Here is a 115,343-nt window from a genome sequence, read left to right as displayed (position 1 = left end):
AAGCGGCTGGATTAAACGATCAAGTAGTTGTATACGGTGTAGATTTTACTGGAGAAGCCCAAGAATCGATTATTTCTGGCAGACTTGATGGCTCTATTACTTATTCCCCGGCAGTTTATACTAGAGCTGGATTGCTTTTGGCTTTAAAAATATCTCAAGGTCAAGAGATTACAGATCCTGTTTATTGTCCACTAGCTATAGTAAATAAGGATAATGTCAATGAATTTAACGGATGGGAATAAAACAATAAATTTTCTAGTAGAGACTGCTTTGTTGGGACATGGTTTAGTATCTATAGAAGATGATTTGATAATATCACTTTTCCCAAAAGATGCTCAGCTAGCCTGGATAGAAAATGGTGAAATCAAAATAGATACTATATCTAAGTTTATTCTTGCCAGAAAGCAATATGACCTATGGAAACGCTTTGATGGTGAAGCAGTACTAAAGCATGATTACAAAGGTGAAAATGCCTTTTTGACTGCGTCAGGTACAATGGCTGTTGCCCAAAAAATGAATTGTCAGGTAGTCGTAACCGCAGGGATTGGAGGCATAGGGGATATAAAAGAGGAACAATGTTCCTATGACCTGCCAGCCCTATCAGAAATGGGTATTACTCTAGTTGCAACATCTCCTAAAGACATGCTTGATATCAGGGGCACGTTGAATTGGCTTCATGAAAATCAAGTTCATACGTATGGGTTTAATACAGAAGTCTGTACCGGATATATATTTGAACTTGAACCGATTTACTTGGAAAAAGAAATTACTGAGGCTGATTTAATGAATATTATTCCTGGTTGCAATTTAATTCTAAACCCTATTCTTCCTGATAAAAGATTGAATGATGCAACACTATTGGAAGGTGGAATTGATGCGGGAAAGAAGGCAGAAAATATTGGTGAGGCCTATCATCCTGCGGCAAATGCTTTTTTCGATAGATCCAGTAAGGGATATTCATCACTCATTCAATTAAAAGCTTTAATTGAAAACATCAACATTGCTAAAAATATAACATTATAGTCGAAAGTATTCCAAACTGATAAAATGCTTTTAATTAGTTGTGGAAAATATTAAACTATACAATTTTAGAATCCTCATGGAAAGAGCCGATCTCTGGTTATTTTCCATGAGGATTCTTTTTTTGTGGACCTAGTATCCATTGCTTATCAATAATATTGATTTACTAGCCATCCCTTCAATAAATTAAGATTACTTGGGAAAATGTGTAAGTAAAGTTGCAATAAGATTCTTTTGAAGGCAAAGGGATAATGCAATAAATAATGCGGAAAATTAAATTTTGAAGAATAAATTGTTAGATAAAATAGAATGTATACAAAAGTACATAAAGAACAAAAAAGAAAAATAAAGAGTACAAAACGGCAATAATATAGTAAAATAGCTTAAAAATACAATGTATACAAGAATACAATTGATAAAATACCATTGCGCAATATGGCAAAGAATGCTAATATACACAAGAAGATGCACAAAGAATACTAGCCAATCTAATTACGGTGGAAGGAGGATCTTTTCAAATAACCAATTAGGATTATTACTACATCATGGCACTAACTTGAAATTATACTTTCATAAGAATAAGAAGAAAAACGAATTCTATTATCGGAGGAAAGCATGAAAAAGACTAAACATTATCTTGGGTTATTCGCATTAGGTGTTACATTTGCTTCTATGTACAACTTGCCGTATATCAAATATATCTTTTATGATGCATTAATTGAAGGAATGGGAGTTACGAACCAACAGTTGGGTGCATTGTTAAGTTACTACGCATTGGCTTGCATCATTACCTATATTCCTGGTGGCTGGCTCGCAGATCGGGTTTCACCTAAAAAGATTCTTTCTGTTTGTTCATTCTTCAATGGACTACTGTGTATCTATTTTGCATTCACTTTGCAATCATATAATAGTGCCATTCTTGTTTGGATTTTAGCAGCTCTAACAGGTAGTGCAGCATTCTGGGCTGCAATTATGAAAGCCGTTAGAATATCTGCTCCAAGTGAAGAACAGGGTACTACGTTTGGAATTTTTGAAGCAATGTGTGGCTTGGCTTCAACTCTTGGCAATTTCTTGCTCCTATTTATTTTCTCAAGATTTGCTTCTACTGATGTCGGTTTAAAAGCAGCTATTATCGGTATGGGTGTACTATCTATAATCGGCGCGGTATTAATTGTGTGGCTCTATGATGACCAAATGGAAGACAATACAGGTGAAGTAAGAAAGAAAGCATCTTTCCAGGATGTCATCAATCTTCTTAAGAAACCGGGTGTTTATTTATCTGCGATTGTTGTTTTTAGTGTTTACAGTATTTACTCAGGACAGACATACTTGACTCCGTATTTCTCTAATGTTCTAGGAGCATCAGTTGTATTCTCTGGTTCACTAGCAGTAGTAAGGACCTATGGATTAAAGCTCATTGGAGGACCAGTCGGCGGTATTGTTGGAGATAAAATAGGATCAGTTTCCAAGATGATTGCTGGAAGTGCTCTGGTATGTTTAATCTTCCTCGTGGTCTTCTTAAAAATGCCTGCTTCTTCGTCTATTGTTGGCTTGTTGACAGCCCTGATGCTTATCTTGGCCACTGTTAACTTTATGATGAAAGGTACCATGTTTGCCACTATCGACGAAGTTGGTATTTCTCCTGAAGTTACCGGTCTCGCAGTTGGACTCATTTCTCTGGTTGGATATCTTCCCGATGCCTTTATGCACACTATGTTTGGTAATTGGCTGGATGTTTATGGCAATACTGGTTATCAATATATTTTCACTTATTTGGCGGGAATGTGCGTTACAGCATTCGTTGCAACTATGCTTATTACCAGAATGAAAAGAAAAATGCTAAGGCAAACAAGAAAAGTATGGAAAACGCTAAGGAATGCTGCTAATAATTTGTAAATTGAAATAATCACTATTGTGTTGTTGAAAATATCTTGGCTAAGTATGGATAATACCAAACGGAATAAAGCGAACCTTTGTAGTTATCTGCCTCGATTACCAAGAACTGTATAAAACACCTTCTTACATTTTAAATAGCATTCTTGGTAGTCTGAGGCCTTTTGAAATAGGTATATAATTAGGCAAATTCTGAACGAAAGATAAATGATTAAATGAGTAAACAATGGAGGTAAAAATGGAAAAAGCAAAACCAAATACAGATCGATGTAAGGGTTGTTATTACTGTGTTGAAGCCTGTCCTAAAAAAGCGATATCAGTTTCGGACCATGTGAATTCTAAAGGCTATGAAGTTATTCAGGTAAATGAAGAAATTTGTATAGGCTGTGGAATCTGTTATCAAGTATGTCCAGACTATGTTTTTGAAATTAGATAAGGAGATTTGAAATGAAACAGGTATTGATGAAAGGCAATGAGGCCTTAGCGGAAGCTGCTTTAAGAGCGGGTTGTAGATTTTATAGCGGATATCCCATTACACCTCAGAGCGAAATCTTAGAATATTTATCTTGGAGAATGGATGAGGTTGGTGGAGAGTTTATTCAAACTGAATCTGAATTATCGGGAATAAACATGCTACTTGGTGCTTCCGCAGCAGGAGCAAGAGTACTTACTAGTTCATCTGGCCCAGGGTACAGTCTAAACCAAGAAGGAATTTCATACTTGGTAGCAGCTGATCTACCGGCAGTTATAGTTGATGTTATGAGGTATGGGAATGGTCTTGGAGATGTAAGCCAAAGTCAAGGCGACTATTGGCAGTTGACCAGAGGTGGTGGACATGGAGACTACCGCACAATCGTGTTAGCACCATCCTCTGTGCAGGAAAATGCAGATTTCACCTATGAAGCATTTGAACTTGCGGAAAAATATCGTCACCCAGTATTAATTGGCTCGGATGCTGCCATTGGACAGATGATTGAGAAGGTATCTTTTCCAGAAATGAAAGATCATGATATTGATACTTATGAATGGTCAATCAAAGGTTGTAAAAAGGGAGAAGTACAAAAGAAGATTACCAATACGTTATATTACATGGAAAATTACGATGACTATTTATTAAATAAATATCAGCAAATGGAAGACAATGAACAACGTTGGGAATCGATTTCAGTAGAAGATGCAGAACTTGTATTGGTTGCCTATGGCATTAGCTCAAGAATTTGTAAAGAAGCAGTAATGACGGCAAGAGAACAAGGAATAAAACTTGGCCTTATCAGACCCATTACACTTTGGCCATACCCAGTAAATGCGTTTAAAGAACTTGGTAGTGAATGCAAAGCACTGATGACGGTAGAAATGAATATCCTAGGTCAGATGAAGGACGATGTAGTTTTGGCTGTGGCTAATAAATATCCTGTTTATTCATATACTACAGTTAAAGAAGTTCCTGAAACGGAAACAATAATTGAGAAGGCAAAAAACATTTTGTCTTGCAAGGAGGCATAATCATGAAATTGAAGGCACCTGAATCCATATCATTTGCAGAGACCTCATTCTGTCCTGGCTGTGGACATGGTCTGGTTGCAAGACTGATTGGTGAAGTGATGGAAGAGATGGGCATGACCGAAAAACTACTTACGGTCGTTGATGTAGCCTGTGCTTCTTTGAATATTGATACATGGAAATTTGATACAATTATGGCTGCGCATGGCAGACCGATTGCAACAGCAACAGGCGTGAAAAAGGTAAGAAAAGAAAATCCTGTACTCGCATACCTTGGAGATGGAGCGGCTTATGCTATTGGAATATCTGAGACCATGTACGGTGCGTTAAGAAATGATAATGTTGTGGTTATCGTTATCAACAACGGGGTTTTTGGTATGACAGGTGGCCAAATGGCACCTACTTCTTTGGAAGGACAGAGAACTTCAACAACAGTAATGGGAAGAGATGTTAAAAAAACTGGGAAACCATTTGATATTACTAAAATGATAGGTCAACTTGATATTGCGTATTTAGCAAGGGGATCTGTCGCCAATTTCAAAGATATTGCCAAAACGAAGAAATATATCCGTAAGGCATTTGAAAAACATATGAATAACGAAGGATATTGCTTACTCGAAATTCTGTCACCTTGTCCGACCAATTTGGGTATGACTCCAGTACAGTGTGCACAACGAGTGGATGATGCAATGAGAGATCAATATCCTACAGGTGAGTATATTGATAATGGGGGTAACCAATAATGAAAGAAATAATTTTTGCTGGTTTTGGTGGCCAAGGTATATTAACTTCAGGATTGATTATGATAAATGCTGCAATGGAAAACGGTGATAATCTTACCTGGTACCCTTCATATGGATCTGAAATGCGTGGGGGGACAGCAAATTGCAATGTGAAAATTAGTAAGGGAGAAATTGCCAGTCCGTATTGCAAAACGATTGATATTCTCTTTGCCATGAATGAACCAGCAATCGATAAATTTGAAAAGGATATTAAAGAAGGCGGCTACCTATTTGTTAACAGTTCCTTGGTGAATTCAGAAAGAACATATCGAAACGATGTAAATGTTGTAAAAGTTGATGCAACGGAATGTGCCAGTAAAGTAAAGAATCCTAAAGGTTCAAATATTGTGATGATGGGTGCAGTCATTAAGGCAACCGAAATTTTCAAGAAAGATGTATTTGTGAAAGCCATGTGCAACTATTTTGAGAATAAGGGAAAAGGAAAATTCAATCAAAAAAATATTGCGGCGTTTGAAATAGGGTACGATGCTGTTTAAACTCTGGTAGGAGGATTATAGATGAATCTGGAAAAGTTGCTTAAACCAAATAGGATTGCAGTAGTAGGAGCAAGTGAAAAAGAAGGTTTTGGTGGAGATACATGCAGGAACATTATGGAATACACAAAGGATTTAAGTAGTGTATTCTTTGTGAATCCCAAAAGAGATGTGATTTTTGGCCAACCGTGTTATCATTCACTATCTGAAATACCAGGTGATATCGATATGGTCATCATATGCACTTCGAAAAAACTGGTTGTTCCTTTATTGGAAGAAGCTTCCAGTAAGGGGTGCGGTGGAGCGGTTGTCTTTGCTAGTGGCTACTCTGAAGTTGGAACGGATGAGGGTAGAAAGGCAGAGGAAGAACTAAAGGCGCTGTGCCAAGATTTGAATATTGCTTTGATGGGCCCGAACTGTGCAGGATTCGTTAACTATATTGATAATGTCAATGCCTTCGCGTTCATATCGGACAAGAGGGACCGAACAGGTAGTGTAGGATTTGTTTCTCAAAGTGGACAATTTTGTCTATCGCTGATGGATAGTCCTAACATGAAATTCTCCTATTCAATTTCTGCTGGGAACAGTCGTATAGTCACAATGGAAGACTACATCGATTTTCTTGTAGATGATGAAAACACCAAGGTTGTCAGCATCTACATGGAGGGTGTCAAGGATCCACAAAAATTTTGTAATTCACTAGAAAAAGCTGCGAAAAAACGAAAACCAGTTATCATCCTAAAGGCTGGAAGATCAGAAAAAGGAAGCCAGTTGGCAGCCTCTCATACTGGAAGTTTAGCCGGCTCAGATAAAACATATGACGCCATATTCAAAAAATTTGGGGTAATTCGCGTAGATGATATGGAAGAACTATTGGCCACCTCGTTGATGTTTTCTGCAATAGATGTTTTTCCTCCAAAGGCAACGTTTGCTTCGATGAATCTTTCCGGTGGTGAAACCGGTATATGTGCTGATCTAGGTTCCTTAAACGGTTTGGAATACCCGGATTTTTCTAAGGAAACAGTATGCAAACTGAAAGAACAATTGCCTTCATATGCTTCTGTACATAATCCATTGGATATGACAGCATCGCTGTCGTATGATTCGGACCGGTATGCAAAAGTTTTATCTACGGTAATGGAAGATGAGAATATTGGAATAGTCCTGATTGGATATACTTTGCTATTAGAAGTCGTAGATCCGGCAATTAAGTATATGGCAGAAGGAATCGAAAAAGTCATTCAAGCTGGAAATGCAAAACCGGTCATCATGGTTCCTTTTGTAGAAAATACTCGAAACCTTGCGTATTCGGAGAAACTACTTAGCCTAGGTGTGCCAATCTTGCCTCCAACTGTATATGCATTTAAGATACTTAGGTATTTGAAGGACTTCATCGAATACAAGTATGAGGATAAGATACTTAAGCTTGCTATACCAGCTGAAAATACTCTTGCAACAAGCAAAGCACTTTCAGAAGTTGAAAGTAAGAATCTCCTTAGTGAATATGGGGTTAAGGTTGACAAGGCTTATATTGCAACGAGTGAAAAAGAGGCTGTAGAAGTAGCAGCATCAATGGATTTTCCCATTGTGATGAAAATTGAATCTTCTGAGATCCTACATAAATCTGATGTGGGTGGTGTAAAACTGAATATTAGTAGTATTGATGAAGTGAAAAAAGCATACTCAGAAATTATGACTAACGTAAAAATACATAAACCAAATGCCAAAATCAATGGTATTTTGATGCAAAAGATGTTGCCCCAAGGTCTTGAAGTAATTTTAGGGGTGAACAATGATCCCCAGTTTGGTCCCATGGTGTTGATTGGTTTAGGGGGAGTTTTTGTGGAAGTATTTGAAGATATTTCTTTATACCCTGCGCCTTTGAATGAAAAAGAAGCGTTTCAGATGGTTGAAAGTTTGAACTCATATAGGATGCTAAAGGGATATAGAGGAAGTGCTCCTTGTGATATTCAGACATTGGTAGATACAATTGTTCAGGTATCTGAATTTGCACAGAAAAACAAAGACAGTGTGATGGAACTGGATATTAATCCATTATTCGTATATCCTGAAGGCCAAGGTGTTGGTGTGGCCGATGCATTGGTTGTAATGAAAAAGTAAAAACTATTGGAGTAAATGCGAAAAGGGATTGTATTGAGTTCAAGTACTATATATTGATTGGGATATTTCAGATTGTTGTAGACGATAGGAGTGCACGGTACTGGAAATATCCCAATTTTTACTTTAAAGAATTTTGACATAAATGAATTTGCATAAATGATCAGATTTGTATAAAAGATTTTGCAGGAGGAATTATGTCATTTATTGATTCAACAATAATAGTTGTATATTTAGTTGTTTTGCTTTGTGTTGGCGTGTACGCAAACAAGAGACAAAACGATATGGTAGATTACTATGTTGCTGGAAAGAGTGCAGGAGTATTTTCAATAACCAGCTTGTGGCTGTCATCCTGGATTGGCGGGGCGGCAATCATGGGATGCTCAGCCAAAGCCTTTGAAATGGGAATAACGGCCATGTGGTTTGTTGGCGCAAATGCAATTGGTTGTTTGCTTTTTGCTTTTACCTTTTCAGGTATTATTAAGCGAATTGGTGATAATCTAAATCAATTGACCTATCCGGATTTTATTGAATCTAGATATGATTCACGGAGTAGAGTGATTGCAACGATTACGACAATTGTGGCCTATATTGCTTATACTTCTAGTCAATTGGTAGCAGCTGGTAGCATTTTACATATACTAACAGGGCTTGACTTGGGTTGGTCTTTTGTAATTGCTACAATAATAATTGTTGTCTATACTTCAATAGGTGGATTCAAAGCAGTTACCTATACTGATTGGATTCAGTTTATTCTATTAATAGTAGGTGTTGTTCTTGTGGGTGTACCATTGGTAACATCACAAATGGGTGGCATTTCAGCAATTGGGACGCTGCCAGATTCATATTTTGATATTGGTGCCTGGGGATGGCCAACGATTATTTCTATGACAGTAGCTCAAATTTTCACTTTCTATACATCGATGGATAGTTATACGAGATGTTTTGCAGCAAAAGATGAAAAAACGGCTGTTAAGGGAACGGTATATGCTGCGATTGGGATTGTGATTATTGCTCTATCGACTACCTACTTGGGACTTGCAGCAAAAGTTCTTATGCCTAATTTTGAAGCTGGAAACAGTCTGTTAACAACTTTGATTATTCGTTCTTATCCAGTGGGAATAAAGGGATTGGCTTTGGTTGGCATTTTGTCTGCTGTAATGTCGACAGCAGATATATGTATTTTAACAGCTTCGGCTAATGTTACGAACGATATCTACAAAAGATATATCAATAAGAATGCAAGCCAACGGGTTCTACTAAAAGTGGGCATCGCAAGCTCACTCGTAATTGGAACATTCAGTGCAATTATGGCGTGGAAAATGATGGATATTATTAATATTCTTTTTGTCGCCTTTACCATAAATTCAGCGGGATTATTTGTTCCTACAATATTGGGTGTGTTTTGGAAAAAGGGAACTTCTAGGGCTTCCTTTATAAGTATGACCTTATCTCTTGTGACTGTATTAGTATGGTATGGTGCTTCTTCTCTCGGTCTAGCAGGAATATTTTCCGCTCCTCCACTTTGGCCAGGATTGGCAGTTTCATTTGTAAGTTATCTATACTTTTCGCTTAAGGGGAATAAAGGAGCAGGTGAATCAGATCATACCAAGCGATTCATGAATGCTTTAAACAGTCCGGAATAGGTCTAGTGGTTTGCCACAAACAGTGAATAGAGAACAGTGATAGAAAAGATGCGAAATAAGAAAACCTAGAAGAACAAATAGGCTTATATGCCTGTCTGCTCTTCTAGGTTTTTTGTTTTTGTACTATGATTGTTGTGTAAGCTATTAAATCATATCCACGTGTTTGGTTTCCCAGTGTTTTCGATGAAATTCATTGATTCCTGCAATATCCTTTTTCTCAAATAGCTCGACGAGCAGATGATGGTCATCATTACATTCACTGAAGGCAGAGAGCAGGCGTTCACTGCAGCTACCCACATAGGATCTGTTGATTGGACTTGCCTCTAATTCCCGAATCATTTTAATGAGTGGTTCGTTGTCACATTTGTTGATGTAGACGTTGTGGAATTTGTCGTTTAGGAAATAGTAATCTGAACAGTTTTTGTATTTTAGTGCAATGTTAATTCTGTCAATGTATTCTCTCATCTTCATAAGATCATCTTCTGTGAGATGGTCTACCGCTAAGGTTGCAGCAAGAGATTCTAATGTGCTAAACAGTGTGTACGTATCTAATTTGGTTTTCGTATCAATTTTTTGCACGGCGTAGCCTTTACGTGGAACTTTTTTAAGAATTCCATCGGAGGTAAGATGGATAAGGGCTTCTCTTACTGGCGTTCTACTAATATTCAATTCATTGCATAATTGATTTTCGGTTATAATTTGGTCTGGTGCAATATTGTTGACTTGAATGTCTTTTTTGACTTTTTTGATTACCTGATTTGTAAGTGAGTCATTTGAAGGCATGTTTTGTTCCCCCTTTTTCTATATGTATAAGATAAATAATCTATTTTCAAGATATAATAGTATTATATAATATAACAATATACATGTATACACTAAAAACAGGAAACAACAAGAATACTAGTAGAAAGTCATTTAATTCGGATAATTTTGCCTGCTATTCTTCCTCTGCTTATAAAAAACAGAGCAAAGTATGTTTTCCGGTATTCTCAAATATGTAAAACCACTAAAAATGCTAGTCGTATGCCTACAATGTAGGGTCAGAAGCCAAAATAACTTGGTAAGAAAAAGAAGTGCTAAAAATTGTGAGAACAAGTTCTGTACCAACTTTATTACAAGTGGGAATTTTGTAATAATTTAAGCAAGAATACGAAGAGGTGAAATAGGATGAGAAAGTTATTAATTTTTTTAGGATTGGTTTTACTTTTTACAATGACCTTTGCCGCCTGTGAAAAAACTGAAAGTGGAGTAACCATAGCAACAGATGTTGAAGAATATAGTCCATTGGCATCTTCTATCCAGGGAATTACAATGACTCCTATTTTTAACTCGGATGGGAAGTATGGTATAGTAGAGTATCATTGGGTTGCTGGAAAAGGAAGCTTTATACTATTTGATCGTTTAGTAAAAGACGTTGTAAATGAGGGTGGGGACGTACTTTGGGGCGCGATAGAGGATGACCAAGTCGCTGATATAAACGAACCTTTCGAAATACAACTAGAGGTAGTAGACAGTGAGAATAATACAATATTAGCAAATACAGCGATTACAATTGTTCGAGATGGTGCTTTTTATAGGGTGGAAGCACAAAATTGATTGTTAAAGCTTGTGCTCTAGCAAGAAAATTCTCTTGTTACAGTGGAGTTGAGAGTTTGATGAAATTGTAGGACGGGATTTAATGTCTATGCATGGTTTACAGCTACTGGTCTATAGGTTATCAAGGTGAAGGGGATACTGATATGAAGAAAAAGCGTACGATTGTAGAGACACTTAGAGATATTGAAGAAGATGTAGTCAATGTGGTTATTAGACATATTAGAAACAGAACGCTTCATAGACACTTGTTGTTGAGCACGGATACAATTTCCCCTGCATATAAAAAGGAAATAAAGGAATACTGGGGAAAGTTTAATGTTAGAATCAATACCGATTGGCACAAGTTCTATTCATCACGAACCAAGCTCTATGATGTGAGATATATCCCTGAAGATTTGCATATAGCTAAAATAGATAAGTATTATAACGATAAATCTTTGTCTAGGGGAGTGGATGATAAAAATTATTATAGTCTTTGGTTTCCGAATATAAAAAAGCCTAGGATTGTTGTAAGAAAGATTAACGGGTTATATTATGATGAAGGTTTTACGTTATTGGATCAGGTAGAGGTTATTGCTCTTTGTCAAGGATATGAAGAATTGATTGTTAAACCAGCTATAGGGAGTGGAAATGGTCAAGGTATAGATTTCTGGAAAAGGAGTCAGGGTACTAGTGAGTTGGAAAGGATTATTTTTGATGGGGTGGATGATTTGACTGTTCAAGAAATACTTGAACAGCACGAGGAGCTAGAAAAGGTACACCATAATTCGATTAATACAATTCGAATTATGTCTTTATTGTTAGGCGAAAAAGTACATATTGTGTCTTCTGTTTTGCGAATGGGAACGGGTGAATCGCGAGTAGACAATTTAATAGCTGGTGGACTTGCTTGTGGAATTAAGGAAAATGGACAGTTGAAGGATATTGCGTATTCTTTTTTTGGAGTGAAATACGATAGGCATCCTCAAGGCTTTGTATTTGCTGATGGTATTGTTCCTTCTTTTGACCAAATCAAAAAAATCATAATGGAAGAACATATGAAGCTTGCTCATTTTCGACTAATTTCCTGGGATTTTTCTGTTGATAAAGAAGGAAATCCCGTGCTTATTGAAATGAATTTAAGGGAGGGTGCAACACGTTTGCATCAACTGAATAATGGCCCCCTATTTGGAAATCTTACAGAGGAAGTTCTGAGTGAGGTGTTCTTGAAGTAGCTTGATACTAAGTTGTTGTTCCTTGGATTAGAATAGTCAAAGCAATCCATACCCAAGGAGTGATGTTCTAGTGCTTTTTTGCGATGGGTGAAGTATAATTGAAAGCCTGCGAATGCGCAATTCAAAAAAATATTTTTAAGATATTTGCACCATACAAGGTTTTTGTTGTAACACCTATTTTGCGATATAACTTATATGATGTATGAAAAGAGAAGGAAACTTCTCTTTTTTTGTTTTTAAGGTTCGTTCAATCTTCACCTGTAGAATAGGGAATATGTAAGGTGGCAAAAGAAAAATATGGGGAGAATAGAATGAAAAAAGCAATCGTAATACTGCTAATCGGAATGCTTCTTATTTCCGGATGCAAAACAAATGAAGTAGAGCAAAAGGTAAGCGAAGTTATAACTGTAGATGCAAAGACAAGTTTGGAAGATATGAAACCGAATGATAAATCGGAAATTGAAACGACCTTGGATGCAGGTAAAGAAAGCTTTAGTGTTATTACTGTAGGTACTGGAACACCTAAATACTCGGATTCTCAAGCGAGTGCAAGTACACTAATCCAGTATAATGGTGGATACTATTTAGTGGATTGTGGTGATGGCAGCAATCGTAATTTATTAGCATCGGATTTTAGCTTTAAGGATTTAAGAGCGATACTGTTTACACACCATCACATTGATCATACGACGGATTTTTTTGATATTTATAGTAAGAGCTTTTTATCGAATGATGCACCCATTGATATTATTGGACCGCCAAGAACGGAGAAATTTGTTAGCTTTTTAAGCGATGTCTATTTAGACGATTTGCTGTATCGTAAGTCGAACATTAAAGAAATAGACGAATCGTACAAGGATGTCATCCTTAACTATGCGAATACTAGTGAAGTAATAGATGCAGGACATTTTGTAATCGATGGTCTGGATATAGAAGCGGCAGAAATGACGCATACCATGTACAACCTAGCCTATAGGTTTGAAGCCGACGATAAGTCCATAGTAGTTAGTGGGGATGTTTCATATGATGAAAATTTAATTGAGTTTGCAAAAGATGCAGATATTCTAGTGATTGATGGTGCTCTGTATACAGAAAAAGATAACACTACAGCTAGAAATAACATGGAACCCTTCTATGAGTACGGCGGTAATTTCGATGTGGAAGCACACTTGACGTTTGATGAAATGGTCGAGATAGCAGTTAAGTCTAATGTATCAACCTTAGTTGTTACACATTATAATTCAACAGACCAAGACCGGATTAGTAGAAGCATTAATAAAATTAAGGAAACGTTTGATGGTGAAGTAATCTATGCACGGGATATGCTAGAAATAGGGATAGAAGCGGAGGAAACAATTAACATTACTGAAGATACGCCAAAAGATATCAGCATGGTAACGAATTCATATAATATCGTGGATACAAATCAAGTAGAGTTTTATAGTGATCAAAATAAAATAGAATCGCCTTCTATTGGAGAAGAATTTTATGGACAAGATGCAAGTTATACCGGTAATACGCCAGCTTATACAGATAACAAAGATGGCACTATTTCTGATAAGATAACCGGTCTTATGTGGGCGCAGGACATGGGTGAGAAAATGTCATACGATGAAGCCGTTGTATTTGCCAATAATAGTAATTTGGGTGGCTATGACGATTGGAGGATTCCTACAATTAAAGAACTCTATTCTTTAATTCAATTTGACGGACGTGTTATGGGGGAAAAAGCGACGGAGAATTTGTTTATTGATACGGATTATTTTAATCAACCGTTAGGTGATACATCGAGTGGTGAACGAGAAATAGACGCTCAAACCTGGTCAAGTACAAAGTATGTTGGAACGACCATGCGAGGAGATGAAACAATTTTTGGTGTTAATTTTGTTGATGGAAGAATTAAAGGATATCCTACATATATAAAAAGAACTAGTACGGATAACGCTATGTATTTTAGACTTGTCAGAGGCAATACAGCTTATGGTGAAAACAACTTTGTTGACAATGGAGATGGCACGATTACAGACTTGGCAACGGGTCTTACCTGGCAGCAAAATGATAGTGGCTATGGTATGGACTGGGGAGCAGCTCTAGATTACGCAGAAAACCTGGATTATGCAGGTTACGATGATTGGAGATTACCGAATGCGAAAGAACTTCAAAGTATTGTAGATTATACCCGTAGTTTACAAACAACAGATTCAGCAGCCATTGATGAATTGTTTAATACAAGTTCGATTTTGGATATAAACGGCAATACCAATTATCCTTATTTTTGGACTTCAACGTCACATCTTGATGGTGTAAATCCATATTCATACGGGGTATATTTTGCTTTTGGTGAGGCCCTAGGTGTGATGAATGATACTTTAATGGATGTTCATGGAGCTGGAGCGCAAAGAAGTGATCCTAAAAGTGGAGATGAAAGTGATTATCCATCAACATTTGGTCCGCAAGGCGATATTAGAATGGTCTATAATTACGTTCGTTGCGTAAGAAATGATTAGCTTATGATACAATAAAAAAAAGGAGGGCTAGGTATGAAAATATTAATAGTAGAAGATGAATTAGCCCTTGCGAAAGCGATAGAAAAGCTAGTTGTTCAAAGTGGTTATATAGCGGATGTTGTCCATGATGGAATAGAGGCATTATATTTCTTGGAACAAGTGGAGTATGATGCGGTTATATTAGATGTGATGATGCCCAAAATGAATGGGTATGAGGTTTTAAGAAAACTTAGGAGTCAAGAGAACTTTGTGCCCGTTATTATGCTTACAGCAAAGTCAGAATTAGGTGATAAATTAAAAGGTTTTAAGGTTGGAGCAGATGATTATTTAACAAAGCCTTTTGAACCTGAGGAATTGTTAGTAAGGATTAAAGCAGTGGCAAGAAGAAAAAGAGTGTATATTCCGGATAGACAAACCTTTTTGGATTTAACGATAGATCGAGACCATCATACTTTTTCAGTTGGTGAAGAATCAATCAGGGTGAATGCAAAAGAATTTCTAATTATGGAAATGTTTATTCAAAATAAGAACCAGATTATTTCTAAGGAAAGAATTAGGGAAAACATATGTGGTTATGATTACAATGGTGAATATAACCAAGTAGAGGTATATATTTCCTTTATTAGAAAAAAACTGAAATCCATTGGCTCAGAAGTGAAAATAAAAGTGCACAGAAATATTGGTTATTCTGTAGGTGATTGTCGTGATTAAAAAAACTAGAATCAAGTTTGCGATTGTTATCGTGTTATCCCTAATGAGTTTGTTGGCAGCACTTCTTATCAATTTGAATGTCACGATGGATCAAACGAGAGATAGAAATATTAATGAAACCTTGGATATCCTGGTTATGACTTACAATACGGATATTCCCTTAAAAGTGACGAATGCTTATGAGTACTTAATTGTTATAGTTGATGAGCAGGATAGAATTGAAGATGTAATTTTTGGTCAAGAGGCAGTATCAAAAGAAATGATTGAAACGTATAGAGAACAAGTGAAGTTGCAAAACGTCAAACGTGGTGAAATTGCAGAGTACCGGTATCTTGTCAAAAAATATCAAGGCGGTAGTGTCATTGCTTTTGTGAATACGCAAACAGACAATATCATGTTAAAGACGTTACGGGAGAAATCTATTCGGATTGCACTGATTGGTACACTTATAATTGTACTTCTTTCTTATTATTTTTCTAAATTCATTACTAAGCCACTTGAGATGGCAGTAAGAAAACAAAGGGACTTCATATCGGATGCTTCTCATGAACTTAAAACACCGTTATCCATTATAAAAATAAATAGTACATTACTAAAAAATAACCCAATGGATTCTGAACACTTAAAGGAAATTGATATACAAGTCAATCGAATGTCAGAGCTTGTCAATGAATTGTTGGTGCTTGCTAAACTTGAAAACCAAGGGGAAAAGGAAGCGTTTCAAGAATTCGATATAAGTAAGACGATTTCACGGTCATTATTGCAATTAGAACTTGTTGCCTATGAACATGATAGAGAACTGAAATATGATATCGAAGAAAATATCATGTATAAAGGTATTCAAAAAGACTTTGTTACGATGGTGGATGCATTGGTTGATAATGCAATAAAGTATAGTACTGAACGAAGTGATATCATTGTTGCTTTCAAGCTTAGTGGTAAGGAGAAGATTCTAACTATTAGTAATGAATCAAGTGAAATGACTAAGGATGAGTGCCAAAGAATATTCGATGGTTTCTATAGATTAGATTCTTCAAGGTCAGCACAGGTTCCAGGGTTTGGCATTGGTCTTTCCGTGGTTAAAAGAATCGTACAGAAGCACGGTGGCACAGTCAGTGCAGACTACGGAGAAGGTATATTTACAATTAAAGTGGTCTTGTAAAGATCCCTGAATAACATGAATTCGATTTTCTCATGGCTGAGGGAGTCGAATTTTTTTTGGTTTAGATATAGTGCGGTGAACCCTGTAATAGGGAACAGTTCCTCTTTTTGTTAAAGAAAGCATGCATTATTGCACAAAGCACCACTTGTTATTTCAAGGGTTTTTGACGCAAAGGATACTATATGCAAGATGTTTTGTCCTGTCATTTTTTAAAATGTCATTATTGACATCGGACATACTTGCAACTAGTTTGAATTGAAAAGTAACCCTGCTCGGCCTCATAATTAGATATAGCCAGTTATGGTATTTGGTTAAATACTTTATTCGGAGGTTATCATGTCTACTGATACTAATAAGGGAAGCAGCAGCGAAAGGATTCAAAACTTCGGAAGAGCGCTAAGCGGAATGGTTATGCCGAACATCGGTGCATTTATCGCTTGGGGATTTATCACGGCTTTATTTATTGAAACTGGGTGGCTGCCAAATGCATCATTAGCAGAAATGGTTGGACCGATGATCGTCTATCTGTTGCCGCTGTTGATTGGTTATACCGGCGGTAAGATAGTTGGCGGAGTAAGCGGTGGTGTAGTTGGTGCCGTTGCTACCATGGGTGTTATCGTTTCAGCGAGTATTCCGATGTTCATGGGCGCCATGATTGTTGGACCACTCGGCGGACTATGTGCCAAGAAGTTTGATGAAGCAGTACATGGAAAAATCAAGCCCGGATTTGAAATGCTGGTTAATAACTTTGGACATGGCATCATTGCTGTAATCCTGGCGATCCTGTCCCTGAAAGCATTCGGTCCTGCAGTATTAAGATTAACAGGAGTAATAAATGCAGGTGTTGAAGGCATCGTATCCAGAGGCCTCTTGCCAATCGTATCCCTGATTGTTGAACCCGCCAAGGTTCTATTCCTTAATAACGCACTGAACCACGGAATATTTGGTCCACTTGGTGTTGTAGAGGTTGCGGATGCAGGCAAGTCAATATTCTTCTTGTTGGAAACCAACCCTGGTCCTGGTCTAGGTATCCTGCTCGCTTACTGGGTATTCAGCAAAGGCATGATCAAGAGCAGTGCTCCTGGTGCCATCATCATTCACTTCCTTGGTGGTATCCACGAAATCTATTTCCCATACGTACTGATGAAGCCGATTCTGGTTCTGGCTGTTATCGCTGGTGGAGCAAGTGGTGTAGCAACATTTAGTCTGCTGGGCGCTGGCCTTGTAGCGACTCCGGCACCAGGAAGTATTTTCGCATTGATTGCTATGACTCCCAAGGGTGGATTGTTCCCAGTATTGGCAGGTGTTGTTGTTTCAACCGTTGTTTCATTCTTGGTAGCTGGCTTATTCCTAAGAAAAGCAGATTTCGATAAAGAGGAATTAGACGATGCCAAGAAGACCGCAGTAGATATGAAGGGCAAGGAATCTTCCGTAATTAAGACCTCTTCTGTAAAGAAAATCGTTGTAGCCTGTGATGCAGGTATGGGTTCAAGTGCGATGGGCGCTACGATACTTAGAAACAAGGTGAAGGCAGCCGGCTTGGATATTGAAGTAATCAATACTTCTATTGAAAACATCCCGCAGGATGCAGATATTGTAATCACTCAGGAAGTTCTGACGGCAAGAGCTCGGGAAGCAGCCAAGAATGCAGAGCATATCTCTATTGACAACTTCATGGGAACCCCATTATATGATGAATTGGTGGAGCGCCTGAAAAAGTAATAATCTGTATTGAGTTACACATTTGCCCTGAAATATTTAACGTATTAACTTGTAAGGTATAAAATTTAACGTAAGAAGAAACTACTAGTAGAGGGAGTACCTTATGTTGCTAAGCTCACGAAGTAAACAAATCATAGCTTTTCTGGCTCAACAGGCTGACTATGTCACATATGAGGAAATTGGGAAACAAATCGGGGTAAGTGGCAGAACAGTCCTTAGAGAAATGGATACAGTCGAGGAGTGGCTATCAGATAGAAACTTGGAACTCATTAAGAAGAGTAGATACGGTATTCGGATTGAGGGGAACCAGGAAGAAAAGAATGATCTGATCAGTGAGCTTGGTAACGTAACGGTGTACAAGGCATACACTTCAAAGGAACGGCAGGATATAATGCTGCTGGACCTGATTCAATCGGAGGAGGAATCGAAGCAGTATTACTATTCCTCCCTGCTGGATGTATCTGATGCGACCATCAGTCAGGACCTGCATAAACTTGAGGAACGACTTAAGGAACAGGATGTTTCGATCCAAAGAAAACCTGGGTCAGGCATTAAGCTCGTAGGATCCGAAACAGCCAAACGGCAGCTGCTCCTCAATGTCTTTTATGACCACTTATCGAAAAAGCAGGTCCTGAACATCATCCGCAAAGAACTATATGGAAGAAAGCAGAATATTAGTGCTAAAAGCCAGGCCATCCAAAGACTGCTCTACCTGATCAGTCCGGATAAGCTCATGGACCTGGAAACCATTGTGAACAAGGTAATCGATGAACATGACTATCCCATAGCGGACAGCTCTAAGCTGGGGCTCATCGTTCACCTGGTACTGGCTGTTGAACGTGTAAAAAATGATGAGAAAATTACTATCAATGAGGATGTATTTAAGGAACTGAAACAGAGTGATGAATATACATTAGCAGATCTTATCTTAAAGGAAATCGAAAAAGAATACGGACTGGATATGCCGGAGGATGAAGGTGGATACATCACCATGCATATCAAGGGTTCTCGGATGAAGGATGTGGAGAGTAACAATTTCGAAAACGAATTGCCGAACATTGATGCCATAAGGATTACCAATACAATTATTGGCAAAGCAGAAGAATTGACGGGACTTAGTCTGAACGAAGACGGACAGCTGTACAATGGGCTGATTGTCCATCTGAGACCCATGCTGGCCAGGATGAAAATGGGTTTGGAAATAAGAAACCCACTGTTAGAGGACATAAAGAAGAGGTATCCGGCCTATTTCGAATTTGCACTTACGTCACAAAAACCGCTGGAAGACTATTTAGGGCAGCCAATCCCTGAGGAAGAAACCGGCTACATATGCATGCACATTGGTGCAGCAGTTGAGAGAATCAGGGGGCTTACGAGAAGAAGACCCAGGGCCATCGTGACCTGTACAACGGGAATAGGAACATCGAAAATGTTGGCTATTCGCTTGGAAAAGGAAGTGCCGGAAATCGATGTAGTAGACATTCTTTCAGTAATCGAAATCAATGAGGAAAAGGTTAAAGTAAGCGGAGCAGACCTGATCATATCGACAGTCGATCTGGAGTACAAAGAATTGCCGGTGATTGTAGTATCACCGATGCTTTCTGAAAAGGATGCCAACCGACTGAAGAACGCAATTGTTACGCTTCCCATTGAGGATTATCTGGAGAGCGATAGTAAGGGAATTGCAAAAAGTGATGACAAGGCCATATCACAAGAGGACCTGATTGAAAGCATAAAGCGTAGGACCGAGTACGGTCAAGCAATCATAAACTTCCTGGAACACGCTACGAAAGACTACTCGAGAGAGGCTTCAGTGGAAGGAGTGTTACGGGAATACATTGAAAGGTATTTTGAGGAAGAAAAAAGAGAGAACGTGTATTTAAGCCTGATGAGACGGGAAGAACTGGGCAGCATCATACTGGAAGATCACGAACTAGCCTTCTTACATTGCAAGGCTGAAGAAGTAACAGGCTTGTATTGTGGAACGGTGAGTGTAGAGCTACCGCTTACACATCAGGGGAAAGACGTCAGAACTGTTGTGGTTCTGATTGCCCCGCAGGAAGCAAGTGCCATTGAGATTGATGTGGTTAGTGAATTCAGCAGGCAGTTAGTGCAGTCTAAGGAATTGGTTCATGCAATCTTGAATGGGGAAGAAACAGAGCTGAAGGATACTTTGTCAGAGATTTACAGAAGACTGTTGGAGAGAATTTAGAGGGAGATTTGAAATGGCTAGCATATTTGGAGGAAAACTAAAAAAGATCGGTAATGCCTTTAGTGGAAAAGACCAGGTGGAATCGGCAGGAGTAGAGGAAGTAAAAGAGAACTCAGTGTTGCTAACCCAGAATGTGATAACTGGACTTTCTTCTGAAGGCAAATGGGATGCCATAAAAAGAGCGGGTGAGCTCCTAATGAATAGCGGCTACGTTGAAGAAGGTTACATTCCAGCCATGGCAGAAAGAGAAGAGCTGATTACTACCTATATAGGCAACCATCTTGCGATTCCTCATGGTATCGGCGAAGCAGCCGGTTTCATCAAAGAAACTGGAATCGTGGTTCTGCAGTATCCGGAAGGTGTTGATTTCGGTGAAGGAAATGTAGCGTATATCGTAATTGGTATCGCTGGTAAGGGCGATGAACACATGACCATATTGGGCAGCATAGCAGGTATCTTCCAGGATGCAGAAAAAGCGAAGGAAATAGCTACAATAGAGGATGCAGAGGAAATTTATAATCTGTTTACAAATGTGGGGGTATTGAAATGAAAGCAAGAGCAGCAAGACTATATGGAGCAAATGATATCAGGGTAGAGGATTTCGAGCTACCTGAGATTTCTGACAAGGAGATACTGATCAAGGTTGTATCCAACAGTATCTGCATGTCCACATACAAAGCGGCAATTCTAGGTAAGGACCATAAAAGGGTTCCGGAAACCATATCTGAGAAGCCAATCATTACTGGCCACGAATTTGCTGGTGAGATTGTGGAAATCGGTGATATGTGGAAAGAAAAATATGATGTTGGCGAGAAGGTTACCATCCAACCCGCACTCTATTACCAGGGCACGCCTCATGCACCAGGCTATTCTTACGAATTCTGTGGCGGCAATACCACATACTGCATTATTCCCTGGGAATTTATTGAGTTTGGATGTTTGCTAAAATACGATGGAGAATCATATTCCAATGCATCACTGGCTGAACCCATGTCCTGCATCATTGGGGCGTACCATGCAAACTACCATATGGAAGCCTATACCTATCAGCATCTGATGGGCATTAAGGAAGGCGGAAATCTGGCGCTGTTGGCAGCGGCTGGCCCCATGGGACTCGGTGCCATAGACTATATCATCCACAGTGACAGAAGACCCGGACGGGTCGTGGTAGTGGATATCAATGAGGAAAGACTGGCTACGGCCAAGAAAGTACTGACCGTGGAAGAGGCGGCAAAGAACGGTGTTGAACTGGCTTACATTAACTCCAATGAACTGGACGATCCGGTTGCATACTTGATGGATTTGACTGAGGGAACTGGTTTTGATGACGCTTACGTGTATGCACCGGTAAAAAGTGTCATCGCGCTGGCTGACGATATTCTGGGCAAGGATGGTTGTCTCAATTTCTTTGCAGGCCCGACGGACTCCAAGTTCAAGGCAGAATTCAATTTCTACAATGTCCACTATATCGGCACCCATGTCATTGGTACCACGGGGGGGAGTACCAATGACATGAGGGAGTCGCTAAATCTGACGGCCAAGGATGTTATTAACCCGGCAGTCATGATTACCCATGTGGGAGGCTTGGAAGTCGTGCCGGAGACGGTTCTCAATCTTCCGAAGATCCCGGGAGGCAAGAAGCTCATCTATCCTCACATAGAGATGCCGCTTATCGACATCAGGGACTTTTCTGACCTGGCTGCGGAAGATGCCAGATACAAGGAACTGGAGAGCATATTGGATAAAAGCAATAGGATATGGTCTCTCGAAGCAGAGAAGTTCGTACTGGAAAATTTTGGCAGGTGAGCCATGATTACTACAGTAACTTTGAATCCGGCTATCGATAAATCGATCCTTTTGGATGAAGTCGTACTGGGAGAAGTGCATAGAATTAAGGAAGTTGTGGAAACGGTAGGCGGCAAGGGAATCAACGTATCCAAGGTGTTGAATTTCTTTGGTGTTGCAACCACAGCCACGGGTATCTTGGGAAGAGACAATGCAGATCTCTTTACGACCTACCTGCGAGAAAAAGGAATTGAAGATTCCTTTTACCAAGCGGCAGGAAAGACGAGAACCAATGTCAAAGTAAACGAAACGAAGCATCAACGAACGACAGACTTGAATGAGCCGGGACTCCTGCTAAATGAAGCAGACATCGACAGGGTCAACTACAAGCTGGTCACGCTTGCGGGAGAAAGCGATTATATGGTTCTGGGGGGCAGTCTTCCCAGAGGAGCTGATGACACTTGGTATGCTGACATCATTAGGCTTGTAAAGGACAAGACCACAGTCGTACTGGATACGTCTGGCGCTAAGCTGAAGGATGGTATATCTGCAGGTGCGGACATCATTAAGCCCAATAAGGAAGAACTGGAGCAGGCGTATGATGTGCGTTTTGCCGACAATGAGGAATGTGTGGAGTTTTGCGCTGAATTGATAAGAGGCAACAGACTGAGTACAGTTCTGCTGACCCTGGGTGGTGAAGGGGCAGTATTTATCACGGAAAAAGTCATCTACCACAGTGATCCAATCAACGTAAATGTGGTCAATACGGTTGGAGCAGGGGATTCGTTTTTAGGTGGATATCTGACCGGTAAGAGCATAGGAAAAAACAATATGGAAGCCTTTAGGATTGCGGTTGCTTGCGGTAGCCTTGCTGTAATGCAAAAGGGAACAGATATTTTCAGCAAGGAAGAGTATGACGAAATGATCGAAAAGGTTGTAGTGAGATAAGTACGAAGCGCAAGTTGTTAATCATAAGTAAATCGGAGGATTGTCATGGAAATAATGAGTATCAAGGTTGAGAATGAAACCGGCTTGCATGCTAGACCGGCAGCTGAATTCGTAAAGCTTGCTTCTGAGCAGGCATGCGAAGTATTTGTTGAGAAGGATGAGAAAAGAGTGAGTGCCAAAAGCATTTTGGGTATTTTGACGCTGGCCATTACCAAAGGTACGGTAATCAATATCATCACAGATGGAGAAAATGAAAAAGAATCCATGGAAACTCTTTTAAACTATATTCGCAACGTCATTTAGCTGAATCGCTGTAACTATGGGTGCATTGCACTTGGAGCGGCGCTATAAGTTGCGCTAGTGTGTCTGGGAGCAATTTGCCCCTGTTTGGATTCGATTGGAGTGAACGTATATGATACGAGGGATCGGCGTTAGTGATGGAATCGTAATTGGAAAGGTTTTTAAGCATAACCAGGCTGAACTGGTAATCAATAAGGAAACCATTTCCGATGTCAAAAAAGAAATAGAGAAACTGGATGAGGCTCTTAGGAAAAGTGTCGCAGACGTGGAAAAGCTCCGAGTTAAAACTGAGAAGAATGCGGATGCAGATACTGCGGCCATATTTGGAGCGCATATTGAAATCTTAAAGGATCCGGAACTTAGGGATGGGACCATTTGTAGAATAGAGAATGAGCACATCAATGCGGACTTTGCATTCCAGGCCATAAGTGATAGCTTTGTTGATATGTTTGAGGCCATGGAAGATGAGTATTTCCGGGAGAGAGCGCTGGATGTGAAGGATGTATCTAAACGTGTCCTGATGTATATCCAAGGCAAGGAGATGGTCAGTCTCAGTTCTCTTGAAGAAGAAGTGGTATTGGTCGCAAGAGACCTTACTCCATCGGATACGGCTGAACTGGAAAAAGGTTTAGTCAAGGGATTCATTACAGATATTGGAGGAAGAACGAGCCATACGGCAATCATGGCAAGAATTCTGGAAATACCTGCTGTCGTGGGTACTAAGGTAGCCTTCGAAACTTTAAACGATGGAGATATGGTTGTTCTTGACGGCCTGTCCGGTAGAGTGGTTGCTAATCCGACAGAAGAAGAAATCAAGGAATACGAGGCTATTGCGGAAGAGCATGAGCGCAATAAAGCCATTTGGGAGACCTTCAAGGATAAGGAAAGTCTGACCAAGGATAATAAGCAGGTTGAAATCAGCGCAAACATTGGCAAGGCGGCAGATATTCAAAGGGTGCTTGATCACGGTGCTGAGGGAATCGGACTGTACCGAACTGAATTTTTGTTCATGGGCAGAAGTGACTGGCCCAATGAGGAAGAGCAGCTAAAATCCTACAGAATGGTGTTGGAATCGATGGGAAATAAGCCTGTCGTAATACGTACACTGGATATCGGCGGTGACAAGAACCTGGATTATCTCAAAATGGATGAGGAATTGAATCCATTTCTAGGTGTTCGGGCACTACGGCTGTGCATGAGTATGCCGGATATCTTCCGGACCCAGCTACGTGCACTCCTCCGTGCTAGCGTGTTTGGAAATCTGCATATCATGTTTCCTATGGTAGCTACGGTCGATGAATTCAGGGAGGCCAAAAGACTTCTTCAGGAAGTGGAGCAGGAACTCGTCGAGGAGGGTAAGGAAGTAAGTAGTACTTACAAGACTGGAATCATGGTAGAGATTCCTTCAGCGGCAATACTAGCTGATGCATTTGCTCCTGAGGTAGACTTCTTCTCAATCGGTTCCAACGATTTGATTCAATATACCTTTGCGTCGGACAGGATGAATGAGAAAGTTTCATACTTGTACCAAACGTGTAATCCATCGATCCTAAGACTCATCTCCATGGTTATTGAAGCGGCTCATAAGGAAGGGAAATGGGTTGGCATGTGTGGCGAGATGGCTGGCGATGTTAGGTCTATTCCGCTCCTGTTGGGACTAGGCTTGGATGAGTTCAGTATGAGCGCGTCTGGTGTGTTGAAGGCAAGACATTTCGTATCTGAACAGAAGTACGAGAATGCCAAAGCATTGGCCAAGAAGGCACTACAGATGAAAAACCAGGATGAGGTGCTTGAACTATTGGATGAATATAAGAACAGAAAATAGCGATTGGCACTATCGTGCAATATATACCCTAGGAGGTCTCGCAAGAGGCCTCCAATTTTTTGTTTAGTTCGGCGTTCAATGCAGCGGTACACGAGGGCATATCAGGTAGAAACATGCTTAAACGATAATAAATTATCGAAATAGAGGAATACACATGGTGGGATGAGGACAAGAAAACGAAAGGGGACGCAACCCGTGTTGCGTGTGAATCATCCATGATTGAAAGAATCTCACTGAAGGCGGTTTCTACCATCACCTATGCACTAATCATCTTTCTGATACTGATGAACCTGGTGGTTCTAGCAGGTTTGCCCTGGATTATAAGCGGCATTGTCACTGTGGATATTGGGTCTGGATACATGCCCATTATCTATAGTGCTGGATTGTATAAGTATTTCCTGATTTTCCTTTATATTGTTGGTATCTTGGTTTTCCTGATACTGAATGAACTGAGGAAAATTTTTAAGAGTTGCCTGATGGAGAACGTGTTTATTCTGGACAATGTGCGTCGGCTGCTTAGAATGGACATTTTTACCTTCCTGGTAACGGCTCTGTTTCAGACCAAAGTGTTCGTGGTTAATTCAATTATGATCATGATTGTGGTCTTCACCTTTTTCATGGCGTCGATGTTCTGACCTTGCTCTTTGATAGGGCGGTCCAGTATAAGCAGGAAAACGACCTGACCATCTAGGAGGCGGATATGGGTAAAATCGTAATCAACCTGGATGTAATGATGGCCAGGAAAAAAATCATTGAAGGATCTGGCGGCGGAGGTGGTATTACCAATGCTAATCTTTCCATACTCAAGAACAATAAGGCCAAAGCTGTGTGCCTCCAGACGTTGGAGAAGCTCTGCAAGGAGCTTGACTGTCAGCCTGGAGATCTATTGGTATATGAGGAGGATGAAGAATGATATTGTCTGTTTTGTGCGGCCTGCTGGTTTTCTGGTTGCTCTGAATTAGGACTGGGCGCATCCAACAGGTACTGCTGCTGTTCGGCTATACCATGCGAAAACAGGGTCTAATGGACCGGAACTGGTGGATGAAGGCCGCCTATATTGTTGCCCTGGGTCTTGTATTTATCCTGCGGGATATGCTGGTTTTCAAGGGCTAACCTTTATGGCCTTGCCCTTTCAGTTTGGTTTTTTCTATGTGAAACTTGCGGAATCGGATGTGAAAATCGTCCTGCCGAGTTGGCTGATCTCAGTTTTCAGACCACTACAGGATATTCATCTTCTGGTCAGGATGCAAGTGAGAAATTGCTGAGGGGCAGGGATGAGGTCAAGCATGTGGTCTTGGGTAGCCTGATTGCCCAAGTCTTCCTGGCATTTGTTCTTCTAGTTCCTAGTGGTAGCCATTGTTTGCACTACTTGAGTTCAAGAACAAAAAGAAGGATAGGCGTAAGAGACTGCTTGAGAACTGTACTCTGACCATGATCCTCATGATGACGGTATCCCGCGCGATACTTCTTACGCGTCTCGGTGCGTTCAGATTTGTCAGCACGGTCCTGCTATTCTGGAGTTATAACACCCAATGCTAGTGATATTATATGGATTCATAATATAAATGGGAAATATTGAATTGAAACAACAAAATGGATTCAAGTCAATATCCTGTGTGCTTTTATCTAGTTACCATATAGTATATGAGCATGATTTTTACCGTTATGAATGATACGGCGAACCGCATCTCAACTAACACACAATATAGAAGGAATGGTAAAACTAGGTACCTAACAAGATGTTTGACAATAACCTCGTAGCCTCTTATCATGTAATAATAAGAGATGGGGTGAGGATAACATTCATGAAATTAGCTATTATAGACTTTGACGGGACACTGTTTCCAAGAGACACCCTACCTTTTTTGATGGAATTCTGGTTGAAAGATGGGCAGAGCAAGGTGAAATATTATTTAGTCATGGCCCAGATAATGCCATATTATGGAGTATATAAGCTATCGTTTGGAAATAGGAAAATAAAAGAAGGCTTTAGAACACACGCTTTAAAAGCATTCAATAGAATCTTCGATGGCATGAATGGAGAAGAGGTAGAAAGCTTCTTGGTGCGAGCTGGAAAAGAAGTACGAAAACTACTTAGAAGTTCCATGCTAGATGAAATAGGAAGATTAAGAAAAGATGGATTCACCACGGTGCTTCTATCTGGAGCATACGAACACCTACTTAAATCGTGCACATATGATATAGAGATTGACCATGTTATTGGTTCAAAGATTTCTTTTGTCAATAATGTATACCGAGCAGATTCAGGACTAGCCATAGTAGAGGGAAGACAAAAAGTCCAAGTAATTGAAAAATATTTCAATCTAAACGAACAAGATTGGTCACAGGCATGTGCTTATGGCGACAGCATTACGGATGTTGAACTCCTTAAAAGAGTCGGCAATCCAGTCATGGTAGAACCAGACGAAGTACTAGCACTGACCGGAAAACAATTAAGTTGGAGACAAATCGATTAATTTAAGAACCTGCTTTGATCCTAAGCGACAGAGACAGACTAAATGGTACAACCCTACCCTTAGTCTATCTAAGGGCTTTTTTATTGGGAGGAACCATGAATACAGTAAAAACAATTCGAGAAATGAAAGACGTAACCAAGATAAGCTTCGTTACCGCCTACGACAGCTTCACGGCAAGATATGCAGATGAAGCAGGGATAGACGGCCTACTAGTTGGAGACTCAGTAGGCATGACACATCTAGGCTTCCAAAACACCACCAGTGTAAAACCCAAACACATCTTACATCACCTAAAAGCTGTTTGCTCTTCTAAGACAAAAGCATTAGTAGTTGCCGATATGCCCTTCCTTAGCTGTAACAGGGGCAAAAAGAAGGCAGTAGAAATTGCCGGAAAATTCATCCAAGCAGGCGCCTCAGCCGTAAAAATTGAAGGTGGTAGTCAACAAAAGAAAATTATTAAGGCCCTACTTAAGGCTGGCATACCCGTTATGGGACATTTGGGACTTTTACCCCAACAAATTCATACCATGGGTGGCTACCTATACAAAAATAGGACAGAAAAGCAAAAAGAATGGATCCTAGAAGAAGCCAAACTTCTGCAAGGACTAGGCGTTTTTTGCCTAGTCCTAGAATGCGTAGACGAAAAAACTGCCACTAGGATTCGAGACCAACTCAGTATTCCCGTCATTGGAATTGGGTCGGGAAGGGGATTGGACGGACAGATTCTAGTTTCCAACGACCTATTGGGACTAAGCATTGACTATGTGCCCAGCTTTGCTAACCAATATGCCCAACTAGGACAACAGATGATAACTGCCTTTGCTAGGTATGTAGAGGATGTGAAAAAATGAAAATAATATATGCCAATGAAGAGATAAAGAAATGGAGCAGAAGTAGCAAAAAAGAAGGAAAGACCATTGGCTTTGTACCCACCATGGGCGCATTGCATGAAGGACATCTCTCCTTGATACGAAATGCAAAAAAAAGGGCAGATCTAGTAGTAGTGTCAATTTTTGTAAATCCAACCCAATTCGGTCCCCATGAAGACTTTGAACTATATCCGCGAGATACTGAAAAAGACCTGAAAGCACTAGAAGCAGAACAAGTCGATGCCGTCTTTATACCAGACGAATCTAGTATGTACGGGGAGGGTTACAGAACCTATATTGAAGTCGAGCATCTAACGGATAAACTGTGTGGTGCAAGCAGACCGGGACATTTTCGGGGCGTCACTACCGTAGTTGCCAAATTTTTCAACCTAATCCAACCCAATACAGCTTTTTTTGGCCGCAAAGATTACCAACAATTAGTAGTAATCCGCAAAATGGTCGAAGACCTAAACATGGACCTGGAGATAGTAGGGTGCCCCATCATAAGAGAGCATGACGGTCTAGCCCTTAGCTCAAGAAACCGGTATCTAAGTATGGAAGAAAGAAACCAAGGCTTGTTACTTTCAAAAACGTTAAAACTTATAAGTAAGATGATGCAAAACCAAGCACTATCTTTGCTAGAAGTGCGGGATGCGGCCATGAATTTTCTGATGAAAAACAGCAAGGATAACTTTGCTTTAGAGTACCTAGAATGGGTCAATGCAGATAATTTAGAAAGAATCGAACAACTAGAAGGCTTTCAAGGAACCATTACCATTGCCATGGCTGCCCAGGTCGGCAAGACTAGACTTATTGACAATATTCAAGTGGAGGTAGAAGACCATGCTTAGAGAAATGATGATTGGCAAAATCCATAGAGGGGTTATCACAGAAGCGAATATCCATTATATGGGAAGTATCACCCTAGACCCGGATATGATGGAAAAAAGCAATATTCTAGAAAACCAAAAGGTACAAGTCGTAGATATAAATAATGGCAAGAGATTTGAAACCTATGCAATTACAGGAAAAAGGGGTAGCCGTACTATTTGCATTAATGGAGCAGCAGCTCGACTAGTAACACCCGGGGACAGGATTATAATCATATCCTATGGATTAATTAGTGAAAAAGAGCTCAAGGAATATGAACCTAAGATTCTTCTGTTGAATGAAAAAAATGAGTCAATATTAGGAGAGATATAGGTTATAATGGGTATAACGTCAATTTTAATACAAGGAGTTAGTGATGGATACAACAACCATGATGAATGAAATCAGACGGTTGAAACAAGAAAAGAATGTAATAATAATGGCTCACCTTTACCAGCCAGATGAAATACAAGCTGTAGCTGACTATACAGGGGACTCTTTGGGACTTAGCCGCTTGGCTAAAGAAGCAAAAGAGAGCGTGATTATGTTCTGTGGTGTTAAATTCATGGCTGAAACAGCCAAGATTTTGTCACCCAATAAACGTGTTGTTTTGCCTAGAATGGACGCTTTATGCTTCATGGCCGCCATGGTCAATGAAGAAGAAATCCACGAGATGAGAAAAAAGCATCCAGGTGCTGCTGTAGTTAGTTATGTAAATTCAACGACTGAAGTTAAGGCTGTATCAGATTATTGCTGTACATCTGCGAATGCAGTCAACTTGTGCCGCAACATTCCGGAACAAGAAGTAATTTTTGTACCAGATAAAAATTTGGGAGCATACATTGCTCAACAAGTACCTGAAAAAAGTTTCTATTTTGTTTCAGGCTTTTGTCCCACCCACCATCGCTTGTCTATAGAGGATGTAGAACAAGCCAGAAAAGACTATCCTGGCGTACGCATATTGGCTCATCCTGAATGCCAAAGACAAGTACTCGATTTGGTGGATTTCATTGGAAGTACTTCACAAATTTTGAGCGAAGCCAAGGAATCGGATGAAAAAAGATTAATCATTGCGACAGAAGAAGGTACCTTGTACCGTCTTAGAAAAGAAAGTCCCGAAAAGGAATTCATTTTACTGTCCAATGAATTGGTCTGCGAAAATATGAAGAGAATCAAACTGGAAGACCTCTACCAGTCGATGTTGACATTGGAGCCCGAAATTACGGTTGAGGAAGAGCTTCGTGCAAAAGCGTCTGTAGCATTGGAAAGAATGCTACAGTTTTCATAAGGCGAGGACAATGAATAAAAACAATTACGATGTAGTCATCGTGGGAGCCGGCGTAGCCGGTCTATACGCTGCACTCGAGCTACCTAAAAACCTAAAGGTTTTGGTTTTGGTCAAAGAGAGATTGGATATTTCAAACTCCTATCTAGCCCAAGGAGGCATAGCTGCTGCCATTGGAAAACAAGATAAGACCAAATACCATATCCAGGATACCATGAAGGCTGGCGCTGGTATCAATGAGATTGAAGCAGTCGAAACGGTTATAAATGAAGCGGAAAAAAATATAGATGAGCTTCATGAGCTAGGAGTTACTTTTGACCGAGAATCAGGAGAAATTGCCCTTACTAAAGAAGGCGGCCATAGTCGCTTTCGGATTTTACATATTGACGGCGATGCTACTGGCAGAGGCTTGGTTAAAGCATTACTAGTTGAAGTGAAAAAAAGAAAAAACCTTGAATTGCTGAGAGCCTTTTGCGAGGATCTCGTGCTTGAAGACGGTGTCTGCAAGGGCATTCGAGTTTTGGGCGCTGATGGCGAAGCTGAAATTCGGTGCCAAAGACTAATGATTGCCACTGGTGGTGTAGGCGGCATTTACGGCATTACAACCAATGCTGACGGAGCCACTGGCGATGGTATCGCCATGGCCAAACGAGCTGGAGCAACCATCAAAGATATGGAATTTATTCAATTCCATCCTACGGTGTACTACTCAGACGAAAAAAGACGGTTCCTGATTTCCGAAGCAGTACGTGGTGAAGGTGCACTACTAAGAAATGAAAAGGGCATACGCTTTATGCCACCTCTGGATAAAAGAGCAGAACTTGCCCCTAGGGATATCGTCTCTAGAGCAATCTATGAGGAACTAAAGCACCAAAAACTGCCCTATGTTTATTTGGATGCTACTTGCATTGCGACGGAGCATCTACTAAAAAGATTTCCCAATATCTTTGAAAGATGTATGGAATACGGCCAAGATATGCGCACAGACATGATTCCCGTATCTCCAGCCCAGCATTACTGTATTGGTGGTATCAAAACGGATCTATTTGGAAGAACCTCGATTGAACATTTATATGCCTGCGGTGAATCCTCCTGCACTGGCCTACATGGGGCCAATAGACTGGCAAGCAACTCACTTCTAGAAGCAGTAGTCTTTGCGAAGAGGGCTGCCAAAGATATCCAAGACAGCATCGAAGTGGATTCTAAACTTTCACCGCTTGACTGGAAGGAAATAAACCTTGAAGCCAAATACGATTATGCAGAAGAAAAAAGACAGTTGCAAGAAACCATGACGCAGGAAGCAGGAATCGTTCGTACGACAAAAGGTATGCGTTTGGGTCTTGAAAAGGTAGCAGAAATCCGCAAAGTTTGGGAAAAATATAGGGGTAAAAACCGGGCCTCAATGGAAATGCAAAACATGATTATTGTCAGTGAATGCATTCTCGAAGCAGCCATTGAACGACATGAGAGCGTAGGAACACATTTCGTGGAGGAAACAAATGAATAACTTTAAATGGGATCGGATACTATCTCTATGGCTTGAAGAAGATATGCCCATGGGTGATGTGACCACAGATTCAATATTTTCAGACAATGATTACTCCAAAGGTTATTTTATTGCCAAAGAGTCTGGCGTAGTTGCAGGCCTTGAATATGCAAAACGTGTTTTTGAACTTCTAGATGAGCAGACTGTCTGCAAGTGGTCTGCAAGCGATGGAGATTATCTAGAAAAGGGAGAAATCATTGGTACGGTAGAAGGCTTGACGAGTGCCATTCTAAAAGGGGAACGACTTGCCCTAAACATCATGCAGCGTATGTCTGGAATCGCAAGCATGAGTCGTAAGTATGCAAATGCATTGATGGGAACTAGTACAAAAGTAGTAGACACTCGTAAGACAATCCCTGGTTTTAGAGAACTAGACAAGGAAGCTGTCCGCCTAGGCGGTTGTTATAATCACCGCTATAATCTATCTGATGCAGCCATGATTAAAGATAACCATATCGCTGCAGCAGGTGGTATCAAAGAAGCCATAAATAAAGTGCGAGCCTATATTCCCCATACCATGAAGATCGAGGTTGAAGTATCAAATATGGAGGAGTATCAAATCGCTAAAGATAATGGGGCCGATATAATTATGCTAGATAATATGAGCACAGAGGCAATGCAAGAAATTGTGAACCAAAACGAAGATGGGCCTATTCTAGAAGCTTCCGGCAATGTGACCTTAGAACGTGTAGCAGAGATTGCAAGCATAGGCATCGACATTATATCAGTGGGTGCTTTAACCCATTCCGTAGTGGCAATGGATATCAGTTTAAAGTTTAAGTAGGGAGAACTATGGCAAAACTCTATTTTCGCTATGGAGCGATGAACTGTGGAAAGACAACAGCCTTAATGCAAGTGGCGCATAACTATCTTGAAAGAGGTATGCGGCCAATCATATTAAAACCGCAGGTAGACTCCAAAGCCGGTATGAAAATTGAATCAAGATTGGGCATTCAAAAAGAAGTGGACTATCTAGTTTCTAAAGAAGAAAATATTTACGAAATTGTGGAAAAAGACAGAAAAGAAGCAGAACTTCATTGCGTGCTAGTAGATGAAGCCCAATTCTTTAATCCTGAGCAGATAGATCAACTATTCATGGTTGCCGTAAAACAAGGGATTCCAGTGATTTGCTATGGACTCAGGACTGATTTTCTGATGAATGGATTTCCAGGCAGTGCACGTTTATTGCTTATTGCACATTCTATTGAGGAACTAAAGACCATCTGTGCTTGTGGCAAAAAAGCACTAATCAATGGAAGAAAGATAAACGGGAAATTTGTATTTGAAGGCAAACAGGTAGCAATCGATGGTGACAATAAGGTAGAATATGAACCGTTATGTCCAGAGTGTTATTTACGATTTAAAGAAAATAGATAAGAAGATGGCTACCCACTTGGGTAGCTGTTGTATTTTTAGGCATTTAATCTTAAAACATAGTGATTCACCAGATGGTTGTTAGAAAACTGAAATAAAGAAGAATGAATAAATCAAAAGTTATTTTGATTCCTTTTCGTTGCCATTTTAGTTTATAATTCTTAGAGACTATAGGATAAATATGAAAGGAAAAGCGATCTATCTTTTAAAAAGATAGGTGCATACGTTAACTATGAACAGCAGAGACTTTGCAACAGGATTGAGAGATGGAATTCCAGTATTCATAGGATACTTAGCGGTATCCATGGCTTTTGGAATTATGGCAGTAAAAAATGGACTAAGTGTAGCACAAGCTACCTTGATATCCTTCACCAACTTCACGAGTGCTGGGCAGTTTGCCGGGCTTACAGTGATTGTGGGCGCGGGAACATACCTTGAAATGGCCTTAACGCAGTTGATTGTAAATTTACGCTACTGTCTTATGACCGCGAACCTTTCGCAAAAGATTAGCAAAGAAACACCTCCTTACCATCGATTCATAATGGGTTTCGGAATTAGTGATGAAGTGTTTGCTCTATGTGCATTGCGTAAGGGAAAACTAACTCCATCCTATACCTATGGCCTCATTGTAATCGGTGTATTGGGTTGGACTATGGGGACTTTTGTAGGAGCATTTTTTGGTAACATTTTGCCTCAAAGCATAGTCATGGCCTTGGGCATTGCCTTGTATGGCATGTTTATTGCAATTATTGTTCCGCCAGCTAGAGATAATCCAGTAATCTTGAAACTAGTAGTTGTCGCTATGCTACTAAGTTTTCTCGTTTCCATTCTACCGATACTTAACCATATTTCTTCTGGCTTTAGAATTATCCTAGTAACACTAATCGTGTCTGGATTTGCTGCTTGGAAACATCCAATCGTGGAGGAACAATAGTATGAAACAAAATAGCATCTACATATATATGATTATTATGGCCGTTGTGACCTATCTTATCCGCGTACTGCCTCTTACGCTAATTAAAAAGGAAATAAGCAATACATATATCAAATCATTTTTGCATTATGTGCCTTACGTTACCTTAGCAGCCATGACATTCCCAGCTATTATTTACTCAACCTCCAGTAAGCTTTCTGCAACGGCTGGATTCATAGTGTGCATTTTCCTGGGCTATCATAGAAAGAGCCTTATAACCGTGGCTCTATTAGGAAGCATAACTGTCTTTATTGCAGAAGCAGTTTTGACAATCGGGTAAAATGAAAAATGAATTTGAAAATATGCTGTAACCAAGTAACTAGACTTATGATAGTATAGGGTTTAGGTCTAGATGTTTTATAAGTGCTTTGATATAAAGGCAATTAAGGGGGAAACATGTTTACGATAAAAGAAGTGCTTCAACCAGATTCTACGTTAGAAGCCTATCAGATCCTGCAAAATGAAGTAGGTGCTAGAATAATCGCAGGAGGACTATTTCTAAGAATGTCCGACAGACTTAGCATTGACAAAGCCATTGATTTATCTGGCCTTGGATTGGATAAGATTGAAGAATTCGACGACCATTTCCAAATAGGTGCCATGGTAACGCTGCGAAATTTGGAAACAAATGAACCGCTAAGCCGGTATTTCAATGGACTAATTCAGAATTCTGTCAGGGGTATTCTTGGCGTACAGTTTCGCAACATGGCTACCATTGGTGCTCCGCTTGCAGTTCGGTATGGCTTTTCAGACCCACTTACGGCCCTAGTGGCATTGGATGCAACAGTTGTGTTTGAAAATGCGGGAACCTTAACTTTGGAAGACTATTTGCGTGACCGAAGCATAAAAAAAGATCTTTTAAAATATATAATCATTAAAAAAACTGCACGAAAATCTTCTTGGCAAGTACTTAAAAATTCGGAAACGGATTTTGCACTCATTAATGTTTGCGTAACTAGGCTAGACAATGATGTGAGAATAGCGGTGGGAGCAAGACCAAAGTTTGCCGAACTTGCTAAGAAAGCCATGAATAGGTTGATTGACAGTGATTGGTCAAATGAAGTACTCGAAGAGGCGGCAAAGCTTGCTGCGGAAGAACTTCAATTTGGGGATAATAGATTGGCATCTGCGGAATATCGAAAAGACATGTGCCGCACTCTGGTGCTAAGAGCACTGAAGGAGGTGCGTGATGCAGATTAGTATGATTATTAATGGACAGGAAAAAGCATTTAATGTAGAACCAGATGAATATCTCTCTGATACCCTACGCTCAGCTGGCTATAAAAGTATCAAAAGGGGTTGTGATAAAAGCTCATGTGGTGCTTGCACGGTCCTGTTGGAGGGAAAACCGATTCTTTCATGCAGCTATTTAAGTTTTCGCGCCAATGGGAAAAAGGTAACAACCTTGGAAGGTGAACGAGAAGAAGCCATTAAGTTAGGTTCTTTAATCATCAAAGAAGGTGGCGACCAGTGCGGATTTTGCACTCCTTCCCTGATTCTTACTACGATTGCCCTGAAAAGGGAAAATGCAAACCCTACTGAAGAAGACATCAAGCATTACACCAACGGAAACCTATGTCGTTGTACCGGCTATGTGGCTCAACTAAATGGCATTAAGAAATATCTGGGGGTGGAGTAAATGGCGGTCAATGAAAGAATAGATAAGCAAGATGGACTAAGAATTGTAACAGGTTCTCCCATTTATACAGACGATATAGCATCGCCGGATGCATTAGTAGTCAAGATAATGCATAGTGAGCATCACTATGCAAGAATTAAGAAAATTGATACACAAGAAGCGCTGAAGATGCCGGGCGTGGCCTGCATCCTGACCTATAAAGATATTGCAGCCAAGCCCATCACCAGGGCTGGGCAAACTTACCCAGAGCCTTCTCCGCAGGATTGGAAGATTCTAGATGAATACGTTCGTTTCAAAGGCGACGATGTAGCCATCGTCGCTGCAGATACCCAAAGACATGCTGTGGAAGCCATGGCAAAAATTGAAGTTGAGTATGAAGTACTTGAACCGGTTCTTGATTTTATGGAAGCAGAAGGAAATAAGGCGGTTGTACACCAGGAAGAAGACTGCTTTGCTCATTTTGACTTTGGCTTTAGACCCAAAGAAAACGTGGCAGGCTCTTTGAAAGTGAACATTGGAGATTATGAAAAAGGACTCAAAGAGTCTGACGTTGTCATAACGAGGGAGTACAGGACCCAGGCAACGCATCCAGCCATGATGGAACCCTTAACAGCATATACTTATCTAGATCATGTGGGCAGACTTGTTGTAGTTGCTTCTACACAAGTTCCATTTCATGTTCGAAGACAGGTTGCAACTGCACTCAATATCCCAATGCATAAGGTCCGAGTAATAAAACCCAGGATTGGTGGAGGATTTGGCTGTAAACAGACATCTGGGGCAGAATTTTATCCTAGCCTAGTGACCTTAAAGACCGGGAGACCGGCAAAAATATATTTTAGCCGTAATGAAGTATTTTTGGCTGCAACTAGACGACATCCATTTTGGTTTGAATTAACGGTGGGGGCTACCAAGGATGGAATTATTAAGTGCTTTGATATGAAGGCAAGATCGGATGCTGGTGCCTATGGGGAACATTGCTGGACTGTACTCGAAGCGGGTGCAGAAAAATGTATGGCCTTGTACAACAAGGTAGAAGGCTACCGATATGATGGCAAAGCACTGTATACGAATAGAGTATCTTCGGGTGCCTTTCGGGGATATGGAAAAACTCAAAATACCTTTGCGGTTGAATGTATCGTTAATGAGTTAGCTGAAATACTAAATATTGATCCTGTTGAATTAAGAAATAGAAATATTATTCGCGAGGGTGAGGTATTAAGAATCGGACACGACCACATTTATGATGCGGCAGTTATGAGACAAGATAGTTGTAAATTAGACTACTGCCTAAAACGCGGTGCAGAAATGAGCAATTGGAAAAACTCAGAATCTGGAAAGACTAGCAGCAACAAGGCTGAAGGAACTGGTTTAGCCTTATCCATTCAAGGCTCTGGAATCATCAATCTTGACTCTGGCGGTGCGACACTAAAATTAAATAGTGATGGATTTTTCACACTGTTAATCGGTTCTGCCGATATGGGAACCGGATGTGATACCATCTTGGCACAGATGGCCGCGGATGCCTTGGAAGTTCCCTATGAATCTATCGTGGTAAATTCTGCTGATACCGATGTATCTCCGTATGACGACGGGTCTTATGCTTCTAGTACTACCTACGTAACGGGAACGGCAGTAGTAAAAGCAGCTGCTGATATGATAAAACGTCTTAAAGAAGAAGTCGCTAAGCTATGGAAGCTAGACCTGGAGGAAATTTCCTATAGGGAAGGCGTATTTACTGGTGCAGATAATGAGATTGATTTAAACCACCTAAGCTATGAACTCAACTCAGAACAAATAAGCGTAACTAGAAGTCATAAATGTGCAAAAGAAGCGCCACCCTATAAATCTGGATTTGCCAAAGTAGAGGTCGATCTTGAAACGGGTAAGATAAAGGTAAATGAGTTTAATGCTGTGGTAGATTGCGGAACGCCTATTAATCCCAATTTGGCTACAGTACAGACCCAAGGCGGCGTCCTGCAAGGCATTGGTATGGCTTTATTTGAAGAAATTAATTATTCTCAAAGTGGTGATGAGCTAAACGATAGCTTTATGACCTATAAGCTTCCTTGCAAAAAGGAAGCACCTAAAATTAATGTAGAATTCGCAGATAGTTATGAGCCCAGTGGTCCTTTTGGTGCGAAGTCAATCGGTGAGGTAGTCATCAATGCAGCAGCACCAGCCGTAATCCACGCCATCTATAAAGCGACTGGTATTTGGTTTAGGGAATTACCAGTAACCCCCGAGAAGATGTTCAAGGCTTTGAAACTGAAAAGTAATCAAGAATAGAATAAGAATAAATAAGTTACAGGAAAGACTGTCCAGCAGGAAGGACAGTCTTTTTTATAAGATTAAATAAATTTGCATATGCACAAAAATATTGGAAATAGCATTGACACAAGTTCGGAAGGAGTATACACTATGAATGTGCATATGCACAATACGGAGGAAAGATGAGCAAACCAACCAAGAAGAGAGCCTGTAGGAGGCTGATAAGTGGAAAGTACTATATGCCGAAAGGATTTCAGGATCAAAATCCTGAAGAAGTGACTTTGCGTTTAGACGAATTTGAATCCATGCGTTTGGTAGATTATGAAGGCTTAAGCCAAATACAAGCCAGCGAAGAAATGAAAATCTCAAGAGGCACAGTGCAGCGCTTGCTTGTATCCGCACGGTTTAAGATTGTGGAAGCATTGTTGGAGAATAAAAGTATTGCCATTAATAATGAAATTAAAAATATACAATTAAAAGGAGAAAACAAAATGGATAAGAGATCGAAAGATGTAATAAGAATTGCTATGCCTACAACGGATGGTATTACAGTGGATGAGCATTTTGGCCATTGTAAGTCATTCGCAGTGTATGATATGGAGGGCAACAACATTGTTGACCAAAAGAGTTTGACACCTCCCCCACATGCACCTGGTGTTTTGCCGAATTTTTTGGGGGAACATGAAGTGGATGTCATCATAACAGGTGGTATGGGTCAAATGGCTATTCGTTTGTTTAAAGATCAAAATATTGATGTAATTTTAGGTGCAAGTGGAAAAATTGATGAAACATTGGCGGAGTATGTTGGTGGAGAATTGGTATCCAAGGGAACACCTTGTGATCACCACCACGAATAGGAGGATAATATGTTAGCAGTATGTGCAAAACAACCTGGATTGGATTCCACCGTTGAAGAAAGATTTGGCAGAGCTGAATATTTTGTGCTATTTGACGAAGAAAAGAATATGCCTCAAAGTATCGAAAATAAAGCAAAATTTGAGTCAGGTGGGGCAGGTGGAACTGCTGTTAGACTGTTAAATGAAAATGGGGTTGATGTGGTACTAGTACCGGAATTGGGCCCCAAAGCAATGGACGCAATCAAGGCATTTGAAATCACAGCTTATCGCTACACAGAACAAAAGTCAGTACGTGAAATCATTGAAGACTATAAAAATGGTAAGTTGAGTAAGATTGATACTAGTACTACAGCTAGTAAACATGGAATGTATAAGGCTTAAAAGAATATGAAAATAGCAATCCTAAGTGGAAAAGGTGGTACTGGCAAAACAACAGTTGCCACCAATCTGCTGTCTGTTAGCGATTCTGGTGTGCTGATCGATACAGATGTAGAGGAACCGAATAGCCACCTATTCTTAAAACCTCAGATTCAAAAGACAGAGGCTATTAAAAAAAGGTATCCCATAGTGGATGAATCATTATGTGATTTATGTGGTGCGTGTGGAGATTTTTGTCGCTTCAATGCCATTTTACCTGCCAAAAAAAGTGTTTTGGTTTTTAAAGAGCTATGCCACGATTGTGGTGGATGCCAGATGGTTTGTCCCAACGATGCAATACGCTATAAAGAAAGATCTATTGGCATGGTCTATTCAGGACATACCATAACGGGACACGAAATGCATTACGGGGAGTTAACCGTAGGTGAAATATCTGGGGTACCCATTATTGAAAGACTTCGAGAAATCACGATGGATGATGATTTGGTTTTGATTGATTGTCCTCCAGGTACGGCTTGCAGTACGGTAGCAGCCATCGATAGCGCAGACTTTGCAATCCTAGTTGCTGAGCCTACTCCCTTCGGAGTATCTGATATGAAGATGGTTGTGGAACTACTGCGGGATTTAGGGATAGCCATGGGTGTTGTTGTCAATAAGGACGGACTGGGAGACAAAGATATTTATCAATATTGTGAATCAGAAGATATCCAGATATTGGGAAGAATACCCTTCAAGAAGGAATACGCGAGGAAATATGCAGGTGGAAACCTTATCTCACAAGTAGATGATGAATACAAAAGCATAATTGAAGGAATTCTAAAGCAAGTAATGAGCCAAAAGGAGGTAGTGTAATGGCAGCAAAAGAAATTGCCGTAGTCTCTGGAAAAGGAGGAACAGGCAAGACCTCCATTGTCGCTTCCTTGATACCCTACTTCGATAGTCTAGTTTTGGCTGATTGTGATGTAGACGCACCAGATTTGCATATTCTGTTAACGGAAACGGATATTGAAGCTGAGAACTTTATTGGCTTGCAAAGACCTGTATTAGATGCAGATAAATGCATACAATGCGGCAAATGTGCTAATAGTTGTAATTTTGGTGCTATTACGGACGATATTGAATTCAAACTAACCAAATGTGAAGGTTGCGGTGTTTGTGAATATGTGTGTCCAGTGGATGCTATAAGTCTACAGGATTATACCGTGGGTAAAATCTTTACCAGCGTGACCAAGCAAGGTGAAATGGCAAGAGCTAGATTGATTCCGGGTGAAGAAACATCGGGTAGACTAGTTGCCGAAGTGCGTAAAAAAGCGAAAGAACTGGCTCAAAAAAATATGCGAGATTGGATTCTCATTGATGGTTCACCGGGGATTGCCTGCAATGTCATTTCTTCTATAACAGGCGTCTCTAAAGTAGTTATTGTTATAGAACCCACCATATCCGGCCTACATGATTTAAAAAGAGTGCACGAATTGGTGACAAGTTTTGATATTGATACCTTGGTCGTTCTAAATAAATCTGATTTATCTGCCAATGGTGCTAAGGAGATAGAAGCCTATTGCCAGAATAACGAATTAGATATTGCGCTTCGGATACCATTTAAAGAATCCATGGTAGAAGCAGTGGTAAACAAACAATTGCCACCAGTATATGATCCCGAATTCTTCAAAGAATTAGGTTTTGGTGCTTTTGCCCAAAGACTTAAATCCTAAGGATGATCTACCTACATGGGATAGAATAAGTAGAAAAAAAGAGTTGAGCTATTTAAGAATAGAACTCAACTCTTTTGCTATTGGTTTTACTGGTTCAATATCCTTCCAATTCAACCAAGGCGTCGAAGAAGAATAAACCTTCTGCAACCTTGGTAAAGATGGAGCCTGAGTCATCCTTAAGGTGGTATTTATTTCCATTCTTAGAAACGATAGTGTTATCCGCCTCTATGAGCACACTACTACCATCTTTCAGTTGAAAATTCATTTTGATACTAGGCTCAGTGAAAGAATACGGTTGGTGGACCTTTCCTGGTTTGTACAAAAGTAGATTCGTTACATTTAAGGCCATTTCAAGATCTTCCGTTTCTGTGAAAACCCTTGAATTTATATCTAGCCTATTGCTTGTGATTTCTACGGAAGAAACCTGATCAAGCTCAGGCATATGCATCAGGGGAAGCCCATTGATGTAGACATAACCAATCATCACAATGATTGCACTTATTAATCCTGGAACAAGAAAATGCAGTTTTTTGAAGTTCATTTTATCACCTAGTCTTTCCTTAAGTTGAGTTTTTTATGCAAATAGAGTTGTTGCGTGCTGTGTGAGTTAAACTTCATTCTTCCATTTTTTTTATTTGTTCAACCAAATTTTCATCTGGATTGGCTAGAAATGTTTTATTGGTCTCATAGATGACCATACCTGGTTTAGCGCCATTTGGCTTTTTAACATTTTTCTTCTCTGTATAATCGATCTCCACTTTAGAAGATTGACGCCCCTTGGAATAGTAGGCAGCGAGTGTGGCGGCCTCTTTAAGGGCAAGGTCATCGTATGCCTTATCACCCACCTTGAGGATAACATGAGAACCAGGTATATTTTTAGCATGTAACCAGATATCTTCATCTTCAGCAGAACGGGTAAGTCTATCATTTTGGTTATTGTTTTTACCTACTAAGATAGTAAGACCACTTGTAGAAAGATATTGTAAGGGTTTGCTTTTACCTTTTTTCTTTTTTTGTTTTCCTTTTTGTGGAGGAATGAAGCCAATACGTCTAACTTCTTCTTCAATCTCATCTAAATCAGATAGGGTATAGACGTTATCGAGAGACAGTAAGACGGATTCCAAGTAATTAATATCCTTATTTAAATCATAGAGCATCTCACGAGATACTTTGGCTGCCTCTCGTATCTTGGAGACTTTCTTAAAATATTTTGTGGCATTAGCAGAGGGAGAAAGGGCTGGATTCAACTCAATCTCCATTTTCGCATAGTCAGGGTCATAATAATTCTCCACAATAATCTTTTTAAGACCTGGGCGTACCATATGCAGATTGGCTGTTAGCAATTCCCCCTTAATTCGATAAATGTCTGTGTCTAGTGCTTTCTGAATATTGGATTCATGTATTTCTAACTTTTTCTGTAGTTTTTTCAGTCGCTGTTTCAAAGTTTTGGTGAGTTTTTGGCGCTCTTGGCGTAGCTTTTCTAGGTTGCTTTTCTCACCATACATGGTATCGAGAGCAGTGGAAATGCTGGGATAGGTACGGGTCGACTTTTCAAGACTACTTGGCAATATGGATACATCCTTGGGAATGCCTTCACGGTACAATACATATCCTTCTTTTGGTTGTGCTAGCAGAAGCTCCCGAAAACTGGTAAGACAATCATTTAGCCGGTCGTATTCGAGCCGACCTGCATATTCAAGATTGGTTTTTTCTAGTCCGCAAGACGTAAGAAGTCGTTTGGCAGTGGCTAAACTGAGCCCATTAAACATGCGGGGCAATAGCTCTACAAATTCATTTTTTTCAATTAATTCAGACTGGGCTAAAAGGTCATCTGTTAAATCATCTAGATTGTAATCAAGCAGATTGTTTTTTTCCATATCTGGTGGAAAGACATAGGGAATGTTAGGCAATACTTCGCGGTATCTTGAAACCAGATGGTTGAACTTCTTCTGGGCATCAATAATAAGCATTTTGTCATCCACAAGAATTAAGTTAGAGTGTTTCCCCATGATCTCAAGAATTAGGGTTTTCTTGCATAAGTCACCTAAATCATTTCGAGCGGCGAAATCCAAAAAGACGATCCGGTCCATTTGGTGGGTTCGAACGGTAAGCAACCGACCGCCTGAAAGATGTTTTCGCAGTACCATCGTAAATAAAGAAGGGGTGCTTGGGGTTTCATAGTCTTGGCTAGTTAGATATAACCCGCCATGAACTGGATGAGCAGATAAAAAAAGACGGTGATTTCCTCCAGCACTTCTAAAACGTAAAAGCACATCCATTTTATTGAGCCCGTGAATCTTATCTATTCGGGCTTGCGTTAGTTTTTGGTTAAGTTCCCTCGAAAGGGCATATAGCAGTACGCCATCAGTAGGCATAAAATATCAACTCCTTTGTCTCATTATAGCTTGTTTTGCAAGCGGATAGTAGTTGAAGATTTATGGGAAAAGATTGCCTGAGTCTATACCTGCCTTAGTAGTTCTGTTATAATATGATGTAATTCGATAGTAGTGGAGGGAAGATAGATGGAATTTACTAAAATGCATGGTCTAGGAAATGACTTTGTAATGGTTAAAGAAAATAATCTACCATCACATATAGCGCTAGACAAGTTGTCTATTGCAATTTGTGATAGGCATTTCGGTGTAGGAGCAGATGGTTTAATTATTGCCTGCCCCAGTGATGAATCAGATATTAAAATGCGGATTATCAATTCCGATGGAAGCGAAGCCGAAATGTGTGGCAATGGGATTCGGTGCTTTGCCAAATTTGTATATGAAGAGAATATGGTTAGAAAAACTACGATGACAGTTGAAACATTGGCCGGAACTATGGTGCCAGTCCTCAATATGGTAGATAATGAGATAGACAGTGTAACGGTCGATATGAATGAACCAAGACTGGCTGGTAGGATTATTCCCGTGGATTCTGACTTGGAGCAGATTGTAGACCATACGTTAGATGTAAATGGGGATGAAAAAAAAGTTACCTGCGTATCTATGGGTAACCCACACTGCATCCTGTTTGTGGATGACATCAAAGAGATTCCACTTACTACATTGGGACCAATAATGGAAAAACACGAATTTTTCCCCAATAAAACCAATGTGGAATTTGTAGAAGTGATGGATAAAAATGAGATTGCGATGCGGGTTTGGGAAAGAGGCGCATCGGAAACACTGGCTTGCGGTACAGGAGCCTGTGCTACCTTGGTTGCCTCAGTACTAAATAACAAATCCAAAAGAGATGCAGTAGTACATCTTGCTGGTGGCGATCTGCATATTCGATGGAATAAAGAAGATAATCACGTATACATGACGGGACCTGCAGACAATGTGTTTACAGGCAATTACATAATCTAGGAGGAAAAAATGGAACAAGCACAAAGAATTCAAAAATTACCACCATACCTGTTTGCTCGGATTGAGCAAAAGGTTGCAGAAGCGAAAGAAAAAGGCATTGATATCATATCCTTAGGTATTGGTGATCCTGACCAACCCACACCTTCACATATAGTCGATGCATTAAAGTCGGCGTCTGAAGATGCAGCGAACCATCAGTATCCAAGTTCTGTAGGCATGTTGGAATACCGTAAAAGTGTTGCAGATTTCTATAAAAGAAGATTCGATGTAAATCTTGACCCCAAATCAGAAGTCGTAACCTTGATCGGTTCAAAAGAAGGTATTGCCAATATCAGCTATTGCTATATTAATCCAGGTGATATTAATCTTGTACCGGATCCCGGATATCCAGTATATGGCATCGGTACATTGCTAGCTGGTGGTGAGCCTTATTTGATGCCTTTACTCGAAGAAAATGGTTTTCTTCCTGACCTTTCAAAAATACCGGATGATGTTGCAGATAAAGCTAAACTCATGTTCATCAATTATCCCAATAACCCAACTGGTGCGACGGCAACGCTTGCCTTTTATGAAGAAGTTGTAGCCTTTGCTAAGAAACACGATATTATCGTGTGCTCTGATGCAGCCTACACAGAAGTAACCTTTGATGGTTATGTTGCTCCAAGCTTTATGCAGGCAGAAGGGGCAAAGGATGTGGGAATCGAGTTTTTCTCCTTGTCTAAACCATTCAACATGACTGGTTGGAGAATTGCGGCTGCCGTTGGAAGAAAAGATGTGGTTGAAGCGTTGGGAAGAATTAAGTCAAACATTGACTCAGGAGCATTCCAAGCAGTTCAGCTTGCAGCAAAAGCTGGTCTTGATGGAGATTATGCCGTTATCGAAGAAACACAAAGAGTATATAGTGAGCGGATGGATGTTTGTGTAGCGGGCTTGCGCGAGTTGGGATGGAAATTGGAAAAACCCCAAGGCACCTTCTACATTTGGATTAAAGTACCCAAAGGATATACTTCTGCAGAGTTTGCTGAGTATGTTTTAGAAAAAGCAGGTGTCATTATTACGCCTGGAAATGGTTATGGTCAGTATGGAGAAGGATACTTCAGAATTTCTCTGTGCATCGGCAAAGATCGTATTCAAGAAGCACTGAAAAGAATGAAAGATGCGATTGGAACAATTGAGCTTTAGGATAAGGCGGCCGTTGGCCGCCTTATCTGCATTATCTTAAAGGATTAACACATTCTTTATAGAATGTAATAATAAATACATAGCAATTATGAAATCCAAATTTGGCAAAGGAGATGGTTGAAATGGTTAGCAGTATGACAGGTTTTGGCGTTGGCGAGGCGAATGGTGACGGACACATTGTCACAGTGGAGATTAAAGGTGTCAATAGTAGATTTTGTGAAGTAAAGACCAGAATTCCGAGAAAATATTCCAATTTTGAAGAAAAAATCAATCGAAAAATGAAGGAAAAATTTGCCAGAGGATATATGGAAGTTTTTGTGAATTACAAGGAGATGGAGTCTACTAAAAAACCACTCAAAGTTGACAAAACCTTGGCCTTGGCATATCATACTATCTTGAGGGAACTTGCGGTAGAAATGGGTAATACGGAAGAAATACCTGTTATGGAAATCGCTAGGTTGCCGGAAGTTATGGTAGCAAATGACGAAGTGGAAGATTTAGAAGCGCTTTGGATTTTAACCAAGATGGCCTTCTATGATGCCATTAAAGAAGTTAAGTCCATGAGAGCCGATGAAGGGTACAATTTAAAGAAGGATATCTTAGATAGAGTAGATATACTTAAGAGTCTTACGGCAACGGTAAAACAATACAGTGAGGAAAATTTGGTAGAGTACCGCAATAAACTTTTTGAGCGTGTGGAAACCATTTTAGATGATGTTCCAATTAATGAAGATAGATTGGCTACTGAGCTTGCAATATATGCTGATAAATCAGATATTACGGAGGAAACAGTTCGGTTGGATAGCCACTTTAAGATGATGTTGGATACCTTAGAAGACGGTGGTGTAGTCGGTAGAAAATTGGATTTTTTGGTACAAGAAATCAATAGAGAAATCAACACTATTGGATCAAAATCCCATGTTTCTCAAATTAGCCAAACCGTTGTTGAAATGAAAAGTGAAGTGGAGAAAATACGAGAACAGATTCAGAATATAGAATAAATTTAGGGAGGCACTATGGATATAAAATTGGTCAATATTGGATTTGGGAATATTGTGAACGCCAATCGTATCGTGGCAATTGTGAGTCCGGAATCTGCACCAATTAAACGCCTAGTGCAAGATGCACGGGATAGGAATGAACTAGTAGATGCCACATATGGTCGAAGGACTAGAGCAGTCATTGTAACGGATTCTAACTATATAGTTCTCTCTGCAGTACAACCTGAAACTGTTTCAAACCGTCTATCCACGAGTAAAGCAATCGTAGATGTCAGTGAGGGAGAATAAGGTTTTGAAGAATCCAGGAATTTTACTTGTGATTTCAGGTCCGTCAGGCGCAGGCAAAGGAACTTTGGCAAAGGCCTTGATTTCACAATATACTAGTATTGAACTATCTGTATCCGCAACAACCAGAGACATACGTCCAGGTGAAAAGGATGGAGAAACATATTACTACATCAATAAGGAAGAGTTCTTAGAGAAAGTAAATCAAGGACTCTTCCTTGAATATGCAACTGTATATGATAATTATTATGGAACACCCAAGGACAAGGTACTTGAAGCTTTGGATAAAGAAGTGGATGTGATACTTGAGATTGATATTCAAGGGGCCATGCAGGTCAAGAAAAGTTATCCAGATGCTGTCTTTCTTTTTGTAGTTCCGCCTTCTTTAGAGATTCTCAAAGAGAGAATCATCTGTCGTGACAGGGAGCCGATGGAGGAGATAGAAAAGAGATTGCAACAAGTTAAAAATGAGTTATCTTATATCGGTGAATATGACTATGTGGTCGTAAACGACAAGATTGAAGACGCGGTAGAACGTATGAGATGCATTATTGCAGCAGAAAAATGCAAATCGACTAGACTTTTGTTACACTTTGAAGAGAAAGGGGAGTAAAAGATGAAAGCACCTACAGTAGATAAGTTATTAGAAAGAGTACCTAGTAAATACACCTTGGTAATCGTTGCCGCTAAGAGGGCAAGACAATTGATTAGCATGCCAGATATGGATTTTGAACATGGCAATAAACCCATAATGAAAGCATTGGAAGAGATTGCCTCAGGCGATGTAGTAATTAAAAAACCGGAGTAAACAATGGTAACTAAAACCAAAAAAAATATCGTTCTGGGCATAACTGGTGGTATTGCTGCCTACAAGGCAATTGATTTGGCGAGTAGTTTGACGAAAATGGATTTTGATGTCCATGTAGTCTTAACTGCTGAAGCAATGAAATTTGTGACTCCTCTGACGTTAGAAGTCATTACCAAAAACCAGGTATGGACAGATCAGAACAGCCTAGAAAAAAGTGCTATTCCCCATATAAAATTGGCAGACACCGCAGACCTTATCGTCATTGCTCCTGCAACGGCCAATACGATTGCAAAGGGTGCAAACGGTTTGGCAGATAACCTCCTTAGTGCGGTACTACTGGCAGCAGATTGCCCCGTTCTTTACGTACCAGCCATGAATAGTAAAATGTATGAGCATGAAGCAACCCAAAAAAACCTACGAGATTTGGCGAGCCAAGGTGCAGTGATAATGCAACCGGAAGAAGGCATGCTAGCTTGTGGTATTAAGGGAAAGGGACGCTATCCCGCCAATAAAACGGTACTGATGCAGATTGAAAATATGTTTTTTGGAGATCAAGCATTGGAAGGGTTTAATGTATTGGTAACAGCTGGTGGTACTAGAGAGGCGATTGACCCTGTACGGTTTATCGGTAATCGCAGTAGCGGTAAGATGGGAGTGGCGATTTGCGAGGAGGCAAAGCGTCGTGGTGCTCATGTTACCCTCATTCTTGGAAGCCATGAATTAACGGATTTACCGGATGTAAATATAATTCGTGTAGAGACTGCACAAGAAATGTATGAACAAGTCATGGCTAATTTTGACACCCAGGATATTGTAGTAAAAGCAGCTGCCGTTGCAGATTTTAAACCTGAAGTGGTAGAAGAACAAAAGATTAAAAAGACAAATGATTCTAATCTAAGTAAAAAGAAGTGGACAATCAATCTGGAAGGAACAGTAGACATTTTAAAGGAAATATCTTTGAAAAAGGATAAGCAGATTGTAATTGGCTTTGCTGCAGAGACGGAAAATCTTGAGGCGAATGCCAAAAAGAAGCTGAAAGAGAAGAATTTGGATATGATTGTTGCCAACCAAGTAGACGGTGATGAGAGCGCATTTGGGTCAGATAACAATACGGTCACCTTGTACTGGGGCAATGGTAAGGCAAAACAATTGCAAAAGATGCCAAAAAAAGAACTAGCTGGAGTCTTACTTGATGAAATCATCAAGTTACCAAAATATCTCAAGCTGGCACGATAAGGAGAAAATAAAGAAAATGTCTAAAATGCTATTTACATCAGAATCTGTAACGGAAGGACATCCCGATAAAATTTGCGATCAAATATCGGACAGTATATTGGATGCCATTTTAGAGAAAGATCCCAAAGCTCGCGTTGCTTGCGAAACCATGGTAACTACGGGCTTGGTCCTAGTAGGTGGAGAAGTAACGACAAATTGTTATGTAGATATCGCTAAGATTGCAAGAAAGACAGTTGCAGAAATCGGATATACTAGAGCTAAGTTTGGCTTTGATGCAAGTACTTGTTCAGTACTTGTGAGTTTAGATGAGCAGTCTTCAGACATCGCGATGGGTGTTGACCAAGCGATGGAAAAGAAAGTTTCTTGTGGAAATGCAGAAGAATGGGATCAAATAGGCGCTGGAGACCAAGGCATGATGTTTGGCTACGCAACCGATGAGACAGATGAATATATGCCGCTTACCATTTCTTTAGCACACAAATTAACTAAAAAATTAACAGAGGTGCGCAAACAAAAAAAATTGACTTATCTTAGACCGGATGGCAAGTCACAAGTTACGGTTGAATATGAGGACCATATACCCAAGCGCATTGAGGCAGTGGTTATTTCAACTCAACACGATGCGAAAACCAGCTTGGAAAAAATCCGGAAGGATATCATTGAAAATGTGATCAATCCTGTAATTCCTGCAGAATATATGGATGAAAATACCAAAATCTATGTAAATCCGACAGGACGATTTGTAATCGGCGGTCCTCAAGGAGATGCTGGGGTAACCGGTCGTAAAATTATAGTAGATACTTATGGCGGAATGGCAAGACACGGTGGAGGTGCTTTTTCGGGAAAAGATCCTACTAAGGTTGACCGCTCTGCGTCCTATGCTGCTCGTTATGTGGCTAAAAATTTAGTGGGAGCTGGATTGGCTAAGCGTTGTGAGATTCAAATCGCGTATGCGATTGGTGTGGCAAGACCAGTATCTGTTATGGTGGAGACTTTTGGAACGTCTACCATACCGGAAGAAAAGCTAGTTGAATTGGTAAAAGACACATTTGAATTAAGACCAGCAGGTATTATTGCGACCCTGGGTCTACAAAAACCCATCTATAAGCAGACTGCTAGCTATGGCCATTTTGGTCGTAACGATTTAGATTTACCTTGGGAAAAGTTAGATAAAGTGGCAGAGCTAAAGCAAAAAGTCCAAGAAATGTAAATAATAATAGGAAAAAGGCATCGTGAGGTGCCTTTTTTTACGGAAAATATATGACACCTGCATAGTTTTTGCTATACTTAAGAGGTAAGGAGGCGAGTATGCATTATACTGGACGTAAACTAGAAATTGTGACCTTGGACGCAGCCCGCTATCTGGTTACTGTGACAACGTCATCCATTGGCACTGGCATCAACCATGATGATGAGACCATTGTATTCCCATACCTTCTTGGCCGAATGAAAGCTAGAAGTTTAGTAGGGGAATTGATGTCCGTTAATGCGGAACTTAGTGTGCTAAGCGCCACCATATTCCTAGAGATGATTCCTCAGGGAGAGGAAATCGTTCGAGGAATTCATGACGAGCTTTCTACTGCCTATGATACGGAGATTCCTTTGCAAGTTCATTTCCATCCCCATGCCGATAATGGGAAGACCATAATGGCTCTTATGGCAACGGGGGCAGTATATAAAGATCGAGTGAAAATTGATTCTACCAAATCTAAAGATTATGTTTATGCTTTGGGAAACCCTAAGCATGCCGAAGAAATCAATAATTTAGATAGTAAAGAGCTCGCGAAATTATATTGTGTGAAGGAGCTGGCAGAGTCACCCTCTATACATGAGATAATTATTCTTAACGGACAAAGCATTATTGAGACAATTGAGTATATAGAACGGAATGAAGACTTGGTCATGCAGTTAGAAACTGCTGATGAAGAACTGATAAACAAAAAAGGATATGGGGCTAGCTGTTTACTTTTCACTTCGACGAATAAGGTGAGAAATGAAAATTATGATGGAATTGCCCTGCATTATCTCGGGAGGATGGTATGAACAAGGAAATACAACATAGGACTAGATGGATTATGCTTGCTTTAATTGCAATACTATTTTTGCTTCCCGAGGCAGCATTAGCAACAGCAACAACAGAAGAAGAAGATTTTCAAATCTTTAAAGATGGAGTAGAGGTAGAAGCTCCCGTGGCCCCTTACCTTGAAGAAGGTGTTTCCTATATCCCGATAAGAGCACTTATTGAATCCTTGAATGGGCAGGTGGACTGGTATGGGGCATCTGAACCTTTTGTTCTAAAGCTTGGAGACAAAAATATTTCCATGAAGCTTGGCGAAAACCAGGCCAAAATAAATGACCTAGTAACTGAAACGCAACATATGGCTCAATTGCATCAAGAAACGACATTCTTGCCACTTCGCTTTGTTAGTGAAACGTTTGGTTTTAAGGTAAACTGGAATGGAGAAGAACGTCGAGTTGATATATTGACCCAGGCACTACCGTCACTAGGAAGTCCAATATTTGATGCTGAAGAAATAAGCATATTGGGTGAGCCAATGGTGACATTAGAAGAGATGGAATGGTGGTTCTCAAAGCATGTAGATGGATTTGATGAATTACCGTCTCTATATTATGAAATTGCCGAATACTATGGGATTCGGCCTGATTTAGCCATTGCACAAGCGATTAAAGAAACGGGTTGCTTCAAATTTGGCAATCTTGTACTACCAGAACAGAATAATTTTTGCGGCTTGTATGCAACGGGCGTACGATTGACAGGCGAGGAATCTATTTATGGGGCCAATCCGAACATGGTGACCTTGGTTTGTGGCAATCATGGAGCCAACTTTGTGGACCAAGCTTGTGGAGTGGAAGCACACTTGCAACATTTGTATGCCTATGCCACGAAAAAAGAATTGCCTAAGGATCGTGAGGTGCTTGACCCCAGGTTCAACCTCTTACATGAAAGTCTGAATTATTTGAGAGGAAGCGCAACCGTGTATGCTTATCTAGGGGCAGGGGACAACCCCAATGGCGTGGGTTGGGCAAGCCCAGGGATTGGATACGGTTATGAGATCGTGGATTTATACCAAGGAATGTATGATGAAATAGCAGAAAATAGAGATTTCTAAGAAAGTGGGATTTGCTGTTTGTTACGTTTTTCAATAAGAAGTGTAACGATAAATCCGGTTACAGAACCGAAAATAAGACCGGTAACCAGCAAAATAGGTAGAAAGAAATAGACACCTGTACTGCCGACTAGAAAAACAGCAGCGAATAGTTGCCCAACATTATGGCCTACCGCACCAAAAATGGATAGTCCAATAATGCTTAAAGGTGAACTCGAACCTAGGGCCATGAAAACCCAAGACATTAGAGCACCACTGAAACCAATATAGAATCCGGGCGTTAGAAATCTACCGGTAAATAGTGCAAGACATAGAAGCCTCATGATGCTAATCATTAGGGCTTCTTTTTTTCCATCTGTCAAGATGACATACAAAACTACAATATTCGCTAGTCCCAGTTTCATCCCTGGTATTGGAATAAGAGAGGGCAACAAGGTTTCCAAATAAGCTAGTATGAGTGAAACAGCGAGAAGCATGGACATTCTCATCATTTTTTTACTATTCATCGGCTTACTCCATCATATTGTGTTGTGCCTAAACATTCAACGATGGTTCGGTTGGGAATACATACAATAGAGGCCCCCGGCTCATGGATAAAACCTTGATGTACGCATATCTGCTCATCACAACTGGACTGAAGAACCCGAACCTGTCCATCTTTGATTTCAACTGTAATCGATCCAAACATAGTATCGTAGCTTTGAACTTGGTCTTGGGAGAGATTGAGTAAATAGCTTGTGGTACCATCAATACTAACTCGAACTTGGCTAGCATTATCAGGTTGCCTTTGCTGCCAAACAAACAAGGAGAGGGCAACGACTAAGATAAGTAAGATGAGCCCTAAATCCCAACGGTTTAGCATATGCCGGATAGCCTTCAGACTACTCATAGAAAGAATCCTCCTTTAAGAGGGTGAAATATGATCTTGCTCCACTACTAAAGAGGAGTTGGTCGTTATCTGTAATCAGGATGGCCTCTGCTTCTGGAAAAGACTCTATAAACGCAAGACCTTTTTCTGGACCTAGTACCACTATGGTGGTGCTGATGGCATCGGCTAAGGTACTAGAATCACAAAGCACAGTTACACTCTTTAGACCTTCAGCTGGGTAACCAGTAAAGGGGGAGAGTATGTGGTGGTATTGCTGATCATTAATTGTATAAAAGCGCTGATAAATTCCTGCCGTAACGATGGCTGTATCACGAACTTCAACATAGCCCATGGTATCTCCTGGTTGATTCGGATCCGTGATGCCGATTTTCCATGGCGTTTCATCATCTTTGGAGCCAATGACTACGATATTTCCTCCTGCATCAATTATTCCTTGGCTAATTCCATGTTCAATTAGAATATCTCGTGCAAGATCTGCACTAGCACCTTTGGCCAAAGCACCCAAATCTAAGGACATACCAGACTTGGCCAGTTTTACCATATTGTCTTCAATGAGGATGGCACTATAGTCGACTAGGGAAAGGGCAGAAGCAAATTCTTCTTGAGGCGCTAAAAGGCCCTCAGATTCACTTTTCTTCCATAGGTCGACAAGAACCCCTATACTGATGTCAAACGCCCCGCCTGAGGCCTCTGACAGGCTCTGGGCGGTTTGAATCAAGGATAATACATCATCAGGCAAAGAGATATACTCTTTGCCTGATGCCTGATTGATTTTAAATATAACATTGTCCGGATTGTCTTCATACCGATCCACTTGATTGTCTAATTGTTGCATGGCGCTAAGGGCATCATTGATTGCTTCTTCAGCAGCTTCTTCATCAGTACTCATAACTTTTATGGAAACAAGCGTGTCCATGAGAAAAGAGTCCACTGAAACTTCTTTAGACATGTTTTGTTGCCAAAAGAAAACGGATGCAATGAGCAGGATCATGGAAGACAATAGTAATATTCTTTTCATCAATTATTTACACAATCCGCATGCGGCACAGCCGGATTTGGATTCTTCCTCCTTAACAGGAACTCGATTGTTTATCATTTTGAAAAAGTCCTCGAGGGGCTCAATGGTTTGTATGGCACCAGTGGGACAATTGTCAGCACACCAGCCACAGTTTGTACATTTTTCTTCATCAATGCGGGCAATGGTACCAGTCCCCGTTTGGATGACATGAATCGCATCAGAGGGACATCCTTTTTCGCATATTCTGCATTTAATGCATGAAATGGTACAGACTTTTCGAGAGTCTTTGCCCTTGTCCGTATTGGAGCAACTAACGAATATTCTTTGGGTAGCGCGTCCCAAGCGTATGATATTTTGGGGACAAGCTTCTACACAAACGCCACAGCCAGTACATTTTTCCATGTCAATTTTCGGTAGATTGTCTTCCCCCATGGTGATGGCATCAAAAGGGCAGCTTGCTGCACAGGTACCAAGTCCAAAACAACCAAATTGGCAGTCTTTTGAACCATTGAAATAGCCAGCAGCCAAATCACAAGAGGGAATTCCTTCATACTCATATATATATTTAGATTTATCTACTGTTCCTTGACATTGAACCCTTGCAATCAAGGGCTCTTTGCAATCACCTGATGACATTCCCATAATATCCGCAACATGATCAGCAGTTTCTTTACCACCGGGGATACAGGAGTCTATGTTTGCTTTACCGGCTGCAATGGCTTCTGCTAAGCCGGAACAACCAGGATATCCACAGGCGCCGCAATTGGCGCCGGGAAGAACTTCGATTAGTTTTTCTACTGTGGGATCAACCTCCACTTTTAGCTTTTTACTTGCCAAGCCTAGGACTAGTCCGAAGATGAGACCTAAGGATGCAAGCGCAATGATCGCTTCTAACATGCTAACCTCCTAAACCAATCCGGTAAAGCCTAAAAAGGCGATACTCATGATACTGGCGATAATCAATGAAATAGGGGTTCCGGCCAAAGCAGCAGGTACATCCATTTCATCAACACGTTCTCTCAATCCGGCGAATAAAACCAACGCTAACGTAAAACCAAGGGCATTGGCGGCACCATTTACCACTGTTTCTAAAAAGTTGAACCCGTTTTGAATATTCAAAAGGGCGATACCAAGAACGGCACAGTTGGTGGTAATGAGAGGTAGATAAACGCCCAAAGACTTATATAGTCCAGGGCTGAACTTACGAATTACCATTTCAACGAATTGCACCAGGCTGGCGATAACCAGGATGAAGGCAATTGTTTTCAGGTATTCTAAACCGTAGTGTACAAGAATAAAGTGATATACCAGCCAAGAGATAGCAGAAGCGATGGTCATAACAAAAACTACAGCCATACCCATGCCAACAGCGGATTCAACTTTTTTGGAGACACCCAGGAAAGGACAAACACCCAGGAATTGGGAGAGTACAATATTCGATACCAGCATAGCGCTGATAATCATGGCAAAGTAACTCATTATTTAGCCTCCTTTGCTTTCTTATTTTTATGGAATTGTATAACACCCAGGATACAACCTAATGTCAAAAAGGCTCCTGGTGGAAGTATCATAACGAGTGCAGGTTGAAATGCTTCACCAAACAAGGCGTGTCCCATAAAACTGCCAGCCCCTAAGACTTCTCTAAAGGTAGACAATATGATGAGCGCCATGGTAAAACCAATTCCCATGCCCAATGCATCAAAAATGGAGTCTGTTACGGTATTCTTATTGGCAAAGGCTTCCGCTCTGCCTAAAATAATACAGTTAACCACAATCAGTGGTAAGAAAATACCCAAAGATGAGTATAACTCCACGAAGAAGGCATGTACCAACATTTCAATCATGGTCACAAAGGTGGCAATGATGACAATGTAGGAGGGAATGCGCACGCTATCAGGGATGATATTCCTCAACAAGGAAACGACAATATTGCTGGCAGTCAGTACTGCAATAACGGATAATCCCATACCGATAGCATTGTTGACCGATGTTGTAACCGCTAAAGTAGGGCACATACCGAGCAACAAGACGAAGATGGGATTTTCTTTAAAAATACCTTTGGTAAACTCTTTTTTAATACTCATATCCTATCCTCCGTCCTAAAAGTTTTCTAGGAAGTGGGCGCGAGCAATGTTCACACCGTCGGTCACGGCTCTAGATGTAATGGTGGCTGCTGTTATAGCCTGGATCTCATCTGGATTTACCGGTTCCGTCTTCACTACACGAAGTTCATTGGTTGCGTCTACATCAAGGTAGCGCTCATTGAACCAAGAAGTTTTAGCATTGGCACCAAGTCCAGGCGTCTCATTGTGTGTGAGTATGCGAAGGCCGGTGATTACTTTGTCTTGTATATCAAAGGCGACCATAAGTTTGATTGTTCCTCCATAGCCCCCATTTTCCACGATATATACTACACCCGCAGGTGTACTGTCTACTTCAGCAATAGCTAATCCCACGATATTTTCCGGTATGCTGTCACTGTAATCCGCATAGGAATCAACGAAGGAAGAGGAGCTGGGATATACTTCAGACATTGCAGCATCCAAAGCAATTTGTTCATTTGATGCGATGATTGGTGCGGTCATGCCATTGATGGAAGCCAAGGCCAAAGCGGCGAGGGCGGCAACCAACATCAGGAAAAGACCAAGCTTAAAAGTTTGCTTATCCACGTTTCTTAACCTCCCCGAATACTCTTCCTCTAGTGTAACGGTCAATTAGGGGGGTAACCATATTCATAATAAGAATAGAATAGGCTACGCCTTCAGGCATACCAGAGCCCTTTCTGATAATGAAAGTCAGAAGACCTAAGCATACCGCATAAAGGATACGACCGCGCTTGGTGGTGGGGCTGGTTACCCAGTCGGTTGCCATAAAGAAGGCACCAATTAGAAGACCACCTGCAAAAACATTGTAAAAAGCATACCAAATTCTAATGTCTGAGAAGGGACCCGGAAGAATGATAGCTAGGATGAATACGGTACCCACATAGATTGAAGGAATTTTCCAGTCAATGTGTTTGCGATAGATTAAGAATAATCCACCGATTAACAAGGCTAGGGCAGAAGTTTCACCCATACTGCCTGCAATATTGCCTAAAAATAGTTGTGAAATATTAGGCAATGAATGGAATAACTCCGGATCAATGGCCAAACCAGAAACAGCTTGTGCATTGATAGATCCAATAATGCTTAATGGTGTAGCAGAAGTAAGACCATCAAAAGGACTGGTAAAGCTCGTCATATACACTGGCCACGAGGCAACCAAGATAGCTCTTCCAACCAAAGCTGGGTTGAAGAGGTTATTGCCTAGCCCTCCAAATACTTGTTTTCCAATTACAATACAAATGGCTGAACCGATAAAGGTCAACCACAAAGGAGTAGCTGGTGGGATGACCAAAGCAAAAAGTAAACCGGTAACAGCTGCGCTATAGTCGGTTAGTGTAATCTCGACACCACGGACTTTTTGACAAACATATTCAGCAAGCATGGCCGTAGCGATTGAGGTGACAATAATGGCCAATGCATACAATCTGAAAAAGTAAATAGACATAACCGTAGCAGGTAAAAGTGCAATAATCACATCTCGCATGGCAACGGGAATGCTGTTTCCGCTATGCACATGAGGAGAGGAAGACACTTTTAAAAGTTGTTCGTTTTTCATATGTGATTCCTTCCTTTCCTATTTCTTTTTACTCTTGATTACACCCTGTTTACCCAACCGAATGTATTCGAGCAAGGGGATATTTGCTGGGCAGACATAAGAACAAGAACCACATTCAATACAGGACATGATGCTTTGTTCCTCATCCAAACGAGTAAACTCGTTTAATTTAGTTAAAACAGCCAATCTAGTAGGTTCAAGGAAAGCGGGGCATACGTCGATGCATTTTGCACAACGAACACAAGTATGTTCCTTGGGAGGCTGAATTCCTTCATCCTTAAGAACCAAAATAGCAGAGGTGCCTTTGGTAATGGGAACATCGTCAGAATACATAGATTTACCCATCATAAGACCACCGGATAAAATTTTGTTGTTTTCTTCCGTATAGCCACCAGATTGCTCAATCAAGTCACTGAATAAGGTGCCAATTCTAGCAATATAGTTTGCGGGGGTATCCACAGATGTTCCGGAAACTGTGACCATACGCTCAATCAAGGGCATATTGTTTTCTACGGCATCACAGACTGCTTTTGCAGTACCTACGTTGTTCACGATAACACCAACGTCAAGAGGAAGACCACCTACGGGAACTTCTCTGTGTGTAGTGGCATAAATTAATTGTTTTTCGCCACCTTGTGGATATTTTTCAGCGCAAACCACAACATCGATGTTGTCATACTTTTCGCAGCAATCCGTTAAAATCTTAATGGCGTTCATCTTGTTATCTTCAATGGCTACGATGCCTCGTTTTGCACCTGTTGCCTTAAGAATATATCCCAGTCCTTTAACAATAGACTCAGGATACTCGAGCATAAGACGGTGGTCGGCCGTAATGAAGGGCTCACATTCAATTCCGTTTAGGATAACGTAATCGATTTTGGTATTTTCTGGTGGAGTATATTTAACGTGCGTTGGAAATGCTGCACCACCAAGACCTACAATACCTGCATCTAGAACCTTTTTAACAATCTGCTCCCCCGTAAGTGCTTCCGGGTTCTCTTCCGGTTTAACGTTATCTACTAACGTATCCTTTTTATCGTTTTCAATCACGATGCAGTTTACAAAACGTCCAGTCGGATGTGCTTTTTTCTCGATGGCAACGACTTTTCCACTGACGCTTGAGTGGATTGGTGCGCTAACAAATCCAAGGGTTTTTCCAATTTCTTGACCCATCAGAACTTCTTCACCCACACATAGATTGGCTTCGCAAGGCGCGCCAATGTGTTGCGATAGTGGGATATAAACAAAATCTGGTGGTATGGCTTTTTTGGATTCATAGGTGCTCGTTAATTCCTTGAAGGAATCTACATGAGTACCGCCTATGAAAGTAACTTTTTTCATCAGATCACCTCTATATTATTATTCTTAATAACCGACATGATTATACTTTAAAATACACTCAGGATAAAGGATTCTCTAAACTTTTTTTTCTATTTATATAATATGACCCGTATGTTACATAAAAAGCAAAGAATAATCCCTTAAAAAAGCACCAAGGAGACAGATTAAGCTGTCCTTGGTGCTTTTTTTCACTTATACATTGAATCTGAAGTGCATGATGTCTCCATCTTTTACAACATATTCTTTTCCTTCAATTCTTAGCTTTCCTTGTTCTTTAACCTTCGCTTCCGAACCAGCTTCTTTTAAGTCATCAAAACTCATTACCTCTGCTTTGATGAAGCCTCGCTCGAAATCTGTATGGATGACTCCGGCAGCTTGAGGGGCTTTCATACCCCGAGTAATGGTCCAAGCCCTGACCTCCGGCTTACCAGCTGTTAAGTAGGTTATAAGACCTAACAAATCATAGGCAGCCTTGATGGTTGCATCTAGACCAGATTGTGGAATGCCCAGTTCTAATAAAAAGGCTTTCTTATCGCTTGCATCTAACTCCGCTATTTCTGATTCCAAACGGGCAGATACTGGGATTACTCTAGCATCCTCATTAGAAGCAATTTCTCTAACCTGTTCTAAATACGGGTTGGAGGTGGGATCTGCCGCTTCTTCTTCAGAAATATTGGCGATATAGATAATGGGTTTAATGGTCAACAAGTTGAAACTTTTTATTAACTTCAAATCATCATCAGAAAATTCTAAATTTCTAACAGCCAATCCTTCATCGAGTGCTTCTTCCTTGATACGCTTTACAAGTTTGTATTCTATGAGTGCTTCTTTGTCTTTGGATTTTATCTTGCTTTCAAGCTTGGCCATTCGTTTATCCATGGACTCGAGGTCAGCTAGTGCCAGTTCAAGATTTATAATCTCGATATCTCTTTTAGGATCTACAGTTTCTGAAACATGGGTGATGTTTTCATCGTCAAAGCACCGTACCACATGGGCGATTGCATCAACTTCACGGATATGTGACAGAAATTTATTTCCTAATCCTTCACCCTTGCTGGCGCCTTCAACTAGGCCCGCAATGTCTACAAATTCGAAAGCAGTAGGAATGGTCTTTTTGGGTTCATATAGATCAGTCAGATAATCCAGCCGTTCGTCTGGAACGGTTACAACACCCACATTAGGGTCAATGGTGCAAAATGGATAGTTTGCGGATTCTGCTCCTGCCTGAGTAATTGCATTGAAAAGCGTTGATTTTCCCACATTGGGGAGGCCAACGATGCCGCAGCGTAATGCCATAGTATACTTCCTTTCCTAATTAACAATAAAGATTTCATCAAAAAGTATATACGATAGAACAAGTATTGACAATAAATTTTGTATACCTTATTGCTTGTGATAAACTAAAGCCAACTAAAATGATTGGGAAGGAAAGAATTGTCCGATGATTAAAAACTATTCCGTAAAGGATATGAATTGTGCAAGTTGCGCATCCAATGTGGAACATGCAGCCAGCCAAATTCAAGGAGTGAAAAGTGCTGAAGTAAATCTACTAACAGAAAATTTGCAAGTAGATTTTCATGAATATAATGAAGAAATTGAACAAACTATGATGCAGGCTGTCTCACATATGGGATATGGAATCGTAAAAGGTAGCATAGTACGTACCCGAATTCTAATTGGTGGTATGCACTGTGCATCTTGTAGTGCCAATGTCGAAAAGACCCTAAAAGCCCAAGAAGGTATAATCGAGGCTTTTGTCAACCTAACTACGGAACAAGCAACGATAGAATACAATCCAGAACAAATTAAGCTTGAACAGATTTATGAAAGCATCGAAAACTTGGGGTATCAGGTTATTCTAGATGAGAAAAACCTAAACGAATCAGCAGAGCAAAAAAAAGCCAAAAGAAAGCTATATTCGTTGTTTTCCTTTGCCATTCCATTGTTCCTAATCAGCATGGGACCTATGTTGGGGATTGCTTTCATTCGAAATCTGCAGCAAACATATCCGATTCAGATGTCTCTTTTGCAGCTACTCTTAACGGTACCGATACTGATTATTGCCAGAGACCACTACCGCATAGGCTTTAAATCTCTTGCTAGCCGTATGCCCAACATGGATTCTCTGGTGGCAGTTGGAACGAGTGCAGCTTTCATATATAGTCTCGTCAATACGGTGAGAATACTGCAAAATGGAATTTCATTTCCTCTCTATTTTGAGAGTGTGGGCGTTATTATTGCACTGATTAATCTAGGTAAGTATCTAGAAGGAAGTGCCAAGCGCAAAACGGGTAAGGCAATCGAGCGCCTTACGGATTTAAGACCCAAGACTGCCTTCTTGATAGAAGGTCAAAGTGAAAAGGAAATATTGATACAAAAAGTAAAACCCGGAGATCACCTATTGGTGAAACCAGGTTCGGCAATTCCGACGGATGGGAAAGTGCTTACAGGGGAATCGTCTGTGGATGAGTCCATGATTAGTGGAGAAAGCATTCCCGTATTTAAATCTGCTGGAGATCATCTTACCGGTGCTTCCGTAAACGGCAATGGCTCCATGGTAATGGAAGCAACAAAGGTAGGAGAGGATACGATTCTCTTCCAAATTATTCGCATGGTTCGTGAGGCCCAAGGAAGTAAGGCCCCCATTGCTAGATTGGCAGATAAAGTAGCTGGGCGATTTGTTCCAATTGTTATGTCAATCGCTGTCTTGGCCTTTATATTTTGGATGGCATACGGCAAGAATCTCGAGTTTTCACTTACAATTTTTGTCGCAGTACTCGTTATTGCTTGCCCTTGTGCCTTGGGATTGGCTACACCTACTGCCATCATGGTGGGTACTGGAAGAGCTGCTGAAAAAGGAATTCTATTTAAGGGCGGTGAGCCCTTAGAACGTCTGAATAGCACGCAAGTCATGGTATTCGACAAGACGGGAACCATAACTCAGGGAAAACCAACGGTCAATCAGGAATTTGTTTATGGTGGCTATAGTGTAGGCGATTTATATACTCTGGCTTCTTTAGTGGAAAGTCGTTCAGAACACCCCTTAGCAGATGCTGTAATCAAAAGAGCAGAAGAAATAGAAAAATCTCAAAAATGGACCAAGGCTGTGGTCGAAAACGTTAAGTCCATCCAAGGCAAAGGCATAGCAGCTAGAGTATCTTTAGATGGCAAAGGTTACAATGTTTGGATGGGATCACTTCGGATGCTTGAGGAAAAAGGTTTTCTAAAAGAAGAAAAGATTAAGGAAGATGTAAACCAGTTACAGAACAAAGGCAATACCATCATGGCTTTGGTATTGGAAAACGAAGTAGTTGGGTTGATAGGGGCAAAAGATCGACTAAAAGATGGTATTCCGCAGATGGTTCGTCAACTGAAAGAGCTTGGAATTAGGGCTGTATTGCTGACAGGAGATCATAAGACTGCAGCCGATCATATTGCGAAAGAAGCGGGAATAGATACGGTCATTGCCGAAGTATTGCCTGAGCATAAGGTGGAGGAAGTAGAACGCCTTCAAAAGGAAGGCTATGTTGTTACGATGGTAGGGGATGGTATTAATGATGCACCTGCCTTGGTTCAAGCAGATGTGGGTATGGCGGTAGGTGGTGGCACTGATGTCGCGGTTGAATCTGCTGACGTAGTTTTGATGCAGGATGACCCAATGAATATTCTAGTGGCCCTGAGGGCTTCGTCAAAAACGATTCGAAACATTAAGCAGAACCTGTTTTGGGCATTCTTTTATAATATGATTGGCATACCCATCGCTGCGGGCGTACTGTATACAAGCACAGGATTGTTGCTTAATCCCATGATCGCGGCAGCAGCCATGGCGTTTAGTTCTGTTTCGGTGGTAAGCAATGCTCTTAGGTTAAGAAAACAAATTTAATGTTCGTTGTGTCAGCATTAAAGAGCATACAAAAAAAGTGTAGGATACTGTAATGAAGAATGAGAAGAGGAAACTCTTCTCATTCTATTTTTATGTCAAAATCCACACAAAGGAGGAAAAACATGGATCCAATTATAAACATAGCTTATTGGTACGGATTAAGTGAGAGCCTGAAGAACCCTCGTTTATTGCGTAAGTTATACTTTTTGGAATATACAAATGAATTGGGTAAACAAATCATGGGAGGAACTCGGAAAAGGGAATTGAATCGTAATGAAATTGCACAAATCCAGAAAGCAAAGAAAGATATAAAAGGCGACTTAAAAAGATGGGTTGAGGAGATTAAAAAGATGTTGCGTAAAGAAATTTATGTGCTAACGTATAGGGATAAAAGATACCCTATTGGTTTGAAAAACATCGACGATCCACCAGCGCTTTTATATGCAAGAGGCAATATAGCTTTGCTTAATCAGAAAACTTTTGGTATTGTAGGTTCGAGAAGATGTACAACATATGGTCGCTGCGTAGCGAATAGATTCGCCAGAGCATTGGCAAATCAAGGCGAGACCATTGTTAGTGGATTGGCTTATGGCATAGATGCTGCCGCTCATCAAGCTGCACTGACAGTTGGTGGGGAAACTATTGCGGTTTTGGGTAATGGCATATATCATGAGTATCCAAAGGAGAACGCAGAACTACAACAGTGTATAGGGGAAAAGGGACTTTTACTTAGTGAGTATCCTTTATATCATACTCCAAAGGCTTACCAGTTTCCGGAACGGAATCGCATCATAAGTGGTATTAGCGATAGAATTCTGGTTGTTGAGGCGACTGTTAAGAGTGGAAGCCTTATTACGGCTCAATTCGCACTTGAGCAAGGAAAAGATGTTTACGCTGTACCGGGAGATATTAATCGCTCTACCAGTGCAGGTTGCAACAGATTGATTCGGGATGGCGCCTTTGTAGCTTTATCCCTAGAGGAAATATTGTAATAGGAAAGGATTGTTATGGCGGATAAGATATTGGTCATTGTGGAGTCACCTGCAAAAGCCAAAACCATAAATAAGTTTTTAGGAAGTAGGTATTTAGTGACCTCCTCAATGGGGCATGTGATTGATTTGCCTAAAAGCAAGATGGGGGTGGATGTGGAGAACAATTTCGAACCGCAATACATAACCATTCGGGGAAAAGGCAATCTACTAAAAGAAATTAAAAAACAAGCAAAAAAAGCCAAGAAAATTTTGGTGGCAACTGACCCTGACCGCGAAGGAGAAGCAATTGCTTGGCATCTTCAGCGGGTTTTGGGATTGCCAGAAGACAGTAAAACAAGGATTGAATTTAATGAGATTACCAAGGACGCAATATTAGAAGCAGTTAAACAGCCTAGAACCATCGATATGCACCGGGTCGAGGCACAACAGGCTAGAAGGGTACTTGACCGATTGGTAGGTTATTCACTAAGCCCCTTATTATGGAAAAAAGTAAAAAAAGGCCTCAGCGCGGGCAGAGTTCAGTCTGTTGCTGTGCGAATTATTATTGAACGTGAAGAAGAAATAGAAAAGTTTGTTCCGGAAGAGTACTGGAAGCTTGCCGCAAAGTTTAACAAGGAAAACATGGAATTTGAAGCAGGCCTTTCTCAAATAGACGGTAAAAAGCAAGTTATTGCTTCAGAAGCAGAAATGAAAGAAATACTGGATATGTTGGGTGGAAGTAGCTATCAAGTATTAAAAGTGCTGCGAAAAGACAAAAAGAAGAATCCCAACCCACCCTATACGACTTCTAGTTTACAACAGGATGCATCTAGAAAATTGGGATTTAGCGCTAAAAAGACCATGCGCTTTGCCCAACAATTGTATGAAGGAATCGATCTAGGGAAAAGTCATGGTGGTACCGTCGGTTTGATTACCTATATACGTACTGACTCAACGAGAATTTCTAGCCAAGCACAAAATGAGGCAAAACTGTTTATTGAAGAGCATTACGGGAAAGAGTATCTACCGGAAAAAACCAGAGTATATGCTTCAAAGAAGAATGCTCAAGATGCCCATGAGGCGATTCGTCCAACTTATGTGGATAAAGCACCAGAACTACTGAAAGATATCTTGACGAAAGACCAATATAAACTGTACAAGCTTATATGGACACGTTTTGTCTGTTCACAAATGGCGAGCGCAATTATCGATAGCCTAAGTGTGGACATTGGGGCTGGAAAAGCCTTGTTTAAGGCAAACGGTTCAAGGGTCAAATTTTTAGGGTATTTGAACCTAGATAAGGATGCAAGAAAAGCATTGAATGAGATTGCATTACCCGTTCTTGAAGTTGATGAAATGTTGAATTTGAGCGAATTAGCGCCTTCGCAGCATTTCACACAGCCACCGGCCCGCTTTAATGAAGCTTCATTAGTGAAGACACTAGAAGAAATGGGCATTGGACGTCCCAGCACCTATGCAACAATTATTGATACCATTGTAAGACGAGGCTATATAGTCAAGGAAAGCAAATTATTCTACTCAACCGAATTAGGCCGGATTGTGTTGGATGTTTTGCAATCTAGTTTCACGACTGTCTTGGACCCTACCTTTACCGCCAAAATGGAGAGCAATTTGGATAGCGTAGAGGAAGGTACCGCAGCATGGAAAGAAGTGCTGAAAGATTTTTATGGACCTTTTTCCACTGAGCTTGAAAAAGCAGAAAAAGAAGTAGCAAAGATAGAAATAAAAGATGAAGTTTCGGACGTGATTTGTGAAAAATGTGGCCGAAATATGGTCTTCAAGATGGGCCGATACGGCAAATTCCTTGCCTGTCCTGGATTCCCGGAGTGTAGAAATACCAAACCCATCATCATAAAAACGGGAAAAACATGTCCTAAGTGTGGTGGCGAAGTTATCGAGAAAAAAAGTCGTACTGGCAAAACCTTTTATGGCTGTGAGCAATATCCAAACTGTGACTTTGTGAGTTGGGACTTGCCCATTGAGGAAAAATGTCCTAAATGCGGCTACCCATTAGCGCAAAAGAGTAAACGCTATGGCGGCTACAAGTATTGTTTATCCGAAGACTGTGATTACTCAGAACAAAAAAAGAAAGAAAACAAAAAAGACAAGAAGGAAGAGTAGGAAAAATAGATGACATCCATTAAAGTAATTGGCGGTGGACTTGCTGGTGCAGAAGCTAGCTATCAGTTGGCACAAAGAGGACATAAGGTTACCTTGTATGAAATGCGTCCTACTGTGAAAACGAAAGCACATCAAACGGGAGAACTAGCGGAGTTGGTATGCAGCAATTCATTGCGGTCTGCTGATGTGAGCAACGGTGCAGGATTGCTAAAAGAAGAATTACGCCGTGTAGGATCTCTAATCATGCGCATGGCAGATTTGCATCAAGTACCTGCTGGTGGAGCATTGGCAGTGGACCGCCTTGGATTTTCGCGTGGTGTAAGTGAAGCAATAAGCAATCATCCCAATATTGAAATTGTGCGAGAAGAAATCGAATCAATTCCTAAAGATGGATATGTGGTAGTAGCTTCGGGCCCTTTGACAGAAGGAGCATTGGCAGCTTCAATACAAGAACTTTGTTCTGAAGAATACTTTCATTTCTTTGACGCAGCGGCACCAGTTGTAACCTTAGAATCAATAAATATGGATAAGGCTTGGTGGGCTTCACGGTACGACAAAGGAGAAGCAGATTATATCAATTGTGCCCTAAATCAAGAAGAGTATGAAGCGCTAGTTGATTTCTTGATTAAAGCGGAAAAACACAAACCGGAAATAGAGGGAGAAGAGCAGTACTTTGAAGGCTGTATGCCGGTAGAAGAAATGGCGAGACGGGGTGCACAAACACTATCTTTTGGTCCTTTAAAACCAGTTGGTTTGGTTAACCCCCATACTGGAAAAGAAGCACATGCTGTGGTTCAACTTCGAATAGACAATAAAGAAAGAACCCTATTCAATCTGGTTGGTTTTCAAACAAGTTTGACATTTGGTGAGCAAAAGAAAATGATGTCCTTGATTCCTGGACTGGAAAATGCTGAAATCGTGCGCTATGGCGTGATGCACCAGAATTCCTATATAAAGAGTCCATTACTTTTGAATCCAGATGGGTCGTTTAAGAAGGATGAGAGGATATATTTTGCTGGTCAAATAACGGGTGTGGAAGGTTATATTGAAAGTACTGCATCTGGATTTATTGCGGGATTAAACCTGGCCCGGAAAATCGATAAAAAAGATTCTGTGTATTTTCCCAAAACGACCGCAATCGGAAGCTTAATGGGCTACATTACGGAAGCAGAAGCCAAAAACTTCCAGCCAATGCATATAAATTGGGGACTAATCCCCAAGATGCAACCTAAAATTAGAAAGAAAAAACTCCGAAATGAAGCACTGGCAAAACGCGCATTAGAAGAATTGGATAGTTTTTTGATTGAAAATGGGATAAGGGGATAATCATGGACTGCAATACTTCGCTTAATCAGTACCTTTTAGTACTTGAAGACGAAAAAAACTATTCTAAACATACTATAAACGCCTATCGCAGAGACCTGCAGGCGTTTTTTGCTTTTTTGTTGGAAAAAGGGGAGTTAAAAGGGTCCGATGGACCAGAGATGATTACCCATTTGCAGGTGCGCCGCTATTTAGGAAAACTAAATAGTAAAAAATATGCGAGCTCCACAATGGCTAGGCATATTACTGCGCTACGCGCCTATTTTACCTATCTCGAATCAGAAGAACTACTGGATGAAAATCCTATGCAACGCATTGTTAGTCCTAAAATCGCCAAAAAAATACCTGAATTTTTGTATCAAGAACAGATTCAATCTTTAATGAAGCTACCGGATATGAAAAAAGCCATAGGAGTTCGTGACCGGCTAATTTTAGAAATACTATATGGCACAGGCATACGGGTGGGAGAACTGGTGAATATACGGGTTGGGGATCTGGATTTGGAAAGACGATTTATTTTGGTTTTAGGAAAAGGGCATAAGGAGAGAATCGTCCCATTTGGCCAGTTATTGCAAGAACTATTGGTGCATTATTTGGATGATTGTTTTTCAAAGCTCGCTCCTGAAAATGGAGAACGTTTATTATATAATACTCGAAAGACGCCAATGTCAGATCGAAGTGTACGCAAGATATTAGAAAAGTATGGGGAATTAATGGGTGTGGGACGTATATATCCGCATATGTTAAGACACTCCTATGCAACGCACTTGCTCGAGAATGGTGCGGATATTCGTGTGGTTCAAGAGCTTCTTGGACATGAAAACCTATCTACAACTCAGATATATACTCATTTAAGCAAGCAACACCTGCGAGACGTTTACCGAAATGCCCATCCCCACGGTAAAAATGGCTTGTCGAAGTAAGGGACTTATGGTATACTTTCACAGGTATTAAAAAATCACACATCTCGAATTGGAAAGGGGTGCCCTCGGGTGCTTTCTGGTGAAGAAAGATGTGGAAGAAAAAAACCAAGGAGGATATTGAAATGGCAGTAATTTCAATGAAACAATTATTAGAATCAGGTGTTCACTTTGGACACCAAACACGTCGCTGGAATCCGAAGATGGCAAGATACATCTTTACAGACAGGAATGGTATTTATATCATTGACTTGCAACAGACGGTTAAGCTGTTAGATGATGCTTATAATTTCTTGCGCAGTGTATCAGCAGATGGTAAAAAGGTCATCTTTGTTGGAACGAAGAAACAGGCTCAAGAAGCAATCAAAGAAGAAGCCGTTCGTTCAGGTGCCTTTTATGTAAACCACAGATGGTTGGGTGGTATGCTAACCAACTTCAATACCATTAAAAAACGTGTAAACAGACTGAAAAAGTTGGAAGAAATGGCTGTTGACGGTACATTTGATGTACTTCCTAAAAAAGAAGTAATGAAATTAAACAAGCAAAAAGAAAAATTGGAGAACTTCCTAGGCGGTATTAAAGAAATGAATAATCTGCCGGGTGCAATTTTTGTAGTAGACCCTAAAAAAGAACGTATTGCTATTGCAGAAGCTAAAAAACTGAACATTCCTGTAGTGGCTATTGTCGATACTAACTGTGATCCTGACGAGATTGACTATGTGATTCCAGGTAACGATGATGCTATTAGAGCGGTAAAATTGATTACCAAGAAAATGGCGGATGCGATTATTGAAGGTTCACAAACCAAAGTAGATGATGAAGACTTTGAAGATGTGACAACTGAAGCAATCGTTGAAGAAACTGTGGAAGCTGCGAAAGAAGCACCTGCTGCCACTGAAGAGGCTTAATCTAAAGGAGGACAATTATTATGATTAGTGCAAGCTTAGTAAAAGAATTACGTGAAATGACTGGCTCTGGTATGATGGACTGCAAAAAAGCCCTGACCGAGACAGATGGAAATATTGAAAAAGCAGTAGAGTATTTAAGAGAACATGGTATGGCAGCCGCTGCTAAAAAAGCAGGACGTATTGCAACGGAAGGCCTTGTAGAATCTTATATTCATGCTGGTGGAAGAATTGGTGTTTTGGTAGAGATAAACTGCGAAACTGATTTCGTGGCCAACACAGATGATTTTAAATCATTTGTTAAAGATGTTGCCATGCAGATTGCAGCTGCGAATCCAACCTATGTCCGTGAGGAAGAAGTACCTCAAGAAGCGATTGAAAAAGAAAAAGAAATTCTAAGAAATCAAGCTTTGAATGAAGGAAAACCTGAAAAAATCGTTGAAAAAATGGTTGAAGGAAGAATTAGAAAGTATTACGAGCAAGTATGCTTGATGAATCAAAGCTTTGTGAAAAATCCTGACCAAACAATTAGTGATTTAGTAACCGCGAAGATTGCTAAAATTGGCGAGAATATTTCGATTAGAAGGTTCGCTCGCTATGAATTGGGAGAAGGACTGGAGAAAAAACAGGATAATTTTGCAGAAGAAGTTGCTTCCATGACGAAATAAAACTAAAACCTAAGGGAACACTTTTGTGTTCCCTTTTTTTGAAGTACAATATAGTAAATATGAAAGTAGGTATGACTATGAGTGAGCCCATATATAAACGAATCCTTCTAAAAATTAGTGGGGAAGCGCTAGCCGGCGACAAGGGATTTGGTATCGATAATGACACAGTAGCGGGTATCGCAAACGAGATTAAAGGAATTGTTGATTTGGGTGTGGAAGTAATTATAGTAGTCGGAGGAGGCAATATTTGGAGAGGTGCAAATCAGACTTCTTCAGGAATTGACCGAGCTACAGCAGACTATATGGGCATGCTTGCCACCATCATGAATTCTCTGGCAATACAGGGATCTTTAGAAAAAATAGAAGTACCAACAAGGGTACAAACTTCGATAGAAATGAGGGAGATTGCAGAACCCTTCATCCGAAGAAGAGCCATCAGCCATCTGGAGAAAGGCCGAGTAGTAATTTTTGGTGGTGGTACGGGTAACCCTTATTTTTCAACAGATACGGCAGCTGCTCTAAGAGCAGCAGAAATGAATTGTGAAGTAATTCTGATGGCTAAAAAAGTAGATGGTGTCTACGATATGGATCCAAAACAACATCCTGAGGCTAAGTTTTATTCGGAAATCTCATTTAGAGAAGTATTGAACCAAGGTCTTAAAGTAATGGATGCAACAGCCGCATCCTTGTGTATGGAAAATGATATTAACCTGTTGGTGTTTAATTTGACACAACCAGGAAATATTCTAAAAGCTGTATGTGGCGAAAAAATTGGAACAGTAGTTGGGAGGTAACTATGAGTATTTCAAAAGCGATAACTGAAGCAGAAGAACGGATGAAGAAGGGCATTGATGCGTATAAGCACGATTTGTCAACGATTAGAACTGGACGCGCTAACCCTAGCATCTTAGAAGGAATTATGGTTGATTACTATGGTGTACCTACACCGATTAACCAAGTGGGCAACATCAGTGCTCCGGAACCTAGAATGTTGGTAGTTCAACCGTGGGATAAAACAGCAATTGCAGATATTGAGAAAGCGATTATGGCTGCAAATATTGGTATTAATCCTGCAAATGACGGCCAGCTCATCCGGTTGCCGATACCTCAACTTACAGAAGAAAGAAGAAAAGAGCTTGTCAAACAAGTTCATAAAAAGGGTGAAGACTTCAAAGTTGAAATTCGGAATATAAGAAGACAGACAAACGATGCTCTAAAGAAACTGATGAAAACCGATGGTGTTTCTGAAGATGCAGTTAAAAATGCTGAGGAACAGGTGCAGGAGATAACAAAGACCTACTCAGATAAGATTGATGAAATAACGAAAGTAAAAGAAGCATCTATCATGCAAGTATAAAAGAGCCCCCTATTTATAGGGGGTTTTCATCAAGGAGAACAAATGCGTAAATTGGAGGAAATGGACTTAAATAGTTTGCCTAGACACATTGGCATTATTATGGATGGAAATGGTCGTTGGGCAAAAAAACAAGGATTGCCCCGAACCATGGGACACCGTGAGGGTATGAAAAGATTAAAAGAGATTGTAAAATTTTCTGCCGCTTGGGGGATTGAAATTGTTTCGGTATATGCTTTTTCAACTGAAAATTGGAAAAGGCCTCATACAGAGGTCAATTTTCTGATGAAGCTGATGATAGAAGTCATGCAAAAGGAATTGCAAGAACTGCATGAAGCAGGCGTAAAGGTCAATATCCTAGGTGAATTAGGTCCTCTTCCTGAAGAGACCCAAAAAGCCATTAAGAAGGGTCTTTTATTAACCAAAGACAATAAAAAAATGGTTTTAAATATTGCTTTTAACTATGGCGGACGTCAGGAAATTCTTAGAGCAGTGAAAAATATAGTTACGGAAGACGTGCCTGTGGATAAAATTACTGAAGAAAAACTCTCCTCACTGATGTATACTAAGAATATGCCAGATTTGGATTTGGTTATTCGGACTTCTGGTGAAATGAGAATTAGTAATTTCATGCTTTGGCAGATTGCGTACGCAGAATTGTATGTGACGGACGTTTTTTGGCCAGAATTTGGTGAAGAAGAATACAGAAAAGCAATGATTGCATACCAACATAGGGGTAGAAGATTTGGAGGCATTTGATTATGGCGTTGGACAAAAAGAACCTAGCTTATAGGACGGTAACAGCGGCTCTTGGGATAATATTGCTGCTCGGTGCCTTCTATTATGGAGGAATATTTTTTTCGATTATTATCACAGCCATATCCTTCTTAGCTTATGCAGAGTATGTGCAAATCACTAGAAAAATGGATAAAAACGTACCCTTTGAATTGGGTGCCCTAGCCGGTTTTGCGATTATGTTGTACAAATCCTTAGGATGGGACTTATCCTGGGGCTTGTTGCTAGTTCCTTTATTTGTGCTGATGTGCTTTGAAATGATAATTCGTTATCCCAAGATGAAGTTTGATGACCTCACGATGGGATTTTTTGGTGTATTTTATATTTTTTTACTGTTTTCTTTCTTTTTTGATCTCCGCCAACTGGAAAATGGATTTTTTTGGACCTTTTTCGTTATGGCGATGATTTGGATAGGAGACAGTGCGGCCTATTTCTTAGGTACCCGGTTTGGGCGCAGAAGACTGGCTGAATCACTTAGTCCTAAAAAAAGTGTAGAAGGAGCAATTGGAGCCGTCACATTTACCGTAGTGGCTGGGATAATTGCTGGAATCTTTGCACCATTTCTAAGTGTGTGGGGAGGAATCTTATTGGGGGCAACGGTATCGATTGCCGGTATATTTGGCGATCTCTTCGAATCTGCTCTAAAAAGGACTGCTGGGGTTAAGGACTCCGGTAAACTATTGCCTGGACATGGCGGGATATTAGATCGATTTGACAGTACACTATTTGTTGTACCACTTGCTTATTATTTAATTACACACGTATTATAGAACGGATGGAAAAATGGAAAAAATCGCTGTATTGGGATCAACTGGTTCGATTGGAACGCAAACTCTGGATGTGCTTCGAGCACATCCGGATTCATTTGAAGTGTCTTTATTGGCTGCTGGTTCCAACCTTACTAGTTTATTAAATCAAATTGAGGAATTTAAACCTCAATTTGTATACTTGGACAATGTTATTAAAAAAGAAGAATTAAAGGAAGTGCTGGAAGACAAAAATGCGACTATCTTGAATTCCAAAGAGGAACTAAATCAGGCTTTGGGATCAGATTCGGTTGATACTGTAGTCGCTGCCATTGGTGGCTTTGCGGGTCTATCGTCTGTTTGGGCTTCCTTGGTAGCTGGAAAGAAGATTGCATTAGCAAATAAGGAATCTTTGGTAACGGCTGGCACATTAATCATGGATTTTGTTAAAAAAAATCAGTGTATTTTAAAACCCGTGGACAGCGAACATTCAGCAATATTTCAATGTATTGAGAATACCCAACGCCAGGTAGAAAAAATAATTCTTACTGCTAGCGGGGGGGCTTTCCGTGATTTACCACGAGAAGAATTTAAGAATATTACACTGGAAAAAGCCCTTCACCATCCCAATTGGAGTATGGGCAAAAAAATTACCATAGATTCTTCAACTTTGGCCAATAAAGGTCTTGAGATGATAGAGGCATCACATCTTTTCTCTCTAGAATATAAGGCCATAGATGTCTTGGTACATCGCCAGAGCATTGTACATTCCATGGCTCAGTTCATAGACGGCTCCGTGTTGGCGCAGATGGGCTTACCAGATATGAGATTACCCATCCAATATGCTTTGAGTAGTCCTAGGAGTTTGCCTAGTGACTTTGAAAGATTGGATCTCGCTAAAATTGGATCATTAAGTTTTGAAGAGCCTAGGATTAAAGATTTTCCAGCGCTGCGTTTAGCCTATCAGACCGATAAGAATAAGGGGTGTGGTGGACTTTGCTATAATGCGGGAAATGAGGTCGGTGTGGATCTGTTTTTGAATGAGCGGATATCATTTGTTGAAATTCCATCCTTTATTGAAAAAGCGATGGAACGCTTTATGCATCAGAACATTGAATCGATTGACCATATATTTGAAATGGATCGAGAAATTAGAGATTACCTATATGGATGGCATGAAAGGAAATTGAAATGACTTTTCTATTAACCTTTATCGTTATTGGAATAATTGCCACAGTTCACGAGCTAGGACACTTCTTTGTTGCTAGAATGCAAGGAATACCAGTGAAGGAACTCTCTTTGGGTATTGGACCCAAAATAATGCAAAAACAAGGTGAGCATACCATGTTTTCCCTAAGAATCATTCCGATATTTGCTTACGTGAATTTGGCAGGAGAAACTTCTGAGGAACAAAACATAGAAAATGGATACTTAAATGCTAAACCTGGTGCCAAAGCCAAAGTGTTGGTAGCTGGCAGTGCCATGAACATTGTTCTGGCTATCGTCATTTTTATGATTATTTTTATGGGTATGGGCGTGCTTTCTGATGAGCCAATCATTGGTTCAATTAGCATGGATTCTCCAGCTGAAGAAGCAGGTCTCCTAGAGGATGATCGAATTCTTTCTATTAACGGAGAAAACGTTGAATCTTGGGATGAAATAAGTGAAATTATTACTAGTGTGGAACCGGTAGAAATTGACTTAATTTTGGAACGAGATGGTGAAAATATTGAAACGCAATTGACACCGTATGAGGATCTAGAAACGGGGCGACTCATGATTGGTATTGGAAGACCAATTGTTAAACTCAATCCATTCCAAGCCATCTATCGTGGTATTGTAGAGTCTTATACGTTTATAGTACTGATGGTACAAGCACTCTTCATGATGGTAACCGGAGCGATGCCTGCTGAACTTAGCGGACCAGTGGGAATTGCAACCATGGTGAAAGATGCATCCGATGCAGGACTATTGTCTTTGATGTATTTTACTGCAATCCTTAGTCTAAATTTGGCAATTATTAATATGTTGCCTATTCCAGGCTTAGATGGAGGAAAGCTGATTCTAGTCTTGATAGAAAAAATCAGGGGTAAGAGATTACCGGTTGAAAAGGAAGCACTTATCAATATGGTTGGCTTCTTTCTGATTATTGCAATCATGGTCTTTGCAACCTACAATGACGTACTGAAGCTATTTGGTAACTGATTATGCTGTATACGAGAAGAAAAACCAAAAAAATTCATGTTGGCAACATCGGTATAGGTGGAGATGAACCGGTAAGCATCCAGTCCATGATTACGACGGACACTCGTGATACTGTGGCTAGCGTAAAGCAGATTTCAGAGCTTGCAAAAGCAGGGTGTGAAATAGTTCGTTTAGCCGTTGTAGATTTGGAAGCAGCCCATGCACTAAAAACAATTATTGGGAAGTCCAGCCTCCCGCTAATAGCGGATATTCACTTTGACCATAAGCTGGCTCTAGCCTCTATGGAAGCGGGCGTACAAGGTTTACGTATCAATCCAGGAAATATTGGGTCGAAAGATAAAATTAGGCAAGTTGTTGACATGGCAAAAGACTTAAAAGTCCCCATCCGGATAGGCGTAAATAGTGGTTCTGTAGAAAAAGAACTGTTGGAACGTTATCACGGTCCAACAACGGAAGCCATGGTAGAAAGTGCCTTAAACCATATGCGAATCCTAGAGGATATGAACTTTACTGATATTAAATTATCCATAAAGAGTTCCGATGTTTCGACTATGATTGAAGCCAACAGGCTTCTTGCCAACAGATGCCATTACCCGTTGCATATTGGAGTAACCGAAGCTGGATTGAAAGAACAATCCTTGGTTAAATCATCGATTGGGATTGGCACTTTACTAGCAGAAGGAATAGGCGATACCATTCGAGTATCTATTACAGGAAATCCAGTAGATGAGGTGAAAGCAGCTAGAGATATTCTTTCAGCCTTAAATCTACGTTGTTTTGGTCCCACCTTGGTTTCTTGCCCTACTTGTGGAAGAACAGAAGTGGATCTAATTGGTTTGGCTGAAAAAGTTCAATCTATCTTACATGAAATTGACATCCCCATTAAGGTGGCTGTTATGGGTTGTGCTGTCAATGGACCCGGAGAAGCTCGAGAAGCAGATCTTGGGATAGCTGGAGGCAAGAATCTAGGCCTCATATTTCGCAAAGGAAAGATTATCCGGAAAGTGCGCCAGGAGGAATTAATTCCAGCGTTCAAAAAGGAATTGGAAATATTACTGAAGGAAATGGAGTAAGAAAATGAAGACATCAAATCTATTGATACCTACGTTAAAGGAAACACCGGCTGATGCTGAGGTGAGAAGTCATCAGTTGTTGGTGCGTGCAGGCATGATTAAGAAATTATCTCAAGGTGTATATAGCTACCTGCCTCTTGGTTGGAAAGTAATGAATAAAATTTCCAATATTGTCAGAGAAGAAATGAATAAAAGAGATTGCCAAGAAGTGATGCTTCCCATTATTCAACCAGCAGAACTTTGGATTGAAAGTGGACGTTGGGAAGTATATGGAAAAGAACTAATACGATTTAAAGACCGGCACGATAATGACTATTGCTTAGGACCGACACACGAAGAAGTGATTACTGATTTGGTAAGAAGCTTCGTTAGTTCCTATAAACAACTTCCTTTGAATATTTACCAGATTCAAAATAAGTACAGGGATGAAAGAAGACCTAGATTTGGTCTGATTCGAAGTCGTGAGTTTCTGATGAAAGATGGGTATTCATTCGACAAGGATGAGGCTGGATTAGATAAAACCTATAAAGCAATGTACGAGGGCTATAGTGCTATTTTCGATCGTTGTGGTTTATCCTATCGGGCTGTAGAAGCGGACTCTGGAGCAATTGGTGGTAGCAATACCCATGAATTTATGGTTATGGCCGAAAGTGGAGAAGCAGGTATCGTTTATTGCCCAGAATGTGATTATTCTGCGAATACAGAAAAAGCACTGATGGATATGAGCTATCTGGATCCTGAAGAAGAAAAGGCAATGGAGAAAGTCTTAACGCCGAATCAAAAAACCATTGCAGAAGTATGTGAATTTTTGGATGCTGAACCAGCCAAATCAATAAAAGCACTTCTTTATCGTGCAGTTTTTGATGACAAGGAAGAATATGTTGTGGCTTTTGTTAGAGGAGACAGGGAGGCTAATGAAATTAAAATTCAAAACGCCCTGGGTGCCTTGGCAGTAGACATGGATACGAATGAAGAAATCATTGAACAATTGGGAATACAACCTGGATTTATTGGACCAGTCGGCTTGAATAATGTAACTGTCTTGGTGGATGAAGAAATTACTAGACTTAAAAATTTAGTTTGTGGAGCCAACGAGAAGGATTACCACATAAAGAATGTAAACTATGGTCGCGACTTTACGTGTGAACGCGTGGTGGATATCAAGGAAGTAAAAAAAGGTGACCCATGTCCTAAATGTCAAGCAGAGCTAATTGCTGCTCGTGGTACGGAAGTAGGTCAGGTATTCAAGCTGGGAACCAAATATTCCGAATCGATGGGCGCAACCTATTTGGATGAAAATGGAAAATCACAACCCATGGTTATGGGCTGCTACGGGATTGGAATCGGTCGTACTATGCAAGCAAGTGTGGAACAAAACAATGATGAATCCGGAATCATATGGCCCAAAGCAATTGCACCATTCGAGGTTATTGTTATCCCCGCTGTACATAAAAAGCAAGAACAAGTAGACGCAGCAAATCAAATATATGACGAACTCCTCGGGATGGGAGTAGATGTTTTATTGGACGATTCCAAGGAACGTACTGGAGTTAAATTCGCCAATAGTGAGCTAATCGGTTATCCAATACGAATAACTGCCGGCAAAAAAATAGATGAAGGTAAAGTCGAGATTTTCATTCGTAGCACAGGGGAAAAAATCGATGTTCCTGTAGAAGATGCTGCAAAGAAAGCGAGTCAAATACTTAATACATTGGCATAATTGTCCCAGAGGAGAAAAATGGATACGAGAAAACTGTTGCAAAAAGCAGCTGAACAAGCAAGTCTACCCAAAATGTATTTGGATAAGATAGATCAATTACAGTTCTCTAAAGTATACCTGTATGAAAAGAAAAAAAAGATGCTCTTGCTTATGAATGGCGTGAGTACGATACCGCATGAAATGTTACTTAAGTTGGCTACAGGCATGGAAGAATTACTGAAGTTGGATACTGTATGTATGTGGCCAAGCATAGAAAGAGAAAATTGGTGTGAGGCGACAAGAGACCGTTTTCTAGAAGTTTTACGAGAGGAAATGGGGCAAAAGGCCTTTTTGCTTAAAGGATGTATATCTACTATTGAGATAAAAGATGATATGCTCGATTTAGGCCTTAATGTTGTACTGGCTGTTGACTACTTTAAAAAAGAAAAACATAAGCGTTCAATCTATGAGATGATACATATCATGATGCCTTGGCTAAAAGATGTCGTTTTTCATCTAGATGAAGATAAGGATTTTAGCAAGAGTCTAGAGGTGCTTGAAAAAGATCGTTTACTCACCATACATGAATCTAATCAAAATATGGATTCGAAGAAAGAATCTTCAAGCAATGGTGCTGTGCTACTGGGAAGACAAATCAAGGAGGCACCTCAGCCAATTTTCTCCATCAAAGAAGAAGAAAGAAGTGCAACGTTACAAGGTAAGGTAATTAACCTCGAGATTAGAGAACTGAGAAGTGGAAGAACGCTCGTTACTTTTGATTTAGTCGATAAGAAAAGTGGCATAACAGTTAAATATTTTACGCAAGAAAATGAATCATTTAATGTGAATATGAGCAACAATCAGTTTGTGAAGGTACGTGGATCGGTTCAGACTGACCGATACAGCCAAGAACTCACCATGATGCTCAAGGATATTAACCGAGCGGAACATAAAACGAGAACGGATGATTCTGAGCAGAAAAGAGTTGAGCTACATCTGCATACTACCATGAGTGCTTTAGATGGAATGACCGATCTTAAGATGGCCCTGAAAAGAGCGCACGATTGGAAACATCCCTATATGGCCGTCACAGATCATGGTGGGGTGCAAGCATTTCCTGCGGCACATACTATTGTTAAAAAAGAAGGACTCGATGTCAATGTAGTTTATGGTATGGAAGCCTATTATATTGATGACCGAGAAGGGAAGGATCCCAAAGCTAGACCGTATCATATGATTATTCTAGTTAAGAATCCCAAGGGCTTTCCCAACTTATATAAATTGGTAACTTCTTCCAATCTGAATCATTTCTATCGAAAACCCAGGGTAGTACGAAGTGAACTGGACGCATCGAGGGAAGGACTGATCATTGGGAGCGCATGTGAGGCAGGAGAACTTTTCCAGGCCTTGTATCGGGGCGAGGATACAGAGACCATCGAAAACATAGCAAGGTACTATGATTATCTCGAAATCCAACCCATTGGTAACAATGAGTTTATGCTACGGGAAAACATGGTTTCATCACGCCAAGAATTGGAAAATTTGAATCGACAGATTGTTGAACTCGGTGAGAAATTAGATATACCTGTTGTTGCTACTGGCGACGTTCATTTTTTAGATCCAGAGGATGAAATATATCGTAAGATTATTCAAACAGGGCAGGGATATAAGGATACAACACAGCCACCGCTGTATTACCGTACAACAGAAGAAATGTTGCAGGAATTTTCTTACCTTGATGAGGAAAAGGCGAGAGAGATTGTTATCGATAATCCTATAAAGATTTGTCAAAGCATTGAAAAAGATATGAATCCAGTTCAGACAAAACTGCATCCACCTAAGATTGAGGGAGCAGAGCAAGAAATTAGAACTACTTGTGCGGCAAGAGCGATTGAACTCTATGGAGAGCCTTTGCCTCAAATTGTAGAAGAGCGTATGGAAAGAGAACTAGGTTCAATTATTGAAAATGGATTCTCAGTTCTTTATCTGATTGCTGAAAAACTGGTGAAAAAATCCAATCAGGATGGATACTTAGTGGGTTCAAGAGGATCAGTAGGGTCATCGTTTGTGGCCACCTTGTTAGGAATCACGGAAGTGAATCCCTTGGCTCCTCACTATAGCTGTCCCAGCTGCCATAACAATATATTTATTACAGATGGTTCGGTCGGCTGTGGTGCCGATTTACCAGACCGAGTTTGTGAAAAATGTGGTACTAAAATGATCAAGGATGGCCATGAAATTCCATTTGAGACATTTCTTGGATTTAATGGAGATAAAATTCCGGATATTGACCTTAACTTTTCCGGAGATTATCAGACAACGATTCATAAATATACCGAGGTTCTATTTGGCAAAGACAATGTTTTTAAAGCTGGAACCATAGCAACTGTTGCTGAAAAAACGGCATTTGGATTTGTAAAGAAATTCTTAGAAGAAAATGGGGTTACTAACGCTCGAAATGCGCAACTAGCGGCTTTAGCGAGTGGCTGTACAGGTGTTAAGAGAACCACAGGCCAACATCCAGGTGGTATTATCGTATTGCCCAAAGGGGAAGACGTAAACTGTTTTACTCCGCTTCAAAGACCCGCTGAAGATACGAATTCAGACATTAGGACGAGTCATTTTGACTACCATTCCATCGATGCCAGCTTGGTTAAACTAGATTTGCTGGGTCACGATGATCCAACGGCAATCAAAATGTTGGAAGATTTAACAGGAACAAATGCAAAATCCATTCCACTAGATGATCCAGCTACACTATCCTTATTTTCCTCAGCCGACGCACTGGATTTAGATTGCAATATTTTACCACTTGACGTGGGCTCGCTAGGTATTCCGGAGTTTGGCACAAAGTTTGTTCGTCAGATGCTCCAGGACACAAGACCGAAGGCTTTTTCTGAGTTGGTTCGTATATCAGGATTTTCTCATGGAACGGATGTTTGGTTGAATAATGCCCAAGATCTAATTGTGAATAAGACTGCTAAACTGTCTGAAGCCATATCAACAAGGGACGACATTATGTCATACTTGTTGCATAAAAAACTAGAGCCAATCGTAGCCTTTCGGATCATGGAGGATGTGAGAAAGGGGAAAGGCTTAAAACCAGAATACGAGCAGGATATGAAAGAGCATGAGGTTCCGGCTTGGTATATAGATTCTTGCAAGAAAATCAAGTATATGTTCCCCAAGGCGCATGCAGTAGCCTATGTCACGATGGCTTTCCGGATTGCTTGGTATAAGATTAATTATCCAGAGGCTTTCTACGCTACCTACTTCACAGTTAGAGCAGATGAATTTGATTTGGATATCATCCGACAAGGTCCCAGAAATATCAAAAAAGAGATGAAAAAATTGCATGCATTACCGAGATTATCGGCTCGCGAGAAAAATGTAGAGACGATATTGGAAATTGCTCTTGAAATGTATGCGAGAGGTATAAAACTGTTGCCAATGGACCTGTATCGATCTAGTGCTAGTGATTTCATAGTTGAAGAAAATGCACTACTTCCACCTTTTAATACGATACCGGGGCTTGGAACGAAGGCCGCAAATAGTATTGTGGAAGTGCGGGATAGCAATAAAATTATGTCTATTGAAGATCTGCGGTTGCGGACAAGAATAAGCACAACGGTAGTAGATAAAATGCGAGAAATGGGTATGCTCGAAGGACTTCCTGAAAGCGAACAGATGAGTCTTTTTGGATAAAGAGAAATACGTTAACAGATGATATTAGGCCAATTACAATCAAGACGCGAAAAATCCCCTCCAATAGAGTTAAAGGAATAAATGATTGTGGTAGGGAAATGAAGTGATTAGTGCTGAAGGGAGTTCTGCATGAAAACACTATTGATTGCTTGTGAAACGTTAAAAGAAGAATTATTATTCGTGATTACCGAGGGAAATATTCATGATTTAGATATAGAATGGGTCGATGGTGGTTTACATGAGAATCCAGAAAAACTTCAAAATAGAATCCAGTCTCTGATTGAAAATTACGATGGAGTATACGATTTTATTTTGTTGGGATATGGATATTGTGGGGGCGGGATTAAAGACCTGATTTCTAAAAAATCTACGCTAATTGTTCCGAAAGTGAGTGATTGTATCTCTTTGCTATTGGGAAGTGAAAAGGTAAGGATGGAGATCAATGAGAGAGACCATCCATTTTTCATGACGAAAGGCTGGGCTAGATGCATGGACCAAGTTGGAATATTGTGCATCCAAAGAATCAAAGATAAATATGGCTATGAAAAAACGAGTAATATTTTCCAACAGATGTTTTCAGGCTATAAGGCGATTGATGTTATCGAAACTGGCTGCTATTCCATGGCAGAAGTTCGGGAAAAGGTAGATGAGCTAAATGATTTAATTGGATTGCCGGAGAATATTATTGAAGGTGATTTAAATATAATTTTGGCGTTACTATCTAAGAATTGGAATACACAGTTTATAATCAAACAACCAGGAGAAGCAATTTCACAAAACGACTTTGAACTAGATTCACTTTCATAAACTTGCATAAGTGAGCCATCACAGAACTATGTATCTAAATAATTCTTGCTGGATGTCATTCATCAAACGAGAGAATAGTGATAAGGTACTTTTTAATTTGTATAAAAATGTTTCAATAGGATATACTATTAATAAATGAAAAGGAGAAAACATATGTGGATTCATGTAGATGGAAATGAAGGGGTAACGTTACAGCTTTACGCATTGTCTACTTGTGGCTGGTGCAAAAAAACTAAGGATCTTCTTAACGAACATGGTGTTGCCTATGACTATGTTTTTGTAGATAATTTGGATTCTTCAGACCAAGAAAAAGCATTAGAAGAAATGGTATCATATGTAAGTGAGCAGGCTTTTCCATTGCTAGTTATTGATGGTAAAGATTCGATTCAAGGTTATAAACCAGAAAAAATTGAAGAAATCATCAAGGGGAAATAGGATGGAAAAACGGATTGAAAAACTGTATCAGCAAATTGAAAATGAAATTGCTGGTAAGGGATATTATTTAAACCCAGACCGGGAATTTGTAAACATGCTCTTAAAGGGATTATTGGAAAACCAAGATCGTTATGGATACCAATCCTGCCCCTGTCGCCTTTCAGTTGGGAAAAAGGAAGACGATATGGACCTTATCTGTCCCTGTGATTATCGGGATGATGATTTGGCAGAGTATGGTGCCTGCTATTGTGCCTTGTATGTAGACGAAGAAGTATTTGCTGGGACCAAAAGTGTCCGTTCAATACCGGAAAGACGACGGAAAAAAGCTGTGTCAAATCTGGTTGATGCAAAACTATCCGATCAAGGACTTGCTTATCCAGTGTATCGATGCAAGGTTTGTGGATATCTTATGGCAAAGGATCAGCCCCCCAAACGTTGCCCAATATGTGGTGTTGATCAAGAACGTTTTGAACGATTCATCTAACAAGATGCAAGCGCTATCACAAGGCATCTTGATGAAAGTTTGCTATCGGTGTAAGATCGCTTTTTCAGTAGAATTTTGGGTATAAATCATATTTATGACAATTGGACCGAAAACTCTTGTAAAAGTTACAACTATGCATTATAATTAATAGAAATGAATTGACGACAGTAAAAGTGGGCTCATAGCCCACTTTTTATATTATCTACGGGAGGTAGTCGGATGAGTGCGAAAGACATCCAGCAAAAAATGGAAGAAAGATTTGAAAAAGAGATTGCAAAGTTAGGTTATGACTTGCGGTACGTGGAATGGAAGAAAGAAGGGGCAGAATGGTTCCTTAGGTTTTTCATCTCTTCTGAGCAAGGAATCTCTATTGATGACTGTGAGCTTGTCTCGCGCTATCTTGACCCTATCTTAGATGAGGAGTATAAACCTTCAAACGAAGGCTATATTCTAGAAGTCTCTTCACCTGGCATTGAAGCTCCTTTGCGGAAGAAACGGGATTATGAAGAAGCGATAGGTTCGCTTATCCATATAAAACTTTATGAGAAAATTGACGGTAAAAAGGAATTCGAAGGAATTTTAGAATCGTTTAATGACGATAGTATAATGCTTGATATAAATGGATCATCAAGGCAATTAAAGCGTGAGATGATCAGTTCTGCGCGGTTGGCAGTACAGTTTTAAATTTTGGAGGAGAACAAAATGAATAAGGAATTTATCTCAGCTTTAAAAGAAATTGAGAAGGAAAAAGGCATATCGATAGACATTCTTTTAGAAGCATTGGAAGCAGCATTGATTTCAGCTTATAAAAAGAATTTTAGTACACCTCAAAGCGTTCGAGTAGTAATTGATAGGGAACTTGGTGATATTCAAGTCTTTGCTCAAACCAACATTGTTGAAGAAGTCAATGATGAGCGGATGGAAATCTCACTTGAGGATGCTAAAAAAATTGATATCGAATACGAAGTAGGCGATGTGATTGAGGAAGAAGTAACACCTCGCGACTTTGGTCGTATTGCAGCTCAAACTGCGAAACAGGTTGTTGTACAACGAATCCGCGAAGCGGAAAGAAATATCATTTATGAAGAATTCAGCAACCGTACTAGTGATATTATTACTGGTGTAGTACAGCGTATTGAAAACGGTAACATTTTTATTGATTTTGGAAAGACGGAAGGAATGTTGCCAGTAGCGGAGCAAATTAGCAAGGAACGCTACAATACGGGCGATCGAATCAAAATATATATTGTGGAAGTTAAAAAGACCAATAAGGGTCCACAAATAATTATTTCTAGAACGCATCCTGGTCTGATTAAGAGATTGTTCGAATTGGAAGTTCCTGAAATTCATGATGGAACTGTGGAAATTAAGAGCGTTTCAAGAGAACCAGGTGCAAGAAGTAAAATTGCAGTTTATTCTGAAAACGACAATGTTGATGCTGTTGGCTCCTGTGTAGGACCAAAAGGCTCGCGTGTCCAAAGGGTCGTAGATGAACTTTCTGGGGAAAAAATTGATATTATCAATTGGAATGAGGATCCACGCCTTTTTGTAGCCAATGCTTTATCGCCTTCAAAAGTTGTAGAGATCTTTTTAGAAGAAGGTACGAATGCAGCAAGAGTTGTTGTACCAGATAATCAACTTTCACTAGCCATCGGCAAGGAAGGACAAAATGTACGACTAGCGGCAAAATTGACTGGTTGGAAAATTGATATTAAAAGCGAAACTCAGATGGAGCAATATATTGAGGAACATGGCGGCGAGGAGGCATTTCGGATTGAGGGATCTGATTTCACACTTCGGCTAGCTGCAATAATGGCAGATGAAGATGAAGAAACGCCAGAAGAAACAGAAGAAGTATTAGAAGAAGAAATATTGAAAGAAGCAGTGGAAGAGGAAGTGATCCAAACGGATGAGGAATAATAAAATACCAATGCGTAGTTGTGTGGGTTGCAGGGAAAAGAAAGAAAAGAAAGATTTGCTGCGAATTGTTCGCACACCAGATATGGAAATTAAGATAGACCCAAAAGGCAAGGCACCCGGCAGAGGGGCTTACTTATGTAAGAAAGAAGAATGCTTACACAAGGCCATTAAGAATAAAAATCTGTCCAGAGCATTGGAAATGGAACTAAGTGATGATCTGATTGTAGAGTTGAACAACCAGGTTTTGAAACATGAATGAAGAAACTAGAACCCTTTTAGGGTTTGCTGCAAAATCAGGAAACTTAGTATCCGGTGATAATACCTGTCGCGCACATCTGAAATCCATCAAGCTGGTGATCCTCAGCAAAGATTGCAGTAATGAGACAGCAGGATACTTTAAGAAGCAATTTGGAAATAGATGTTATCAGACCGGAGACCGCTATGAGTTAGGAATAGCCATCGGTAAATCACCTCGTACGGTGATTGGAATCAAAGACTCACAGTTTGCAAGAAGCATTGAGAAATCCATGATAGGGTCAATGGATGAGAAGTAACGGAGGTATAGTGTATGGGTAAGAAAAGACTTTATGAATTGGCGAAAGAGCTAAAGACAACAAATCAAGAAATGCTATGGGTGGTAAACAAACTTGGAATTGAAGCTAAAAATCATATGAGTACTTTAGCTCCAGATGACGAGAAAAAGGTTAGAGCTTTTATTGCGGAAGCATTTAAAAGATTGGAACAAAAAGAGAATGAACGTAAGAGAGCTGTAAAAGAACGTAAGGATGCAGAAAAAAGAGAAGCAGCTAGGCGCGAAGCAGAAGAAAAGAAAAAGTCTGAAGACGCGACCAAAAGAAAACCAGCGGCGAGACCTGCAACGGATAGACGTCCACAGCCACGACAAGATCGCTCTAGGGATAGTAGACCACCAAGAAAAGCTGATATCCCTGATGAAAAACCAGCATTCGAGATAAAACCAAGCAAAAAATTAAAACAGGCTCCACCTAAAAAGAAAATATATAATTCAGATGAAGAACGACGCCAGAAAAAGATTAAGAAAGAAAAAATCGACAGAAATCTTTCTTTAAGTGAGCGTAGAAGCTATCAAAAAACTAGAAAGAAAAAATCAAAAGGTCCGAAACAACCACCTGCATTAATCACGGAAGTTACGATTGGTGAGGAAATCACGATTAAGGATCTGGCTATGAAAATTCGGAAAACGGCCGGTGAAGTGATTTCAAAATTAATGAAGCTAGGTGTTATGGCGACAATTAATGAAAGCATCGATTTTGATACGGCGGTTTTGGTATTGGATGAATTTAAAATCAAGGCTGAATTCAAAACGAATAAGAGAGTAACTGAGATTGAAATTACTGAAGTAGACGATGCTAAAGATTTGAAGAGACGTCCACCAATTATTACAGTTATGGGTCACGTTGACCATGGTAAAACCTCCCTTTTGGATGCCATCCGTGCAACCAAAGTTACAGAAGGTGAAGCTGGTGGAATAACGCAGCATATTGGTGCTTACCAGGTAGAGAAAAACGGCGAGAAAATGACATTTATTGATACGCCTGGACATGCTGCCTTTACCTCTATGCGTGCCAGGGGTGCGCAAATAACAGATATCGCGATTTTAGTAGTAGCAGCTGATGATGGTGTTATGCCACAAACGATTGAGGCTATTGCGCATTCAAAAGCAGCTGGTGTGCCCATCATAGTAGCTGTGAATAAGATGGACAAAGAAGGTGCAAATCCTGATCGTGTTATGCAACAACTAACCGAATATGAATTGGTTCCAGAAGATTGGGGCGGTGATACCATATTCTGTAAAGTATCTGCAGTAACCAAAGAAGGTCTGGATAATTTACTGGAAATGATTCTGTTAGTATCTGAAATATTGGAATTAAAAGCCAATCCAGAACGCCATGCTGATGGCTTCGTAATTGAAGCTGAGTTGGATAAGGGCAGAGGCCCTGTAGCTACTTTGCTCGTTAAGCAAGGCACATTAAATGTCGGCGATGTAGTTGTAACTGGACAGTGTGTTGGTAAGGTTAGGGCGATGAACGATGAGAGTGGGGAAAGTATTACCACTGCGCCCCCTGCAACTCCGGTTGAAGTGTTAGGACTTAGTTCCGTACCAAAGGCTGGAGATATTTTCCAATCTGTAGATAATGAAAAATATGCACGTGATATCGTTGAGCAACGTTGCATAGTTGAAAAAGAAGAAACTGTTTCTAAAAGCCGTAAAGTAACTTTAGAGGATTTATTCAAAAACTTTGAAGAAGGCCAAAAGAAAGAACTCTCATTAATCATCAAGGGCGATGTGCAAGGTAGTGTGGAAGCATTATCACAGTCATTGTTGAACCTGAATACGGATGAAGTAAAAGTGGGTATTATTCATAGCGGAGTTGGCGCCATTACTGAAACTGACGTTATACTAGCTTCTGCATCAAATGCCATCATCATCGGTTTCAATGTAAGACCGGATAGCAATGCTAAAAAAGTAGCAGCACAAGAAGAAGTAGACATCAAGCTTTACCGTATCATCTATGAAGCGATTGATGATGTTAGAGCTGCTATGTCTGGCCTGTTGGAACCAGAAATTCGTGAAGTAGAGCTAGGTGTTGCCGAAGTGAGAAATACTTTCAAGGTGCCAAAAGCTGGAACGATTGCTGGTTGCTACGTAACTAGTGGGAAGATTACCAATTCTGCTAATGTGCGGATAGTCCGTGGCGGCGTAATTGTATTTGATGGAAAACTTTCTTCCTTAAAACGATTTAAAGACGATGCGAAGGAAGTAGCCAGCGGATTTGAATGTGGCATAGGATTTGAGAAATTCAATGATATGAAAGAGGGCGATATTATTGAGGCTTATACCTTTGAGAAAATTGCCCGCGAACTTTAAAAATTAGGAAGTGATGAAATGAGCAAACAAAGAGCAAGAAGAGTATCTGAGGAAATAAAGAAAGAAGTAGCCAAGATTATTCGTGATAACGTGAAGGATCCCCGCGTGGGATTCGTAACCATCACCAGTGTGGATTTGTCTGGAGACTTAAGTGTAGCTAAAATTTATTTTAGCGTTATGGGTGAACAAAACACCATCGATGAGACTGTAGCTGCTCTAGAAAGTGCGAAGGGTTACATTCGGCGCGAAATTAGCCAACGCATAAAGCTAAGACATGTGCCAGAGATTCATTTTTTATATGATCACTCCATTGAACAAGGTACACATATTGACGCTTTGCTGGAGAAAATCAAGCAAGGTGAAGCTAGTGAGTAAAAAATCTAGTGAAATACTTTCAATGCTCAAAGGAAAAAAGGTATTGGTGACTAGCCACAGAGATCCCGATGGAGATTGCATCGGTTCAACTGTGGCTATGACGCTCGCCTTAAAACAACTGGGTTTTGAGGCAGATGCCTTAAATTTGGACGAGATTCCTTATCGCTACACATTCTGCGACCCGTCAAAATTGATTTACGATATAGATCACATTCCTGATAGGAAACATGAGGTAGTTGTTGTTTTAGACTCGAGTGATTTGAACCGCTTGGGTTACGATATGAAGAAAGAATTTCCGCGCATCCATACGATAATAAATATTGATCATCATAGGAGTAACGTTGGTTTTGGGGATTTAAATATTGTAGAAGACACTGCATCTGCAAATTGTGAGATTCTTTTTAGAATTCTTACAGAATGGGAGGTTCAGTGGAATAGTCAAATTGCGAATGCGCTATATACTGGCATTACTACGGATACCGGGTCCTTTAAGTATGAATCTACTTCTTCCGAGACGCTTAGAATTGCAGCATCTCTTATTGATTATGGAGCAGATATCAATATCATTCGGGCAAGCATATGGGAGAATGAACCGTACAATAGGATTCGAGCTCTGTCAGATGTTTTGGATGACCTTAAAATTACAAAAGACGGACGTATCTCTTGGATTAAAATATCTTTAGAGGAAATTCAAAGACACAAATTAAACAATGGAGATTTGGAGTCCTTTGTTGATTATCCACGCACCGTAACTGGTGTAGAAGTTGCCCTATTTATAAAAGAAATGGAAATGGGTAAACTTAAAGTATCGGTTAGAACGAAATCATGTATCGACGCAACTAAGATTGCATCAATATTTGGCGGTGGTGGACATAAGAGAGCAGCTGGATTTAAAGTAGAAGGAAAACTGGACGAACAAGAGCAAAGAATTATTAAACTCGTTCAGGAAGAGGTAGATAAGGAGTACCAATGCATGGATTCATTAACCTAAAAAAGGAAAAGGGTTGGACTTCTCATGATGTGGTAGCAAAACTGCGAGGTATACTGAAAACCAAAAGAATTGGGCATACCGGTACTTTGGACCCTGAAGTTGAAGGCGTTTTGGTGATTGCAGTCGGAAAAGCCACAAAAATGATTCAATACATGGAAGATGTCAAAAAGACTTATGTTGCAGAAATCACGTTTGGACTTTCTACCGATACGGAAGATATGCAGGGAAGAGTTCTAGAACAGCGTCTTGTGGAGGCGGATGAATTAGCTAACTTACGTTGTGTTCTTTCAAAGATGAAAGGACAAATTGAACAGATTCCGCCCATGTATTCGGCTGTTAAGATTAACGGACAAAAGCTATATAAATTGGCTCGCAAAGGTCAAGAAATTGAGCGTCCAACTAGGACGATACGTATTTATGACAATAAACTGTTATATGGTCCAGTTAGGAATGAAGAAAATTGGACAGCTGGGATAGAAGTAGTTTGCTCTAAAGGTACGTATATCCGTACTTATTGTAAAGATCTTGCTGCAGCCTTAGGAACCATTGGTGTGATGAGTGACCTGAAACGAACAAAAGTCGGCATATTCGATATTTCAGATTCCCTTACTATCCAAGAAATCGAAGATATGACAAAGAATAACGATGATTCTTTTCTACAGAACATAGGTGATGTGGTTCCAGGAAAGAAATATACGATACAAAACGATAAAGCTGTGGAGCGTGCTAAACATGGAAATAGCCTTTCATTGAAAGATATGGGAATCCATAAAATGGATGAAGTTGAGTGTGATGAACCGCTAATGATTTATTTACCTGACGGTACGTTACTTGGCGTAGCAGTTTGCATAAAAGAAGGCGAAAGCTTTACTATCAGGATGAAGAAGGTGTTTATAGCTTGAAACTCATTAAAAGCATGACTATGATTGAAGAGCCTATTTGCATTTCACTTGGAAATTTTGACGGATTACATATTGCACATCGAAAGCTGATTGAACATGCTTTGGAAGTTGGTAAGAAAAAAGGACTCGCAACTGCAGTTCTCACATTTTCTCCTCACCCTAAGGAATTCTTTTTTGGAAGAGGACCAGAACAGATTCTTCCACATCATCTAAAAGATGCAATTTTAGAAAGCATGGGAGTGGATTATCTTATCGTCCTACCGTTCAACATTACGACAGCCACGATGGAGCCAGAAGTGTTTATTAAAGAAATTCTTTTGGAAAAGTTTAATGCAAAGTATATCTGTGTAGGTTACAACTACCATTTTGGTGACAAACAGATGGGGAATGTTTATTTGCTGGATGCCTTGAAAGAAAAATTTGGTTATGAATTATATATCCAAAAAGAGATTCGAACCCAGGAAATGAGTGTTAGCTCTACCGCAATTCGCGACATGATTAATGAAGGAAATGTTGCCTTGGCTGGGACCTTGCTGGGATACTTTCCGTTTATCGAGGGAACTGTAGTGAAAGGCAACTGTATCGGGCGGAGCATAGGGTTTCCTACGGCCAACATCAATCTAAATGAAAAGCTACTGGTTCCCAAAGTTGGGGTATATATGGGGTATGTCAAAGAAAAAGATGCTATTCATAGAGCGCTGATCAACGTAGGGAAAAGGCCGACAATTGGTGATAATTTTGAAACCAATATTGAGGCACACTTACTGGACTATTCCGGAGACTTATATGATAAAACCATTCAGATTTCATTTACAGAGCGTATTCGCGATGAAGTTAAATTTGATACACTAGAAGAGTTAAGACATCAGTTACAAGAAGATGAAGAACTTACGCGTCAGAGAATGATGAGTGAAAGCAAAAATATTGCTAAGTTCCCTGATTCTCTATATTAATGCTTGTCAAAAGTATAAATTTGCGATAATATTATTCGGGTAAGAACCTTTTGCTTGGTTCAACGAGTCCTCAACGTTCTACGAAGCTAAAGGCGATTAAATAAAGTTAGGAGGAAAAATCATGGCATTGAAAGAAAAGAAAGACATTATCGAAGAGTTTAGACAAAGTGAAAATGATACCGGTTCTTCAGAAGTACAGATTGCACTTTTGACCAATCGCATCCATCACTTGACTGAACACGTTCAAGTCCACAAGAAAGACCACCATACCAGAAGAGGTCTTCTCAAGTTGGTCGGAAAACGTAAAAGACTCCTGCGCTACTTGCGGGAAAACGATTTCGAGCGTTACAGAGCAGTTATCCAAAGTCTGGGAATCAGACGCTAGAGAAATAATCTTTGCATACAAAAAAGACAGGTGATTGCCTGTCTTTTATTTTTGCTTGTCTTTTAATGGCAGGACAATTATACTAGTAAGGTAAAGGATAAAAAGTTTACAATATAGGGACTGGGATGGCTCAGTCAAAGGAGGACAATTTGAAAAAAGTTTTAAAAAAATCGATGGAGATTGCAGGTAGAGAATTTTCCCTAGAAACTGGGAAAATGGCTCAAATGGCTAGTGGTGCTGTAGTTGCTCGTTACGGAGATACCATGGTGCTTTCCACTGCTACTATGGCGAAGCAACCACGTCCGGGAATGGATTTTTTCCCATTGACGGTAGATTTTGAAGAAAAAATGTATTCTGCTGGTAAGATTCCTGGTGGTTTTATCAAGCGTGAGGGACGTCCTGGTGAAAAGGGCATTTTGGCTTCGCGTCTTACAGACCGTCCGATTAGACCATTATTTCCAAAAGGTTTCCGCAATGATATCCAAATCGTTAATACAATCTTGTCTAATGACGAGGACAATGAGTGTGATATTGTTGGTATGATTGGCTCATCGGCAGCTCTTCATATATCGAATGCTCCTTTTTTAGGACCGATAGCAGCGGTGCGTGTGGGATTGATTGACGATGAATATATTTTCAACCCTACGATGGAACAACACGAAGAAAGCCTGTTAAACCTTACGGTAGCAGGAACTTTTGATGCTGTTATGATGGTAGAAGCCGGCGCTAAAATGGTTCCAGAGAAAAAAGTCTTGGAAGCAATTTTACTGGCTCACGAAGAAATTAAAAAAATTGTACGTTTTATAGAAAAGTTCAGAGAAGAAGCTTTGGCATTAGGACTAGCGAAAGAGAAGTATGTCTACGAACCTGAAGAAATTGATCCTGATTTTAAAAAGGCTGTAGTCGATTTTATCGGTGGACCAGTGTACGACGTAGTGCATAAAGCAAAAGATGAAAAAGTAGGAAAAATGGAACGGGACTTGCTATTTAGTAGTTGCAAAGATTCTGTGAAAGCTTCATTTTTCGAAGGAAAAGACGCGGAACTTGAAGAACATCCTGAATACATGAAGTGGTTTTCAGATATTTATGGAGAAGTAGAAAAGAAAACCATTAGACAGATGATGGTAAAAGAAAAAGTACGCGTAGATGGCAGAGCACTTGACCAGGTTAGACCAATTAATTGTGAAGTAAACCTGTTGCCACGTGTGCATGGATCAGCGCTGTTTACTCGTGGTGAAACGCAAATTCTTTCAGCAGTAACCTTAGGTACTGGCGCTTCAGAACAGATGATTGATGGACTGAACACCATGAAAGTAACTAAACGCTACATCCACCACTATAACTTCCCACCTTATAGTGTAGGGGAAACTAGACCTATGCGTGGACCTGGAAGAAGAGAAATTGGACATGGTAACTTGGCTGAAAGAGCATTGTTCCCTGTTGTACCACAAGACGACCAGTTCCCATACGTAATTCGTGTGGTATCTGAAGCTCTGAGCTCTAATGGTTCTACTTCGATGGGTAGTGTTTGTGGCTCTAGTATGAGCTTAATGAGTGCTGGTGTACCTATCTCAGCAGGTGTGTCTGGCATTGCCATGGGATTAATTAAAGAGGATGATGAGGTAATTATCCTTACAGACATTCAAGGAATGGAAGACCACTTAGGAGATATGGACTTTAAAGTTACGGGAACCAGAGAAGGTGTAACAGCGATGCAGATGGATATCAAATGTGACGGTATTGACCGTGCAGTCCTGACGGAAGCATTGGATGCAGCTTTGAAAGGCCGTATGCATATTCTATCGAAGATGGAAGAAGCTATCGTGGAACCGAATAAAGAGCTTTCGCCATTTGCACCGAAGATTACAACCTTATGGATCGATAAAGATAAAATCAGAGAAGTCATCGGACCGGGTGGTAAGATTATTAAGAAAATTGTGGAAGATACTGGTGTTGAAATTAACATTACCGACGATGGAAGAGTAGATATTGCTGCAATCGACCAGATTGCTGGACAAAAAGCAATTGACATCGTAAATGCAATCACCGCAGATGTAGAACCTGGAAAAATTTACGAAGGAAAAGTCGTTAAAGTCATGGACTTTGGTGCGTTTGTAGAAGTAATTCCTGGTGCTTATGGCGCGAATGGAAAAGAAGGGTTAGTACATATTTCTCAGTTGGATCATAAGCGTGTTGAAAAAGTTGAGGATATCTGCAAAGAAGGAGATATGATGCTAGTTAAGGCCATTGGCTATGACAAGCAAGGAAGATTGAAATTATCTCGCAAAGACGCTTTGAAAAAAGAAACGAAATAAACTTAAAAAACACCCGAAAGGGTGTTTTTTTTATTGACACTTGTGAAAAAGTATATATACTTATATATGGATATGCGCATATACAAACAAGGAGGAAATATGAAGATAGGATATATCTGTATTGGTAATTCATGCAGGAGCCAAATGGCTGAAGGTCTAACCAATGCTTTAGAAAATACTGATATAGAAGTATATAGTGCGGGCACTCATCCCACTATGCAAGTAAATCCTAAAGCAGTAAAGGTTATGGAAGAAATTGGGCTAGACATTTCTATGTATCGTCCGAAAAAACTCGAAAATATACCGGATTTAGATATTGTGGTGACCATGGGCTGTGGTGTGGAATGTCCAATGAAATTGGCTAGATACCGTATAGATTGGCAGATTGATGATCCAGTAGGTAAAGATATTGACTTTTTTAGGAATACAAGAAATGAAATTAAAAACAAGGTTTTGGATCTCCTAAAACAGATTGAGGAGGGAAAGTATGCCTAATAAAACGGAAGAGATATTTAAGTTGCTAGGAGATGAGACGAGATTACATATCTTAGACTTGTTATATCATGGACCGGTTTGTGTTTGCCAAATTACTGGAGTATTAGAAGAACCACAGGCAAAAATTTCTAGGCATTTGGCAAAACTTAGAGACGCGGACTTGGTGAAAACACTCCGAAAAGACCAGTTTGTTGAATATAGTATAAATGATAATAATATATTCCTTATGCAGATTATGGAAATTCTACAAAAGAAACACGATGACCCGTCTTTAGAAGTGGTGCGGTCGCGTCAACATCTAAAACAACATTATTTGAATCAATGCAAAATATAAGGTTAACAAGGAGGCAGAAAAATGAGTAGTGTATTTACTTGGCTTAACAGTGTAATACTTCGGATGGATTGGCTGTCTGAACTAGTATACAATCTATTGGACAACGTAGTTGGCATGGACATGCAAACACGTGTAGCACAAAGTTTGCAATTTTTTATCTTTGATGTAATTAAGATCTTCATATTACTTAGCGTATTAATATTCTTAATATCCTATATACAAAGTTATTTTCCACCAGAAAGAACCAGGGTTATTCTGGGTGGTATGAAAGGTATTAAGGGGAATATTATGGGGGCGTTATTGGGTACTATAACCCCGTTTTGTAGTTGTTCTAGCATCCCCATATTCATTGGTTTTACCTCAGCAGGCTTGCCAATTGGCACCACGTTTTCTTTCCTAATATCTTCACCCTTTGTAGACTTAGCATCCTTGCTAGTTCTGGCTTCCTTTTTTGGATTCAAAATTGCCATTGCCTATGTGGTGGTAGGAGTAATACTAGCTGTACTTGGTGGAACAATCATTGAAAAACTGGGCATGGAAAAATATATTGAGGATTATGTAAAAGAGGGTGGCATTTCTGATGTACCACTAGAGGAACTTACCCATAAAGATCGTCGTGAATATTCAGTAGAACAGGTCAAAAGTATTTTCATTAAAGTATGGAAATATGTATTGATTGGTGTGGGTATTGGTGCTGCTATTCATAACTGGATTCCTCAAAGTATTATTGAAAATGTAGTTGGAAGCAATAATCCATTTGCTGTGATTTTGGCTTCCTTAGTCGGTATTCCGATGTATGCTGATATCTTTGGAACGATTCCCATTGCAGAAGCGCTGTTTTTGAAGGGTGTAAGTGTTGGTACTGTGCTAGCCTTTATGATGTCAGTAACAGCCTTATCACTGCCATCCATTATCATGATTAGTAAAGTTATTAAAAGAAAACTATTATTTACTTTTGTGGGTATCGTATCTGGAGGAATTATAATCATAGGATATTTGTTCAATGCTTTTTCTTTCCTTTTGATAGGATAGAAAAAGTGCTAATATGGTTTTAAAATTAGAAATGGAGGAACGTATGAAAATTGAAATTTTAGGAACCGGTTGTAAAAAATGTAAACAGCTTCATAAAGCTGCTATAGAAGCAGTCGAGGCAAAAGGCATCGAAGCGGAAATTGTCAAAGTGGAAGATATGAAAGATATCATGGCATATGGTGTAATGAGTACGCCTGCCTTGGTTATTGATGGAAAAGTAGTTTCAAGTGGTAAAGTTTTAAAATCTAAACAAATCGTAGATATGCTATAGAAAAGGGTCAACATCATAACTTTTGGTTTGGATAATAACCATAGTGAGTTGTACTGAATAGTAATTCAACAAGAAGAAAAATCACTTATGTGATTTTTTTTCTTGTAATATAAATCCTTTTCTACTAAAGTGAGTGGAAAGGAGTAGTTATGCTTAATATTCAATTGTTTTTTCAGTTTTTCAAAATAGCATTATTTACATTAGGTGGTGGCTATGCAATCCTACCAGTTATGCGAAATCATTTTGTCGTAAAAACGTCCCTTATAGAAGAAGACGAATTTCAAGAATACCTTTCGCTAGTACAAGGCTTACCAGGTTCACTAGCCGTAAATTGTGCAACGTTTATTGGTTACAGGCTCAACGGATTGAAAGGAGCCATAGCCGCTGTATTGGGAAGTATCTCCCCTTCATTTATCGTGATTAGTGTTATTAGCTATTTTTTCAATAAAATTGGTGAAAATCCTATCGTTATGCAGTTTTTCATGGGAATACGTCCTGCAGTTGTAGCCTTGATTCTTTATTTTGCTTTTACCATGGCCAAAAGAATGAAGTGGAATGCAATAAAGGGAGTTCTGTTGGCGGTATTTTTCTCAGTGATTTTATTTTATAGAATCAATCCTATTATATTGATCCTATTCGGTGTGAGTGCGGGATTTGGCTACTCCTGGTATGTGGCTCGGGAGGCGAGAAAATGATATTGCTGACATTATTTATTGCTTTTTTTAAGATTGGTTTGTTCAGTTTTGGGGGAGGCCTTGCAATGCTTCCTTTAATTCAGAATGAGGTTGTATTGAAGATGCATTGGATTACCCATGGCGAGTTCTTAGATGCAATTGCCATTGCGCAGGTGACGCCGGGACCCATTGCTCTAAATGTAGCGACCTACAGTGGATTCAAGGTTCATGGAATTTCAGGTAGTTTGTTTGCCACATTAGGGGTTACGATGCCATCGTTTTTGATTTGTTTAACATTGGCGATGGTATTTCAAAAGGTGCGAGGTCATAATGCTTATGAGAATGTCCTAGAAATCATCAAGCTTGTAGCAATAGCGCTGATTGCATCAACAGCCATCATTTTGACTCCAACTTCAATTGTTGACCTTAAGGGATTCTTGATATTTATCGTTACATTGATTATTTTTGCAAGTGAACGATTTAATCCAGCTTTGATTATTATTTGTTCGGGAATAGTAGGACTACTTTTATACTAGTTGAAAGAATTAATTGGAAATAAAAAAAAGACTTCACACGAAGTCTTTTTTCATTTCTCATCTCATTAGATTGCTCTTTTAACTTTACCTGATCGTAGGCAACGGGTGCATACATTAAGTTTCTTAGTTGTACCATCCACGTCGACACGAACTTTTTGGATGTTCGCGCGCCATACTCTCTTATTTTTTATATTAGAGTGGGAAGCTGTTATACCAGCAACAGTTCCTTTTCCACATACATCACATTTTGCCATTCTCCGCTCCTCCTTTAGCCTTGAGTTTCCCTCTTTGCATACCTCTAGATTATAGCAGGACACCAAACTTTACGCAACCCCCAATTGGCTATTTTTGGTTTGAGATTTAAGGTCATTCGTGTTATAATCCTTTGAGAAAGGAGTGTCATATGCCAAATAAAATTATCTCTAAAGATGGTACAATTACCATAACCAAAGATGTCATCGCTGACATTGCGGGTGCAGCTACTATTGAATGCTACGGTATTGTGGGAATGGCTACACAGACATTGCAGGACAGTCTCTTTCAGCTTATCGGAACTGAATCTCTAAATAAAGGGATTAGTGTTAAGACTAAAGACGATAAGATTTCAATTGACCTGTATATTTTAGTAAGCTACGGCACAAAGATTAGCGTCGTTGCCCAAAACATCATAGAAAATGTTCGCTACAAGGTTGAAAAGCTGACAGGCGTAGGAATAGAAAAAATAAACGTAATCGTACAAGGAGTACGTACTATAGACTAGGAGGTGCATGCCGAAATGAGAGACTACTTTGATGCACCTCAATTAAAAGCAATGTTTATTGCTGGTGCAAAGAACCTCGCAGCCAATAAAGAGATGATTAATAATCTCAATGTGTTTCCAGTACCTGATGGAGATACTGGTACCAATATGAGTTTAACCGTCTTGGCAGCTGTGAAAGAGTTAGAAAATCTCGATGAACCAAATTATAAAGAATTTGCAAAGGCCTTGTCAATGGGAGCATTGATGGGTGCTAGAGGAAATTCAGGTGTAATTTTGTCCCAAATATTTCGTGGATTCTCCGCAATTATCGGGGAAGCAACGATTGTCGATAAAGAATTATTGGCAAAAGCAACACAACACGCAGTGGAAATTGCCTATAAGGCGGTTATAAAACCCGTTGAAGGAACGATACTGACCGTAATAAGGTCTTTGGGTGAGGCTGGTGAAGCCGCCAAGGACATGGATATTGACATTGATGAAATGGTCAGCTACATGATTAAAGAAGGCTTTAAGACCCTAGATAAAACACCGGATATGCTACCTGCTTTGAAACAGGCGAATGTAGTAGATGCGGGTGGAATGGGTCTACTTGTTTTACTGCAAGGGGCCGAGGCTCATCTACAAGGTATTGAGATAGACCATACCATAGAGACTGTAGAAGAAAATGAAATTAAGGACCATAGTGATCTTAGAGAAGAAGATATCGTTTATCCCTATTGTACAGAATTATTTATAAAAGGGATTAACCTACAGCGGAACATAATTATCCACGAATTAAGCAAGATAGATGGAGATTCAATGGTTGTTGTAGTCCAAGATGAGATGGCTAAGATTCATATGCATTCAGATGATCCTGGTAAGATACTTGAATATGCCGTAGGCCTAGGCAGTCTGCATGATATTAAAATTGAAAATATGCGAGAACAATTTGAAGATCGTCAGAAAAAACCAAAGGAAATGAAAGAATATGGTTTTCTTTGCGTAGCTGCAGGCGATGGATTAAAAGAAATTGCTAGAAGTATGGGCGTGGATTATATAGTTTCTGGTGGACAGACCATGAATCCTTCTACGGAGGATATTGTGGCCGGAATCAAGGAAGTCCATGCGAAAACGGTTTTTGTTCTTCCAAACAATAAAAATATAATCATGGCAGCAGAACAATCAGTACATCTACTTAAGGATGTGGATATTCGTGTAATCCCTAGCCGCTCATTTGCTCAGGGAATGGCCTCATTGATTGCTTTTAATACAGATGTATCCATAGATGATAATGAGATTGCCATGAAAGAAGCTCTTAAGGAAGTTGTTTCCGCTGAAGTGACATATGCTGTGCGAGACACGGAACTAGATGGACACAACATTATGGAAGGCGAAATCTTAGGGCTTTCTGAAGGAAAGATTCAAATTACTGGTGGAAATGTAGAAGAAACAACGATTGATTTAATTGGTAAGATATTGGATGATCAAGAAATTATTACCCTGTACTATGGTGAGGATGTAAGCCAGGAAGAGGCCAACCATTTGGCAAATATTCTTGAGGAAACACACAAAGAGGCTGAGATTGAAATATACTATGGGGGACAACCCTTGTATTATTATTTAATTTCGATTGAGTAGAAGCTTAAAAGCCTGATTGTTCAGGCTTTTTTTGATTATGAATTATTTTTAGATAACTAGTCCATAGTAACTATCGAAAGCTGGTTGGTAACATGACGAACGAAAAGGAAAATCTTAGTGTCGATAAGTTAATCGAGCGAATAAAAGAGTATAATCCTGATGTAGATGGTGCGCTAATTCAAAAAGCGTATCATACTGCATTTGAAGCTCATAAAGGTCAGGAACGTAAATCTGGCGAGGAATATATAATACATCCTTTGAATGTAGCATTTATCCTTGCTAATTTTCAGATGGATACAGCCTCAATTGTAGCAGGATTATTGCATGATGTTGTTGAAGACACGGTCATCTCATTAGAAGAAGTGGAAAAAGAGTTTGGCGAAGAAGTTGCTCTTCTAGTTGATGGAGTTACTAAACTTTCGATGATCCAATACAAGGACCGGGAAGAGCATCAGGTAGAGAACTTGCGCAAGATGCTTCTTGCAATGGCCAAAGATATCCGGGTCATCATGATTAAGCTTTCAGATCGTCTGCATAATATGCGAACACTCAAATATATGTCAATTGAGAAACAAAAGAGAACTTCGCAAGAAACCTTAGAAATTTATGCACCGTTAGCCCATCGATTGGGTGTGTTCAGAATTAAATGGGAGCTTGAAGACTTGGCTCTAAAACATTTAGAACCAGAAAGCTATCGAAAGCTCGTGCAGACAATATCCATGAAACGCAAGGAAAGAGAAGAATATATTAATAGCGTTATCGAGATATTGAAAAAAGAAATTGAAGAGTTGAACATTTCGGTCGATATCCAAGGTAGACCGAAGCATTTTTTCAGTATCTACAATAAGATGACCAAACAAAATAAAGAGCTTAGCGAAATTTATGATCTGATTGCAATCAGAATTATTTTGGATAATGTAAAGGATTGCTATGCTGTTCTAGGGGTTATTCATACTTTGTGGAAACCGATTCCTGGAAGATTTAAAGATTATATCGCTATGCCCAAACCCAATATGTATCAATCTCTCCACACAACGGTAATTGGACCAGGTGGAGAACCGTTTGAGGTGCAAATAAGAACATGGGAAATGCATAGAACGTCAGAATTTGGCGTGGCAGCACATTGGGAGTATAAAGAGGGAAAACGAAAGGGTTCTGAGGATATTAACAAGCAGTTTTCCTGGTTTCGAAATACAATCATAGATTTACAAAAGGATACTGGAAATGCTAAAGATTTCATTGATACCTTAAAAACAGATATATTTTCTAATAGAGTCTATGTGTTCACGCCGAAAGGTGATGTAATTGAGTTAAAACAAGATTCAACTCCCATTGATTTTGCTTATATGATTCATACTGATATTGGCAACCGGGCAGTGGGGGCTAAGGTAAATGGGAAAATGGTTCAATTTGACCATAAGCTTAAAACAGGTGATATCGTTGAGGTGAAGACCTCAAGAAGTGGTAAACCCAGTATGGATTGGCTTAAAATTGTAGCAACTACCCAAGCCAAGAATAAGATTCGGAACTATTTTAAAAAGCTAAACCGAGATCAGAAGATTGATCTAGGTCGGGATTTGTTGATGCGTGAAATGAACAAAGAACGACTGAACATGAAATATGCTGGTGATAGCTACATGGAGCAATTGATTAAGATTTATTCAATGAATGCATTTGCTGATATGTATGCCGCCATCGGTGATAATGGACTTACAGCGACCCAAGTTGTAAATCGAATGAAGGATATTGCAAAAAAAGAAAATAAAGAAACCCTGTCTTATTATGAAAAAAACATTAAACCTTGGGGTGGGTATGGTAAGGCATCTAATGGTGTGCGAGTAAAAGGTATCGATGATACCATAATCCGCATTTCGAGGTGTTGTAATCCAATTCCGGATGATGCGATTGGTGGATACGTCAGCCGCGGCGCTGGGATATCTGTACACAGGCAGGATTGTGCAAACTTTAAGTATTTGAAAAAGACAGAGCCAGAGAGAATTATTGAAGTTGCATGGGATAACAAGCAAGACAGCATATATCAAGTAATGCTGGAAATTATCGGGATAAACCGAAGTCAACTTGCTCTAGATGTTATGAAGGTATTAAACGATGCCAAGACAACCACAAATTCCTTTAATGCTAGAGTTACCAAAGATTTAATGGCACAGATTGATGTAAAAATTCTAATAAATGATTTAGGACATTTGGAATTCATCATACAGCGCCTCATGAAAATCAATGATGTAATAAATGTAAAACGGGTCACGCCACGTAAAAAGGGTTGGGCGGAAGGAAAAAAAAGTGAGAGCAGTCGTACAAAGAACAAGAAATAGCAAAGTGGAAGTAGAAGGTCAAATCGTAGGCAGTATTGACAAGGGCATGGTGGTTCTATTGGGTGTTGAGGACGATGATACTGAGAAGGATTCATCACTCATGGCTAAAAAAATCGCTAAATTAAGAATCTATCCTGATGAGAATGGAAAATTAAACCATTCTATCGGGGAAGGTAAGGGTGAAGTTTTGCTGATTTCCCAATTTACTCTTTTAGGGGATGCTAGAAAAGGCAATAGGCCAAGTTTTTCTAAAGCTGCTGAACCCAAGCTGGCGAATAGTTTATACCTGCTTGTGAAAAAAGAGTTGGAAACGACATATGGTTTAACAGTGGAGACAGGGAAATTTCGCTGCAATATGCAAGTTTCACTGCTTAATGATGGACCGGTAACAATTTTATTGGATACAAAAAAACAGTTCTAATGGAGAATACTATGATTTACAAAAGATTTACATCTGGAAGCATTGCTTCATGCACCTACATTCTAGGAGACGAAGAAACAAAAGAAGCAGTTATGATTGACCCTGGTTATACTCAAAAAGAAGCAGATGTATTTATTGAAGAGGAAGGGCTTACATTATTACATATTATTGATACACATGGACATGCTGATCATGTGCATAACAATGGATATTTTAAGGAAAAATATGGAGCGGATATTATGATACATAAGCTTGATGCGCCATCCTTAACTGACCAAACAACAAATTTAAGTGAATATTTAGGATATTCCTTGGATGGACCTCCGGCAGATGTATTCATTGAAGAGGGTGATGTAATTCAGTTTGGCTCAGAAGAGTTAACTGTTATTCACACGCCAGGCCATACACCAGGCAGTATAAGTTTAAAACGTGGGAAAGCATTATTCGTGGGTGACCTTGTCTTTAATGGTTCAGTGGGACGAACTGACCTAACGGGTGGAAGTTCAGAGCAATTAATGAAAACCTTGAAAGATAAGATTTTAACCTTGCCAGATGAAACAATCATATATTCAGGTCACGGTTACTACGATACAACCATTGGAGAGCAAAAGAAAGTGAATCCTTTTTTTCAAGAGTTGATGGGAGGAAGCAATGAATAATGTGAAGTATGTTGACTTCGAAACATTGGAAAGATTTATGAAGAGAACCTTGCAGTCTGCAGGGGTACCTGAAAAAGATGCTGAAATTATTGCAGACGTCTTGATTCAAGCAGACAAACTGGGCATTGATTCTCATGGCATTAATCGCTTGAAACCTATCTATATAGACCGGATTAATCAAGGGATTCTGAATCCCATAACAGAGATTGAATTGGTAAAGGAATCACCCACTACAGCCATATTTGATGGACACAATGGTATGGGACACGTTGTAGCTAAACATGCCATGGAAACCGCAATTCAAAAAGCAAAAATATATGGCATGGGTATGAGTGCTGTTAGAAATTCTACCCATTATGGCATAGCTGGTTATTATGCCTTGATGGCTACAAAAGAAAATATGATTGGCATCACGGGAACCAATGCAAGACCTTCGATTGCACCAACGTTTGGTGTAGATAATATGATGGGAACAAACCCCTTAACGTTTGGTATTCCGACAGATGAAGAATTTCCCTTCTTTCTAGATTGTGCTACTTCTGTCACCCAAAGAGGTAAGATAGAATATTATGCTCGAAATAATATGGATACACCGAACGGCTTAGTAATTGACCGGCAAGGCAACGAGATGACGGACAGCCCTCAAATCTTGAAAGCACTAGTCGATGGAGAGGCAGCGTTACTGGCTTTAGGCGGTAGTGGCGAAGATACAGGTGGTTACAAAGGGTATGGTTACGCAGCTGTAGTTGAAATCTTATCTGCAGCTTTAGCCGGAGGAAGCTTTATGAAGATGCTTACCGGTTTTGATAGCGAAGGCAATAGAATTCCCTATCCACTAGGACACTTTTTCATAGCCATCGATACAGATCACTTTATTGGAGAAAAAGAATTCAAGAAAATATCAGGTCGTATTGTCAAGGAACTAAGAAATTCGACAGTAGCACCTGGAGCAGAACGCATCTATACGGCTGGCGAAAAAGAACATTTAACCTACTTGAAACGGAAGGTAGAAGGAGTTCCTATTGGTGCTGAACTACAAAAGGAAATAAAGGAACTGATGAAAACCTACCATATGGATGATTGCGGGTTTCCCTTCTAGAAATTCAGTTGACAAGAGAATACTATTTCCGATAGAATTAGGTAATTAAATAGTCGCGTAGATGGGACAAGAAAGCAAGAGACATGCAAAGAGAAAGAAGCCTTGGCTGGGAGCTTCTGATGAAACTTGTGGATAAAGACACCCCGGAGCGAATGAACTTTTGAGAGGGGCGGATTTTCCGTCCAATCAGGGTGGCAACGCGGAACAAGCTTTCGTCCCTGGCCGGACGGGAGCTTTTTATATGCAAAGAAAAGGGAGAATGAGTTATGGCTATAACTAGACCAAAAGGTACTAATGATATCATGCCAGACGAGATGAAACTCTGGCATTACATGGAAAATATCATGAGAGAAATTTGTCAGACATATGGGTACCATGAGATAAGAACACCTATGTTTGAAAACACGGAGCTTTTTCAAAGAGGCGTGGGTGAGACTTCGGATATCGTGGAAAAGGAAATGTACACATTCCAAGATAAAGGAAAAAGAAGTATCACACTGAGACCAGAAGGAACAGCTTCTGTTGTTAGAGCTTTTGTGGAAAATAGAGATTATGCAGAAGCACAACCAACAAAATATTACTATCAAGGTCCTATGTTTCGCTATTCAAGACCACAAGCGGGTCGCTATCGTCAGTTTAATCAATTTGGTGTAGAAGCTCTAGGTTCAAAAGATCCAGCCATCGATGCAGAAGTAATTACGCTTTGTATGGAATTTTTTGAAAGATTGGGATTAAAGCAGTTAGAGTTGCACATTAATAGTGTTGGATGCAAAAAATGCCGTCCAGTTCACAAACAAGCGTTGAAGGATTATTTGACACCGCACTTTGATGAATTGTGTGATACCTGCAAGAAACGCTTCGATACCAATCCTTTGAGAATATTCGATTGTAAAAGCGATACTTGTCAAGCTATTGTTAAAAATGCCCCAACCATTACTAGCTGTCTTTGCGAAGAATGTGAGGATCATTTAGCAGAATTAAAGTCATTATTAGATGCCTCAAAAATACAATACATTCTAGACGAGAATTTAGTCCGGGGGCTTGACTATTACACCAAGACTGCTTTTGAAATTATGGTTTCTGATATAGGAGCCCAAAGCTCGATTGGAGGGGGTGGACGCTATGACTCATTGGTTGAGGAAGTGGGTGGCCCAGATATGCCAGGTATCGGCTTTGCTGTAGGTCTTGAAAGAACCTTATTGTCTATGAAGGCCCAAGAAGTACCTATACTTGACGATTTATCCCAAAGTGTATTTATAGCTGCTGTTAGTATTGCAGAAAAAGTCCCAGCGTATCAACTTATGCAAGCACTCAGAAAAGAGGGGATAGCTGCTGAGATGGAAGTGATGGGGCGTAGCTTGAAAGCACAATTCAAATATGCGAATAAACAAGGATTTAGTCATGTTGTAACAGTTGGAGATGAAGAAGTGAAAAATATGATCTATCCCTTGAAAGATATGAAGAAAAAGGAAGAAAGAAGACTTGGTGTTGAAGAAATGATTCACACCTTGAAGGAGGAAGCATAATGAAAAGCATGCAAAGAAACGTATATTGTGGTGATGTAAACAAGCAACTTGAAACTAAACAGGTTATTCTTAATGGTTGGGTAAACAAGAGAAGAGACCATGGTGGTTTGATTTTTGTCGATTTGAGAGATCGAAGTGGGATTGTTCAAATCGTATTCAATGAAGAACTTTCTAAGGAAACCCTTGCTGTTGCTGAGTCAATACGTACAGAATATGTATTAGCAGTAAAAGGAACAGTGGTAGCAAGAGCACCAGAAGCCGTAAACGATAAAATGGCGACTGGAGAGATTGAAGTTATTTGTGATGAAATTGAAGTTCTAAATAAAGCGAAAACGCCAGTATTTGAGATTACCGACGATGTGAAAGTAGATGAGAACATACGCTTAAAATACCGCTATTTAGACCTTAGACGTCCTGAAATGCAGCAAAACATGATACTGCGTCACAAGGTAACGATGGAAATGAGAAAATTCTTAGATGAAAAAGGTTTCCTCGAAATTGAAACACCAATGTTGACCAAAAGTACACCAGAAGGAGCTAGAGACTACTTGGTACCTAGCCGTGTGAATCCTGGTGAATTTTTTGCATTACCTCAATCTCCACAGATATTCAAACAAATTCTGATGGTTTCTGGAATGGAAAAATATTTTCAAATTGCCCGTTGTTTCCGAGATGAAGATTTACGCGCCGACCGTCAGCCGGAATTTACGCAACTGGATATGGAAATGTCTTTTGTAAAACAAGAAGATATCATGTTGCTAATAGAAGAGATGATGGGACGGATATTCTCGGAAACACTTGGAAAAACGTTACCGAAAAGTTTCCCCATAATTACGTACAAAGAAGCGATGGACCGCTATGGATCTGATAAACCAGACTTGCGTTTTGGAATGGAATTGGTGGATATTGGTGATGTTGTTTCTGAATCTGAGTTTAAGGTATTTGCATCTGTCATTAAGGGTGGAGGTCAAATCAAAGGAATTAAGGCACCTGGCTGCGCTACCTATTCCAGAAGGGATATTGATGCCTTGATGGACATTACATCTACTTACGGTGCCAAGGGCCTCGCCTGGATTGCATATGGTGCAGAGGGAATTAAATCACCGATCAAGAAATTCTTAAGCGATGAAGAAATGGCTGGAATTAAAGAACGTATGGACGCGAAAGAAGGAGATTTACTCTTATTTGTTGCCGATGCACCTAGTGTCGTAGCAGCTTCACTTGGGGCTCTAAGATTAGAGTTCGGACGACGTCTTGGCTTGATGGATGAAGATGAGCTGAATTTCTGCTGGTTAGTAGACTTCCCCTTATTTGAGTATGATGAGGAAAGTGCAAGGTATGTAGCGATTCACCATATGTTTACTGCTCCTAAAGATGAAGATGTGTCCTTGTTGGATACCGACCCCCTAGCGGTTAGAGCAAAAGCGTATGATTTAATTCTAAATGGTATAGAATTAGGTGGTGGCTCCATCCGGATACACCAAAAAGATATGCAACAGAAGATTTTTGATTTGATTGGCTTTAGTCACGAAGAAGCCCAAGAGAAGTTTGGATTCATGCTTGATGCTTTTGAATACGGTGCGCCCCCACACGGTGGAGTAGCATTTGGATTAGACCGTATGATAATGCTTATGAGAAATAGAGACAGCATCCGCGACGTAATCGCTTTCCCCAAAACGCAAAGTGCATCCGACCTGATGGTCAATGCTCCCAGTCCAGTGGTAGAAAAGCAATTACAGGAGCTGTTCATTAAAACAACTATCCCAAACAAGTAGAAAGAGGAAATTATGGAAAGCCAACATCACAGAACGGAAATACTTATCGGCGCATCAGGTATGGAAAAATTAAGAAATAGTCATGTGCTCGTGGTCGGAGTTGGTGGTGTTGGTTCTTTCGTTGTGGAAGGATTGGTTAGAGCAGGAATAGGTACTTTGACTTTAGTAGATTTCGACACGATACAAATCAGCAATCTGAATAGACAGATTATGGCTTATCATTCTACTTTGGGACGAAAAAAAGTGGATGTACTTGCAGAACGTATAGCAGATATTAACCCGGAAGCTACTGTTTATACGTTGGATAAAAGATATTCGGACTTGTCTTTAGATCTGGGTAATTATGATTATATCGTTGATGCTATTGATTCAGTGGATGATAAGGTTGATTTAATTGAACAGGCCATTCATTGTAATTCACCCATCATATCATCCATGGGAACTGGCAACAAGCTTGACAACACCCGGTTTTTGATTGAAGATATCTCCAAAACCCATACTTGTCCTCTTGCTAGGACTGTGCGACGTAAATTAAAGTTGCGAGGCATTAACAAAGGGGTAAACGTATTGTTCTCAAGCTCCCCAATCCGTTTAGATATAAGGGAACGTGCTTTAGGTGAAATCGGAAGTATATCTACAGTTCCCTCTGTTGCGGGGTTGATGTTGGCAAACAAGGTACTTAAGGATTTATTGGAAAAGGAAGTGTGACCAATGCCAGAAGATAATACTGAATTACGCAAAGCGCTTGTCGTAAGGTTCAAAAAAATTAGAGGTCAGATACTGGGTATTCAGCGAATGTTGCCGGAAAAATCCTGTAAAGATATTTTTATACAATTATCTGCAGCAAAATCGGCACTAGATAAGGCTTCACTATTGGTCTTGGAAAATCACATGCATACCTGTGTTTTGGGTGCTGAAGATGAATCTTCCTTAGAAGACCAAAAAGCAAGCCTGATCTCATTTATTCGCAACTACAAATACGGGAAAAACGTTATTCCTGTTATCAGACAAGACTTGGATATATTATTAGATGAATCTGCTAGAAAAACTAGTATCGTGATAGAGACCATAGAAGATTTTAAAGAGAATCGTTGTGCGGATGTACTAAGCAATACTTCTGAAATTCGCGAGCTTCTAAGTAGAGTCGGACTAATTCTGTTTGAACAGGAAATCGAGAACACCTTAATGAAAAGAGAGGATTCAGATGAATACGATTCCTTGGAGCGAATTTTGAACATGGCAAAGAAGTTTATCATTTAAAGGTGGCGATTCCACCTTTTTTTATTACAAGAGGTGACAATGGATATTTTTGATGTAGTTAGAAAAAATGAAATTAAGAAGAATGAACCACTGGCTAAGCGAATGAGTCCTAGAAATTTCAATGAATACATTGGACAAAGGCATATATTGGCAGAAGGTAAAATGCTGCGCCGCGTCATTGATTCAGATCAGTTGACATCTATTATTCTGTATGGACCGCCAGGAACGGGGAAAACGGCCTTAGCAAGACTGATTGCCAGACAGACCAAGGCTGATTTTCAAGTCTTGAATGCAGTTACTTCAGGCGTTAAAGATATCAAAGAGGTTGTAGCTGGTGCTAAAGATAACTTAGGTATGTACAGCAAAAAGAGCATTCTCTTTATTGATGAAATCCATCGATTCAATAAGAGCCAACAAGATGCTCTTTTACCTCACGTTGAAGAAGGATTAGTAGTATTAATCGGAGCTACAACAGAAAACCCCTATGTCGAAGTGAATAGAGCCTTGCTTTCAAGATCAACTATATATCGATTAAATCCACTATCTTCAGATGAGTTAGAGCAGGTTCTAATGGGAGCAGTTCACGACACAAAACGTGGATATGGACAATTAGATGTTGAAATCACGCCAGAAGCGATGAATCATCTAACAACCATGCCTAATGGAGACGCGAGGATGGCGCTGAATGCATTAGAATTGGCTGTCTTAACTACGACCCCTAATACAGAAGGGGTAATTCGCATAACCTTAGAAGTTGCTCAAGAATCGATCCAAAAAAGAGCGATTGCATATGATAAGGCTGGAGACAACCATTATGATATTGTTTCAGCATTTATTAAGAGTATGCGTGCTTCGAAACCGGATGCTGCTTTACACTATATGCTTAGGATGCTTAAGGCTGGTGAAGACCCACGGTATATAACACGTCGTATGATGATATTTGCTGCAGAAGATATTGGTTTGATGGATCCTCAGGCACTTAGCATTGCGACTGCTGCTGATTATGCTTTGAAGAATTTAGGACTACCGGAAGCCTACTATCCATTAAGTGAAGCTTGCATTTATCTAAGTACGGTGCCCAAATCCAATGCTTGCAAAGTTGCCCTGAAAGACGCATTACAAGATATTGAAAGTGCAGATATAGGGGAAGTTCCTCCATATTTGCAAGATAATAATTACCCTAAGCCTCAAAAAGACAGTCAAGAAGAAAACCTTTACATCTATCCACCAGAACATAATTATCAGACAGATCAAGAGTATATGCCCAATACATTAATTGGAAAAAAATATTATAAAGAGAGAAAAGATGGATAAACCCTTATATAACAAGGGCTGGAGAAAACATAGAGAAATAGTATGAAAATAACTTAAGTACATTGACTAAAGTCTACTATGGTGCTAGGATTAAAAATGTAAACGTTAGTGTGTTTCGAATTTTAACGTGGAGGGCTGATTTGTGAGAATATCTACAAAGGGTACATACGGTTTACGAGCAATGGTTGATTTGGCAATTTTTAGTCAAGTTAAGCCAGTTTCACTAAAAAAAATTGCTGCTAGACAAGAAATATCTGAACTATATTTAGAACAGATTTTTTCAAAACTCAAAAAGAGCGGATTGGTCATGAGTAAGCGTGGTATTCAGGGCGGGTATTATTTAGACCGGGAACCTAAGGATATCAAAGTTAAAGATATACTCGAGGCCCTAGAAGGCGACCTATCTGTTGTTACATGTCTTGCAAATGAATCAGAACCATGTAATCGTGCTGAAATTTGTCCCACGAAAATACTTTGGAAAAGAATAAACCGTTCAGTACAAAGAACCTTAGATGCATATACTTTGGAAGACCTCATTGTCGAGGCAAAATACAAAGATAGCGACTTGTTGTAACGGAGGCAGCAATGATATATTTCGATAATAGCGCAACTACACAATTGGCACCTGAAGTAAAAGAAACACTAATAGCATATATGAATAAGACGTATGGGAATCCTTCTAGTCCTTATCAGGAGGGAAGAACTGCCCGAAAGGAATTGCTAAAGGCAAGAGCACAAGTTGCCAGGACGATCAATGCAGTACCTGGCGATATTGACAATCAGGGAGAGTTATTCTTTACTGGGTCAGGGACAGAAGCGGATAATCTTGCCATAATGGGCTCCATATTGGCTATGGATGGTTCAAAAAGACATCTAGTAACGAGTGTAATTGAGCATCCGGCTGTTTTAAATACCTTTCAGTATTTGGAACGCCAAGGATATGATGTAGAGTATCTTCCTGTGGACTCAAAGGGAAGTATTTCATTGGATCAGTTTAAGGCTGCTGTCAATAATAGCACAGCTCTTGTTAGCATTATGTATGCGAACAATGAGGTGGGAACCATACAAAATATTAAAGAAATGGCAGCGTATGCACATACTGTAGGCGCTATCTTTCATACCGATGCGGTGCAAGCTTTAGGAAAAATTCGGATTGATGTAAAAGAGCTGGATGTTGATCTTTTGACTATATCTGGACATAAGATTTATGGCCCCAAAGGCATTGGAGCCATGTATGTAAAGCAGGGAATTCCTATGCATCCCTATATTCAAGGCGGACACCAAGAATATGGACTACGTCCTGGAACGGAGAATATGTTAGGAATTGTTGGTTTTTCAAGAGCTTGTCAACTGATTTTAGAAGACTTTGAAAATGAGAATCTCGAAAAGCAAAGACTTGCAAATCTTTTAGAAAAGGGACTAAAGGAATCCATTCCAGATATTTATTTTAATGGAAACGAAGCTTGTAAGATTCCGGGGCATGTAAACGTAACATTTAAATTTGTAGAAGGTGAGTCTCTTTTGATGTCTTTAAACTTGAAAGGCATTGCATGCTCAAGTGGTTCAGCTTGTACTACTGGATCAAGCGAGCCCTCACATGTGCTGACTGCGATGGGATTACCCCCCATTGAAGCTCAAAGTTCTATCCGCTTTACGGTCGGCCGGTATAACACAGAAGAAGAAGTACATTATTTGGTCAAAGAGATTCCAATTATTGTAGAAAGATTGCGAAAAATGTCTCCCTTGGCTAGAAGAAGTGGAGTTTGATTATTATGAAAGAAAAAATATTGGTTGCCATGAGCGGTGGAATTGACAGCTCATCAGTAGCCTACTTGCTCAAACAACAAGGCTATGATGTAGGAGGCGTTATGATGCGTCTCTTGCCTGAAGACCTAGAGGCTAGCAGTGCCTATGATTCTTCAAGACAGGATGCGCAGAGGGTTTGTGAACTCCTAAATATTCCTTTTCACCTGTTAGACTTAAGAGATATTTTTAAAAAAGAAGTCATAGAGCCATTTATTGATGAATACCTACATGGCAGGACACCGAATCCTTGCGTAAATTGTAATAAATTTTTGAAGTTTGGAGAATTGATTTCTTTTGCTAAAAAGAATGGCTATGACAAAATCGTAACCGGTCATTATGTTAATTTAGAATACAGAGCCGAGTATGATAGAACGGTATTGGTGAAGGGAAAAGATACTAAAAAAGATCAATCCTACTTCATGTATCAACTAAGCAGAGAACAATTGGAGTATTGTCTATTTCCTCTAGGAGATTACCATAAAGATGATGTAAGAGTCATTGCAGAAAAATTAGGGTTTGATGTAGAAGCGAAGGGGGAGAGTCAGGAAATTTGTTTTATTCCGGATGATGACTATCGTTCTTTTGTTGGGAGCAGAACAGACCATACCATTGATAAAGGTTCTTTCATCGATACAAAAGGAAATATTATTGGAGAGCACAACGGATTACCATATTATACTGTAGGCCAAAGAAAGGGCCTTGGCATAGCTCTAGGTGTGCCAGCCTATGTTACTAGCCTAAATTGTGATGACAATACGATTACGGTAGGGTTTAAAGAGGATCTTTTAACAGATTCATTTCACATCAAAAATACCGTTTTTAGCGCTATTGATACCCCCAAAGAGGCAATTGAGGCCACGGTTAAGGTGCGCTACCGTAGTAATGCGGTACCATGTACAATCCAATATTTAGAAGAAGGACGCTACAAGGTGCAGCTCCATTCAATGGCTTCTGCTATTACACCAGGTCAATCCGCTGTATTTTATCATGATGATGTATTATTGGGTGGGGGAATAATTGAATAGATAAAAGTGCTCTAAAAAGAGCACTTTTTAACTTATAGTAGCAAGAGTACGGTTAAATTGAAAAAAATCATAAAAAAAACTTTGCTTAGTAGCTATATGTATGTATACTAAGCAAGTACGTTTGAAATAGAAGGGAGTAATTAATTATGGAAGCAGGAGTTGGAATTAGTATTATGGTAGCACTTTGTTGCGCCAATGTTGTTGTAAACCCACTTTTAAGAATGGGAAAACGCAACAAGTAAAAAAACAATCAAAGACACGCACGCGATAGAGTGTACAGTGGCTTTCAAAGGCATGCCAATACGGCATGCATCTTTTTTACAATTAAAAGTTTACATAATATATATTATCGGACTTAATTATAATTTTAATTAGGGATGTTCAACAAAACCTCTCTATGGTAAACTTTTGTAAGTTCTTATGAAAGGTTTATCTCGATATGAAAATTACTTTACAATTCGCACTTATCCTGATTATATGGCAAATTGGTGAATGGATTTCCAATACCTTTAATCTAATCATACCTGGCTCAATATTGGGTATGCTATTACTTTTGTTTTTGCTTGAGAGTAAAATCATTAAGGAAGAAAATATCAGAGCCGCTGGTGACCTTTTTCTGAAGGTTCTCCCTTTTTTCTTTGTTCCTTCCGGTGTAGCTATCCTAGCATATACTGATCTTGTTAAGGATATTTGGGTAAGCATGACTCTGATTCTGGTCCTTAGTATGGCTCTGGTTATGCTGGTAACTGGTAAAACAACGCAGAAACTTATTGATATGCGAGGTGATAAAGATGATCACTAGCAATATCATTACCGCCCTAATTGCTCTAGCTGGGATTTTGGTTACCATAGCAGTTTACATCACTGGTCAAAAACTCTATAACCGATATAAAATTGATATCTTGACCCCTAACATATTCAGCATCGTTATAATTGTACTAATTATGTTGCTATTTAGGATAGACTATACATTCTATAAGCCAGCAACCGACTCCATAAACTTCTTTTTAAAACCCTCGGTAGTAATATTGGCCCTTCCTCTTCATCGGCGCCTCCCTCATCTTTTGCAAAATAAAATACCTATCCTTGTAGGTATTATGAGTGGCGTGTTGGTATCGAGTATTAGCCTTGTAGGCTTAACTTTTCTTTTAAAGTATGACCTTAGAACCATAGTATCACTATTACCCAAATGCATAACCACCCCCATGGGGATTGAAGTTTCTACTTCTATGGGTGCAATTGTACCCATTACGGTTTTATCTATATTGGTAAGTGGTATATCTGGGACTGTACTTGCTAAGACCATACTAAGGTTGGGTGGTATTGAAAATCCAATTGCGAAAGGTGTCGCGATTGGAACCAGTTCACACGTTTTAGGGACATCAAAAGCTTTGGAAATTGGAGAAACAGAAGGTGCAATTTCTGGATTAGCGTTAGCAATAGCCGGCTTGGTATCGGTATTTTACTTACCACTCGTCGCATATCTGCTCTATTTGATTTAATCTAATCCTATTTAGCCCATAAAAGAGCCATAAAGCCGGTTTTAAGCTTTAAACGTTACCTCCCCAACTCTTTGTATGCCTTGTGCCATTAAAAGCTTTTAAAGGGCATATACGGGCTCTATTCTTTTGATGACTTGCAGGAACAAGAACCAAGTTCCTCCCATACCTCTGCTTTTGTCTTACCGGATGTCTGATAATCTCTGGTGATCAAACCATCACTGATTTCAATTACGCGGTCCGATTTTTCAGCGATATGCTCATTATGAGTCACGATTAAGAATGTAGTATTCAATTCTTCATTGAGACTACGTAATAATTCATAAATTTGTTCCGTTGCCTCAGTATCCAGATTTCCAGTAGGTTCGTCTGCCAAAATCAAGGATGGGTTGTTAATGAGGGCACGTGCAATAGCGACTCTTTGCTGCTGGCCGCCTGAAATATCGTTGG

Annotated in this window: 117 protein-coding genes (2 of these 117 running past the window's edge); 102 read left to right on the top strand and 15 right to left on the bottom strand. The window is 39.9% G+C overall.

The window, feature by feature from the left end; all coding sequences use genetic code 11:
* The 9 genes from JR334_03985 to JR334_03945 all read left to right on the top strand — a co-directional run.
* On the top strand, positions 1 to 242 hold the 3' portion of the coding sequence (locus JR334_03985; GenBank protein QRN86393.1) for a substrate-binding domain-containing protein. The gene continues 853 nt to the left of window position 1, outside the view; the window shows 242 of its 1,095 coding nt (coding positions 854–1,095); the start codon falls outside the window, past its left edge; the stop codon is at positions 240 to 242.
* The gene (locus JR334_03980; GenBank protein ID QRN86392.1) at positions 220 to 1,023 is read left to right on the top strand and encodes a pseudouridine-5'-phosphate glycosidase; all 804 of its coding nucleotides are present in this window, start codon (positions 220 to 222) and stop codon (positions 1,021 to 1,023) included. Before JR334_03985 ends, JR334_03980 begins: the two co-directional genes overlap by 23 nt.
* Positions 1,024 to 1,635: 612 nt before the next feature.
* Entirely contained in the window at positions 1,636 to 2,916 is a 1,281-nt protein-coding gene (locus tag JR334_03975) for an MFS transporter (GenBank protein QRN86391.1), read from the top strand.
* A gap of 235 nt (positions 2,917 to 3,151) precedes the next feature.
* Entirely contained in the window at positions 3,152 to 3,349 is a 198-nt protein-coding gene (locus JR334_03970; protein QRN86390.1) for a 4Fe-4S binding protein, read from the top strand.
* An 11-nt stretch (positions 3,350 to 3,360) separates the two neighbouring features.
* Positions 3,361 to 4,416 (top strand): 3-methyl-2-oxobutanoate dehydrogenase subunit VorB, encoded by a 1,056-nt coding sequence (gene vorB / locus JR334_03965; GenBank protein QRN86389.1) that lies wholly within the window; start codon positions 3,361 to 3,363, stop codon positions 4,414 to 4,416.
* A gap of 2 nt (positions 4,417 to 4,418) precedes the next feature.
* Positions 4,419 to 5,156, top strand: a complete 738-nt coding sequence (locus tag JR334_03960) for a 2-oxoglutarate oxidoreductase (protein QRN86388.1) — start codon at positions 4,419 to 4,421, stop codon at positions 5,154 to 5,156.
* Positions 5,153 to 5,692: a 2-oxoacid:acceptor oxidoreductase family protein gene (locus JR334_03955; GenBank protein ID QRN86851.1), complete on the top strand. Its 540-nt coding sequence runs from the start codon at positions 5,153 to 5,155 to the stop codon at positions 5,690 to 5,692. Before JR334_03960 ends, JR334_03955 begins: the two co-directional genes overlap by 4 nt.
* 21 nt (positions 5,693 to 5,713) lie before the next feature.
* Positions 5,714 to 7,810 carry an acetate--CoA ligase family protein gene (locus JR334_03950; protein QRN86387.1) on the top strand — a complete coding sequence of 699 codons (2,097 nt, stop codon included), beginning with the start codon at positions 5,714 to 5,716 and terminating at the stop codon, positions 7,808 to 7,810.
* A gap of 194 nt (positions 7,811 to 8,004) precedes the next feature.
* Positions 8,005 to 9,453 (top strand): sodium:solute symporter family protein, encoded by a 1,449-nt coding sequence (locus JR334_03945; GenBank protein QRN86386.1) that lies wholly within the window; start codon positions 8,005 to 8,007, stop codon positions 9,451 to 9,453.
* A 144-nt stretch (positions 9,454 to 9,597) separates the two neighbouring features.
* Here JR334_03945 and JR334_03940 read toward each other — a convergent pair whose 3' ends face one another.
* A complete protein-coding gene (locus JR334_03940) occupies positions 9,598 to 10,236 on the bottom strand; it encodes a GntR family transcriptional regulator (GenBank protein ID QRN86385.1) in 639 nt (212 codons plus the stop codon).
* A gap of 384 nt (positions 10,237 to 10,620) precedes the next feature.
* On the opposite strand from JR334_03940, the gene JR334_03935 reads away from it, so the two are divergent.
* The 31 genes from JR334_03935 (at position 10,621) to JR334_03785 (ending at position 41,686) form a co-directional block, all read left to right on the top strand.
* The gene (locus JR334_03935; GenBank protein ID QRN86384.1) at positions 10,621 to 11,049 is read left to right on the top strand and encodes a hypothetical protein; all 429 of its coding nucleotides are present in this window, start codon (positions 10,621 to 10,623) and stop codon (positions 11,047 to 11,049) included.
* 143 nt (positions 11,050 to 11,192) lie between these two features.
* The gene (locus JR334_03930) at positions 11,193 to 12,263 is read left to right on the top strand and encodes a hypothetical protein (protein QRN86383.1); all 1,071 of its coding nucleotides are present in this window, start codon (positions 11,193 to 11,195) and stop codon (positions 12,261 to 12,263) included.
* A gap of 311 nt (positions 12,264 to 12,574) precedes the next feature.
* The gene (locus JR334_03925) at positions 12,575 to 14,770 is read left to right on the top strand and encodes a DUF1566 domain-containing protein (GenBank protein ID QRN86382.1); all 2,196 of its coding nucleotides are present in this window, start codon (positions 12,575 to 12,577) and stop codon (positions 14,768 to 14,770) included.
* 33 nt (positions 14,771 to 14,803) lie between these two features.
* Positions 14,804 to 15,481: a response regulator transcription factor gene (locus JR334_03920; protein QRN86381.1), complete on the top strand. Its 678-nt coding sequence runs from the start codon at positions 14,804 to 14,806 to the stop codon at positions 15,479 to 15,481.
* Entirely contained in the window at positions 15,474 to 16,643 is a 1,170-nt protein-coding gene (locus JR334_03915) for a HAMP domain-containing histidine kinase (protein QRN86380.1), read from the top strand. Before JR334_03920 ends, JR334_03915 begins: the two co-directional genes overlap by 8 nt.
* A 336-nt stretch (positions 16,644 to 16,979) precedes the next feature.
* Positions 16,980 to 18,365, top strand: coding sequence for a PTS mannitol transporter subunit IICBA (locus tag JR334_03910; protein QRN86379.1), 1,386 nt, complete (start codon positions 16,980 to 16,982; stop codon positions 18,363 to 18,365).
* Between the two features lie 103 nt (positions 18,366 to 18,468).
* Entirely contained in the window at positions 18,469 to 20,577 is a 2,109-nt protein-coding gene (locus JR334_03905) for a BglG family transcription antiterminator (GenBank protein ID QRN86378.1), read from the top strand.
* A 13-nt stretch (positions 20,578 to 20,590) separates the two neighbouring features.
* Positions 20,591 to 21,127: a PTS sugar transporter subunit IIA gene (locus tag JR334_03900; protein ID QRN86377.1), complete on the top strand. Its 537-nt coding sequence runs from the start codon at positions 20,591 to 20,593 to the stop codon at positions 21,125 to 21,127.
* Positions 21,124 to 22,383 carry a zinc-binding dehydrogenase gene (locus JR334_03895; protein ID QRN86376.1) on the top strand — a complete coding sequence of 420 codons (1,260 nt, stop codon included), beginning with the start codon at positions 21,124 to 21,126 and terminating at the stop codon, positions 22,381 to 22,383. Before JR334_03900 ends, JR334_03895 begins: the two co-directional genes overlap by 4 nt.
* Before the next feature lie 3 nt (positions 22,384 to 22,386).
* Positions 22,387 to 23,310: a 1-phosphofructokinase gene (gene pfkB, locus JR334_03890; protein ID QRN86375.1), complete on the top strand. Its 924-nt coding sequence runs from the start codon at positions 22,387 to 22,389 to the stop codon at positions 23,308 to 23,310.
* Positions 23,311 to 23,355: 45 nt separating this feature from the next.
* Positions 23,356 to 23,613, top strand: a complete 258-nt coding sequence (locus JR334_03885) for an HPr family phosphocarrier protein (protein ID QRN86374.1) — start codon at positions 23,356 to 23,358, stop codon at positions 23,611 to 23,613.
* Positions 23,614 to 23,722: 109 nt separating this feature from the next.
* The gene (gene ptsP, locus JR334_03880; protein QRN86373.1) at positions 23,723 to 25,435 is read left to right on the top strand and encodes a phosphoenolpyruvate--protein phosphotransferase; all 1,713 of its coding nucleotides are present in this window, start codon (positions 23,723 to 23,725) and stop codon (positions 25,433 to 25,435) included.
* Positions 25,436 to 25,650: 215 nt separating this feature from the next.
* The gene (locus JR334_03875; protein ID QRN86372.1) at positions 25,651 to 26,070 is read left to right on the top strand and encodes a hypothetical protein; all 420 of its coding nucleotides are present in this window, start codon (positions 25,651 to 25,653) and stop codon (positions 26,068 to 26,070) included.
* 65 nt (positions 26,071 to 26,135) lie between these two features.
* Positions 26,136 to 26,348 (top strand): helix-turn-helix domain-containing protein, encoded by a 213-nt coding sequence (locus JR334_03870; GenBank protein QRN86371.1) that lies wholly within the window; start codon positions 26,136 to 26,138, stop codon positions 26,346 to 26,348.
* Between the two features lie 892 nt (positions 26,349 to 27,240).
* On the top strand, positions 27,241 to 27,912 hold the full coding sequence (locus JR334_03865) for a haloacid dehalogenase-like hydrolase (protein QRN86370.1): 672 nt from the start codon (positions 27,241 to 27,243) through the stop codon (positions 27,910 to 27,912).
* Positions 27,913 to 28,007: 95 nt separating this feature from the next.
* A complete protein-coding gene (gene panB, locus JR334_03860) occupies positions 28,008 to 28,763 on the top strand; it encodes a 3-methyl-2-oxobutanoate hydroxymethyltransferase (protein QRN86369.1) in 756 nt (251 codons plus the stop codon).
* Positions 28,760 to 29,632, top strand: a complete 873-nt coding sequence (locus tag JR334_03855; protein ID QRN86368.1) for a pantoate--beta-alanine ligase — start codon at positions 28,760 to 28,762, stop codon at positions 29,630 to 29,632. Before panB ends, JR334_03855 begins: the two co-directional genes overlap by 4 nt.
* Positions 29,625 to 29,984: an aspartate 1-decarboxylase gene (locus tag JR334_03850; protein ID QRN86367.1), complete on the top strand. Its 360-nt coding sequence runs from the start codon at positions 29,625 to 29,627 to the stop codon at positions 29,982 to 29,984. The genes JR334_03855 and JR334_03850 overlap by 8 nt, the downstream gene beginning before the upstream one ends.
* Positions 29,985 to 30,027: 43 nt before the next feature.
* The gene (gene nadA / locus JR334_03845; protein QRN86366.1) at positions 30,028 to 30,939 is read left to right on the top strand and encodes a quinolinate synthase NadA; all 912 of its coding nucleotides are present in this window, start codon (positions 30,028 to 30,030) and stop codon (positions 30,937 to 30,939) included.
* 10 nt (positions 30,940 to 30,949) lie between these two features.
* Complete coding sequence (gene nadB, locus JR334_03840; protein ID QRN86365.1) at positions 30,950 to 32,443, top strand: L-aspartate oxidase; 1,494 nt, start codon at positions 30,950 to 30,952, stop codon at positions 32,441 to 32,443.
* Entirely contained in the window at positions 32,436 to 33,266 is an 831-nt protein-coding gene (gene nadC / locus JR334_03835; GenBank protein QRN86364.1) for a carboxylating nicotinate-nucleotide diphosphorylase, read from the top strand. Before nadB ends, nadC begins: the two co-directional genes overlap by 8 nt.
* An 8-nt stretch (positions 33,267 to 33,274) precedes the next feature.
* The gene (locus JR334_03830) at positions 33,275 to 33,859 is read left to right on the top strand and encodes a thymidine kinase (protein ID QRN86363.1); all 585 of its coding nucleotides are present in this window, start codon (positions 33,275 to 33,277) and stop codon (positions 33,857 to 33,859) included.
* Positions 33,860 to 34,088: 229 nt separating this feature from the next.
* Positions 34,089 to 34,790 carry an AzlC family ABC transporter permease gene (locus JR334_03825; GenBank protein QRN86362.1) on the top strand — a complete coding sequence of 234 codons (702 nt, stop codon included), beginning with the start codon at positions 34,089 to 34,091 and terminating at the stop codon, positions 34,788 to 34,790.
* Between the two features lies 1 nt (position 34,791).
* A complete protein-coding gene (locus JR334_03820; GenBank protein ID QRN86361.1) occupies positions 34,792 to 35,109 on the top strand; it encodes an AzlD domain-containing protein in 318 nt (105 codons plus the stop codon).
* Positions 35,110 to 35,225: 116 nt separating this feature from the next.
* Positions 35,226 to 36,029 carry an FAD binding domain-containing protein gene (locus JR334_03815; protein ID QRN86360.1) on the top strand — a complete coding sequence of 268 codons (804 nt, stop codon included), beginning with the start codon at positions 35,226 to 35,228 and terminating at the stop codon, positions 36,027 to 36,029.
* Positions 36,019 to 36,468 (top strand): 2Fe-2S iron-sulfur cluster binding domain-containing protein, encoded by a 450-nt coding sequence (locus JR334_03810; GenBank protein ID QRN86359.1) that lies wholly within the window; start codon positions 36,019 to 36,021, stop codon positions 36,466 to 36,468. The genes JR334_03815 and JR334_03810 overlap by 11 nt, the downstream gene beginning before the upstream one ends.
* The gene (locus JR334_03805; protein ID QRN86358.1) at positions 36,469 to 38,757 is read left to right on the top strand and encodes a molybdopterin-dependent oxidoreductase; all 2,289 of its coding nucleotides are present in this window, start codon (positions 36,469 to 36,471) and stop codon (positions 38,755 to 38,757) included. It abuts the gene before it with no gap.
* Positions 38,758 to 38,921: 164 nt separating this feature from the next.
* Complete coding sequence (locus JR334_03800; GenBank protein ID QRN86357.1) at positions 38,922 to 39,596, top strand: DUF134 domain-containing protein; 675 nt, start codon at positions 38,922 to 38,924, stop codon at positions 39,594 to 39,596.
* A 9-nt stretch (positions 39,597 to 39,605) separates the two neighbouring features.
* A complete protein-coding gene (locus JR334_03795) occupies positions 39,606 to 39,977 on the top strand; it encodes a NifB/NifX family molybdenum-iron cluster-binding protein (GenBank protein ID QRN86356.1) in 372 nt (123 codons plus the stop codon).
* Positions 39,978 to 39,983: 6 nt separating this feature from the next.
* Positions 39,984 to 40,826: an ATP-binding protein gene (locus JR334_03790; GenBank protein ID QRN86355.1), complete on the top strand. Its 843-nt coding sequence runs from the start codon at positions 39,984 to 39,986 to the stop codon at positions 40,824 to 40,826.
* Positions 40,826 to 41,686, top strand: a complete 861-nt coding sequence (locus JR334_03785; protein ID QRN86354.1) for an ATP-binding protein — start codon at positions 40,826 to 40,828, stop codon at positions 41,684 to 41,686. The genes JR334_03790 and JR334_03785 overlap by 1 nt, the downstream gene beginning before the upstream one ends.
* Positions 41,687 to 41,780: 94 nt before the next feature.
* Here JR334_03785 and JR334_03780 read toward each other — a convergent pair whose 3' ends face one another.
* Together JR334_03780 and JR334_03775 are read right to left on the bottom strand one after the other, a co-directional pair.
* The gene (locus tag JR334_03780) at positions 41,781 to 42,227 is read right to left on the bottom strand and encodes a hypothetical protein (GenBank protein QRN86353.1); all 447 of its coding nucleotides are present in this window, start codon (positions 42,225 to 42,227) and stop codon (positions 41,781 to 41,783) included.
* A gap of 73 nt (positions 42,228 to 42,300) precedes the next feature.
* Positions 42,301 to 44,061 carry an NFACT family protein gene (locus JR334_03775; protein QRN86352.1) on the bottom strand — a complete coding sequence of 587 codons (1,761 nt, stop codon included), beginning with the start codon at positions 44,059 to 44,061 and terminating at the stop codon, positions 42,301 to 42,303.
* A gap of 147 nt (positions 44,062 to 44,208) precedes the next feature.
* Between JR334_03775 and JR334_03770 the strand changes: the two genes are divergently transcribed.
* From JR334_03770 to JR334_03725, 10 genes are all read left to right on the top strand, one after another.
* Positions 44,209 to 45,045, top strand: a complete 837-nt coding sequence (locus JR334_03770) for a diaminopimelate epimerase (protein QRN86351.1) — start codon at positions 44,209 to 44,211, stop codon at positions 45,043 to 45,045.
* 9 nt (positions 45,046 to 45,054) lie between these two features.
* Positions 45,055 to 46,227, top strand: coding sequence for an LL-diaminopimelate aminotransferase (locus JR334_03765; GenBank protein ID QRN86350.1), 1,173 nt, complete (start codon positions 45,055 to 45,057; stop codon positions 46,225 to 46,227).
* A 122-nt stretch (positions 46,228 to 46,349) separates the two neighbouring features.
* The gene (locus tag JR334_03760) at positions 46,350 to 47,228 is read left to right on the top strand and encodes a YicC family protein (GenBank protein QRN86349.1); all 879 of its coding nucleotides are present in this window, start codon (positions 46,350 to 46,352) and stop codon (positions 47,226 to 47,228) included.
* 15 nt (positions 47,229 to 47,243) lie between these two features.
* Positions 47,244 to 47,516, top strand: coding sequence for a DUF370 domain-containing protein (locus JR334_03755; GenBank protein QRN86348.1), 273 nt, complete (start codon positions 47,244 to 47,246; stop codon positions 47,514 to 47,516).
* Positions 47,497 to 48,126: a guanylate kinase gene (gmk, locus tag JR334_03750; protein QRN86347.1), complete on the top strand. Its 630-nt coding sequence runs from the start codon at positions 47,497 to 47,499 to the stop codon at positions 48,124 to 48,126. The genes JR334_03755 and gmk overlap by 20 nt, the downstream gene beginning before the upstream one ends.
* Before the next feature lie 3 nt (positions 48,127 to 48,129).
* Positions 48,130 to 48,321, top strand: coding sequence for a DNA-directed RNA polymerase subunit omega (rpoZ, locus tag JR334_03745; GenBank protein QRN86346.1), 192 nt, complete (start codon positions 48,130 to 48,132; stop codon positions 48,319 to 48,321).
* A 3-nt stretch (positions 48,322 to 48,324) separates the two neighbouring features.
* On the top strand, positions 48,325 to 49,557 hold the full coding sequence (gene coaBC / locus JR334_03740; protein QRN86345.1) for a bifunctional phosphopantothenoylcysteine decarboxylase/phosphopantothenate--cysteine ligase CoaBC: 1,233 nt from the start codon (positions 48,325 to 48,327) through the stop codon (positions 49,555 to 49,557).
* Between the two features lie 16 nt (positions 49,558 to 49,573).
* On the top strand, positions 49,574 to 50,767 hold the full coding sequence (locus JR334_03735) for a methionine adenosyltransferase (protein QRN86344.1): 1,194 nt from the start codon (positions 49,574 to 49,576) through the stop codon (positions 50,765 to 50,767).
* A 98-nt stretch (positions 50,768 to 50,865) separates the two neighbouring features.
* The gene (locus tag JR334_03730; GenBank protein QRN86343.1) at positions 50,866 to 51,600 is read left to right on the top strand and encodes a hypothetical protein; all 735 of its coding nucleotides are present in this window, start codon (positions 50,866 to 50,868) and stop codon (positions 51,598 to 51,600) included.
* Positions 51,597 to 52,688, top strand: coding sequence for a glucosaminidase domain-containing protein (locus tag JR334_03725; protein QRN86342.1), 1,092 nt, complete (start codon positions 51,597 to 51,599; stop codon positions 52,686 to 52,688). The genes JR334_03730 and JR334_03725 overlap by 4 nt, the downstream gene beginning before the upstream one ends.
* Here JR334_03725 and JR334_03720 read toward each other — a convergent pair.
* The 10 genes from JR334_03720 to ychF form a co-directional block, all read right to left on the bottom strand.
* The gene (locus JR334_03720) at positions 52,685 to 53,191 is read right to left on the bottom strand and encodes a Gx transporter family protein (protein ID QRN86341.1); all 507 of its coding nucleotides are present in this window, start codon (positions 53,189 to 53,191) and stop codon (positions 52,685 to 52,687) included. The genes JR334_03725 and JR334_03720 overlap by 4 nt on opposite strands.
* On the bottom strand, positions 53,188 to 53,574 hold the full coding sequence (locus tag JR334_03715) for a NusG domain II-containing protein (protein ID QRN86340.1): 387 nt from the start codon (positions 53,572 to 53,574) through the stop codon (positions 53,188 to 53,190). The genes JR334_03720 and JR334_03715 overlap by 4 nt, the downstream gene beginning before the upstream one ends.
* Positions 53,567 to 54,592 (bottom strand): FAD:protein FMN transferase, encoded by a 1,026-nt coding sequence (locus JR334_03710; protein ID QRN86339.1) that lies wholly within the window; start codon positions 54,590 to 54,592, stop codon positions 53,567 to 53,569. The genes JR334_03715 and JR334_03710 overlap by 8 nt, the downstream gene beginning before the upstream one ends.
* Before the next feature lie 3 nt (positions 54,593 to 54,595).
* Entirely contained in the window at positions 54,596 to 55,489 is an 894-nt protein-coding gene (locus tag JR334_03705) for an RnfABCDGE type electron transport complex subunit B (GenBank protein ID QRN86338.1), read from the bottom strand.
* Positions 55,490 to 55,498: 9 nt separating this feature from the next.
* Positions 55,499 to 56,071, bottom strand: a complete 573-nt coding sequence (gene rsxA / locus JR334_03700) for an electron transport complex subunit RsxA (GenBank protein QRN86337.1) — start codon at positions 56,069 to 56,071, stop codon at positions 55,499 to 55,501.
* A complete protein-coding gene (locus JR334_03695) occupies positions 56,071 to 56,676 on the bottom strand; it encodes an electron transport complex subunit E (GenBank protein QRN86336.1) in 606 nt (201 codons plus the stop codon). The genes rsxA and JR334_03695 overlap by 1 nt, the downstream gene beginning before the upstream one ends.
* A 15-nt stretch (positions 56,677 to 56,691) precedes the next feature.
* Positions 56,692 to 57,261, bottom strand: a complete 570-nt coding sequence (locus tag JR334_03690) for an FMN-binding protein (GenBank protein ID QRN86335.1) — start codon at positions 57,259 to 57,261, stop codon at positions 56,692 to 56,694.
* Entirely contained in the window at positions 57,254 to 58,252 is a 999-nt protein-coding gene (locus tag JR334_03685; GenBank protein ID QRN86334.1) for an RnfABCDGE type electron transport complex subunit D, read from the bottom strand. The genes JR334_03690 and JR334_03685 overlap by 8 nt, the downstream gene beginning before the upstream one ends.
* Before the next feature lie 18 nt (positions 58,253 to 58,270).
* Complete coding sequence (rsxC, locus tag JR334_03680) at positions 58,271 to 59,593, bottom strand: electron transport complex subunit RsxC (GenBank protein ID QRN86333.1); 1,323 nt, start codon at positions 59,591 to 59,593, stop codon at positions 58,271 to 58,273.
* A 192-nt stretch (positions 59,594 to 59,785) separates the two neighbouring features.
* On the bottom strand, positions 59,786 to 60,889 hold the full coding sequence (ychF, locus tag JR334_03675) for a redox-regulated ATPase YchF (protein ID QRN86332.1): 1,104 nt from the start codon (positions 60,887 to 60,889) through the stop codon (positions 59,786 to 59,788).
* 145 nt (positions 60,890 to 61,034) lie between these two features.
* Here ychF and JR334_03670 point away from each other — a divergent pair, with 145 nt between their 5' ends.
* The 36 genes from JR334_03670 (at position 61,035) to JR334_03495 (ending at position 97,799) form a co-directional block, all read left to right on the top strand.
* On the top strand, positions 61,035 to 63,476 hold the full coding sequence (locus tag JR334_03670) for a copper-translocating P-type ATPase (GenBank protein QRN86331.1): 2,442 nt from the start codon (positions 61,035 to 61,037) through the stop codon (positions 63,474 to 63,476).
* 122 nt (positions 63,477 to 63,598) lie between these two features.
* Complete coding sequence (gene dprA / locus JR334_03665; protein QRN86330.1) at positions 63,599 to 64,468, top strand: DNA-protecting protein DprA; 870 nt, start codon at positions 63,599 to 63,601, stop codon at positions 64,466 to 64,468.
* A gap of 15 nt (positions 64,469 to 64,483) precedes the next feature.
* On the top strand, positions 64,484 to 66,589 hold the full coding sequence (gene topA / locus JR334_03660; protein QRN86329.1) for a type I DNA topoisomerase: 2,106 nt from the start codon (positions 64,484 to 64,486) through the stop codon (positions 66,587 to 66,589).
* Between the two features lie 9 nt (positions 66,590 to 66,598).
* Positions 66,599 to 67,915 (top strand): methylenetetrahydrofolate--tRNA-(uracil(54)-C(5))-methyltransferase (FADH(2)-oxidizing) TrmFO, encoded by a 1,317-nt coding sequence (trmFO, locus tag JR334_03655; protein QRN86328.1) that lies wholly within the window; start codon positions 66,599 to 66,601, stop codon positions 67,913 to 67,915.
* Between the two features lie 2 nt (positions 67,916 to 67,917).
* Positions 67,918 to 68,835, top strand: a complete 918-nt coding sequence (locus JR334_03650; GenBank protein QRN86327.1) for a tyrosine recombinase — start codon at positions 67,918 to 67,920, stop codon at positions 68,833 to 68,835.
* Positions 68,836 to 68,957: 122 nt separating this feature from the next.
* A complete protein-coding gene (rpsB, locus tag JR334_03645; GenBank protein ID QRN86850.1) occupies positions 68,958 to 69,740 on the top strand; it encodes a 30S ribosomal protein S2 in 783 nt (260 codons plus the stop codon).
* A 17-nt stretch (positions 69,741 to 69,757) separates the two neighbouring features.
* Positions 69,758 to 70,405, top strand: a complete 648-nt coding sequence (tsf, locus tag JR334_03640; GenBank protein ID QRN86849.1) for a translation elongation factor Ts — start codon at positions 69,758 to 69,760, stop codon at positions 70,403 to 70,405.
* A gap of 77 nt (positions 70,406 to 70,482) precedes the next feature.
* Positions 70,483 to 71,199: a UMP kinase gene (locus JR334_03635; protein ID QRN86326.1), complete on the top strand. Its 717-nt coding sequence runs from the start codon at positions 70,483 to 70,485 to the stop codon at positions 71,197 to 71,199.
* Between the two features lie 2 nt (positions 71,200 to 71,201).
* A complete protein-coding gene (frr, locus tag JR334_03630) occupies positions 71,202 to 71,762 on the top strand; it encodes a ribosome recycling factor (GenBank protein ID QRN86325.1) in 561 nt (186 codons plus the stop codon).
* 42 nt (positions 71,763 to 71,804) lie between these two features.
* Entirely contained in the window at positions 71,805 to 72,518 is a 714-nt protein-coding gene (locus tag JR334_03625; protein QRN86324.1) for an isoprenyl transferase, read from the top strand.
* A gap of 2 nt (positions 72,519 to 72,520) precedes the next feature.
* Positions 72,521 to 73,324 (top strand): phosphatidate cytidylyltransferase, encoded by an 804-nt coding sequence (locus tag JR334_03620; protein QRN86323.1) that lies wholly within the window; start codon positions 72,521 to 72,523, stop codon positions 73,322 to 73,324.
* 13 nt (positions 73,325 to 73,337) lie between these two features.
* Positions 73,338 to 74,495: a 1-deoxy-D-xylulose-5-phosphate reductoisomerase gene (locus JR334_03615; protein QRN86322.1), complete on the top strand. Its 1,158-nt coding sequence runs from the start codon at positions 73,338 to 73,340 to the stop codon at positions 74,493 to 74,495.
* Complete coding sequence (rseP, locus tag JR334_03610; protein QRN86321.1) at positions 74,492 to 75,505, top strand: RIP metalloprotease RseP; 1,014 nt, start codon at positions 74,492 to 74,494, stop codon at positions 75,503 to 75,505. The genes JR334_03615 and rseP overlap by 4 nt, the downstream gene beginning before the upstream one ends.
* 5 nt (positions 75,506 to 75,510) lie before the next feature.
* Positions 75,511 to 76,578 carry a flavodoxin-dependent (E)-4-hydroxy-3-methylbut-2-enyl-diphosphate synthase gene (gene ispG / locus JR334_03605; protein QRN86848.1) on the top strand — a complete coding sequence of 356 codons (1,068 nt, stop codon included), beginning with the start codon at positions 75,511 to 75,513 and terminating at the stop codon, positions 76,576 to 76,578.
* 4 nt (positions 76,579 to 76,582) lie between these two features.
* A complete protein-coding gene (locus JR334_03600; protein QRN86320.1) occupies positions 76,583 to 78,298 on the top strand; it encodes a proline--tRNA ligase in 1,716 nt (571 codons plus the stop codon).
* A gap of 18 nt (positions 78,299 to 78,316) precedes the next feature.
* Positions 78,317 to 81,982, top strand: coding sequence for a PolC-type DNA polymerase III (locus tag JR334_03595; GenBank protein QRN86319.1), 3,666 nt, complete (start codon positions 78,317 to 78,319; stop codon positions 81,980 to 81,982).
* 129 nt (positions 81,983 to 82,111) lie between these two features.
* Entirely contained in the window at positions 82,112 to 82,789 is a 678-nt protein-coding gene (locus JR334_03590; GenBank protein ID QRN86318.1) for a DUF1638 domain-containing protein, read from the top strand.
* 153 nt (positions 82,790 to 82,942) lie between these two features.
* Entirely contained in the window at positions 82,943 to 83,224 is a 282-nt protein-coding gene (locus JR334_03585; protein ID QRN86317.1) for a glutaredoxin family protein, read from the top strand.
* 1 nt (position 83,225) lies between these two features.
* Positions 83,226 to 83,708: a ferredoxin:glutaredoxin reductase gene (locus JR334_03580; GenBank protein QRN86316.1), complete on the top strand. Its 483-nt coding sequence runs from the start codon at positions 83,226 to 83,228 to the stop codon at positions 83,706 to 83,708.
* Between the two features lie 246 nt (positions 83,709 to 83,954).
* Positions 83,955 to 84,392, top strand: coding sequence for a ribosome maturation factor RimP (locus JR334_03575; protein QRN86847.1), 438 nt, complete (start codon positions 83,955 to 83,957; stop codon positions 84,390 to 84,392).
* A gap of 18 nt (positions 84,393 to 84,410) precedes the next feature.
* Positions 84,411 to 85,628 (top strand): transcription termination/antitermination protein NusA, encoded by a 1,218-nt coding sequence (nusA, locus tag JR334_03570; GenBank protein QRN86315.1) that lies wholly within the window; start codon positions 84,411 to 84,413, stop codon positions 85,626 to 85,628.
* Positions 85,618 to 85,887, top strand: a complete 270-nt coding sequence (locus tag JR334_03565) for a YlxR family protein (protein QRN86314.1) — start codon at positions 85,618 to 85,620, stop codon at positions 85,885 to 85,887. Before nusA ends, JR334_03565 begins: the two co-directional genes overlap by 11 nt.
* Positions 85,880 to 86,182, top strand: a complete 303-nt coding sequence (locus JR334_03560; protein ID QRN86313.1) for a ribosomal L7Ae/L30e/S12e/Gadd45 family protein — start codon at positions 85,880 to 85,882, stop codon at positions 86,180 to 86,182. Before JR334_03565 ends, JR334_03560 begins: the two co-directional genes overlap by 8 nt.
* 14 nt (positions 86,183 to 86,196) lie before the next feature.
* Entirely contained in the window at positions 86,197 to 88,536 is a 2,340-nt protein-coding gene (gene infB / locus JR334_03555) for a translation initiation factor IF-2 (protein QRN86312.1), read from the top strand.
* 18 nt (positions 88,537 to 88,554) lie between these two features.
* Positions 88,555 to 88,911 carry a 30S ribosome-binding factor RbfA gene (gene rbfA, locus JR334_03550; protein QRN86311.1) on the top strand — a complete coding sequence of 119 codons (357 nt, stop codon included), beginning with the start codon at positions 88,555 to 88,557 and terminating at the stop codon, positions 88,909 to 88,911.
* On the top strand, positions 88,904 to 89,902 hold the full coding sequence (locus JR334_03545) for a bifunctional oligoribonuclease/PAP phosphatase NrnA (GenBank protein QRN86310.1): 999 nt from the start codon (positions 88,904 to 88,906) through the stop codon (positions 89,900 to 89,902). Before rbfA ends, JR334_03545 begins: the two co-directional genes overlap by 8 nt.
* Positions 89,881 to 90,804 carry a tRNA pseudouridine(55) synthase TruB gene (gene truB / locus JR334_03540; protein ID QRN86309.1) on the top strand — a complete coding sequence of 308 codons (924 nt, stop codon included), beginning with the start codon at positions 89,881 to 89,883 and terminating at the stop codon, positions 90,802 to 90,804. The genes JR334_03545 and truB overlap by 22 nt, the downstream gene beginning before the upstream one ends.
* A complete protein-coding gene (locus tag JR334_03535; protein QRN86308.1) occupies positions 90,801 to 91,757 on the top strand; it encodes a bifunctional riboflavin kinase/FAD synthetase in 957 nt (318 codons plus the stop codon). Before truB ends, JR334_03535 begins: the two co-directional genes overlap by 4 nt.
* A 121-nt stretch (positions 91,758 to 91,878) precedes the next feature.
* Positions 91,879 to 92,142 (top strand): 30S ribosomal protein S15, encoded by a 264-nt coding sequence (gene rpsO / locus JR334_03530; GenBank protein ID QRN86307.1) that lies wholly within the window; start codon positions 91,879 to 91,881, stop codon positions 92,140 to 92,142.
* A gap of 125 nt (positions 92,143 to 92,267) precedes the next feature.
* On the top strand, positions 92,268 to 94,457 hold the full coding sequence (locus JR334_03525; GenBank protein ID QRN86306.1) for a polyribonucleotide nucleotidyltransferase: 2,190 nt from the start codon (positions 92,268 to 92,270) through the stop codon (positions 94,455 to 94,457).
* A gap of 99 nt (positions 94,458 to 94,556) precedes the next feature.
* Positions 94,557 to 94,952 carry an arsenate reductase ArsC gene (locus JR334_03520; protein QRN86305.1) on the top strand — a complete coding sequence of 132 codons (396 nt, stop codon included), beginning with the start codon at positions 94,557 to 94,559 and terminating at the stop codon, positions 94,950 to 94,952.
* The gene (locus tag JR334_03515) at positions 94,945 to 95,286 is read left to right on the top strand and encodes a winged helix-turn-helix transcriptional regulator (protein QRN86304.1); all 342 of its coding nucleotides are present in this window, start codon (positions 94,945 to 94,947) and stop codon (positions 95,284 to 95,286) included. Before JR334_03520 ends, JR334_03515 begins: the two co-directional genes overlap by 8 nt.
* 21 nt (positions 95,287 to 95,307) lie before the next feature.
* Positions 95,308 to 96,318 (top strand): permease, encoded by a 1,011-nt coding sequence (locus tag JR334_03510; protein QRN86303.1) that lies wholly within the window; start codon positions 95,308 to 95,310, stop codon positions 96,316 to 96,318.
* Positions 96,319 to 96,361: 43 nt separating this feature from the next.
* Positions 96,362 to 96,589, top strand: a complete 228-nt coding sequence (locus JR334_03505; protein QRN86302.1) for a TM0996/MTH895 family glutaredoxin-like protein — start codon at positions 96,362 to 96,364, stop codon at positions 96,587 to 96,589.
* Positions 96,590 to 96,738: 149 nt separating this feature from the next.
* Positions 96,739 to 97,284, top strand: a complete 546-nt coding sequence (locus JR334_03500; protein ID QRN86301.1) for a chromate transporter — start codon at positions 96,739 to 96,741, stop codon at positions 97,282 to 97,284.
* Positions 97,281 to 97,799, top strand: a complete 519-nt coding sequence (locus tag JR334_03495; protein ID QRN86300.1) for a chromate transporter — start codon at positions 97,281 to 97,283, stop codon at positions 97,797 to 97,799. Before JR334_03500 ends, JR334_03495 begins: the two co-directional genes overlap by 4 nt.
* A 65-nt stretch (positions 97,800 to 97,864) precedes the next feature.
* Here the strand turns inward: JR334_03495 and JR334_03490 are convergent, their stop codons facing one another.
* Complete coding sequence (locus JR334_03490) at positions 97,865 to 98,053, bottom strand: 50S ribosomal protein L28 (protein ID QRN86299.1); 189 nt, start codon at positions 98,051 to 98,053, stop codon at positions 97,865 to 97,867.
* A 149-nt stretch (positions 98,054 to 98,202) separates the two neighbouring features.
* On the opposite strand from JR334_03490, the gene JR334_03485 reads away from it, so the two are divergent.
* The 16 genes from JR334_03485 (at position 98,203) to JR334_03410 (ending at position 114,896) form a co-directional block, all read left to right on the top strand.
* Entirely contained in the window at positions 98,203 to 98,559 is a 357-nt protein-coding gene (locus JR334_03485) for an Asp23/Gls24 family envelope stress response protein (protein QRN86298.1), read from the top strand.
* A 15-nt stretch (positions 98,560 to 98,574) separates the two neighbouring features.
* Positions 98,575 to 100,176, top strand: a complete 1,602-nt coding sequence (locus JR334_03480) for a DAK2 domain-containing protein (GenBank protein ID QRN86297.1) — start codon at positions 98,575 to 98,577, stop codon at positions 100,174 to 100,176.
* A 92-nt stretch (positions 100,177 to 100,268) separates the two neighbouring features.
* Complete coding sequence (locus tag JR334_03475; GenBank protein ID QRN86296.1) at positions 100,269 to 102,509, top strand: bifunctional (p)ppGpp synthetase/guanosine-3',5'-bis(diphosphate) 3'-pyrophosphohydrolase; 2,241 nt, start codon at positions 100,269 to 100,271, stop codon at positions 102,507 to 102,509.
* On the top strand, positions 102,478 to 102,930 hold the full coding sequence (locus tag JR334_03470) for a D-tyrosyl-tRNA(Tyr) deacylase (protein QRN86295.1): 453 nt from the start codon (positions 102,478 to 102,480) through the stop codon (positions 102,928 to 102,930). Before JR334_03475 ends, JR334_03470 begins: the two co-directional genes overlap by 32 nt.
* 11 nt (positions 102,931 to 102,941) lie before the next feature.
* Positions 102,942 to 103,589: an MBL fold metallo-hydrolase gene (locus JR334_03465; protein ID QRN86294.1), complete on the top strand. Its 648-nt coding sequence runs from the start codon at positions 102,942 to 102,944 to the stop codon at positions 103,587 to 103,589.
* Positions 103,582 to 104,688: an Ldh family oxidoreductase gene (locus JR334_03460; GenBank protein ID QRN86293.1), complete on the top strand. Its 1,107-nt coding sequence runs from the start codon at positions 103,582 to 103,584 to the stop codon at positions 104,686 to 104,688. The genes JR334_03465 and JR334_03460 overlap by 8 nt, the downstream gene beginning before the upstream one ends.
* Before the next feature lie 266 nt (positions 104,689 to 104,954).
* A complete protein-coding gene (locus JR334_03455; protein QRN86292.1) occupies positions 104,955 to 106,214 on the top strand; it encodes a histidine--tRNA ligase in 1,260 nt (419 codons plus the stop codon).
* Entirely contained in the window at positions 106,214 to 107,989 is a 1,776-nt protein-coding gene (gene aspS / locus JR334_03450; GenBank protein ID QRN86291.1) for an aspartate--tRNA ligase, read from the top strand. Before JR334_03455 ends, aspS begins: the two co-directional genes overlap by 1 nt.
* Positions 107,990 to 108,001: 12 nt before the next feature.
* A complete protein-coding gene (locus JR334_03445; protein ID QRN86290.1) occupies positions 108,002 to 108,697 on the top strand; it encodes a tRNA threonylcarbamoyladenosine dehydratase in 696 nt (231 codons plus the stop codon).
* 3 nt (positions 108,698 to 108,700) lie between these two features.
* A complete protein-coding gene (locus JR334_03440; protein QRN86289.1) occupies positions 108,701 to 109,249 on the top strand; it encodes a metal-sensitive transcriptional regulator in 549 nt (182 codons plus the stop codon).
* Positions 109,250 to 109,288: 39 nt separating this feature from the next.
* Positions 109,289 to 110,563: a replication-associated recombination protein A gene (locus JR334_03435; GenBank protein QRN86288.1), complete on the top strand. Its 1,275-nt coding sequence runs from the start codon at positions 109,289 to 109,291 to the stop codon at positions 110,561 to 110,563.
* 142 nt (positions 110,564 to 110,705) lie between these two features.
* Complete coding sequence (locus JR334_03430; GenBank protein QRN86287.1) at positions 110,706 to 111,137, top strand: Rrf2 family transcriptional regulator; 432 nt, start codon at positions 110,706 to 110,708, stop codon at positions 111,135 to 111,137.
* A gap of 11 nt (positions 111,138 to 111,148) precedes the next feature.
* The gene (locus JR334_03425; GenBank protein ID QRN86286.1) at positions 111,149 to 112,330 is read left to right on the top strand and encodes a cysteine desulfurase; all 1,182 of its coding nucleotides are present in this window, start codon (positions 111,149 to 111,151) and stop codon (positions 112,328 to 112,330) included.
* A 5-nt stretch (positions 112,331 to 112,335) separates the two neighbouring features.
* Positions 112,336 to 113,394 carry a tRNA 2-thiouridine(34) synthase MnmA gene (gene mnmA / locus JR334_03420; GenBank protein QRN86285.1) on the top strand — a complete coding sequence of 353 codons (1,059 nt, stop codon included), beginning with the start codon at positions 112,336 to 112,338 and terminating at the stop codon, positions 113,392 to 113,394.
* A gap of 439 nt (positions 113,395 to 113,833) precedes the next feature.
* Positions 113,834 to 114,196 (top strand): CidA/LrgA family protein, encoded by a 363-nt coding sequence (locus tag JR334_03415; GenBank protein QRN86284.1) that lies wholly within the window; start codon positions 113,834 to 113,836, stop codon positions 114,194 to 114,196.
* Positions 114,186 to 114,896 (top strand): LrgB family protein, encoded by a 711-nt coding sequence (locus JR334_03410; protein QRN86283.1) that lies wholly within the window; start codon positions 114,186 to 114,188, stop codon positions 114,894 to 114,896. Before JR334_03415 ends, JR334_03410 begins: the two co-directional genes overlap by 11 nt.
* A gap of 118 nt (positions 114,897 to 115,014) precedes the next feature.
* On the opposite strand, the gene JR334_03405 is transcribed toward JR334_03410, so the two are convergent.
* A protein-coding gene (locus tag JR334_03405) for an ABC transporter ATP-binding protein (GenBank protein QRN86282.1) crosses the window boundary here: on the bottom strand, positions 115,015 to 115,343 show its 3' portion. Its footprint extends 427 nt past the window's final position; 329 of the gene's 756 nt are visible here — the last part of the coding sequence; its start codon lies off the right edge, out of view; its stop codon occupies positions 115,015 to 115,017.

It is taken from the genome of Clostridia bacterium (assembly GCA_016887505.1).
GTDB lineage: Bacteria > Bacillota > TC1 > TC1 > UBA5767 > UBA5767.
The sequence above is the reverse complement of the archived record's forward strand: the minus strand, read 5'-3'. Positions and strand labels throughout refer to the sequence as shown.

Bases quoted from the DNA above. Each gene is read 5' to 3' on its own strand.
- JR334_03980 (QRN86392.1), top strand. From the start codon at position 220: ATGAATTTAACGGATGGGAATAAAACAATAAATTTTCTAGTAGAGACT.
- JR334_03975 (QRN86391.1), top strand. From the start codon at position 1,636: ATGAAAAAGACTAAACATTATCTTGGGTTATTCGCATTAGGTGTTACA.
- JR334_03970 (QRN86390.1), top strand. From the start codon at position 3,152: ATGGAAAAAGCAAAACCAAATACAGATCGATGTAAGGGTTGTTATTAC.
- vorB (QRN86389.1), top strand. From the start codon at position 3,361: ATGAAACAGGTATTGATGAAAGGCAATGAGGCCTTAGCGGAAGCTGCT.
- JR334_03960 (QRN86388.1), top strand. From the start codon at position 4,419: ATGAAATTGAAGGCACCTGAATCCATATCATTTGCAGAGACCTCATTC.
- JR334_03950 (QRN86387.1), top strand. From the start codon at position 5,714: ATGAATCTGGAAAAGTTGCTTAAACCAAATAGGATTGCAGTAGTAGGA.
- JR334_03945 (QRN86386.1), top strand. From the start codon at position 8,005: ATGTCATTTATTGATTCAACAATAATAGTTGTATATTTAGTTGTTTTG.
- JR334_03940 (QRN86385.1), bottom strand. From the start codon at position 10,236: ATGCCTTCAAATGACTCACTTACAAATCAGGTAATCAAAAAAGTCAAA.
- JR334_03935 (QRN86384.1), top strand. From the start codon at position 10,621: ATGAGAAAGTTATTAATTTTTTTAGGATTGGTTTTACTTTTTACAATG.
- JR334_03930 (QRN86383.1), top strand. From the start codon at position 11,193: ATGAAGAAAAAGCGTACGATTGTAGAGACACTTAGAGATATTGAAGAA.
- JR334_03925 (QRN86382.1), top strand. From the start codon at position 12,575: ATGAAAAAAGCAATCGTAATACTGCTAATCGGAATGCTTCTTATTTCC.
- JR334_03920 (QRN86381.1), top strand. From the start codon at position 14,804: ATGAAAATATTAATAGTAGAAGATGAATTAGCCCTTGCGAAAGCGATA.
- JR334_03910 (QRN86379.1), top strand. From the start codon at position 16,980: ATGTCTACTGATACTAATAAGGGAAGCAGCAGCGAAAGGATTCAAAAC.
- JR334_03905 (QRN86378.1), top strand. From the start codon at position 18,469: ATGTTGCTAAGCTCACGAAGTAAACAAATCATAGCTTTTCTGGCTCAA.
- JR334_03900 (QRN86377.1), top strand. From the start codon at position 20,591: ATGGCTAGCATATTTGGAGGAAAACTAAAAAAGATCGGTAATGCCTTT.
- JR334_03895 (QRN86376.1), top strand. From the start codon at position 21,124: ATGAAAGCAAGAGCAGCAAGACTATATGGAGCAAATGATATCAGGGTA.
- pfkB (QRN86375.1), top strand. From the start codon at position 22,387: ATGATTACTACAGTAACTTTGAATCCGGCTATCGATAAATCGATCCTT.
- JR334_03885 (QRN86374.1), top strand. From the start codon at position 23,356: ATGGAAATAATGAGTATCAAGGTTGAGAATGAAACCGGCTTGCATGCT.
- ptsP (QRN86373.1), top strand. From the start codon at position 23,723: ATGATACGAGGGATCGGCGTTAGTGATGGAATCGTAATTGGAAAGGTT.
- JR334_03875 (QRN86372.1), top strand. From the start codon at position 25,651: ATGATTGAAAGAATCTCACTGAAGGCGGTTTCTACCATCACCTATGCA.
- JR334_03870 (QRN86371.1), top strand. From the start codon at position 26,136: ATGGGTAAAATCGTAATCAACCTGGATGTAATGATGGCCAGGAAAAAA.
- JR334_03865 (QRN86370.1), top strand. From the start codon at position 27,241: ATGAAATTAGCTATTATAGACTTTGACGGGACACTGTTTCCAAGAGAC.
- panB (QRN86369.1), top strand. From the start codon at position 28,008: ATGAATACAGTAAAAACAATTCGAGAAATGAAAGACGTAACCAAGATA.
- JR334_03855 (QRN86368.1), top strand. From the start codon at position 28,760: ATGAAAATAATATATGCCAATGAAGAGATAAAGAAATGGAGCAGAAGT.
- JR334_03850 (QRN86367.1), top strand. From the start codon at position 29,625: ATGCTTAGAGAAATGATGATTGGCAAAATCCATAGAGGGGTTATCACA.
- nadA (QRN86366.1), top strand. From the start codon at position 30,028: ATGGATACAACAACCATGATGAATGAAATCAGACGGTTGAAACAAGAA.
- nadB (QRN86365.1), top strand. From the start codon at position 30,950: ATGAATAAAAACAATTACGATGTAGTCATCGTGGGAGCCGGCGTAGCC.
- nadC (QRN86364.1), top strand. From the start codon at position 32,436: ATGAATAACTTTAAATGGGATCGGATACTATCTCTATGGCTTGAAGAA.
- JR334_03830 (QRN86363.1), top strand. From the start codon at position 33,275: ATGGCAAAACTCTATTTTCGCTATGGAGCGATGAACTGTGGAAAGACA.
- JR334_03825 (QRN86362.1), top strand. From the start codon at position 34,089: ATGAACAGCAGAGACTTTGCAACAGGATTGAGAGATGGAATTCCAGTA.
- JR334_03820 (QRN86361.1), top strand. From the start codon at position 34,792: ATGAAACAAAATAGCATCTACATATATATGATTATTATGGCCGTTGTG.
- JR334_03815 (QRN86360.1), top strand. From the start codon at position 35,226: ATGTTTACGATAAAAGAAGTGCTTCAACCAGATTCTACGTTAGAAGCC.
- JR334_03810 (QRN86359.1), top strand. From the start codon at position 36,019: ATGCAGATTAGTATGATTATTAATGGACAGGAAAAAGCATTTAATGTA.
- JR334_03805 (QRN86358.1), top strand. From the start codon at position 36,469: ATGGCGGTCAATGAAAGAATAGATAAGCAAGATGGACTAAGAATTGTA.
- JR334_03800 (QRN86357.1), top strand. From the start codon at position 38,922: ATGAGCAAACCAACCAAGAAGAGAGCCTGTAGGAGGCTGATAAGTGGA.
- JR334_03795 (QRN86356.1), top strand. From the start codon at position 39,606: ATGTTAGCAGTATGTGCAAAACAACCTGGATTGGATTCCACCGTTGAA.
- JR334_03790 (QRN86355.1), top strand. From the start codon at position 39,984: ATGAAAATAGCAATCCTAAGTGGAAAAGGTGGTACTGGCAAAACAACA.
- JR334_03785 (QRN86354.1), top strand. From the start codon at position 40,826: ATGGCAGCAAAAGAAATTGCCGTAGTCTCTGGAAAAGGAGGAACAGGC.
- JR334_03780 (QRN86353.1), bottom strand. From the start codon at position 42,227: ATGAACTTCAAAAAACTGCATTTTCTTGTTCCAGGATTAATAAGTGCA.
- JR334_03775 (QRN86352.1), bottom strand. From the start codon at position 44,061: ATGCCTACTGATGGCGTACTGCTATATGCCCTTTCGAGGGAACTTAAC.
- JR334_03770 (QRN86351.1), top strand. From the start codon at position 44,209: ATGGAATTTACTAAAATGCATGGTCTAGGAAATGACTTTGTAATGGTT.
- JR334_03765 (QRN86350.1), top strand. From the start codon at position 45,055: ATGGAACAAGCACAAAGAATTCAAAAATTACCACCATACCTGTTTGCT.
- JR334_03760 (QRN86349.1), top strand. From the start codon at position 46,350: ATGGTTAGCAGTATGACAGGTTTTGGCGTTGGCGAGGCGAATGGTGAC.
- JR334_03755 (QRN86348.1), top strand. From the start codon at position 47,244: ATGGATATAAAATTGGTCAATATTGGATTTGGGAATATTGTGAACGCC.
- gmk (QRN86347.1), top strand. From the start codon at position 47,497: ATGTCAGTGAGGGAGAATAAGGTTTTGAAGAATCCAGGAATTTTACTT.
- rpoZ (QRN86346.1), top strand. From the start codon at position 48,130: ATGAAAGCACCTACAGTAGATAAGTTATTAGAAAGAGTACCTAGTAAA.
- coaBC (QRN86345.1), top strand. From the start codon at position 48,325: ATGGTAACTAAAACCAAAAAAAATATCGTTCTGGGCATAACTGGTGGT.
- JR334_03735 (QRN86344.1), top strand. From the start codon at position 49,574: ATGTCTAAAATGCTATTTACATCAGAATCTGTAACGGAAGGACATCCC.
- JR334_03730 (QRN86343.1), top strand. From the start codon at position 50,866: ATGCATTATACTGGACGTAAACTAGAAATTGTGACCTTGGACGCAGCC.
- JR334_03725 (QRN86342.1), top strand. From the start codon at position 51,597: ATGAACAAGGAAATACAACATAGGACTAGATGGATTATGCTTGCTTTA.
- JR334_03720 (QRN86341.1), bottom strand. From the start codon at position 53,191: ATGAATAGTAAAAAAATGATGAGAATGTCCATGCTTCTCGCTGTTTCA.
- JR334_03715 (QRN86340.1), bottom strand. From the start codon at position 53,574: ATGAGTAGTCTGAAGGCTATCCGGCATATGCTAAACCGTTGGGATTTA.
- JR334_03710 (QRN86339.1), bottom strand. From the start codon at position 54,592: ATGAAAAGAATATTACTATTGTCTTCCATGATCCTGCTCATTGCATCC.
- JR334_03705 (QRN86338.1), bottom strand. From the start codon at position 55,489: ATGTTAGAAGCGATCATTGCGCTTGCATCCTTAGGTCTCATCTTCGGA.
- rsxA (QRN86337.1), bottom strand. From the start codon at position 56,071: ATGAGTTACTTTGCCATGATTATCAGCGCTATGCTGGTATCGAATATT.
- JR334_03695 (QRN86336.1), bottom strand. From the start codon at position 56,676: ATGAGTATTAAAAAAGAGTTTACCAAAGGTATTTTTAAAGAAAATCCC.
- JR334_03685 (QRN86334.1), bottom strand. From the start codon at position 58,252: ATGAAAAACGAACAACTTTTAAAAGTGTCTTCCTCTCCTCATGTGCAT.
- rsxC (QRN86333.1), bottom strand. From the start codon at position 59,593: ATGAAAAAAGTTACTTTCATAGGCGGTACTCATGTAGATTCCTTCAAG.
- ychF (QRN86332.1), bottom strand. From the start codon at position 60,889: ATGGCATTACGCTGCGGCATCGTTGGCCTCCCCAATGTGGGAAAATCA.
- JR334_03670 (QRN86331.1), top strand. From the start codon at position 61,035: ATGATTAAAAACTATTCCGTAAAGGATATGAATTGTGCAAGTTGCGCA.
- dprA (QRN86330.1), top strand. From the start codon at position 63,599: ATGGATCCAATTATAAACATAGCTTATTGGTACGGATTAAGTGAGAGC.
- topA (QRN86329.1), top strand. From the start codon at position 64,484: ATGGCGGATAAGATATTGGTCATTGTGGAGTCACCTGCAAAAGCCAAA.
- trmFO (QRN86328.1), top strand. From the start codon at position 66,599: ATGACATCCATTAAAGTAATTGGCGGTGGACTTGCTGGTGCAGAAGCT.
- JR334_03650 (QRN86327.1), top strand. From the start codon at position 67,918: ATGGACTGCAATACTTCGCTTAATCAGTACCTTTTAGTACTTGAAGAC.
- rpsB (QRN86850.1), top strand. From the start codon at position 68,958: ATGGCAGTAATTTCAATGAAACAATTATTAGAATCAGGTGTTCACTTT.
- JR334_03635 (QRN86326.1), top strand. From the start codon at position 70,483: ATGAGTGAGCCCATATATAAACGAATCCTTCTAAAAATTAGTGGGGAA.
- frr (QRN86325.1), top strand. From the start codon at position 71,202: ATGAGTATTTCAAAAGCGATAACTGAAGCAGAAGAACGGATGAAGAAG.
- JR334_03625 (QRN86324.1), top strand. From the start codon at position 71,805: ATGCGTAAATTGGAGGAAATGGACTTAAATAGTTTGCCTAGACACATT.
- JR334_03620 (QRN86323.1), top strand. From the start codon at position 72,521: ATGGCGTTGGACAAAAAGAACCTAGCTTATAGGACGGTAACAGCGGCT.
- JR334_03615 (QRN86322.1), top strand. From the start codon at position 73,338: ATGGAAAAAATCGCTGTATTGGGATCAACTGGTTCGATTGGAACGCAA.
- rseP (QRN86321.1), top strand. From the start codon at position 74,492: ATGACTTTTCTATTAACCTTTATCGTTATTGGAATAATTGCCACAGTT.
- JR334_03600 (QRN86320.1), top strand. From the start codon at position 76,583: ATGAAGACATCAAATCTATTGATACCTACGTTAAAGGAAACACCGGCT.
- JR334_03595 (QRN86319.1), top strand. From the start codon at position 78,317: ATGGATACGAGAAAACTGTTGCAAAAAGCAGCTGAACAAGCAAGTCTA.
- JR334_03590 (QRN86318.1), top strand. From the start codon at position 82,112: ATGAAAACACTATTGATTGCTTGTGAAACGTTAAAAGAAGAATTATTA.
- JR334_03585 (QRN86317.1), top strand. From the start codon at position 82,943: ATGTGGATTCATGTAGATGGAAATGAAGGGGTAACGTTACAGCTTTAC.
- JR334_03580 (QRN86316.1), top strand. From the start codon at position 83,226: ATGGAAAAACGGATTGAAAAACTGTATCAGCAAATTGAAAATGAAATT.
- JR334_03575 (QRN86847.1), top strand. From the start codon at position 83,955: ATGGAAGAAAGATTTGAAAAAGAGATTGCAAAGTTAGGTTATGACTTG.
- nusA (QRN86315.1), top strand. From the start codon at position 84,411: ATGAATAAGGAATTTATCTCAGCTTTAAAAGAAATTGAGAAGGAAAAA.
- JR334_03565 (QRN86314.1), top strand. From the start codon at position 85,618: ATGAGGAATAATAAAATACCAATGCGTAGTTGTGTGGGTTGCAGGGAA.
- JR334_03560 (QRN86313.1), top strand. From the start codon at position 85,880: ATGAATGAAGAAACTAGAACCCTTTTAGGGTTTGCTGCAAAATCAGGA.
- infB (QRN86312.1), top strand. From the start codon at position 86,197: ATGGGTAAGAAAAGACTTTATGAATTGGCGAAAGAGCTAAAGACAACA.
- rbfA (QRN86311.1), top strand. From the start codon at position 88,555: ATGAGCAAACAAAGAGCAAGAAGAGTATCTGAGGAAATAAAGAAAGAA.
- truB (QRN86309.1), top strand. From the start codon at position 89,881: ATGCATGGATTCATTAACCTAAAAAAGGAAAAGGGTTGGACTTCTCAT.
- rpsO (QRN86307.1), top strand. From the start codon at position 91,879: ATGGCATTGAAAGAAAAGAAAGACATTATCGAAGAGTTTAGACAAAGT.
- JR334_03525 (QRN86306.1), top strand. From the start codon at position 92,268: ATGGCTCAGTCAAAGGAGGACAATTTGAAAAAAGTTTTAAAAAAATCG.
- JR334_03520 (QRN86305.1), top strand. From the start codon at position 94,557: ATGAAGATAGGATATATCTGTATTGGTAATTCATGCAGGAGCCAAATG.
- JR334_03515 (QRN86304.1), top strand. From the start codon at position 94,945: ATGCCTAATAAAACGGAAGAGATATTTAAGTTGCTAGGAGATGAGACG.
- JR334_03510 (QRN86303.1), top strand. From the start codon at position 95,308: ATGAGTAGTGTATTTACTTGGCTTAACAGTGTAATACTTCGGATGGAT.
- JR334_03505 (QRN86302.1), top strand. From the start codon at position 96,362: ATGAAAATTGAAATTTTAGGAACCGGTTGTAAAAAATGTAAACAGCTT.
- JR334_03500 (QRN86301.1), top strand. From the start codon at position 96,739: ATGCTTAATATTCAATTGTTTTTTCAGTTTTTCAAAATAGCATTATTT.
- JR334_03495 (QRN86300.1), top strand. From the start codon at position 97,281: ATGATATTGCTGACATTATTTATTGCTTTTTTTAAGATTGGTTTGTTC.
- JR334_03490 (QRN86299.1), bottom strand. From the start codon at position 98,053: ATGGCAAAATGTGATGTATGTGGAAAAGGAACTGTTGCTGGTATAACA.
- JR334_03485 (QRN86298.1), top strand. From the start codon at position 98,203: ATGCCAAATAAAATTATCTCTAAAGATGGTACAATTACCATAACCAAA.
- JR334_03480 (QRN86297.1), top strand. From the start codon at position 98,575: ATGAGAGACTACTTTGATGCACCTCAATTAAAAGCAATGTTTATTGCT.
- JR334_03475 (QRN86296.1), top strand. From the start codon at position 100,269: ATGACGAACGAAAAGGAAAATCTTAGTGTCGATAAGTTAATCGAGCGA.
- JR334_03465 (QRN86294.1), top strand. From the start codon at position 102,942: ATGATTTACAAAAGATTTACATCTGGAAGCATTGCTTCATGCACCTAC.
- JR334_03460 (QRN86293.1), top strand. From the start codon at position 103,582: ATGAATAATGTGAAGTATGTTGACTTCGAAACATTGGAAAGATTTATG.
- JR334_03455 (QRN86292.1), top strand. From the start codon at position 104,955: ATGGCTATAACTAGACCAAAAGGTACTAATGATATCATGCCAGACGAG.
- aspS (QRN86291.1), top strand. From the start codon at position 106,214: ATGAAAAGCATGCAAAGAAACGTATATTGTGGTGATGTAAACAAGCAA.
- JR334_03445 (QRN86290.1), top strand. From the start codon at position 108,002: ATGGAAAGCCAACATCACAGAACGGAAATACTTATCGGCGCATCAGGT.
- JR334_03440 (QRN86289.1), top strand. From the start codon at position 108,701: ATGCCAGAAGATAATACTGAATTACGCAAAGCGCTTGTCGTAAGGTTC.
- JR334_03435 (QRN86288.1), top strand. From the start codon at position 109,289: ATGGATATTTTTGATGTAGTTAGAAAAAATGAAATTAAGAAGAATGAA.
- JR334_03425 (QRN86286.1), top strand. From the start codon at position 111,149: ATGATATATTTCGATAATAGCGCAACTACACAATTGGCACCTGAAGTA.
- mnmA (QRN86285.1), top strand. From the start codon at position 112,336: ATGAAAGAAAAAATATTGGTTGCCATGAGCGGTGGAATTGACAGCTCA.
- JR334_03415 (QRN86284.1), top strand. From the start codon at position 113,834: ATGAAAATTACTTTACAATTCGCACTTATCCTGATTATATGGCAAATT.
- JR334_03410 (QRN86283.1), top strand. From the start codon at position 114,186: ATGATCACTAGCAATATCATTACCGCCCTAATTGCTCTAGCTGGGATT.